65 protein-coding genes, 1 tRNA gene, 2 other RNA genes, 2 pseudogenes and 1 riboswitch are annotated in these 83,098 nt (G+C 65.4%); of the genes and pseudogenes, 46 read left to right on the top strand and 24 right to left on the bottom strand.

Annotation, left to right across the window (positions count from 1 at the left end):
* Positions 1 to 270: 270 nt before the first annotated feature.
* Entirely contained in the window at positions 271 to 1,089 is an 819-nt protein-coding gene (locus tag J7360_RS06235) for a DUF3014 domain-containing protein (RefSeq protein ID WP_007962807.1), read from the top strand.
* 225 nt (positions 1,090 to 1,314) lie between these two features.
* Here J7360_RS06235 and J7360_RS06230 read toward each other — a convergent pair whose 3' ends face one another.
* A complete protein-coding gene (locus J7360_RS06230) occupies positions 1,315 to 2,022 on the bottom strand; it encodes a glutathione S-transferase (protein ID WP_209033457.1) in 708 nt (235 codons plus the stop codon).
* Positions 2,023 to 2,067: 45 nt separating this feature from the next.
* Positions 2,068 to 2,376, bottom strand: a complete 309-nt coding sequence (locus tag J7360_RS06225) for a GIY-YIG nuclease family protein (protein ID WP_007962811.1) — start codon at positions 2,374 to 2,376, stop codon at positions 2,068 to 2,070.
* A 369-nt stretch (positions 2,377 to 2,745) separates the two neighbouring features.
* Between J7360_RS06225 and J7360_RS06220 the strand changes: the two genes are divergently transcribed.
* The 20 genes from J7360_RS06220 (at position 2,746) to J7360_RS06125 (ending at position 25,510) form a co-directional block, all read left to right on the top strand.
* The gene (locus tag J7360_RS06220) at positions 2,746 to 4,905 is read left to right on the top strand and encodes a TonB-dependent receptor (RefSeq protein ID WP_057663342.1); all 2,160 of its coding nucleotides are present in this window, start codon (positions 2,746 to 2,748) and stop codon (positions 4,903 to 4,905) included.
* A 67-nt stretch (positions 4,906 to 4,972) separates the two neighbouring features.
* On the top strand, positions 4,973 to 6,301 hold the full coding sequence (locus J7360_RS06215) for an LLM class flavin-dependent oxidoreductase (RefSeq protein ID WP_057663345.1): 1,329 nt from the start codon (positions 4,973 to 4,975) through the stop codon (positions 6,299 to 6,301).
* Positions 6,302 to 6,317: 16 nt separating this feature from the next.
* On the top strand, positions 6,318 to 7,358 hold the full coding sequence (mgrA, locus tag J7360_RS06210; RefSeq protein WP_057663348.1) for an L-glyceraldehyde 3-phosphate reductase: 1,041 nt from the start codon (positions 6,318 to 6,320) through the stop codon (positions 7,356 to 7,358).
* Positions 7,359 to 7,369: 11 nt separating this feature from the next.
* Positions 7,370 to 8,482, top strand: a complete 1,113-nt coding sequence (locus J7360_RS06205) for an aliphatic sulfonate ABC transporter substrate-binding protein (RefSeq protein ID WP_209033464.1) — start codon at positions 7,370 to 7,372, stop codon at positions 8,480 to 8,482.
* Between the two features lie 118 nt (positions 8,483 to 8,600).
* Entirely contained in the window at positions 8,601 to 9,395 is a 795-nt protein-coding gene (gene ssuC / locus J7360_RS06200; protein ID WP_057663354.1) for an aliphatic sulfonate ABC transporter permease SsuC, read from the top strand.
* Positions 9,392 to 10,219, top strand: coding sequence for an ATP-binding cassette domain-containing protein (locus J7360_RS06195; protein ID WP_057663356.1), 828 nt, complete (start codon positions 9,392 to 9,394; stop codon positions 10,217 to 10,219). Before ssuC ends, J7360_RS06195 begins: the two co-directional genes overlap by 4 nt.
* Positions 10,220 to 10,483: 264 nt before the next feature.
* Positions 10,484 to 13,069, top strand: coding sequence for an ATP-dependent chaperone ClpB (gene clpB, locus J7360_RS06190; RefSeq protein WP_007963705.1), 2,586 nt, complete (start codon positions 10,484 to 10,486; stop codon positions 13,067 to 13,069).
* Positions 13,070 to 13,228: 159 nt separating this feature from the next.
* Positions 13,229 to 13,452, top strand: a riboswitch (cobalamin riboswitch).
* Between the two features lie 113 nt (positions 13,453 to 13,565).
* Positions 13,566 to 15,443, top strand: a complete 1,878-nt coding sequence (gene btuB / locus J7360_RS06185) for a TonB-dependent vitamin B12 receptor (RefSeq protein WP_244667771.1) — start codon at positions 13,566 to 13,568, stop codon at positions 15,441 to 15,443.
* 60 nt (positions 15,444 to 15,503) lie between these two features.
* Positions 15,504 to 15,578, top strand: a non-coding RNA gene (locus tag J7360_RS06180) — sX9 sRNA.
* Positions 15,579 to 15,704: 126 nt separating this feature from the next.
* Complete coding sequence (locus tag J7360_RS06175; protein WP_022558692.1) at positions 15,705 to 16,289, top strand: hypothetical protein; 585 nt, start codon at positions 15,705 to 15,707, stop codon at positions 16,287 to 16,289.
* Complete coding sequence (locus tag J7360_RS06170; protein ID WP_209033453.1) at positions 16,289 to 16,894, top strand: hypothetical protein; 606 nt, start codon at positions 16,289 to 16,291, stop codon at positions 16,892 to 16,894. The genes J7360_RS06175 and J7360_RS06170 overlap by 1 nt, the downstream gene beginning before the upstream one ends.
* Positions 16,891 to 17,502 (top strand): cob(I)yrinic acid a,c-diamide adenosyltransferase, encoded by a 612-nt coding sequence (gene cobO, locus J7360_RS06165; protein ID WP_057663358.1) that lies wholly within the window; start codon positions 16,891 to 16,893, stop codon positions 17,500 to 17,502. The genes J7360_RS06170 and cobO overlap by 4 nt, the downstream gene beginning before the upstream one ends.
* Before the next feature lie 70 nt (positions 17,503 to 17,572).
* The gene (cbiB, locus tag J7360_RS06160) at positions 17,573 to 18,487 is read left to right on the top strand and encodes an adenosylcobinamide-phosphate synthase CbiB (RefSeq protein ID WP_022558695.1); all 915 of its coding nucleotides are present in this window, start codon (positions 17,573 to 17,575) and stop codon (positions 18,485 to 18,487) included.
* Between the two features lie 93 nt (positions 18,488 to 18,580).
* Positions 18,581 to 19,564 (top strand): threonine-phosphate decarboxylase CobD, encoded by a 984-nt coding sequence (cobD, locus tag J7360_RS06155; RefSeq protein ID WP_057663360.1) that lies wholly within the window; start codon positions 18,581 to 18,583, stop codon positions 19,562 to 19,564.
* Complete coding sequence (locus J7360_RS06150; RefSeq protein ID WP_057663363.1) at positions 19,561 to 21,036, top strand: cobyric acid synthase; 1,476 nt, start codon at positions 19,561 to 19,563, stop codon at positions 21,034 to 21,036. Before cobD ends, J7360_RS06150 begins: the two co-directional genes overlap by 4 nt.
* On the top strand, positions 21,024 to 21,545 hold the full coding sequence (cobU, locus tag J7360_RS06145; RefSeq protein ID WP_007963720.1) for a bifunctional adenosylcobinamide kinase/adenosylcobinamide-phosphate guanylyltransferase: 522 nt from the start codon (positions 21,024 to 21,026) through the stop codon (positions 21,543 to 21,545). The genes J7360_RS06150 and cobU overlap by 13 nt, the downstream gene beginning before the upstream one ends.
* Complete coding sequence (cobT, locus tag J7360_RS06140; RefSeq protein WP_007963726.1) at positions 21,542 to 22,588, top strand: nicotinate-nucleotide--dimethylbenzimidazole phosphoribosyltransferase; 1,047 nt, start codon at positions 21,542 to 21,544, stop codon at positions 22,586 to 22,588. The genes cobU and cobT overlap by 4 nt, the downstream gene beginning before the upstream one ends.
* Positions 22,585 to 23,199, top strand: a complete 615-nt coding sequence (locus J7360_RS06135) for a histidine phosphatase family protein (protein ID WP_007969601.1) — start codon at positions 22,585 to 22,587, stop codon at positions 23,197 to 23,199. Before cobT ends, J7360_RS06135 begins: the two co-directional genes overlap by 4 nt.
* Positions 23,196 to 23,930 (top strand): adenosylcobinamide-GDP ribazoletransferase, encoded by a 735-nt coding sequence (locus J7360_RS06130; RefSeq protein WP_007963730.1) that lies wholly within the window; start codon positions 23,196 to 23,198, stop codon positions 23,928 to 23,930. Before J7360_RS06135 ends, J7360_RS06130 begins: the two co-directional genes overlap by 4 nt.
* A gap of 443 nt (positions 23,931 to 24,373) precedes the next feature.
* Complete coding sequence (locus J7360_RS06125; protein WP_209033461.1) at positions 24,374 to 25,510, top strand: hypothetical protein; 1,137 nt, start codon at positions 24,374 to 24,376, stop codon at positions 25,508 to 25,510.
* Positions 25,511 to 25,519: 9 nt separating this feature from the next.
* Here the strand turns inward: J7360_RS06125 and J7360_RS06120 are convergent, their stop codons facing one another.
* Positions 25,520 to 26,086, bottom strand: coding sequence for a hypothetical protein (locus tag J7360_RS06120; protein ID WP_033481123.1), 567 nt, complete (start codon positions 26,084 to 26,086; stop codon positions 25,520 to 25,522).
* 470 nt (positions 26,087 to 26,556) lie between these two features.
* Between J7360_RS06120 and J7360_RS06115 the strand changes: the two are divergent.
* Positions 26,557 to 26,678: pseudogene (locus tag J7360_RS06115) on the top strand (IS5/IS1182 family transposase); the annotation flags it as partial.
* Positions 26,679 to 26,810: 132 nt separating this feature from the next.
* Here J7360_RS06115 and J7360_RS06110 read toward each other — a convergent pair.
* The 8 genes from J7360_RS06110 to ybaL all read right to left on the bottom strand — a co-directional run bounded on the left by J7360_RS06110 (position 26,811) and on the right by ybaL (position 39,139).
* The gene (locus J7360_RS06110; RefSeq protein ID WP_209033451.1) at positions 26,811 to 28,007 is read right to left on the bottom strand and encodes an alanine racemase; all 1,197 of its coding nucleotides are present in this window, start codon (positions 28,005 to 28,007) and stop codon (positions 26,811 to 26,813) included.
* Positions 28,004 to 29,773 carry an IucA/IucC family protein gene (locus J7360_RS06105; protein WP_057659630.1) on the bottom strand — a complete coding sequence of 590 codons (1,770 nt, stop codon included), beginning with the start codon at positions 29,771 to 29,773 and terminating at the stop codon, positions 28,004 to 28,006. Before J7360_RS06105 ends, J7360_RS06110 begins: the two co-directional genes overlap by 4 nt.
* A complete protein-coding gene (locus J7360_RS06100) occupies positions 29,751 to 30,947 on the bottom strand; it encodes an MFS transporter (RefSeq protein ID WP_007964910.1) in 1,197 nt (398 codons plus the stop codon). Before J7360_RS06100 ends, J7360_RS06105 begins: the two co-directional genes overlap by 23 nt.
* Positions 30,944 to 32,746, bottom strand: a complete 1,803-nt coding sequence (locus J7360_RS06095; RefSeq protein ID WP_057659629.1) for an IucA/IucC family protein — start codon at positions 32,744 to 32,746, stop codon at positions 30,944 to 30,946. Before J7360_RS06095 ends, J7360_RS06100 begins: the two co-directional genes overlap by 4 nt.
* Entirely contained in the window at positions 32,743 to 33,969 is a 1,227-nt protein-coding gene (locus J7360_RS06090) for an ATP-grasp domain-containing protein (protein ID WP_057659627.1), read from the bottom strand. The genes J7360_RS06095 and J7360_RS06090 overlap by 4 nt, the downstream gene beginning before the upstream one ends.
* 235 nt (positions 33,970 to 34,204) lie before the next feature.
* The gene (locus tag J7360_RS06085; protein WP_057659625.1) at positions 34,205 to 36,346 is read right to left on the bottom strand and encodes a TonB-dependent siderophore receptor; all 2,142 of its coding nucleotides are present in this window, start codon (positions 36,344 to 36,346) and stop codon (positions 34,205 to 34,207) included.
* Positions 36,347 to 37,108, bottom strand: a complete 762-nt coding sequence (locus J7360_RS06080) for an aldolase/citrate lyase family protein (RefSeq protein ID WP_057659623.1) — start codon at positions 37,106 to 37,108, stop codon at positions 36,347 to 36,349. It lies immediately after the preceding gene.
* A 333-nt stretch (positions 37,109 to 37,441) separates the two neighbouring features.
* A complete protein-coding gene (gene ybaL / locus J7360_RS06075) occupies positions 37,442 to 39,139 on the bottom strand; it encodes a YbaL family putative K(+) efflux transporter (protein WP_057659621.1) in 1,698 nt (565 codons plus the stop codon).
* 441 nt (positions 39,140 to 39,580) lie between these two features.
* On the opposite strand from ybaL, the gene J7360_RS06070 reads away from it, so the two are divergent.
* Positions 39,581 to 40,774 carry a cytochrome P450 gene (locus J7360_RS06070; RefSeq protein ID WP_209033459.1) on the top strand — a complete coding sequence of 398 codons (1,194 nt, stop codon included), beginning with the start codon at positions 39,581 to 39,583 and terminating at the stop codon, positions 40,772 to 40,774.
* Between the two features lie 199 nt (positions 40,775 to 40,973).
* On the opposite strand, the gene J7360_RS06065 is transcribed toward J7360_RS06070, so the two are convergent.
* From J7360_RS06065 to J7360_RS06050, 4 genes are all read right to left on the bottom strand, one after another.
* On the bottom strand, positions 40,974 to 43,373 hold the full coding sequence (locus J7360_RS06065) for a TonB-dependent receptor (RefSeq protein WP_007964924.1): 2,400 nt from the start codon (positions 43,371 to 43,373) through the stop codon (positions 40,974 to 40,976).
* Between the two features lie 341 nt (positions 43,374 to 43,714).
* Positions 43,715 to 46,102 (bottom strand): TonB-dependent receptor, encoded by a 2,388-nt coding sequence (locus J7360_RS06060; RefSeq protein WP_022558709.1) that lies wholly within the window; start codon positions 46,100 to 46,102, stop codon positions 43,715 to 43,717.
* Positions 46,103 to 46,375: 273 nt separating this feature from the next.
* Positions 46,376 to 46,801, bottom strand: a complete 426-nt coding sequence (locus J7360_RS06055) for a VOC family protein (RefSeq protein WP_007964927.1) — start codon at positions 46,799 to 46,801, stop codon at positions 46,376 to 46,378.
* 489 nt (positions 46,802 to 47,290) lie between these two features.
* Complete coding sequence (locus tag J7360_RS06050; protein ID WP_057659619.1) at positions 47,291 to 49,678, bottom strand: TonB-dependent receptor; 2,388 nt, start codon at positions 49,676 to 49,678, stop codon at positions 47,291 to 47,293.
* Between the two features lie 185 nt (positions 49,679 to 49,863).
* On the opposite strand from J7360_RS06050, the gene J7360_RS06045 reads away from it, so the two are divergent.
* Together J7360_RS06045 and J7360_RS06040 are read left to right on the top strand one after the other, a co-directional pair.
* Positions 49,864 to 51,780 carry an ABC-F family ATP-binding cassette domain-containing protein gene (locus tag J7360_RS06045; protein ID WP_209033449.1) on the top strand — a complete coding sequence of 639 codons (1,917 nt, stop codon included), beginning with the start codon at positions 49,864 to 49,866 and terminating at the stop codon, positions 51,778 to 51,780.
* Positions 51,781 to 51,967: 187 nt separating this feature from the next.
* On the top strand, positions 51,968 to 52,468 hold the full coding sequence (locus J7360_RS06040; protein WP_007964933.1) for a YcxB family protein: 501 nt from the start codon (positions 51,968 to 51,970) through the stop codon (positions 52,466 to 52,468).
* Between the two features lie 15 nt (positions 52,469 to 52,483).
* Here J7360_RS06040 and ampR read toward each other — a convergent pair whose 3' ends face one another.
* Positions 52,484 to 53,359 (bottom strand): LysR family transcriptional regulator AmpR, encoded by an 876-nt coding sequence (ampR, locus tag J7360_RS06035; protein WP_057659617.1) that lies wholly within the window; start codon positions 53,357 to 53,359, stop codon positions 52,484 to 52,486.
* Between the two features lie 100 nt (positions 53,360 to 53,459).
* Between ampR and bla the strand changes: the two genes are divergently transcribed.
* Both bla and J7360_RS06025 read left to right on the top strand, forming a co-directional pair.
* A complete protein-coding gene (gene bla, locus J7360_RS06030; RefSeq protein ID WP_209033447.1) occupies positions 53,460 to 54,353 on the top strand; it encodes a class A beta-lactamase in 894 nt (297 codons plus the stop codon).
* Positions 54,354 to 54,504: 151 nt separating this feature from the next.
* Positions 54,505 to 54,768: pseudogene (locus J7360_RS06025) on the top strand (alpha/beta hydrolase); the annotation flags it as partial.
* Between the two features lie 183 nt (positions 54,769 to 54,951).
* Here J7360_RS06025 and J7360_RS06020 read toward each other — a convergent pair.
* The 4 genes from J7360_RS06020 to J7360_RS06005 form a co-directional block, all read right to left on the bottom strand.
* Positions 54,952 to 55,028: non-coding RNA, sX9 sRNA (locus tag J7360_RS06020), on the bottom strand.
* 61 nt (positions 55,029 to 55,089) lie between these two features.
* Positions 55,090 to 57,237 (bottom strand): phospholipase C, phosphocholine-specific, encoded by a 2,148-nt coding sequence (locus J7360_RS06015; RefSeq protein ID WP_209033445.1) that lies wholly within the window; start codon positions 57,235 to 57,237, stop codon positions 55,090 to 55,092.
* A 74-nt stretch (positions 57,238 to 57,311) separates the two neighbouring features.
* A complete protein-coding gene (locus J7360_RS06010; protein WP_176214990.1) occupies positions 57,312 to 59,783 on the bottom strand; it encodes a TonB-dependent receptor in 2,472 nt (823 codons plus the stop codon).
* A 612-nt stretch (positions 59,784 to 60,395) separates the two neighbouring features.
* Positions 60,396 to 61,640 carry an MFS transporter gene (locus tag J7360_RS06005; protein ID WP_022558716.1) on the bottom strand — a complete coding sequence of 415 codons (1,245 nt, stop codon included), beginning with the start codon at positions 61,638 to 61,640 and terminating at the stop codon, positions 60,396 to 60,398.
* A gap of 471 nt (positions 61,641 to 62,111) precedes the next feature.
* On the opposite strand from J7360_RS06005, the gene J7360_RS06000 reads away from it, so the two are divergent.
* Positions 62,112 to 62,405 carry a zinc ribbon domain-containing protein gene (locus J7360_RS06000; protein WP_057659608.1) on the top strand — a complete coding sequence of 98 codons (294 nt, stop codon included), beginning with the start codon at positions 62,112 to 62,114 and terminating at the stop codon, positions 62,403 to 62,405.
* An 84-nt stretch (positions 62,406 to 62,489) separates the two neighbouring features.
* On the opposite strand, the gene J7360_RS05995 is transcribed toward J7360_RS06000, so the two are convergent.
* Positions 62,490 to 63,254 carry a DUF3011 domain-containing protein gene (locus J7360_RS05995; protein WP_007967215.1) on the bottom strand — a complete coding sequence of 255 codons (765 nt, stop codon included), beginning with the start codon at positions 63,252 to 63,254 and terminating at the stop codon, positions 62,490 to 62,492.
* 157 nt (positions 63,255 to 63,411) lie between these two features.
* On the opposite strand from J7360_RS05995, the gene aspS reads away from it, so the two are divergent.
* From aspS to queE, 16 genes are all read left to right on the top strand, one after another.
* Complete coding sequence (gene aspS / locus J7360_RS05990; RefSeq protein WP_194271689.1) at positions 63,412 to 65,178, top strand: aspartate--tRNA ligase; 1,767 nt, start codon at positions 63,412 to 63,414, stop codon at positions 65,176 to 65,178.
* A 423-nt stretch (positions 65,179 to 65,601) separates the two neighbouring features.
* On the top strand, positions 65,602 to 66,129 hold the full coding sequence (locus tag J7360_RS05985; RefSeq protein WP_005913643.1) for an N-acetyltransferase: 528 nt from the start codon (positions 65,602 to 65,604) through the stop codon (positions 66,127 to 66,129).
* A gap of 97 nt (positions 66,130 to 66,226) precedes the next feature.
* Entirely contained in the window at positions 66,227 to 66,904 is a 678-nt protein-coding gene (locus tag J7360_RS05980) for an alpha/beta hydrolase (RefSeq protein ID WP_057659605.1), read from the top strand.
* Between the two features lie 89 nt (positions 66,905 to 66,993).
* Positions 66,994 to 67,722: a YebC/PmpR family DNA-binding transcriptional regulator gene (locus J7360_RS05975; RefSeq protein WP_017156656.1), complete on the top strand. Its 729-nt coding sequence runs from the start codon at positions 66,994 to 66,996 to the stop codon at positions 67,720 to 67,722.
* A gap of 130 nt (positions 67,723 to 67,852) precedes the next feature.
* Positions 67,853 to 68,377 carry a crossover junction endodeoxyribonuclease RuvC gene (gene ruvC, locus J7360_RS05970; RefSeq protein WP_007967208.1) on the top strand — a complete coding sequence of 175 codons (525 nt, stop codon included), beginning with the start codon at positions 67,853 to 67,855 and terminating at the stop codon, positions 68,375 to 68,377.
* A gap of 157 nt (positions 68,378 to 68,534) precedes the next feature.
* Positions 68,535 to 69,119: a Holliday junction branch migration protein RuvA gene (gene ruvA / locus J7360_RS05965; RefSeq protein ID WP_003482577.1), complete on the top strand. Its 585-nt coding sequence runs from the start codon at positions 68,535 to 68,537 to the stop codon at positions 69,117 to 69,119.
* A 196-nt stretch (positions 69,120 to 69,315) separates the two neighbouring features.
* A complete protein-coding gene (locus tag J7360_RS05960; RefSeq protein WP_057659602.1) occupies positions 69,316 to 71,220 on the top strand; it encodes a potassium transporter Kup in 1,905 nt (634 codons plus the stop codon).
* Between the two features lie 332 nt (positions 71,221 to 71,552).
* Positions 71,553 to 72,593, top strand: coding sequence for a Holliday junction branch migration DNA helicase RuvB (ruvB, locus tag J7360_RS05955; RefSeq protein WP_041019372.1), 1,041 nt, complete (start codon positions 71,553 to 71,555; stop codon positions 72,591 to 72,593).
* A 52-nt stretch (positions 72,594 to 72,645) separates the two neighbouring features.
* Positions 72,646 to 73,104: a tol-pal system-associated acyl-CoA thioesterase gene (gene ybgC, locus J7360_RS05950; protein ID WP_017169053.1), complete on the top strand. Its 459-nt coding sequence runs from the start codon at positions 72,646 to 72,648 to the stop codon at positions 73,102 to 73,104.
* 11 nt (positions 73,105 to 73,115) lie between these two features.
* Positions 73,116 to 73,895, top strand: coding sequence for a protein TolQ (gene tolQ, locus J7360_RS05945; RefSeq protein WP_008578063.1), 780 nt, complete (start codon positions 73,116 to 73,118; stop codon positions 73,893 to 73,895).
* A gap of 157 nt (positions 73,896 to 74,052) precedes the next feature.
* Entirely contained in the window at positions 74,053 to 74,502 is a 450-nt protein-coding gene (gene tolR, locus J7360_RS05940; protein ID WP_017156650.1) for a protein TolR, read from the top strand.
* The gene (gene tolA, locus J7360_RS05935; RefSeq protein ID WP_209033443.1) at positions 74,492 to 75,532 is read left to right on the top strand and encodes a cell envelope integrity protein TolA; all 1,041 of its coding nucleotides are present in this window, start codon (positions 74,492 to 74,494) and stop codon (positions 75,530 to 75,532) included. Before tolR ends, tolA begins: the two co-directional genes overlap by 11 nt.
* Before the next feature lie 188 nt (positions 75,533 to 75,720).
* Positions 75,721 to 77,040 carry a Tol-Pal system beta propeller repeat protein TolB gene (tolB, locus tag J7360_RS05930; protein ID WP_003482565.1) on the top strand — a complete coding sequence of 440 codons (1,320 nt, stop codon included), beginning with the start codon at positions 75,721 to 75,723 and terminating at the stop codon, positions 77,038 to 77,040.
* Between the two features lie 57 nt (positions 77,041 to 77,097).
* Positions 77,098 to 77,616 carry a peptidoglycan-associated lipoprotein Pal gene (gene pal / locus J7360_RS05925; RefSeq protein ID WP_003482562.1) on the top strand — a complete coding sequence of 173 codons (519 nt, stop codon included), beginning with the start codon at positions 77,098 to 77,100 and terminating at the stop codon, positions 77,614 to 77,616.
* A gap of 6 nt (positions 77,617 to 77,622) precedes the next feature.
* Positions 77,623 to 78,441, top strand: coding sequence for a tol-pal system protein YbgF (gene ybgF / locus J7360_RS05920; protein WP_017156647.1), 819 nt, complete (start codon positions 77,623 to 77,625; stop codon positions 78,439 to 78,441).
* 42 nt (positions 78,442 to 78,483) lie between these two features.
* The gene (gene queE, locus J7360_RS05915; RefSeq protein ID WP_057659600.1) at positions 78,484 to 79,164 is read left to right on the top strand and encodes a 7-carboxy-7-deazaguanine synthase QueE; all 681 of its coding nucleotides are present in this window, start codon (positions 78,484 to 78,486) and stop codon (positions 79,162 to 79,164) included.
* A 241-nt stretch (positions 79,165 to 79,405) separates the two neighbouring features.
* On the opposite strand, the gene J7360_RS05910 is transcribed toward queE, so the two are convergent.
* Positions 79,406 to 79,481, bottom strand: a tRNA-Lys gene (locus J7360_RS05910).
* Positions 79,482 to 79,529: 48 nt separating this feature from the next.
* Entirely contained in the window at positions 79,530 to 80,204 is a 675-nt protein-coding gene (gene queC / locus J7360_RS05905; protein ID WP_057659598.1) for a 7-cyano-7-deazaguanine synthase QueC, read from the bottom strand.
* Positions 80,205 to 80,476: 272 nt separating this feature from the next.
* On the opposite strand from queC, the gene J7360_RS05900 reads away from it, so the two are divergent.
* Both J7360_RS05900 and J7360_RS05895 read left to right on the top strand, forming a co-directional pair.
* Positions 80,477 to 81,484, top strand: a complete 1,008-nt coding sequence (locus tag J7360_RS05900; protein WP_057659595.1) for an HWE histidine kinase domain-containing protein — start codon at positions 80,477 to 80,479, stop codon at positions 81,482 to 81,484.
* The gene (locus tag J7360_RS05895) at positions 81,481 to 81,840 is read left to right on the top strand and encodes a response regulator (protein ID WP_017156643.1); all 360 of its coding nucleotides are present in this window, start codon (positions 81,481 to 81,483) and stop codon (positions 81,838 to 81,840) included. The genes J7360_RS05900 and J7360_RS05895 overlap by 4 nt, the downstream gene beginning before the upstream one ends.
* 152 nt (positions 81,841 to 81,992) lie before the next feature.
* Here the strand turns inward: J7360_RS05895 and J7360_RS05890 are convergent, their stop codons facing one another.
* A complete protein-coding gene (locus J7360_RS05890; RefSeq protein WP_057659591.1) occupies positions 81,993 to 82,895 on the bottom strand; it encodes a LysR family transcriptional regulator ArgP in 903 nt (300 codons plus the stop codon).
* Between the last annotated feature and the right edge of the window lie 203 nt (positions 82,896 to 83,098).

Here is an 83,098-nt window from a genome sequence, read left to right as displayed (position 1 = left end):
TTGTTCAGACCTTCCCTAAGTGAAGTGGATCGCGGCATCCATGCTGCATAAGGTGCCGCGATAGCGGGCAGGCAAGGACCAGTTGAACTGGTCGAACTGTAGGACGTCCAACATACAGCGGCGAGCCGGCCGCTGCCTTTCCCGGAAATTGCGAGCGTATCGCGCTACGCCTCAACTCAAGCGACTAAACGAGCGACACCGTAAATGGATGGAACCACTGCAGCATCCCACGGTCACACCCTGGATGTTGTCGATGTCAGGAGATCCATGATGCAAAGCAAGTCCTCGCGCTGGCCGTGGTTGTTGGCGGTCCCCTTGATCTCTGGCGCCGCGTGGTGGCTGTTCAGCGGCCCGCCCGATCCGCAGGGCCGCTTGCCTGCACCCATCAGCCGTACCGCCAGCGCGGTAGCCGCTGCAGTCAACCCGCAGCCAACGCCGGCGGGCAACGAGCCACGTCATCCGCTGCAGGTACCCTCGGCCGATGCTGCCGATGTGGCAATTCCGCCATTGGCGCAAAGCGATGATGCCGCGTGGGAAGCGTTGCTGACGTTGGTGCAGGACGAGACTGCGTTGTCGATCGTGCTGCGCAAGCACCTGATCGAACGTGTTGTGGTGATGATCGACAATCTGACCCAACCCAGCATCAGCCGCCGCGCCTCGGTGCTGCAGCCGGTGTCGGGGGACTTGCAGATCTCCAGCACAGACAATCAGCTGATGATCGATCAGGCCAACGCGGCGCGCTATGCGCCTTACGTGACTGCATTCACCAGCGTGGACGCGCAGGCCTTGGCGCGCAGTTATGTGCGCTTCTATCCGCTGTTTCAGCAAGCGTATGCGAATCTGGGTGCCCCGGACCGCTACTTCAACGACCGCGTGATCGATGTGATCGATCACCTGCTGCGCACGCCGCAGCCGGCGGAACCGATCGGCGTACGACGCGACGAGCGTGGCCGTTATCTCTTTGTCGATCCGTCGCTGGAATCGCTGTCGGTTGGCCAGAAGGCACTACTGCGACTCGGGCCGACACAAGCCGCTGCGGTGAAGGCGCAACTGCAGCGGATTCGCGCGGCGCTGCTACAAGGGCGCTGAGGCCGTTTGCATCCAAATCATGCAAGGGTGAAGGCCGCATGTCATGCGGCCATCCGAACTTTCGTGCGATGGTGAGCCCGCACGCGCATGCAGCGATGGAACGCACCCTGATGAACGCCCGGACGTCTGACATGCCGCGTGATCGATGACGGCAGTCAGCGCCATATCGTGATGCCGCGCTGGTCTGCTGCAGTTCGTCGCGCGCGATGACCCTTGCCCCAACGCCTATTCTGCATCCAGTTCCGGGTAATGCCGGAAGATTCCGTTGGTATTGAAGGCCACCCGTCGTTCGGACGCCAGATACGCCGCAATACGCGGTCGCGTGGCCACACGCTGCTGCAGCGCCTTCAGGCCGGGTAGGTCTGTGGCCAGCGTCGCCATGCGCTTGGGGAACATGTACTCCAGGCCGCTGACCAGCTGGAACAGCGACAGATCGACGTACGAATGCGTGCCAAGCACGTGCGTGCCGCCGGCCCGTTGCAGCACCTGCTCGAAATACCCGAGGAATTTAGGTAGGCGGTTGTCGCGCAGGTCCTGCGCGCGCTTGGCCGCTTCGGCCTGTTGGTCTTCGTAGTACAGGCCAGTCGCAATCGGGTGGTGCGTGTCGTGTACTTCGGCCACCAGGTCGGCAATGGTCATCTGCAACTGCAGCGCCTGTAGGCGCTGCGGCTCCGAATCGGGCACCAATTGCAGCTGCGGCCCGATGAAGTGCAGGATCGCCGCGACCTGCGCCACCACGATGTCACCCGCGTTCAGAAATGGCGGTGCGAATGGCTGCGCACCTGGGTGCTCCCCTTCCAGAAAGGCATTCATGACCTCGTCGCCTCGCGTCCGCGCCACATCGGTGTAGGCGGCGCCAGCATCTTCCAGGGCCAATCGCACGAACTCGCCGCGGCCCTGCAGGCCGGTCCAGTAATACAGTTGATAGTGCATGCGCGGCTCCGCGATCGAGGGCAGGGCAGCGTAGAAAACCCGCGGCTAGGCGCGCGTGAGCGACGCGTCAGCAGGTTGTGACTCGTGGACGGTGTGCGGCTGCGCCTGCAGCCAGGCGAGTTTGCGCGCACGCGGCAGGCGTTTGAGTGCGCACTCTGCGCGTGATGCGCTGGCGCGGTCCGGGTATGTGTGACTGGCAAGCACCTGCACGGGCGGGTTGGCGCGCGTGTAGCGTGCGCCGGTGCCACGCAGATGCGCCTGGAAGCGCCGTTCCAGATCGTTGGTAATGCCGGCGTAGTAGCTGCCGTTGCGACACAGCAGCAGGTAGAGGTGCCAGGGCTTGGGTGCATCCATCCGTGCATTATCGCCACCTGCATGGGCTTGCGCAGCGTGCGTGCGCGACAGGCTATCCGGCCGCCTGCCAGGCGCGATCCGCCGCAGGAGTGAATAACCACCTAAACATTGGTTATTTGACGCTCGCGACGCCGGCAAACAGCATGCCGTATTGCATTGCGCGGTCGAGACCGGCTTGGCTGGCGGCACCTAACCCACGCGGCGCGGCGCCCCCACGGCGCATGCCGGCTGCAGCAACACCGCGCACCCACCACCCCATACAGAAGGACGTCAATGATTGCGCGACACCGGAGCCCGGCGGGCATCGTTTCTGCCTCCAGATGGTGGGGGACACCGCAGTTGCTGGCATGGAGTCTCGCTTGCGCCTGCATGCCGGCCGTTGCCGACGAAGTGGGCGATGCCGACGCAGCGCCGGAGCGCACGGCGCAGACCCTGGGGGCGGTGACCGTCACCGCCACGCGTCGCGAAACCACCTTGCAACAAGTGCCGGTGGCGGTGTCCGTGGTGCAGGGCGAAACGCTGGAGCGCGAGAACCGCAACAGCGTGGCCGACTTTCCGGCGCTGGTGCCCAGTCTCACCTTCCGCACCGGTGCATCCAACAAGGACACCTCGTTGTTCCTGCGCGGCGTGGGCACCATTTCGACCTCGCCGGGCGTGGAGCCCAGTGTGGCCACCGTGATCGATGGCGTGGTGCTGGGCCGACCCGGCCAGGCCACGCTGGATCTGCTCGATGTCGAGCGCATCGAAGTGCTGCGCGGGCCGCAGGGCACCTTGTTCGGCAAGAACGCCTCGGCCGGCGTACTCAATATCGTCAGCAAGCCGGCGCCGGAGGCGTTCGGTGGCTATGTGGATTATTCGCACTTCGGTGGCGGCGACGAAGACCGTGTGCGAGCCAGCGTTGGCGGCGCGCTGGTGCCGGAGGTGCTGAAGGCGAGCGTCTCGGCGTTGTGGGCCGAGTACGGCGGCAACGTGCATAATGTGGCCGATGGCCAAACGGTCAACGGTTACCAGCGCTCCGGTGCACGGTTGCGGATGGATCTGACCCCGAACCCGAGCTTGAATGCAACGCTGCTGGCCGATTACCTGCGCTCGCGCAGTGATGCGCCCAGCGGCGTGGTCGTTGCCAGCACCCGCGCGGATTTTGCCGCTGCGCTTGCGCCGGTGGTGGCGCGTGCCGACAACCGGCTGATCAACAGCGATTACCGCACGCATCTGGAAGACACCAACAAGGGAGCCTCGCTGCAGCTGGACCAGCAACTCGGCGATGCGCTGCTGACCTCGATCAGCGCTTGGCGACAGTGGGACAACACCCAGTTCCAGGATGGCGACCGCACCGCGCAACGCAGCGCGACGTTTCCGTCTTCGCACGACCGTGGCGATCTGGGGTATACACAATACTCGCAGGAACTGCGTATCGAGACGCCGCGCGACCGTGCGGTGGAAGCAGTGGCCGGCCTGTACTACCTGCATGCGCGCAGCGACGAAACCTACCAGCGCACGGTGATCTCGCCGACCGCCAGCAACCTGGGCGTGGCCGATTACGGCACCCGCGCGCAGACCTATGCGGTGTTCGGCGAGGCCACCTGGCATTGGCGCCCGGATCTGCGCGCCTTGCTGGGCGCACGCTTCACTCGCGACACGCTCGACTATCAACACCAGCGCGTGTCCACCTCTGCAACCGCAATCACCGGCATCCAGCCAGCCACCGCCAGCAATGGCAGCACCGCAGAAAACGGCGTCTCCGGCCGCACCGGTCTTCAGTACGATGTTGATGCGCAGACCACCGGCTACCTCACGTATTCGCGCGGCTACAAGGGCCCGGCCTACAACGTGTTCTTCAACATGCAGCCGCGCGATACGCCGGCGCTGAAGCCGGAAACTTCCAACGCGTGGGAGCTGGGGTTGAAGGCACGTGCACTGGAGGACCGCCTGAGTGCGAACCTTGCGTTATTCCATACGCAATACGCCAACTACCAGGCCAATTTCTTCGACACCGTGGCCGGGCAGGTGGTGACGCGCTTGATCAACGCCGGGCAGGTGCGCACGCAGGGCGTGGAACTGGATCTGGAGTATCGGCCCACCGAGCGGCTTAGCCTGGCCGCTTCGCTGGCCTATACGCAGGCGCGCATCCAGCGCTTCGCCTGCCCGGCAGCTGCCGCGGCCAACTGCAATGTGGATGGCAAGCCGTTGCCGTTTTCGCCCGACTGGAAGGGCAACCTGCGCGCGGGCTATCGCGTGCCGTTGCGCGGCGGTCTGGCGCTGGAATTCAACGGCGATGTGAGCTGGCAGGACAGCGTGCAGTACGACCTCAGCCAGACCGCGCAAACCATCCAGGGCCCTTACGCAATCTGGAATGCCAGCATTGCGTTGGCCGACGATCTGCATGGCTGGCGGGTGGCGGTGCTGGGTCGCAATCTCGGCGACCGTGCGTATGCACCGTTGCTGGCCAATGCGACCGGCAACGTCTATCGATTGGTGCCACGCGACGATCAGCATTATGTCGGGCTGCAAGTGCATAAGGATTTTTGAGCATGAGGTTCGCGCTTTTTGATGTGGCGATGCGCAACACCATGGCTGCCGTGGACGGTGGGCTGCGATGAGCGCGCCACGTCAGCTGTCGCTGGGCGCCTTCCTGATGGCCACCGGGCATCATGTGGCAGCGTGGCGGCATCCACAGGCCAGTGCCGATACACTGGTGTTCGACCACTACCGCGAGATGGTGCGCATCGCCGAAGCCGCGAAATTCGATACGGTGTTCGTCGCCGACAGCCTGGCTGCGGCCGGTGGGCCGGTGGCCTCGCGCATGGCGCGTTCCAGCCTGTTCGAGCCGCTCACGCTGCTCAGCGCACTGGCGGTGGTGAGCGAGCGCATCGGTCTGATCGCCACCATGACCACCAGCTACAACGAGCCGTACCACGTGGCGCGCAAGTTCGCCTCGCTGGATCATCTCTCCGGCGGGCGTGCCGGCTGGAATCTGGTCACCTCCGATGCGGCCGATGAGGCGCTGAATTTCAATCGCGATGCGCATTACGTGCACGCCGAGCGCTATGCGCGTGCGCGCGAATTCCAGCAGGTGGTCGCCGGACTCTGGGACAGTTGGGACGACGATGCCTTCATTGCCGACACCGCCACCGGCCTGCATCACGACCCTGCGCGGGCGCATGTGCTGGATCACCGCGGCAGCCATTTCCAGGTGCGTGGCCCACTCAATATTGCGCGCGCCCCGCAGGGGCATCCGGTGCTGGTGCAGGCCGGCTCGTCCGAGCCCGGACGTGCGCTGGCCGCCGAGACTGCCGAGGTGGTCTTCACCGCGCAATCGTCATTGACCAAGGCACAGGCGTTCTATGCCGACCTCAAGGGCCGGCTGGACCAGTTCGGTCGCGCACGCGATGCGTTGAAGGTGTTGCCCGGCGTGTTCATCGTGGTGGGCCAGAGCCAGGCCGAAGCGCAGGATAAATTCGAGCAGTTTCAGGACCTGGTGGAGCCGGAGGTGGGTATCGCATTGCTGTCGCGCATGCTGGGCAATTTCGATCTGTCGGCCTATCCGCCGGATGGTCCGCTGCCGGATTTACCGCTCACCGAAACCGGCCAGCGCAGCCGCCAGCAGTTGTTCACCGAACTGGCGGGACAGGAGCAGTTGAGCATCGCCCAGCTCGGCCGGCGCATCGCGGGCGGGCGCGGCCATTACAGCCTGATCGGCACCCCCACGCAGATCGCCGACGAGCTGCAGGCCTGGTTCGAACAGGGCGCTGCAGACGGCTTCAATGTGCTGGTGCCGCATCTGCCCGGTGGCCTGGCCGATGTGGCTGCGCATGTCGTGCCGGAATTGCAGCGACGTGGACTGTTCCGGCGTGAATATGCCGGGCGCACGCTGCGCGACCATCTGGGGTTGCAACGCCCCGTCAATCGCTTCAGCCCACGCTGACCAACCGGACATTCCCATGCGCTATCTCGCACATCCCGATCGTTACGACCGTATCGCCTATCGCCGCGTTGGCCGCAGCGGCCTTGTGTTGCCTGCGTTATCGCTGGGCCTGTGGCACAACTTCGGCGACAGCACGCCGATCGAAACGCAACGCGCACTGCTGCGTACCGCGTTCGATCTGGGCATCACCCATTTCGACCTGGCCAACAACTACGGGCCCCCCTACGGCAGCGCGGAAATCAATTTCGGCCGGCTGCTGCATGAAGATTTCAAGCCGTATCGCGATGAGTTGATCATCTCCACCAAGGCCGGCTGGGACATGTGGCCGGGCCCGTACGGGCAGGGCGGCAGTTCGCGCAAATACCTGTTGTCCAGCCTGGATCAGAGCCTGCAGCGGCTAGGCGTGGACTATGTGGATATTTTCTATTCGCACCGTTTCGATGCGGACACGCCGCTGGAGGAAACCGCCGGCGCATTGGCCAGTGCGGTCCAACAGGGCAAGGCGCTGTATGTCGGCATATCGTCGTATTCGGCCGGGCGTACACGCGAGATCGCCGCACTGCTGCGCGAGTGGAAGGTGCCGCTGCTGATCCATCAGCCGGCCTACAACCTCTTCAACCGTTGGGCCGAGCACGAGCTGTTCGATGCCACTGCGGAGGTGGGCGCTGGAGTGATCGCCTTCACACCGCTGGCGCAAGGTCTGTTGACCGGCAAATATCTCAATGGCGTGCCCAGTGATGCGCGCGTCAACCGCCCCGGCGGTCAGTCGCTTCGGCCGGAACATCTGTCCGATGACAACCTGCAACGCGCGCGTGGGCTGGATGCGATTGCGCGCGGGCGTGGGCAGAGCCTGGCGCAGCTGGCATTGGCCTGGGTGCTGCGCGATGCGCGCGTGAGCTCGGCGTTGCTGGGCGCCAGCCGTCCGGAGCAACTGATCGAAAACGTGGCGGCATTGCAGGCGCCGCCGTTCAGTGCAGAAGAGTTGGCCGAGATCGATCGCCATGCGGTCGAGGGTGGCATCAACCTCTGGGAAAAACCCTCAACCGATTGGCAATGAGGACTCTGCCGATGCGCTACCGCGTTCCCGCAATCACCAGCGAGGCTGCGATGCAGCCATCGTGCCGGCGTGGCCGGGGTGTGCAACCAGCAGCTGCGATGCGGGCAACGGGTTGGCAGCAGACGGTGTACCGCTCGCTGATGGCCGCGCGTGCGGCCGCGTACGCCGCGTTGGCAAGTGCCTTGCTGTTGGCGAGCATTGTGTGGGCGCAGCCTACGCTGGCGGCCGAGCCGGCGCAGTTGCGGATCGGTTATCAAAAGGCGGTCTCCAGTTTGGTGTTGGCCAAGCAGCATCGTTTGCTGGAGCAGCGCTTTGCGCAGACCAAGATCACCTGGGTGGAATTTCCGGCCGGCCCGCAACTGCTGGAAGCATTGAATGTGGGCAGCATCGACCTGGGCGGCGCCGGCGATATTCCACCGCTGTTTGCGCAGGCTGCCGGTGCCGATCTGCTGTACGTGGGCTGGGTGCCGCCCACGCCCGAGGCCGAGACCATTCTGGTACCGAGCAAAAGCGCGCTGCGTACGGTGGCCGACCTCAAGGGCAAGCGTGTCGCCTTTCAGAAAGGCTCGAGTGCGCACAATCTGCTGTTGCGGTTGTTGGCCAAATCAGGTCTGGGCATGCGCGATATCACGCCGCTGTATCTGTCGCCGGCCAATGCGCGTGCGGCGTTCGCGGCCGGGCAGGTGGACGCCTGGGCGATCTGGGACCCGTGGTATTCGGCGTTGACGCTGGATGGCAGCGCCCGCCTGCTCGCCAATGGCGAAGGCCTGGGGCTCACCGGCGGGTTTTTTCTGTCGTCGCGTCGCTATGCCACGGCGTGGGGGCCGTTCGTGCAGCAGGTGATGGGCACGCTCAACCAGGCCGATGGCCTGCTGGAGCGCGACCGTGCCGGCAGCATCAAGATATTGGCGCAGGTGAGTGGGCTGCCGCCCGCAGTGGTGGAACGCACGCTGGCGCATCGCCCGCCGGCCAGCGTGCAACCGCTCAGCGCGCAGGTCATCAAGGCGCAGCAGGCCACTGCCGACCTGTTCTATGCGCAGCGCCTGTTGCCCAAACGCGTGCTGGTGGCACCGGCGGTCTGGCGCGCGCCGGCTGCTGGCGCAGCGCAGGCGGCGAGCAAATGATGCGTTCGAATGCATACAGTCGCAGGGTGCAGGGCCACGAAGTCACAAGCGTGCAAGTGTGCGCTGGCATTTCAGTGCGACAGGGCGCGAGACAAGGCACTATCACCGAGATGCTGCGATGAGCGCCATTTCGCGCCGTGTGGGCAACGCGCTGGTGCCGTGGCTGCTGCCCTTGGCCTTGCTGTTGGCCTGGCAAATTGCAGCCTCCAGCGGTTGGTTGCCGCAGCGCATTCTGCCCGCGCCGGATGCGGTAATGCGTGCGGCAGTCACGCTGGTGCGCAGCGGCGAGCTGTGGCAACACCTGGCCATCAGCAGCTGGCGCGCGGCGGTCGGCCTGGCGATTGGCGGCAGCATCGGATTTGCGCTCGGCCTGTTGACCGGCGTCTGCCGCGTGGCCGAGCGCCTGCTCGACAGCGCCCTGCAGATGCTGCGCAACGTGCCGCATCTGGCGCTGATTCCGCTGGTGATCCTGTGGTTCGGTATCGATGAGGGCGCCAAGCTGTTCCTGGTCGCGCTTGGAACGTTTTTCCCGATCTACCTCAATACTTATCACGGCATCCGCAGCGTGGATCCGGCCTTGATCGAAATGGCGCGCAATTACGGCCTGCGATGTCCGCAACTGTTCTGGGATGTGTTGTTGCCGGGTGCACTGCCGTCGATTTTGGTGGGCTTGCGATTTGCGCTGGGGTTGATGTGGCTGACGCTGATCGTGGCCGAGACCATTTCCGCCAGCTCCGGTATCGGCTATCTGGCCACCAATGCGCGCGAGTTTCTGCAGACCGACATCGTGGTGGTGGCGATCGTGCTGTACGCCTTGCTCGGCAAGCTGGCCGACATGGCCGCGCGCGGCCTGGAAGCGGTGTGGCTTGGCTGGCATCCCGCGCAACAGCAGCGTGCGGAGCTACGCCGATGAGCGCTGCCACCATCGGGCTGCCGCTGCGCGTAGGCGGAATTGCCAAGCGTTATGGCGACAGCGACGTGTTGCGCGGCATCGAGCTGGACATCGCGCCTGGTGCGTGCGTGGCGATCGTGGGGCGCAGCGGTTGCGGCAAGAGCACGCTGCTGCGCGTGATTGCGGGGTTGGAAGCCGCCGATGTCGGCACGGTCGACAGCGGGCGCGCGCCATTGGCAGCCCAGCGCGATGCGGTGCGGCTGATGTTTCAGGATGCCCGCCTGCTGCCGTGGAAGCGGGTGATCGACAATGTGGCGCTTGGGTTGGGCCGGGCCGGTCGTGCGCAGGCGCAGCAGGCGCTGGACGCGGTGGGCCTGGGCACGCGCGGCAACGCGTGGCCGTCCGCGTTGTCGGGCGGTCAACGTCAGCGCGTGGCACTGGCGCGTGCCTTGGTGCATCGACCGCGGCTGTTGCTGCTGGACGAACCGCTGGGGGCGCTGGATGCATTGACCCGTATCGAAATGCAGCAGCTGATCGTGCAGTTGTGGCGGCAGCATGGGTTTACGCTGGTGTTGGTCACCCATGACGTGGCCGAGGCGAGCGCGCTGGCCGATCGCATCGTGGTGCTCGAACACGGCAAGGTTGGCCTGGATGTGCCGGTGCCGGTGCCGCATCCGCGTGCGCCCGGGCTGCCCGCGCTGGCGACGATCCAGGCACAGGTGCTGTCGCGTCTGCTGGGCACGACACAGGTGCTGGAGCCAGCTGCCCCGAAGGCGCAGACGCGCCACGGTGCACCCCGCGAGGCGACGGCGCAGGAAACCTCGCCGTTGCAACGCATCCTCTAGCCCCGCGCGTGTCGGGCTCAGCGCCCGAGACCATACCAGCGCCTGCGCGCCGTTTCACTAACGCCCACGGCGACATGCCGGGTCACTGGCTGGTGCGTCACCCGGCGGTAGCCCACCTGCACGTCCCGCTTCGCCACGCCCGCTTAGGTAGCGTCGGCCTGGCCGCTTCCATCTCCAGCACCGGCACACCTTGAAACCCCGCTCGGCAACCGCATCTGCACGGTATCGCCGGCGGTGCCGGCCACCTGTTCAGAGGATCTCCCCATGCGGATGGACAAGCTCACCTCGCGGTTCCAGCAGGCGCTGGCCGACGCGCAGTCGCTGGCCGTGGGCCGCGACCACAACATCATCGAGCCGGTGCACGTGCTGGCCGCGCTGCTCGACCAGAGCGGCGGCAGCACGCGCCCGTTGCTGTCGCAGGCCGGCGTCAACGTGCCGCTGCTGCGCGAGCGCCTCGGCGAGGCGCTGGACACGCTGCCCAAGGTGTCCGGGCAGGAAGGCAATCTGTCGATCGGCAACGATCTCAATCGCCTGCTCAACCAGACCGATAAGCTCGCCCAGCAACATGGCGACGCGTTCATCGCCAGCGAATGGTTCGTGCTGGCCGCCGCCGACGATGCCAGCCCGCTGGGCGTGGCGTTGCGCGCTGCCGGTGGCGACAAGAAGAAGATCGAAGCGGCCATCGACAAGCTGCGTGGCGGCGAAACCGTGCAGTCGGAAAATGCCGAAGAACAGCGCCAGGCGCTGGAGAAATACACCATCGATCTGACCGCACGCGCCGAGAGCGGCAAGCTCGATCCGGTGATCGGCCGCGACGAGGAAATCCGCCGCACCATCCAGGTGCTGCAGCGCCGCACCAAGAACAATCCGGTGCTGATCGGCGAACCCGGCGTGGGCAAGACCGCCATTGTCGAGGGCCTGGCCCAGCGCATCATCAACGGCGAAGTGCCCGAAGGCCTGCGCGGCAAGCGCGTGCTGTCGCTGGACATGGGCGCGCTGATCGCCGGTGCCAAGTTTCGCGGCGAGTTCGAAGAGCGCCTGAAGGCGGTGCTCAGCGATCTTTCGAAGAACGAAGGCCAGATCATCCTGTTCATCGACGAGCTGCACACCATGGTCGGCGCCGGCAAGGCCGATGGCGCGATGGATGCCGGCAACATGCTCAAGCCGGCGCTGGCGCGCGGCGAGCTGCATTGCATCGGCGCCACCACGCTGGACGAATACCGCAAATACATCGAAAAAGACGCCGCACTGGAGCGCCGCTTCCAGAAAGTTTTCGTGGGCGAGCCGACGGTGGAAGACACCATCGCCATCCTGCGTGGGCTGAAGGAACGCTACGCGGTGCATCACGGCGTGGAGATCACCGACCCGGCCATCGTGGCTGCGGCAACGTTATCCAACCGCTACATCACCGATCGCCAATTGCCGGACAAGGCCATCGATTTGATGGACGAAGCCGCGTCGCGTATCCGCATGGAGATCGACTCCAAGCCGGAGGAGCTCGATCGCCTGGAACGCCGCCTGATCCAGCTCAAGATCCAGCGCGAGATGCTCAAGAAGGAAAAGGACGAGGCCTCGCGGCAGCGCCTGGCCGATCTGGAGAGCGATATCGACAAGCTCGAACGCGAGTTCTCCGACCTCAATGAAGTGTGGAAGTCGGAAAAGGCGGCGCTGCAGGGCACGACCAAGATCAAGGAGCAGATCGAGCACGCCAAGCTGGAACTGGAGGCCGCGCAGCGCCGCCAGGACTACGCCAAGATGAGCGAGATCCAGTACGGCGTGCTGCCGCAACTGGAAAAGCAGATGCTGCTCGCCAACGAGGTGGAGCACCACGATTTCAAGCTGGTGCAGGACCGCGTGACCGCCGAGGAAATCGCCGAAGTGGTGTCGCGCTGGACCGGCATTCCGGTCAACAAGATGCTCGAAGGCGAGCGCGACAAGCTGTTGCGCATGGAAGACGAACTGCATCATCGCGTGGTCGGTCAGAACGAGGCGATCAAGGTGGTCTCCGATGCGGTGCGCCGCTCGCGTGCCGGCCTGTCCGACCCGAACCGCCCCAGTGGCTCGTTCCTGTTCTTGGGTCCCACCGGCGTGGGCAAGACCGAGCTGTGCAAGGCGCTGGCGGATTTCCTGTTCGACAGCACCGAAGCGATGATTCGCATCGACATGAGCGAGTTCATGGAGAAGCATTCGGTCGCGCGCCTGATCGGTGCACCTCCTGGCTATGTGGGCTATGAAGAAGGCGGTTATCTCACCGAGGCCGTGCGGCGTCGTCCGTATTCGCTGATCCTGCTGGACGAAGTGGAAAAGGCGCATCCGGATGTCTTCAACATCCTGCTGCAGGTGCTCGACGATGGCCGCCTGACCGATGGCCAGGGCCGCACCGTGGACTTCCGCAATACCGTCATCGTGATGACCTCCAACCTGGGCTCGCACCAGATCCAGGAGCTGTCCGGCGACGATAGCGCCGAGGCGTACACGCAGATGAAGGCCGCGGTGATGGGGGTGGTACAGGCCCACTTCCGCCCGGAGTTCATCAACCGGCTCGATGACATCGTGGTGTTCCATCCGCTGGACAAGGCGCAGATCAAGTCGATTGCGCGCATCCAGTTGCAAGGCCTGGAAAAACGCCTGGCCGAGCGCGGCCTCAAGCTGGACCTGGACGATGCGGCGCTGGAGGTGCTGGGCAGTGTCGGCTTCGACCCGGTGTACGGGGCGCGCCCGCTCAAGCGCGCGATCCAATCGCAGGTGGAGAACCCGCTGGCGCAGCAGATCCTGTCCGGCCAGTATCTCAGCGGCGAGAGCGTGCGCGTGCGTGCCGACGGCGGACGGCTGGTGTTTACCAAGGACTGAACGCGCGCGGCTGTGCGACACCTGCACGGCGTAGGAGCGACCTGGGCGCGATGGACGTTCCCGGTAGAGCCATCGCGTCCAGGTGCGCTCCTACAGCGAGCTGGAACGGGCGGCTGGCAGGTCGCCGCAGATATCGGCGGCGCGGTCCGCCAATCCTGCTACCATGCGCGCCCCTGAGGTGACTGCCGGTTGGCCGGTGGTTTAAACGGGAATCCGGTGCGCGTGTCGCCTTGGCGAACTGCAATTCCGGAGCTGCCCCCGCAACGGTGGGCGAGGTCAGATGCCGCAATACGCCACTGTGCAGTCGCATGGGAAGGCGCGGCATCGGAGGCGCCAGCTTCCACTCGCAAGCCCGGAGACCGGCCTGAGGGATTGACCCGGCACGCGGTGGGCGTGGCCTTGCTCGTCTGACGCTGCGCGCCGGACGCTTGGCCCGTTGCTGCCTGCCGCCCGATTGCCCACGCGCGGGTTGGCGCGGTTCCAGGAGCAGCAGTTGATGTCCCTTTCTTCCGTTTCGCCGCCTCGTGCCGTGCTCGCCGTGGGGCTGTCGCTGTGCGTTGCCACTGTGGCCCACGCCGAGGCCGTCATCGATCTGGACCACGTCGTGGTCACCGCCTCGCGTACCGCACAGACCCAGGACCAGACGCTGGCGCCGGTCACGGTCATCGACCGCGCGCAGATCGAGCGTCGTCAGGTCAATTCGCTGCAGGACCTGTTGCGCGGCGAGGCGGGCGTGTCGCTGGCCAACAACGGCGGACCCGGCAAGGCGACCTCGCTGTTCCTGCGCGGCACCGAGGCAGACCATGTGGTGGTGCTGATCGATGGCGTGCGCATCGGCTCGGCCACCGCTGGCGGCGCGGCGTTGCAGGATCTGCCGATCGAGCAGATCGAACGCATCGAAATCGTGCGTGGCCCGTTTTCCAGCCTGTATGGCTCCGAAGCGCTGGGCGGGGTGATCCATATCTTTACCCGGCGTCCGCAAGGCGGTTTCGTGCCGACCTTGAGCGTGGCGGCCGGCAGCGACAACGCGCGCCGCTACGGCGCGGGCATTGCGGGGCGCAGCCCGGGCGATCTGAGCGACGCCGGTGGTTGGTATTCGGTGAACGCCGTGCACGACGAAACCGATGGTATCAACGCGTATCTGGATACCAGCTCCAGCGCCTACGACCCGGACCGCGACGGCTATCGCAACGATTCGTTGAGCGCGCAGGGCGGCTGGCGTTTCAATCGCCAGTGGGATGCCGATGTGCATGTATTGCGCGCGCAGAGCCGTAACGAATACGACGGTTCGGCATTCGGCGGCAATCTGAGCAAGGGCGTGCAGCAGGCCATCGGCGGCCGCGTGCGTTACGCGCCGAGCGATGCGCTCAAGCTCACGGCCAGCGTGGGCAGCAGTGCCGATCTGAGCGATGCGTACTACCAAGGCGCCTACCTGTCGACCTACGACACCCGCCGCAAGCAGGGTGCGTTGCAGGCCGATCTCGACACCGGCCCCGGTCTGCTCACGGTCGGCTTCGATTGGCAGCGCGACGCCATCGCCAGCAGCGACAATTACGATTCCGACAGCCGCATCGACCGCGCCGCATTTGCGCAATGGCAGCAGACGTTTGGAAGCCAATCGCTGCAGGCCAGCCTGCGTCGCAACGACAACAGCCAGTTCGGCGGCAAGACCACCGGCAGCCTGCTGTGGGGTTGGGATGTCGCCGAGCATCTACGCCTGACCGCCAGCTACGGCACTGCGTTCAAGGCGCCCACCTTCAATGAGTTGTATTACCCCGATTACGGAAACCCGCTGCTCGGGCCGGAAACCTCCAAGAGTGCCGAGCTCGGTCTGCGCGGTCGCTACGACTGGGGCACCTGGACGCTCAGCGCGTTCCAGACCCGTATCGACGACCTCATCGCCTACGATGGGTCGTTGGTGGATGCGACGCATCCGTTCGGGCAGCCGAACAATATCGATCGGGCGCGCATTCGCGGCGTGGAAGCCGGCTACGACACCGAGCTGGCCGGCTGGACCCTGCGTAGCGCGTTGACCTGGCTTGCGCCGCAGGCCGATGGCGAGGTCAATCATGGCAACTGGTTGCCGCGGCGTGCGCGTCAGAGCGGGCGCATCGATGCCGACCGCAGCATCGGTGTATTCGGCATCGGCGCAAGCCTGTTCGGATCGGGCGCACGCTACGACGATCTGGCCAATACCGATCGCCTGGCCGGCTACGGCTTGCTGGATCTGCGCGTGAGTTATGCAGTGAATGCGGACTGGAAGGTGCAATTTGCCGCCAACAATGTGTTCGACCGCCACTACGAAACCGCACGTTGGTACGCCCAGCCAGGCTGCAATTATCTGCTGACCTTCCGCTACCAACCGGCGCACTGAGAGCCGTCGGCAACACGACTGCGCAGCCACCGGATGGGCGCGGGCGGTGCCCGGATCCGCCTGGACCAGGCGGACACCGCGGTTGCTCGCGCTGTCCGCGTTCACCTGGCGATTGCTCACGACATTTTGTTAGCCGGTCTAAACGCGCAGTCGGCGCTTGCTGCTGGATGCAAGGATCGTTACGGTTTGCAGGGGGCAATCATTTGCCTGATGTCTGTTGCGCCATCCGGGTGGCGATCTAAAATCTGAAGGAGACCATCGATGCCGCCGTTATCCCGCTCTTCCGAACGCCTGTTGTTCATCGCTTCGATGCTGCTGATGACCGCGACCCGCTTCCATCATGTCAGTGACTGGCTGCACCTGCCGGATGCATCCATGGCCGTGTTCTTTCTCGGCGGTCTGGCATTGCGGCGGCACGGCTACTTCGTCGCCTTGCTGGGGGTGTCGGTGGCGATCGATTGGGCTGCGGTGCGCCTGGCCGGCGTCAGCGACTTCTGCATCACGGCGGCCTACGCGGCATTGCCGGTGGCCTACGGCGTGCTCTGGTACGCCGGGCGCGCGACTCACGCACGTGTGCGGCCAAGCGCTGCGTCGCTGAGCATCACCTGGGGTCTGGGCACCTTGGCCGCCGTGCTGTCGTTCTTGATCTCCAATGGCGCGTTCTACTGGTGGGGCGGGCGCTACACCGACCCGCACTGGGCGCAGTATCTGCAGCGCGCCTGGCAGTGGGGGCCGCTGTTCGTGCGTACGACAGCGCTGTATCTGGCGGTGGTGCTGGCAGCCGCATGGTGCGTGCTGCGCTGGCGCGCCGCAACGCCGTTCTCCGCGCCATCGGAAGTGTCATGATGATGGCGCGGCGCGCAGCTGAGACGCCGTTGCCTTTGCACGGCGCAGCGGCCAGAGCGTGCGGCATCGCACTTGCGGTCTTGATGGTCTGTGCGCGCGGCGAGCATGTTGCGAATGTGGATGCCTTGCCCACGGCTTCATGGGCGGTGTTTTTTCTGGCCGGAGCGTTGTTACGCCCGCTGTGGATGTTGCCGCTGCTGTTCGGGATCGTATCGCTGCTGGATTTGATCGGCCTGGCCTCGGGCAGCAGCAGCGACTGGTGCCTGTCGCCGGCGTACTGGGCGTTGGCGTTGGCGTACGCCGCGTTGTGGTGGGGCGGCCTGCTGTCTGCGTTGCAACTGCAGCGCCAGGCCTGGCGTCGTGTCGTCGGGCCGCTGTTGGCCTTGCTGATCAGCGGCAGCGCCGCCTATCTGCTCTCCAAAGCCGGCCTCTATTTTCTGTCTGGTCGCTACCCGCATGCCACGCTGAGCGGGTTCATTGCGCGCGTGCCGGCGGACTATCCACACGCCCTTGCAACCCTGGCCGGCTATGTCGGCCTGGCCTTCACCCTGTTGGCTGCACGACGCGCCGCTGGCGCACGTCCACCCCTTGGAGCACGTGCATGACCATCCCCGAGCACGATCAGGCGCATTATCGCGAACGTGCGCAGCGCAAGAAGCAATTGGTCGACCGGCGCATCGCACGTGCGGTGATCGACCGCGGTGTGCTGCTGGTCAATACCGGCAATGGCAAGGGCAAGAGCTCGTCCGGCTTCGGCATGCTGGCGCGCTCGCTTGGGCATGGGCTGTATTGCGGCGTCGTGCAATTCATCAAGGGCACGTTTTCGACCGGCGAAGAAGCGTTTTTCCGTCGCTTTCCGGATCTGCTCGATTATTACGTCATGGGCGAAGGCTTCACCTGGGAAACCCAGGACCGCGCACGCGACATCGCCGCCGCGCAGGCCGCCTGGCAGCTCGCGCGCGGCATGCTGGCCGATGCGCGCTACGACTTCGTGCTGCTGGACGAACTCAACATCGCCCTGGTGAAAGACTACATCGCGCTGGATGAGGTGCTTGCCGCCGTGGCCGCGCGGCCGCCCGGCCAGCACGTGGTGATCACCGGGCGCGGCGCGCCGGCCGGGTTGATCGAGGCGGCCGATACCGTGACCGAGATGCGCCTGGTCAAGCACGCCTTCAACGCCGGCATCAAGGCACAGCTCGGCGTCGAGCTGTAGCCGTGAGCGTGCGCATGCAACGCCTTGGATGGCTCGGCATGCTGGCTGGCATGCGCCGGGACTGCACGCCATGCTGCTGGTGATTGCCACCGCTGCCGTGCTCCTGGATCTGCTGCTTGGCGAGCCGCGGCGCGGACATCCGTTGGTGCTGTTCGGCAACTGGGCGCAACGTGTCGAAGCACGCCTGCACCGCGACCGTCGCAGCGCCGGCATCCTGGCGTGGTGCGTGAGCGTGTTGCCGTTGACCTGTGTCGCTGCAGTGGTGCAATGGGGGCTGTGGTGCGTGTCGCCCTGGGCGGCGGCAGGGTTTGTCGCGATCACGCTGTATCTGGCGCTGGGCCTGCGTAGCCTGGGCGAACATGCGCAAGCGGTGATCGATGCGCTGCAGGTCACCGATCTGCCTGCCGCCCGCGCTGCAGTGGGCCGTATCGTCAGCCGCGATACGGCCGCACTGGACGCGACCCAGGTCGCTGCCGCAGCGACCGAGTCGGTACTGGAGAACGGCAGCGATGCCGTCTTCGCCGCGCTGTTCTGGGGCGTCGTGCTGGGCGCGCCGGGAGCGGTGTTGTATCGGCTATCCAATACGCTGGATGCAATGTGGGGCTATCGCACGCCGCGCTATGTCAACTTCGGCTGGGCTGCGGCGCGCATCGACGATGCGTTGAACTGGCTGCCGGCGCGCCTGACTGCAGCGACCTATGCGGTGCTGGGTCGCACCCGCGCGGGCCTGCGTTGCGCCTGGCGGCAGGGACGTGGCTGGAAAAGCCCCAATGCCGGCCCCGTGATGGCAGCGGGTGCAGGCGCGCTGCACGTCCAACTGGGCGGGCCTGCGCCGTACCACGGCCATTGGCAGGCACGCCCCGCGCTGGGCGAGGGCGCGGCGGCAAGCGCAAACAGCGTGCAACGTGGGTTGCGGCTGGTGCGTGCCGGTGTCGCGTTCTGGCTGCTGCTGGGCGTGCTGGCAACCGCGCTGGCGATGCGATGATCGGCACGCGGATGGTCTGGTGCTTCACCAACCTGCACCGGCGCACCGTTCACGACGGCGCAGGTCGCGCCGTTCCGCCACCAGGAGTACGCAATGCTTGAACACGGCGGGCGCCTGCGCCGCGCTGCGCAGGCCTACAACATTCCGCTCGCGCAGTGGCTGGACCTGTCCACCGGCGTGAGCCCGTTCGCATGGCCAGTGCCCGCCATCCCGGAGCACGTGTGGCAGCGCTTGCCCGAAGACGACGATGGCCTGGCCGAACGCGCGGCTGCATATTACGGCGCGCCGCAGGTACTGCCGGTGGCCGGCTCGCAGGCGGCGATCCAGGCCTTGCCGCTGCTGCGCGCACCCAGCCGCGTCGGCGTGCTCACGCCTGGCTACGCCGAGCATGCGCAGGCATGGCAGCGTGCCGGACATCCGGTCGTGCCGATGAGCGCTGCGCAGTTGCTGCAAGCCGGTGAGACGCTGGATGTGATCGTGCTGATCCACCCCAATAACCCATGCGCCGAACGCTTCGATCCCGACACGCTGCTGCAGCTGCATGCGCGGCTTGCAGCACGCGGTGGGTGGCTGGTGATCGACGAGGCCTTCATGGATGCGACCCCGCAACATAGCGTATGCGCCTTCACCCAACGGCCCGGTCTGGTCGTGCTGCGCTCGGTGGGCAAGTTCTTCGGCATGGCAGGCGCACGTGCGGGATTTGTCTGCGCAGATCGCGCAGTGCTGGCTGCCGTGCGCGAACGCTTGGGGCCATGGGCGCTCGGCGGCCCGGCACGGTGGGCCGTGCAACAGGCATTGGCCGATACGCCGTGGCAGTTGCAGGCACGTGCGCGCCTGCACGCGGCATCGCAGCGGCTTGCGCAGCTGTTGCATGCGCATGCGATCGTACCTACCGCAAGCACGGCGTTCTTTCAGTGGTGCCGGCGCGATGACGCCGCCACCTTGCACGTCGCGTTGGCGCAACGCGGCATTTTGACGCGGCTGTTCGACACACCGTCCAGTCTGCGCTTCGGTCTTCCCCCCGATGCCGCGGGCGAGGCGCGTCTGGATGCGGCTCTGCGCCAGGTGCTGGCATGAGCGCGCGCGTACTGATGGTGCAGGGCTGCACCTCCGACGCGGGCAAGAGCACGCTGGTGGCCGCGCTGTGCCGGTGGCTGCATCGGCAGGGCATTGCGGTGGCGCCATTCAAGCCGCAGAACATGGCGCTGAATTCGGCAGTGACGGTGGACGGTGGCGAAATCGGCCGCGCGCAGGCATTGCAGGCACAGGCATGCGGGCTGGAGCCGCAGACCGATTTCAATCCGGTATTGCTCAAGCCCAACAGCGATACCGGTGCGCAGGTGATCGTGCATGGGCAGCCGGTCGCCACGCTGGATGCGGTGGGCTATCACGCCTTCAAGGCAACCGCGTTCAAGGCGGTATTGGCCTCGCATGAGCGCCTGGTCGAGCGCTTCGATGTGGTGCTGGTGGAAGGTGCCGGCAGCCCGGCCGAGATCAATTTGCGCGCCAACGACATCGCCAACATGGGGTATGCCGAAGCGGTGGATTGCGCCGTCATTCTGGTGGCCGACATCGACCGCGGCGGCGTGTTCGCCCATCTGGTCGGCACGCTGGCGTTGCTATCGGCCAGCGAGCGCGCACGCGTTGCCGGTGTTGTGATCAATCGGTTTCGCGGCGATCTGGCGCTGCTGCAGCCCGGACTGGAATGGCTCGAGCGCGAAACGGGCAAGCCGGTGCTCGGCGTCTTGCCGTATCTGCACGGCCTGCAGCTGGATGCCGAAGACGCGGTGCCGCGCAACGCGCCGCAGAAACCGCAGGCGCAATTGCGCGTGGTGGTGCCGGTGCTGCCGCGCATCAGCAATCACACCGACATCGACGCGTTGCTGGCGCATCCGCAAGTGGATGTGCGCTTGATCGGTCCTGGGCAGACGCCACCGCCGTGCGATCTGATCCTGCTGCCGGGCAGCAAATCCACCCGGTGCGATCTGCAGTGGCTGCGCACGCATGGGTGGGACGCCGCCATCGCCCGTCACCTGCGCTATGGCGGAAAACTGCTCGGTATCTGCGGCGGGCTGCAGATGCTGGGCACCCATCTCCACGACCCAGATGGGATCGAAGGCGCAGCGGGCAGCAGCCCAGGTCTTGGGTGGCTACCGCTGCAAACCACGCTGCAGCCGCACAAGCAATTGCATCGCGTGCACGGGCGCCTGCTGCTGGGCGATGCCGGTGTCAGCGGCTATGAAATTCACTGCGGCATCAGCAGCGGCGCTGCGCTGGCACGGCCATTGCTGCAGCTGGACGATGGGCGTACCGATGGCGCCATCTCCGACGATGGCCAGGTGCTCGGCACCTATGTGCATGGTGTGTTCGATCACCCGCAGGCACTGGCTGCATTGCTGGCATGGGCCGGTCTGGCGCAGGCCGCGCCACTGGATCTTGCAGCGCTGCGCGAAGCCAGCCTGGAACGTCTGGCCGATACGGTGCACACGCATCTGGATACCGCCGCACTGACACGCCTCATCAGCAGAGAGGCGGCATGCAGCACCTGATTCTTGGCGGCGCCCGTTCGGGCAAGAGCGCACTGGCCGAGCGCATCGCGGCAGCGTCCGGGCGCGCAGTGACCTACCTGGCTACAGCGCAAGCCTTCGATGAGGAAATGCATCGGCGCATTGCCCATCACCGTAGCCAACGCCCGGCGCATTGGCAGTGCGTGGAAGAGCCCATCGCGCTGGCGGCAAGCCTGCAGGCGCATGCCGCGCCGGACCGCTGCGTGCTGGTGGATTGCCTGACCCTGTGGCTGAGCAACCTGCTTGGTCACCCGGATGCGGACGTGTTCGCGCGCGAGCGCGACGCGCTGCTGGCAACGCTGCCGCAGTTGCCGGGGCAGATCCTGCTGGTCAGCAACGAAGTGGGGCAGGGCATCGTGCCAATGGGTGAACTCACGCGTCGGTTTGTGGACGAGGCTGGCTGGCTGCATCAGGCATTGGCGCTACAGTGCGAGCGTGTGGTGTTGGTGGTGGCAGGGTTGCCGATGGTGTTGAAAGGAGAGCGCGTGTGACTAGCGATTGGATCTTTGGTGCCTGCGCAGTGCCGGACCCGCGCATGCGCTCTGCCGCGCTTGCCCGGCAGGAACAGCTGACCAAGCCGCACGGCGCGTTGGGCCGGCTGGAACACCTGGCGGTGCAGCTGGCAGCCTGGCAACGCACCGAACGGCCAGGAGCGCAGCGGGTCTGGATCGCGGTGTATGCCGCCGACCATGGCGTAGCGGCCGAAGGGGTCTCGGCATTTCCGCAGGCGGTTACCGGCGAGATGGTGCGCAATTTCGCACGCGGTGGCGCCGCCATTGCGGTACTGGCGCGCGAGCTGGGCGCGCGGCTGGAAGTGGTGAATCTGGGCGTGGTCAACGACCCCGGCGACCTGCCGCGGGTGCGGCGTGCCTGGATCGCGCCTAGCAGCGCCAATATTTGCGAACAGCCGGCGATGACGGCCACCCAACTGCGCGATGCGCTCGCCGCCGGTGCCGACAGCATCGCGCAGGCCAGGAGCTGCGATACCCAGCTATTTGTCGGCGGCGAGATGGGCATCGGCAACACCACCTCTGCCGCGGCGCTGGGTTGCGCCTTGCTGTCGCAGTTCCCGCAGGCGATGGCCGGTGCAGGCACCGGCCTGGATGCCGAAGGCATCGCGCACAAGGCCACCGTGATCACGCGTGCGCTGGCCTTGCATGCCGATGCATCGAGCCCGCTGGAGCGTCTGCGTCGCCTGGGCGGATTCGAAATTGCTGCCCTCGTCGGCGCCTATATCGCCGCCGCGCAGGCCGGCATCCCGGTGCTGGTGGATGGCTTCATCACCACGGCGGCGGCACTGGTGGCCACGCGCCTGAATCCCGGCGTGCGCGAATGGTTGTTGTTCGGGCATCGTTCGCAAGAACGTGGGCATGCGGCACTGCTACGTGCGCTGGATGCCGAGCCCTTGTTGCAACTGGATCTGCGTCTGGGCGAAGCCAGCGGCGCGGCGGTGGCGATTCCGCTACTGCGCAGCGCCTGCGCCTTGCACAACGGCATGGCGACCTTCGCCGAAGCCGGGGTGTCGGACGCATGAGCGCACAGATCACCTTGCTGCGGCATGGCGATACCGGGCAGCGCAGTTATCGCGGCCAGCTCGACGACCCGCTCACCGAACTGGGCTGGCAGCAATTGCGTGCGGCCACTGCCGATGGCGTGTGGGACGCAGTCGTGGCATCCACATTGCAGCGCTGCGCTTTGTTCGCCACCGAGCTTGCCCAAGCGCGTGCCATCCCGCTGCAGCTGGAGCCGCGCCTGCGCGAATATCACTTTGGCCGCTGGCAGGGCGTGCCCGTGGCCGACATCGATCGCGACGAAGGACAAGCGCTCGGCCGCTTCTGGGCCGACCCGGTGCGCGATCCGCCACCGCAGGCCGAGCCGTTTACCGACTTCTGCGCGCGCCTGTCAGCCGCGCTCGATGCCATCGTCGTCCGCTACCCGGCACAGCGCGTGCTGGTGGTCACCCACGGCGGCGCCATCCGCGCGTTGCAGTGCCTGGTCGCCGGAAGTGGGTTCTGCCGGATGACCGAACTGGCAGTGCCGCATGCGTCGCTGCATGCGCTGGCCTGGCCGCCGACCGACGCGGCTGGCGGCTTGAGATCGCCGGTCTCATCCACGGCATTGCCACCGGCGCACGACACCGAATGATCGACGGGTTGCTGGCGGCGATCGGGTTTCTGACCCGCATCCCGGTGCCCGCCCGGGTGTTCACGCGCGCAGGCGCGCAGGCGCGCTCGCTGTGCTGGTACCCGCTGGTGGGCGTGTTGCTCGGTGGGGTGGTGTGCGGGTTGGCCTGGTGCCTGCGCGAGGTGGCGCCGTTGCTGGGCGCAGCGCTGCTGTTGAGCGCCTGGGTATGGCTGACCGGCGCGTTGCATCTGGATGGCCTGGCCGACACGACCGATGCGTGGGTCGGCGGCATGGGCGAGCGCAGACGCACACTGGCGATCATGAAGGACCCCGCCAGCGGCCCGATGGCAGTCACCGCAGTGGTGCTGGTGTTGCTGCTCAAATGCGCCGCACTGGCCAGCCTGCTGGCGCAGGCGCCGACCACGCTATGGCTGGCGCCGTTACTGGCGCGCAGCGCGCTGGTTGCCGCGTTCCTAAGTACGCCGTATGTGCGCGCCGGCGGGCTGGGCAGCGCGCTGTCGGGCGCCCCTCGTGCAGGCATGTGGCTGGCGCTGAGCGCCGGCACCGCGGTGTGCATCGTTGCCGGGCTGGCCACCGCGGCGTTGTGCGCTGGTATCACCGCACTGGTGTTCACACTCTGGCGCCGCGCCTGCCTGAAACGCCTTGGCGGCATGACCGGCGATACCTGCGGCGCATTGGTGGAACTGACCGAAACGGCCGTGCTGGTGACGCTGGCGCTGTGGTCGGCTTGACCAGGCAGGCGCTGCAGCTGACGCAATCGTCCTCCCGACTGATGATCCCGGCCCGCGCATCGTCTGCGTTTGCGTAGCGGCCGTGGGCGCTGCGACCAACGGCATCCGTCAGCGTGCGTCATCTGCTGACGTCATCTACTGAGTTCTCCGGCGCAGGTGCAACGCCAGCGTCGCTCTTGGCTTCCCGGCACTGAGAGAAGCCCCTCGCTTGGTCTACAAGCCTAACGAGGGCGTTCCGCAACAAGGCTTAGCATTTCTGACGTCGCTGCAGCACAATCGACCTGGAAGCGCCAGGTTACGGCAGAAGCTTCAAAATTGCATACTCAAATTTTGAGAACGTTTTGATATCAGTAACATACGTGCGCGGTAGAACGCGAGTTTGTAAAACGGGTAAGGAAGCGCTCATGACACGACAAATCACAAAGCTCGTAATCGGTGCGGGCATGATGGTCATCGCAACGCAAGTCGGGGCCAGCAAGTATCTGATCGATATGCAGGGTGCAGCCGGAAAGCGTGTCAACGTCTACGCCAGTGACGCAATTATGGACCACACACCGATCAATGCTGATCTCGCAAATCCTGACTCAAACCGTGTCATTCAGATTGATTTGACGATGGTCTATGAAGCGGTCGACCAACCCCTATGGTTGGAATATCAACTTCAGTTCAAATGCCCCAATTCGATTCGGCGCGGCCGTGGCGCACCCAAGCACAAGGCTGATTCGACCGGCATGTTGGACACGCCGGATTCCGTGGAATTCCGGGTGGCCAGCGGCGCAAAGACCATGAAACAGGATCCGGCGATCATTGATCTCCAGCCCACCGATTGGCAAAGCACGACCAGCTACACGATGCGACAGGCATGGAATGTAGCCTGCAACACTGCCAGCATTGGCGATGCCAAACGAGCTGCGGCGGTCGATCATGTGATTAGGTCCGATACATTGCGAGCGAAACTGGCAGCCATTGGCTTGAATGGACTGGAACCGGTCCCCGATGGACTGTCGATGAGTTCGCTTGCCGACTTTACCTGGGAAAAACTATGGTCCGATGTGCCGAAGCCCGCGATCAATAGCGGCCGCAAGCTGACGCCAGCAGAATCGGCAGCGCTCACGGCAAAATTGGCCCAAATGCAGCAACAAGTAACCGAAGCGCAGGGGAGGGTGCAGGGCAATCTGGCAGCAATGAAGGCCAATATGGACTTTACTCAGATCGCCGCTGAATACCGTGGAAAAAGGCGTTTATCGCGCAGTGAATCGCTACTGATCCAGGTGTGGTTGGGTAAGACTGAGCAAGAGGTCGTCGCCGCGAACGGCAACCCCGCTGTCCGTCAGGCCGGGATCGCGCGGACGCTCTCTTATGGGCAGGCCTTTGACAATCGCGTCATGTGGCAGAATCTTGTGACCGGCGCGACTTACAATGGCGGCGGTTATAAAAATTGCAACGTCTGCTATGCGCTGATCCCGGACAGCGCCGGGATGCTGAGGGTTGCCGATGTGAATATCTTCGTTGAGTCAAGTGGCGACACAAGTGGGATGGGTCGCGCCTGCACCGACATCTTGAACGTGCTAAACGGCTGAGATCATGGTCTATTTTCGAGCCGCGCTCATGCAAGCCGAAAGCTGGCGATACGCCAGCTGCAACTGGACAACTTTTGACCGGAACACCTCTTTCCCCTGAAGCTGGATGGCGAGCTCATTACTGTCCGGCTTTTCCTCCACCGATTTCTGCACGTCGATGGTCAGCAACAACGCCCCACTGCTCTGGCCAGGCATGCTCACATGGGCGGCCTGAACATTCTGCGTAGGGTGGTTGGTGGATGACAACGTGATCGGAGCGATCTCGGGCTTTGTCACCGGGGGGATTGCCTCGCTGATGAACCAAAGACTGCCATGACCCTTTTTCGCCATCCCAGCGTCGGCGGGACCGCGAAACGACAAGGTGGAATCTGGCGTGATGAAATTAACCGAGCAGTGGTAACCGGTGTTGACGGGTTCGCGTACCAGCACCCAATTGCCCTCAATCCCTTTGTAGAAGGATTCGCTGAACATCGGCTTGTTCGGATCCGCGCCCCCGAGCAACTCAGGGGCGATTTGAGCAGCGCAGGGGCTAGTCCATGCCATGGTGACTACTAAGCCGATCAGCCAATTCTTCATCTGAAATCGTTCTCCATTCATTGGTCATTGACACACGGCTTCGTGCATTCTTGTAGTGACCCCATGCAAGCGGCTACGGGCCATAGCTTAGCCTTCCAGGATTGCAGTGGGAGTTCTACCCCGTTTTTACGGACACTGACAAGAAGGTCGACTCAGGCCATGATGAGTTATCCGTGTCAAAGCCTAGTAAGGTCAGTGCCGAGTCCAAGCGCGGTGCGGTTGAGCAAAGGTTCCGAGCGTGCAGCTTCCAGCATCCGGTGCCATTCCTGCGCTTGGCAGGCGGTGAGCGACAGCCAGGCCAAATCTTCCGGGAGCAGATCGCGACCCTCGGGGATTGATCAGGCGATCACCGAGGAAATAGAACCGGTCCGAGGGCTGGTCAGATCTATACGATGATGCGGGTCGAACTCAATCATGCCGATCTCATCCTTGGCCGGGGTCTGAGGGCGCAGGCAAGAGCCGAGCCAGAGGCCAACTGATGGATGGTGCGCCGGCAATTGCTGCCGGTCAGGGGTAATGCTGCCTGGCAGCAGCTAAAACCGCCAGAAAGTTGCAGAAATCGCACCAAACGCAGCATTTTGCACGTCATTGACATGCAAGAAGCTGGAATTTGAGAGGTCTAGTGGGCCATTCAGACCATCCCCTCAGGAAATTGCGGCAACAGCATATCTGCCTGTGAGCCTGCTGACGCACGCCTGAGGGTTGTTCGTCCGCAAGCGGTAAGTCAATGCCCCTCCGTTAGAAACACCTTCTGCGGCGGCGGGTGCATCAGGAACTGCTGATGCGAAATATTCCACGCATACGCGCCCGCTAGCGGGAAGGCCAGGCAATCGCCAGGCGCCAGCGCGGCGACATGCTGATCGCGTGCCAGCACATCCTTGGGCGTGCATAACTGGCCGACCAGGGTCACCGGGGTCTCGCGCAACACTGGCGCACGCTCACCGCGCAATACACGGAACGGATGATCGTGGCCTTGCGCGGCCGGCGTACGAAAGTGATGCGTGCCACCGCGGGCGATCGCAAACCAGGCGCCGTGGCTGCGTTTGAGATCGAGCACCTCCATCAGGTACCAGCCGCAGCTGGCGCTGACATAGCGGCCCGGTTCCAGGCGCAGGCGCAGGTCGGTGCCATGGTCGCGCAGCAGGGCAGGCAGCCCGGCGCAGAAGCCGGCCCAGTCGAACGACGCGTCCGGTGCCAGATAATCCACACCGAAGCCGCCACCGGCGTTCACGCGCAGTGGGCCAAGCGCATAGGTGTGCCGCCACTGCTGCACGATGCGCAGGTAAGCGGCGATCAGATGCAGTTGTGCGGTGGCGTCGCGTTGATGCGACATCAGATGGAAATGAAAGCCTGTCAGGCGCAGCGATGGGCTCGCCTGTAGTCGCTGCATCGCTGCGTGCAGATCGCACGGATCCAGACCGAAAGGCGAGGGCTGCCCGCCCATCATCAAGCGCGTGCTTTGGGCGCCGGGCACGGCGATATTCATGCGCAGAAACACCGGCACGCAGCGGCCGGCGTGCGCAGCGACCTCCGCCAGCCGTTCGAGTTCGCTCAGGCTTTCCACATGCACGGTGCAGTCGGGCAGGGCGGCTGCCTGGGCGAGCTCGGTGTCGAGTTTTCCCGGGCCGCCAAACAGCAAGGGCGCCTGTGGTTGCTGCGCATGCAGCCAGGCCAGTTCGCCACCGGAGGCGGCCTCGAAGCCGTCCACATGGGGTGCCAGCGTGCGCAGGATCGGTGGCTCTGCATTGGCCTTGGCCGCATAGAACAGTTCGCACTGCGCCGGCAACTGCGCACGCATCCAGGCCGCATGCCTGTCCAATGCGGCCAGATCGTAGACATACGCGCAGATCTGGCCATCGCAGCGTTCGCGCACCTGCGGCAAGGCAGCAAGCATTGCGGCGGTATCGATCTGCAGACTCACGCCGCCACCTGCCGCTGCGCCGCGATGCGGGGGATGGGATTTGGCAGCGCGGTGTAGTCGGATTGGCGATCGGCACGCTGCCATAGACGGGTGCCCAGATTGTTCTTGCCCGGCAGTGGTGCGCCGTCGAGCAGGCCTTGCAGCGCCGCTTGCGCGCCATGGCGTTGTTGCCAGCGCAATGCGATCTCGCCCACGCATTGCCATAGCCGCGCTTCGAGTGCGGCATCGCCTTCGCCGAGATGAAAGATCGCCTCGGCCAGATTGTTGACCAGCGCGCAATACGCCACCCGGTTCCAGCCCTGTTCTGGCGTGTAGTACAGCGATTGGCGTGCGCGTTCGCCGACGCCGCGCAGGCGCGCGGCCGGCCAGTGATGGGCGAGCAGCTTGGTGCCTTCCAGGTCGCGGACCCACACCCGCGTCGGCCAGCCGCCGGCAAAACCGATCACGGTGTTTTGCAGGTGCGGCTCCAGCGCGATGCCATGCTGGAACAGCGCGCTCCACACCCCATCCAGCAGCAGCCCGGCATAGGCGCGGAACCACAGCAGCGTTGCGGTTGGGCGGTCCATCTGCGCGCTGCCGAGCGCCCGCAGGCGCGCAGCGCACACGCTATTGCCCTGCGCATCGCAGGTGAACAAGGCCGCAGCCACCTGCGGTTGCCAGCGTGCCCGTTGCGCGGCGGGAATGCTTTGCCGGTACAGAATGCCGAAGCTTTCCGACAGGCCGCGTGCGGCCAGCGGGTCGGCGGCATGCAATGCGGGATCGACCGAGGCCACGTCCAATGACGTCGCCGCCGGCTCCAGCATCACATCGAAACCCGGCACCTGTGTGGCCAGGGCACGCCAGCTCGGTGCCAGCAGTTCGGTGAGCGCAACCGCACTCTCCAGTTCGTACCAAGCGTTCTTGCGCACGCAGTTGGTGAGCCGTACATGCACCGAACACTTGAGGAAATACGCGAGTTCCGGGTGATACAGCGTGCGGACCGACGAGGTCGGCCGCAGTGCATCGCCCAACGGGCCGACCGGCGCGATCAGGCCGCGCGCCTGCAAGCTGCGCAGCAAGGGGGCGTCGAGCAGCCGCTGCGCTTCCCAGGGGTGGCAGGGGTAAAGATCGTCGCTGCCGCAGAGCTGCCTTAGTGTCGCGCGCACGTCGCGTCCCTGTGTGCGTAGCAGGCGCGGGTCGATGCGGAACCAGAACAGCTGGAACGCCGCCCGCGCTTCCGGTGCGCAGGCCAGCACCTGATCCAGATCCACGCCCTCGCGGCTCTTGGGCGTGGGGTGCAACGCATGCCCCCAGAGCATCGATTGTTCGGCGTCGATCATCGCCTCGCCGGTGGCGGGGGTGACCTGCGCCTGGCGCAATAATGCAGCGGTGACGGCCAGGCTGTTGGCGCTTTGCGCCAGCAGCTCCGGGTTGATGGCCTGCGCGCTGCCCAAGGCCTGCAGCAGGCAGCGTGCCAGCGCTTGCGCATCCAGGCTATGCCACGGTTTGCCGGCGCTCTTGAGAAACGGCGCGGAGGCGAAACGGCAGCGGCCCAGGCGATCGGCATGGGCGATACGCACGCACAGCGCACCGCTCTCGCCCAGATCGATGCGCAGCCAGCGTTGTTCTGCCACGCGTGGGCCGGGCCGATCCAGTCCGCGATAGTCGAACTGCACCGCATGCTGCGGAATCGCGAATTCGCGCAGATAGCAGTTCAACCAGCAGCTGCAGGCCTGCGCGTCGGCCATGCTGTCGTACCAGGGGTCATGCATCGTGTGCGGCGACATCGGCAGTTCTCCTCGAAGGGAAGCGCACCAGAACGGTGAGTGCAGCAGTGGCCGCGGCCAGCGCGGCAGCCAGGAAAGGGGTGGCGGGGCCGGACGCCTGCGCCAGCGCACCGGCGGCGGCACCGGCGAAGACGCCGGCCCATTTGCCGCAGGCATCGAAGCGGCCGAACAGTCGCCCGGCGCTATGCCCGCTGGCGATGTGCGCCAGGCTGCGGTTGAGTCCACGCAGCCCGAACAGCATGCCGAAGCCGAACAACAGCCGCGCTGCTGCCAGTGCGAGCGCATCGTGCAACAGCGCCTGCCACACGCAGGCCACCGCGAACAACGCCAGGCCCGGCAGCAGCCATGCTTGGCCATCGCCGCGTCGCCACCACGGCAGCACCACCAGATACACCAGATGCGGCAGGCTGTAGAGCAGGCCGGCAAGCGCATCGTGGCCTGCGCCGCGCGCGAGCGCATACGGAATGAAATACGGGAACGTCACCACCATCGCGAAGCAGAACAAGAACTGGGCGAGCAGCAGGGTTGGCCACGAGGGCGCGGCGATGGTGCGCGGCGATGCAGGCGATGAAGCGGCCTGCTTCAAAGACGTAGCAGGTGTGCCGGCAGTGTGTTCTCGCGCAGCAGGCTGATCGGCCGGCAGTCGCCACGTCAACGCAAACGCAATCAATGGCAGCAACGCCAGTGCGCGATACAGCGATTGCGCAGGGCCCAGCGCCAGTGCCAGGCCCAGCAGTGCCGGCGCACTCACCATGGCAAGCCGGGCCGAATATTGAGTCCAGTCCAGCGCACGCGCCAACGGGCCGGCCTGCGGCTGGCTGGCCAGATACGCATTTGCCGCCGCCAGCGAACCGCCGCAGGTGCCCTGTACGATCAGGCCGATCACCAGCCAGGTCAGCGACGGCGCGAAGCCGGCAATCGCAAAGCCCAGCGCCAGGCCCAGTTGTGCGCGCAGCAGCGAACGCTTGCGTCCATTGCGGTCCGCCCAACGTCCCCAGGTGCTTGCCGTCAGCGCGGTGCAAAGCGTGGGCAATACATACAGCACGCCGCTCCAGCCCACGGCGGCCGACGGTGCGAGTTCGGCCAAGACCTGCGGCAGAAACAGCGGCATGCCCAGCGCCGTGAATGCCGCCAGATAATGCGCAGCCAGCACCGGACCCAGGATGCGCCTCATCGCGCCGCGCCCGCTTGCGTGCGCGGCGGATGTCGCGCATCGGCGAACGCATCGCCGAACGGATTGGGCGCGCTGTCGCCGTAGAACTTGTTGATGTCGGTGGCGCCGGTGAGCTGCTTGCTGAGCAGGCTGCCGGCGCTGAGCAGGTACTTCACCGGCAGCCGTGGCGCGGCCAACAGGCGGCGTGCGGGGCCGATATCGATGCCGTCGCCTTCCACCTGCGCCAGCGTTGCAGCGACCTGGGCCTGCAACTGCGCGTACAGCGGCGCGCGGAGCGCGGGCTGCCATTCGGCCAGGCCTTCCAGCACCGCCTGCAGATCCAGCTGCAGCACGATCGTGCAGAACATCTGCGCCAACGCCTGTGGATCGTCTACCGCAATACGCGCATCCTGCAACGGGCCCAATGCATCCACCTCCGGCAGCGCTTCCCGCAATTGCGGCAGCGCAATCCGCGCAGCGTCGTTGTCCTTCATCAACAGGCGCGTGGCTTGGCCATCGGCATACACCAGCACGCTGTTCTGCTGATTGGCTTCCAGTGCAACGCCATAACGCAGCCACAGGCGCAGATGCACGGCAAGCAGCAGCTCGGTGTAGTCGCGCCACCAGCGCAGCACTTCGCCATGCGCAAAACGTTCGGCAAGATGGATCGCCATCGGGCGGCCATCGGGCATGGGCGCGCACAGTGCAGCGACCGGGACCAGCGTGGCATCGTCCAGCGCTGGGTAACGCCGCACCAGATAGGCCAGATGCCGCGTCTGCCCGACATGCCCCCCGTGCGACTCGTCGACGAACACGCAACGGCCTTGCAGTGCAGGGTCGACCGCATCGATGTGCCGCAATGCGCGCTCCATCCAGTGCCCGTCATACAGCGTGGACGGCTTGATCAGACGCAGGTTGAGGGCGCCCAGCGTGCGCATCGGAATGGGCAATTTGAGATGCAGGTGCGGATGCTGCAACGGCACCAGCGTGCGCACCGACAGCGTCGGGCGCACGTCCAGCCAGGCGTTCGGCGCTCGCTGCACGCCCTCGGGCAGCGCGAAGCCTTCCTGCTCCAAGCGCTCCCAGACCAGCGGATGCACGGGCCATGCGAGATGCGTGGCAGCCAGTTCCGGCGGCAGACCCAGGTTTTCGAACTGCGGCCATAGCGCGGCCGGCGGGGCGCTGGTGCATTGCGCCAACGCCTGTGGAATCGCCAGCCAACGCAGCGCAAAGGTCGGCGCGAATTCCGGCGCGTAGTGGCGCAGCTCGGCCGCCTCCAGCCCGGCCTTGGCGCGCGCGGTGGGATAGAACGGATGGTCGCGGTAGCTGGCCAGTTGGTCGCAGCGGTAGGCGCGCTCGGCGGCATCGCGGTGATGCAGCGCAGTGCGCAACGCCGGTGCCTGCGCGTGGTAGGCCTGCCGCGCCAGCCCGCGGTGCGCAGCGGCGCAGTCGGCTTCGTCGGCGTAGGCGCGATGCAGCTGTTGCGTTTCGCTATCGAGCTGTGCACCCAGGCGTTGCAACCAGGCGTGTGCGCCACGTTCGACATGCACGCCGTCGTTGTTGCGCACAATCCAGCTGTCGCCGCAGGCCCCGATGTCCTGCAGCGCGCCTTGACGATGGATCGGCAGCCACACCGTGCCGCCGGGCAGGTGGGCGATGCGCCACCAGCCTTGCACCGGGATGGGGTCGGTCCACTGCGCCAGCACCTCGGCGTCCGGTACCGCGGCACTGCCGCGGGTCGCGATCCCGCGCAGGTCTTCGCGCAGGCAGGCATCGATGATGCGGGTGGCGATGTAGCGTTGGTCGGCCATGCTGCTCATGCGCGCAGTTCCGCGCCATCGATGCGCCACTGCAGCCCCGCTTCGGCCTGCACCACTGCGTGTTGCAGGGTCTGCGCATCGCGTGCCAACGCGCTCAGCACGCCCAGGTAATCCTTGTTGGAATGGCTCAGGCGGATGCGCTCGCCCGGTGCGCGCATCCGCCGGTACTGCACGTCGCTGTGCGCATCGCGCTGGCGGTGGTCTTCGCTGGCGGCGACCAGTTCGCCATCGTGTTCTGCCACGTAGTAGCGCAGCAAGGCATGTGCATGGGCACTGCGTAGCTGTGGCAACGGCAGGCCCAGATGCGGTGCCAGCGCCGCGTTGAACCATTGCTTGGCAAACATCTCGTCGAGCAGGAATTCGCGACGGTCGCCGATGCTGCGGTAATTGATCTCCACCAGAACCGGCCCGTCGCCGGTGAGAATGAATTCGCTATGGCACAGCCCGAAGCCGACACCGAACGCGCGCAACTGTTGCAGCGCCTGGGCGATCACCGTGGTGTCCACGTCGGCATCCCACTGCGCTTCGCATTCGACGAAATGCGGTGGCGGCGACAACCGCACCTTGAAGCCGCCGACGGCTTGCAGGCGCTTGCCATCGCCCAGCGTTTCCAGCGTAAACAGCGCACCTTCCAGCATGCTTTCCAACAGCACGGCGCGCTGCGGATGGCGCTGCCATACATCGTCCAGGTAGGCCTGCAATTGCGCTGCATCGGCGCAGTGGCGCACATCCAGGCTCGCCACGCCCTCGCGAGGTTTGGCCACCACAGGCCATGGAATCTGTGCCGGCAACGCCGCGCCCGGCGCCAGCGTGCAAAACCATGGGCAGGGCAGCCCATTCGCACGCAAGCGTTGGCGCATCGCGGCCTTGTTCTTGGCGGCGTAGCACACCTGCCAGTCCTTGCCCGGCAGGCCAAGCGCTGCGGCCACCAGCGCGGTGCTGGTCTGCAGGTGGTCGCTATTGCTGAAGACCGCGCGCGGGGCGATGCCTGCATCGTGCAATACGTCGAGGACGCCGAGCGGATTGAACACGTCGCATTCGATCACCTGCTGCGGTGCATGGCTCGGATGCTCGCGGAAATAAGCCAGGTGGTCGAGCCGGTGGTCGGTCAGCAACCACACCGGCAGGCCCAGCGCGTGCGCGGCCGGCAGGAAACCTTCGGTGATGGCCGGATGGCAGACATGGGTGAGGATCACCAACGGTGCAGCGGATGTCGCAGTCATGGCAGCTCTCGTTCGACAGGACGGTGGGGGAAACCGGTACTGAAACGGGCTGCCTGGCGCCATGGCGGCGGTGGGTGGCCTGCGATACGTCGATCGCATGCCGCGTGCTGCGGCAATGACGCGTGCCTCATGCACGCCGTGTTGTCTTGGCGGCTGTCAGTACGACCGCCGTTGCTTCACGCGCAACCTACGCCTTTGCGTTGGTCGTGTGCAGCGCTTGCCACGTGATGCAGGTTTAAAACGTGTACTCCAGTCCGGCAGTGACGGTGCGCGCAGGCGCGGCCTGGCGCCCCCAGGGGCTGGTGTCCACGCCACGAAACCAGTAGTGCCGGTCGAACAGATTGTTGATCGCCAACGATGCACTGAACTTCTGTCCATCGCGTTCGAACAAGGTATGGCTCACTTGCGTGTTCCAGACCATGTAGGCCGGCAACTGACCCACCGACGCGATGGCATTCTCTTGCACGGTGTTGGCCGCGTCGCTGAAGGCCTTGCTGAAGTAATAGCCGGAAAGCGCGACAGTGGTGTGACCGAGCGCGTAAGTGCCGCCCAGCGTGATCTGGTTGCGGGAGGTGTAAGGCACACGCAAGCCGCGGAAGGCGCCCGATTCCTGGCTGGCATCCAGATAGGCATAACTGGCGTTGAGGGTGAGCGCACGCAGTTGCTCAGGGCTCCACTGCAATTCCAGCTCGCCACCTTGATGGCGGGTCTTGCCCAGGTTGCGGAACACGCGCGTGGTGTTGTCGAGTTGAATCTGTTGATCGAAATCGATGAGATAGCCACCCAACTGGATACGTGTGCGCTCGTTGGGTTGATAGCGCGCGCCCGCCTCGTAATTCCAGGCCAGTTCGGCATCCAGGTTGTTGCCGAAGATGATCTGGGTCACCTGCGGCGCGCGCATCGAGCGCTGCCCGTCGGCGTAGAAGAACCACTGCTCAGTTGCCTGGAAGCCCACCGTCAGGCCGGGCAGGACATCGCGCGTCTGGTTGAGCGTGCTGACGCCGGTGGCGCGATTGAAATAGCGCGAATCCAGGCGTTCGTAGCGCAGGCCCGGCGTGATCGTCACGCGCTCGCCCGGCAAGGTGATGGCGTTGCTGACGTATGCGGCCAACGCGCGGTCTTCGAACCGCCAATCGCGCACGGTGGTGAACAGCCCGTCGCTCAGACGCAGATTGCCGACCAGGAAATCGATGTCCTCGCGCACTGCACGCACCCCGGCAGTCCACTGCTGACGCACGCCACCGGCATCGCCCATGCTCCAGCTCAGCCGTGGTTCGCTGCCGACCACGCGGAAATCGCGCGGTGCGGTCTGGCGCAGTTGCGGTGGCAGGTCCGAGCGCCAGGTTTCGGTGGAGGCCTGGCGCATGCCGACGATGAAATTGCGACTGCTGAGTGCACTGAAGTTGCTCCAGTCCAGGCGCACGTCCTGCAGCGGTCCCCAATCGCCCAGCAGCTGTTCGTAGCTCAGCGACGTACGTGTGGTGCGGCCGTTGAAGCTGTCCAGCGGGCGCGTGGACTGGCGCGGGTCGCGCCGATAATCATCCGGGCTCAGCGCGCCGGCCAGATCCATGTCGACCAGGTACCGCTGCACGCTGGCCTTGAGCAGCTTGGTGTCGTCCAGCCACCATTCGGCACGGACGCGCAGATTGCTGATGTCGGTGTCGCTATGCGCGCGCCAGTACTGGCCATAGGTGCGATTGGCATCGATCTGCATCCCGAAGTTATCGGTGAGATATCCACCGCTGCTGAGCGCACTGTCCTGCAGGAACCGGCCCTGGCCGCCGGCGGTGACCTTGTGCGCCAGCGTGGTGCTCCACGCGCTCGGGATCTCCTTGCTGACCAGGTTGATCACTCCGCCCACGTTATTCGGCCCGTACTGTACCGCTGCGCCGCCGCGCACGATGTCGATGCGGTCGATCTGGTTCAGTCCTACCGGAAACAGCGACAGGCTGGTCTGCCCATACGGGGCCAACGCCAATGGAATGCCGTCTTCGAGCACCTGCACGCGACCGCTACGGCTTTCGTACAGGCCGCGCAGCATCAGCTGCGGCAGCGCGCCGGTGCCGGTTTCATCGAAAATCTTGATGCCCGGCACGCGTTGGAGGGCATCGTCCAGCGAACGATTGCCGCCATTGCGCAACTGGTCACGGTCGATCACCTGGCGGCTGCCGGCATAACGCTGCACATCGTCGGGCTTGGAGCGCCCGAGCAGGCTGCCTTGCACCTGGATCGCGTCCAGCGCACGGATCGGCGTGCCGCTAACGGTCGCATCAAGCGCATCGGTCGTCGGCGTATCGCTTGCGCGCGTCAGCTGCGGCAGCGTCAGCGTGCTCGCCGCGATAGCGATGGCCAGGGCGTGGAAACGGAACGTCGACATCTACGGCGTGCTCCTGCAGGCGGGAGGTGATTGGGGGACGGCAAGGCTGGCCAAATGGCCGCGCAAGGCGCGTTGGATCAGCGCGCGGTCTTCGCCGGCCAGCATCCAGCGCAACTGTGGCTGTTGCAGCCAGTGCGCACGTTGCGCGTCGGTGCGCGGATTGGGGCAGAACGGGACGTTTGCAGCAATGCACTTTGCATGCAGTTGCAGCAGCAATTGCCACACCTGCGGGTGGGTGGGCTGCGCGCCCAGACCCAGATCCAGCGCCAGATCCAGCGCGCCTTCCATCACCAGGGCCACGCCCGGGATGGCAAGAATCTCCGGCAGGCCAGCCACGCCGGCGGCGCTTTCGATCATCGGCACGAGACGGATGTTCGCATTGGCCTGCGCGATGTAGGTGGGCAGATCGACGTTGCCGAAGCCGGTGACACGGCCGCCGGTGATGCCGCGCCGGCCCAGCGGCGGGAAGCGCGCCGCAGCGACGGCGTCAGCGATCTGCGCCGCAGACTCGGCCCGCGGAATCACGATCCCGCGCGCACCGGCATCCAGCACCCGGCCGATCAGTTTTTCGTCCACCTCCGGCACCCGCACCCAGGCTTCGCAGCCGGACAGTTCACAGGCACGGATGGCATGCTCCAGTTCGTCGGGCGCGCGCAGCACATGCTCCAGATCCAGCACCACGAAGCCATAGCCGAGACGGCCCAGCAGCTCGCAGAGCTGCACGCTTGGCAATGCATTGAGGATGCCGACTGCAACCGCCATGGAAGAGGCCGTCAAGTAAACGGGCGCTCATCCTGCGCTTGATGGGAATGATTATCAAGTGTGTCTGAAGGGAGGTTTTTGCTGCCCTGGTCGCAGTTTGGAACAGCGATCAAGCCGATGTTTTCGAACTGAAGTGTCTGCCAGAAATGGAAAAGCCCGCGGGCGTTGGACGCCGACGGGCTTCGGCGTGTTGGTCATCCGGGGCGGACGCCGCTGCTGTCGGATGCAGCGCTTACCGCCGTACAGACGCGCCAGCTCCAGAAGCAGCTTGTGCGTAGATGACGTGCTGACGGCGGACGGGTTTTGCGGAAAGCGCCATCCGCGCGCGCCCAACTACGACGCCGGCACGTTCAACGCGCGATACGGCGGGGTGGACATCACCATTTCGGCCAGCGAATAGGCCAGTTCGCGCTCGGCCAGTACCGCGCCGTCGGCGCCATGTTCGAGCAGGTGCTTGACCTCGGCATCGCTGTGGGCGCGCGCCAGCAGTGTCAGCGAGGGGTTGATGACGCGCAGCTTGGCCAGTGCTTCGCCGGCTTCCAGCGGCTGCGGAATGGCCAGGATCGCGATCTTGGCGTGCTCCGGGCGCGCCTCGGCCAGCACGCGGTCCGCTGCCGCGCTGCCCCGGATGCCGGGAATACCGGCCGCATGCGCCTTGGCGACGTGGTCGCCGTTGTCGTCGATCACCAGCACCGGCACGCCGCGGCTGCGCAGCAACTGCGCCAGCGAACTGCCCACGCGGCCGTAGCCGATCACGATGGCATGCCCGTCGGCCGGCAGCGGCGGGCCGGGCGGCAGTTCCGGCTCGACGGCGGCGGGCGCGTCCTGCGCCTGCTTGGCCTGCCAGCGGTCCAGCCACGAGAACAGGAACGGGTTGGCCACGATCGACAGCAGCGCGCCGGCCAGGATCAGGTCGCGGCCGGTTTCCGGCAGGATCGCCAGTTGCACGCCCAGGCCGGCCAGGATGAAGGAAAACTCGCCAATCTGCGCCAGGCTGGTGGAAATGGTGAGCGCCGTGCCGGTGGGGTGGCCAAACGCGCGCACGATCAGAAATGCCGCCAGCGACTTGCCCACGGTGATGGTCAGGAAGGTCGCCAGGACCTGCCACGGGTGCGCGATCAGGATCATCGGGTCGAACAACATGCCCACCGAGACGAAGAACAACACCGCAAATGCATCGCGCAGTGGCAGCGAATCGTTGGCGGCCTTATGGCTGAGTTCCGATTCCTTGAGCAGCATGCCGGCGAAGAACGCGCCGAGCGCGAACGACACGCCAAAGAACGTGGCCGACACGAATGCCACGCCCAGCGCGATGCCGAGCACGGCCAGGGTGAACAGTTCGCGCGAGCCGGTTGCCGCCACTTTTTCCAACGACCAGGGAATCACGCGCCGGCCGATGACCAGCATCGCCGCGACGAACGCCACCATCTTGAGCAAAGTCACGCCCAGCGCGGCCAGCAGCGAGGGCGATTGGGCATCGTGCGCCGCCGCTGGCGTGCCGGTACCGAGCACATCCGCCAGCGCCGGGAGCAACACCAATGCCAGCACCATCACCAGGTCTTCGACGATCAGCCAGCCCACCGCGATGCGGCCGCGCTGGGTGTCCAGCAAACGGCGTTCTTCCAGGGCGCGCAACAGCACCACCGTACTTGCCACCGACAGCGCCAGGCCGAACACCAAGCCGTGAATCAGCGACCAGCCCATGCTCCACGCCAGCGCCCAGCCGAGCAAAGTGGCCACCACGATCTGTGCCAGTGCGCCGGGCACCGCGATCCACTTCACTTCCATCAAATCGTCGAGCGAAAAATGTAGCCCCACGCCGAACATCAGCAACATCACGCCCAGTTCGGACAGCTGGTTGGCGATGGTCTGGTCGGCCACGAAGCCCGGCGTAAACGGCCCCACGCACACGCCGGCCAGCAGATAGCCGACCAGCGGCGAGAGCTTCACCTTCTGCGCGAGCGTGCCAAGGATGAAGGCGACCGCGAGGCCGACGGCGATGATGTCGATGAGGCTGGTGTCGTGATGCATTCCAATCCGTTGTGAGAGTGTCCGGGAGATCGTCGAAGTCGACCAGCCAACGGCACTGCGCCGGGCGTCGCCTGCGGGCATTGCGTGGTCATGGCTGGAGTCCGGCAGGGGGAACTGGACCGCAAGACAGGTCCGGTTGGCCGGACGCCCATAGTACACAGCGCATGATTAACGCGATGCGACACGCGGCGCATGCGCGCGAACAGATACATGCATCAGGCGCCGCGCGTAAACCGCTGTGCCCATGCCTACCTCTGCGAGCTGAGACGCACGGCGCAAGTCCGGCACGCCGGCTCAACATTGACGACACCGCTTCGCGCTTGCGCAAGGCCGGGGCATGGCGCATGCCGATAATTCGGGCTTCCAGTGAAGCACCGGCGTTCTCCGGCAGGCGCACGCATGCATCGCTCCCGTTGCGGGTGATGCCACATGAGCAAGTCCATGCATCTCAGCGATTTGGCAACACCCCAGTTCCGGCACGATCCCTATCCGACCTACGCACGCCTGCGCGAGGAAGGCCCACTGGTGCAGGTGGCAGACGGCCGGCTGATGTCCGGCCGCTACGCCATGGTCGATCGCCTGCTAGGCGATCGCCGGGTCGGCCGCGACTATCTGCAAAGCATTCGTCTGCGCTACGGCGAGACGGCGGTGCACCTGCCGCTGTTTCAGGGCATGAGCCGCATGTTCCTGCTGCTCAATCCGCCGCTGCACACCCAGTTGCGCGGACTGATGACGCAGGCCTTCGGTGCTCGGCAGATGGAGTTCATGCGTGAGGTAGCCAGCGATACCGCCACCGGCTTGATCGACGCTTTCCAGGCCAACGGCCACTGCGATCTGCTGACCGAGTTCGCGTTCCCGCTGCCGATCGCCATCATCTGCCGGATGCTGGACATCGATGCAGCCGATGTCACCGCGCTGAGCCGCGCGACCAGCGCGCTGGCAAAAGTCTTCGATCCGATGATGACGGCGGAAGAACTGCAGGCGACCAGCGTGGCGTACGACCAGCTGGCGAGGTATTTCCACGGCGTGATCGCGCAACGTCGCAGCGATGGCGGCGACGATCTGATCGCGCGCTTCATCCAGGCCGAGGACAACGGCCGCCGCCTGAGCGAGGAGGAGATCGTCTCCAACGTGATCCTGCTGTTCTTTGCCGGCCACGAAACCACCTCCAACATGATCTGCAATGCGCTGGTCGCCCTGCATCGGCATCCGCAGCAATTGCGCCTGCTGCAGGAAACCCCGAGCCTGCTTCCCAACGCGGTGCTCGAATGCATGCGCTACGACAGCTCGGTGCAGATCGCCACGCGCACCGCCTTGCAGGATTTCGAGATCGAGGGCGTGGCGGTTCCCCAGGGCGCCATGCTGTATCTGATGCTGGGCGCGGCCAATCACGACACGCTGCAGTTCACCGACCCGCAGGTGCTGGATATCCGCCGCCAGCAGGGCCGCGCGCTGTCGTTCGGTGGCGGCATCCACCACTGCCTGGGCAACCGGCTGGCCCTGATCGACATGGAAGCCGCGCTGGCCTGCCTGCTTGCGCGTCTGCCGGCGCTTCGGCTGGAGCAGCTGGATACGCTGAGCTGGAACGATCGCGCCAACCTGCGCGGTGTCGACGCGCTGCTCGCCTCCTGGTGAGCTGTGGCCAGGCGGTGCAGCGACGTGACGTGCCGGGATGGAATCGCAGCGGCAATCACCGCGCTGGCAATCGTCGTGGCAGACGAGGCATGGCCGCTGCACCCGAATCGAGATGCCCACACCCACAAACACCGCCGATCACTCGGCGGTGTTTGCGTGTACGCATGCCCGGATCGGCAGGTTCGCTCGAGCCGGCCGATCAGAAGCGGTAGGTCACCCGGCCGTACCAGTAGCGACCGTTGAAGCCGAACGGCGACAACGAGGAGTACTGCAGACCGCTGGCGCGATCATCGTAGCCGGTGGTCAGCTGTGCCTTGGTCGGATACTGGTTGGTGACGTTGTCGGCACCCACGGTGAAGGTCAGCGCCTGCCAGGTGTAGTTGGCCGCCAGATTGAGGATCCAGCGCGCCGAGTAGGTCTGGTCCTGGCTGCCGTCGGCCGGATCGCCGATGCGCTTGATCGCGCCATAGCGGGTGGCATTGCCATTGAGCGAGAAGCCGTCCAAGGTCCAGTCCGCTGCTAGCATGTACTTGGTGCGTGGCGTGGATTCGGTCAACAAGCCCTGGCTGGCGCGTCCGAAGTTCGGATTGGACAACTCCAGGATCTTGGTCTTGTTGTAGTTGGCGCTGGCGCTCAGGTTGAGGCTGCCGCCGGCACCGAGATCGGCCCGATAGCTGTTGACCCAGTCGACGCCGCGCGTGCGGCTGGTGGCGCCGTTGACGAAGAATTGCACGGCACCGACCTGGCCGATCGGCTGGGCGAGCTGGATCTGGTCCGAATACAGGATCTGGTCCCAGATGCGGATCTGGTACACGTCCAGCGTCGAGGTGAAGTTGGCGGTCGGCTGCCAGACGCTGCCGATCCCGTAATTGGTGGACTTTTCCGGGCTCAGCGGACGCGCGCCCAGCTGCACGGCGATCGGGTCGGAGGTGCGATACGTGCCGACCTGGATCAGCTGACCGTCCTGCGGCAAGGTCACCACCGAGGCGTAGTTCTGTTGCGCCAACGAGGGCGCCCGAAAGCCGTTGGAGACCGTTGCGCGCATGGAGAACGTATCGGTGAACGCATAGCGGGCCGACAGCTTGCCCGAGCGGGTGGAACCGGCATCGCTGTAGTTCTCGTAACGCCCGGCGATACCGCCGGACAGCTTGTCGGTCAGGTCCGCTTCCAGCGCTGCGTATGCCGCATTGCTGTGGCGGCCGAACTTGCCGGCCACCGAGGGTTCCAGGCCGGAGAACACCTGCGCACCGCCGGGGTAGGGGCTTCCGGTCTCCGGGTTGATGGTGTCGGGGTCGAAGAAATACGACGCCGGCGAGCCGGCGACGATCTCGTAGCGGTCCTGGCGGTGTTCGACACCGAAGGCCAGATTGACCGGATAGGCCAGCCCCCAGTCGAAGGACTTGTTGAAGTCGGCGTTGAGCGTGCCCTGTTCGGTTTCGAAACCGCCGGAATTGAAGTTCGTCGGCGAGCTGCCCGTGCTCCAGTACAGATTGGTGTTGATGCTGTTGAGGATGTTGAAGGTCATGTCGTTCTTGCCGTAGGTGGCCGACACGTCCCAATGCCAATCGCTTTCGGTGGTGCCCTTGACGCCGAGCACCGCCGAGCGGTCGTTGATCGGGTTGTAGATCTGCGGCAGGAAGCCATTGGGATACACCGCCTGCACATTGCGGTCGCTGTTGTCGTAGGCACGGTAGTAGCCGTTGGAAGTCACTTCGCGGCGGCTGACGCTCAGATGGCCATACAGTTCGACGTTGGGTGTGAAGTCATAGCCGAACGCGGCCAGGCCCTGGTAGAACCTGGCATCCGGATCGCCATGGCGCTGGTAGGGCACGCCGCTGGGATTGGCTGCGCCGGCAAGCGTGGTGGCGCGATTGGTGTTCTCGCTGCGGTTGGTGTCCATCGAATTCTGGTAATTCCACGACAGTCGCACCCAGCCAGGCGCGGTATCGCCGCTGGTGGCGCCGAACGGCAGGCCGACCGAGCCGTCGATACCGTTCTGTGCGCCGTCACCCTTGTCCATGATGCCGCCATTGACCGAAATGCTGTTGCTGCCGGCAGCGGCGCCGTGCTTGAGCACGATGTTGACCACGCCTGCAATCGCATCGGAGCCGTATTGCGCCGACGCGCCATCGCGCAGCACCTCGATGCGGGCGATGGCCGACATCGGCAGCGAGTTGAGATCGGCCGGTGCCGAGCCGCGGCCGACATAGGGGTTGTAGTTCACCAGCGAGGAGGTGTGATAGCGCTTGCCGTCGACCAGAACCAGCACGTTGTCCGGCGACAGCCCACGCAGCGTGGCGGGACGGGCGGCGTCGTTGCCGTCGGCGATGGCCGGGCGCGGAAAGTTCAGCGACGGCAACAGCTTGCCGAGCGCGGTGGCGACATCGGTGGCGCCGGTGGCCTGCAACGACTCCTCGGAGATGATGTCGATCGGCGATTCGGATTCGGCCACGGTCCTGTCGCTGACGCGCGTACCGGTGACGATCAGGGTGTCGAGGGTTTTCTGCGGCTGGGTCGATTGCGACTGCGCACCGGCAGCGAAGGAACAGACGGTGAGTGCGACTGAAATCGCCAGCGAGAGTGCGTTGGAGTTGTGCATGGGAGTCAAGGCTCGAAAGGAGTGATGGACGTAGCGACGAAGCACCGTAAATACCGGGGGAATGAGACTGCGTACGGGTAATCGGCCATGCCTGCGCGCCGCTTGCTGCCGCAGTACGGAGCAGTGCGCGCGAAGAGGGCAGCAATCGGCAACGCGCGGTGTGGCGCCTTGCGCACTTTGCTGCGCGCGTCCTTGCTGAAGCGGTGCAGCGTGCAGCGGAGAGCGTCTAACCTGACCACCTCACGTATGCGAGGGTGGCCAGGGACGGTGACGTGGCGACACGTCAAACGTGCAGTGCCGCGCGACTCAAGTGCCGGTCGTGGCCGACCGGCACTTGGGAGTTACCACTTGTAATTCACGTTTGCATAGACCAGCGCGCCGTTGAAACCGAACGGTGAGGCGCTGCTGTAGGGCAGGTAGGTGCGCGTGCCCAAACCGGCTTGCTGGCGGTCTGGATACTCGTTGAGCACGTTGTCGCCACCAACGGTGAAGTTCCACGCGCCCAACTTGTAGGACGCGGCCAGATCCAGCGTCCACTTGGCCGCGTAGGTCTGGTCGCTGCCGGCGTTGGTGCCGAACGTGCTGAACTCGCCCCAGCGCGTGGCGGTGCCGGTGAACGACCAGTTGCCCGGCGACCAGGTACCGCCGAGGAAGAACTTGTCGCGCGGCGTGCCTTCGGTGATACGGCCGATTTCGGCGCGGCCGATGCGCACCGCACTCGGGTCGATCGCCATCAGCGCTGCCGGGTTGTCGGCGATGCGTTTGATTTCGGTCTTGTTGTAGTTGTAGCCGGAGGTCAGCTCTACGCTGCCGCCATCCAGGTTCCAGCGATAGGTGCCGACCGCATCCACGCCTTGGGTCTTGGTGTCTACCGCATTGGTGAAGTAGCGCCCGCCACCGATGCCCGGGAAGCCATTGGCCTGCAGGTAGTTGCGGACCGCATTGGAGGTGAGGTTTTCAGACAGCACGATGCGATCGTCGATATCGATGCGATATGCATCCACCGTGATGTACAGATTCTCCACCGGCTGCAACACCACGCCCAGGCCGTAATTCTTGGATTCTTCGGCCTTGAGCGGTTCGGCACCGAGCGCAATCGCGGCAGGGTTATCGGTACGGAAGGTGCCGATCTCGAACGGAATCGCGGTCACCGTGCCGTTGGGCTGTGCCACGTTGAGGAACTGGGTGGCGATCGACTGGAAGTTCTGCTGCTGCAGCGACGGCGCGCGGAAGCCGGTGGACGCAGTCGCACGCACCGCCACCTTGTCGGTAAAGGCATAGCGCAGCGACAGCTTGCCGGTGGCGGTGTCGCCGAAGTCGCTGTACTTCTCGTAGCGCCCTGCCAGCCCGGCCGACAATTTTTCGGTCAGATCCGCTTCCAGATCGGCGTAGACCGAATGACTGTTGCGGTTGTAGTAACCGGCGTCGGAGAGCTTGAAGCCCGGGAACACCTGTGCGCCGGGAATCAACGATCCGTTGGCCGAGGGAATACCGCCGTTGGCCGAGGACGCCGCATCGCCGGGCGACTGGTTGAACTTCTCGCCGCGCCATTCGGCACCGAAGGCCAGCGTCACCGGATAGGCCAGGCCCCAATCCAGCGTCTTGGTGAAATCGGCATTAAGCACGTTTTGTGTCACTTCCAGCGTACCGGCGTGGAAGTCGGTCGGGCTGGTCACGCCGAGGCTGTTGTTCAAGCTGTTGCGCACATCGAAGGTGAGATTGTTCTGGCCGTAGTTGTAGCTCAGATCGATGTTCAAGCCACCTTCGGTTGAGGTCTTCAGACCGCCTACCCACGAGACGTCTTTGCTGACGTTGTAGATCTGCGGAAGGAAGCCGTCCGGATAGATTTCCGGGCGGTTGCGATTATCGCCGGCAAAACGGAAATAGCCGTTGGACAATACTTCGCGCCGGCTGACCATGCCGAACGAATAGAAGGTGAGGTAATCGGTGGGGCTGTATTCGCCGTTGAACGAAAGCGCGCCCTGGTCGATGTCGGGGTCGCCGTAACGTTGCTCCACACGGCCCTGGAAGGGCAACGCGCGGTTGGTCTGATCCGAGTGCCCGGCCTGTGCGGCCAGGTGCACCTTGCCGGTGCCGGCGAAGCTGAAACCGGCATCGCCGGACAACTGATACTGCTCGCCGTCGCCAGCGCTGTACTTGCCATAGCGGCCATTGATGCTGCCGCCTTCGCCGCTGCCCTTGAGCACGACATTGATCACGCCGGCGATGGCATCCGAGCCGTATTGCGCCGATGCACCATCGCGCAGCACTTCGATGCGCTCCACCGCGGCGATCGGAATGGTGTTGAGGTCTGCCGGCGAAGAGCCACGCCCCTGGGTATCGTTGAGATTGATCAACGCCGTGCTGTGGTAGCGCTTGCCGTTGACCAGCACCAGCACCTGATCGGGCGACAGGCCGCGCAGCTGTGCCGGACGCACCGCGTCAGAGCCGTCGGAGATGGCCGGGCGCGGAAAATTGAGCGAGGGAATCGCGCGTGAAAGCGCGGTCGCCAATTCGGTGGTACCGGTCGATTCCAGTGCCTGCGGCGAGATGATGTCGATCGGCGATGCCGATTCGGCGACCGTGCGATCGGCCACACGCGTGCCGGTCACGATCAGGGTGTCGAGTGTTTTCTGGGTCGGCGCCTGCGACTGTGCAGATGCGGTTGAAGCGGAAAACGACAGTGCAAGAACAACGGCGACTGCGAGTGGACTGGTCTTGCAATTCATGCGGTGACAACTCCGAGTGGGGAACGGATGCATCGCAGGGGCCCCCTCCCGGGCCGCGTCCATCGCGGCAGCTGCGGTGCGTTCTCAACCATTAACCACGTGTAACCGCATGTCAAATTTTGGTTACGTTGCGCAAGCAACTGTCATCCCTGTCGTGCTACTGGCAACGTTGTCATCGTGCACCAAATTGATGCGACGCGTGCACCAGACTTGCTGCGGCGGGCGCTCGCTTGCACCATAGTGGACGGCAATACCAGTTATGAAACTTGCGCATCAGAATGTGATCTGCACCGCATCTGCACTGCGTTGCGCAACACCATGGAAGACCGCTTCGATGTTGTTGCCGTCCGGATCGAGCACGAACGCAGCGTAGTAGTGCGGGTGATAGGGGCGCTGGCCGGGCGCACCATTGTCGCGACCCCCATGGGCGAGTGCCGCCTGATGGAAGGCCTGCACCATCGCCACATCGCGTGCCTGAAACGCTAGGTGATGGCGGCCGGTCAGCACACCTTGTGCCACCGTGTTGCGGTCGGAGACGAACAGTTCGTCGGCCCAGAAGAAGCCGTCGCCTTCGCCACCGACCGGAATGCCGAGCACGTCCAGCACAGCCTGGTAGAAGCGCCGGCTGGCCGGTAGGTCCTGCACCACCAGGTGCAGATGGTCGATCAAGCGTCCGCGCGACAGCTGCGATGTTTGCATGGAGCGTGCTCCGGCAATGACGGGAGCACAGTTGATACCACCGCAGCTGCCGGCTGTTCTTCACCTCGCAGCGATGCGGTGCGCAGGGCGGCTTCCAGAGCGTGGCGCGTAGTTGCCAGGTGCGCGCAGACGGCGCACACCAACCGCGGTGCACGCATGGTCGATGCTGCACCGAGCACCGAGCACCGAGCACCGAGCACCGAGCACCGAGCACCGAGCACCGAGCACCGGCTGCGTCCGCCTGGCGCTGGCAGTGAGTGTGTTTGCCGCTCCAAAGAGGCCGTAGGCAACGCCTGGCCGATACGCACACGCCCCGGGCTGGCCGGGGCGTGTGGTCGACTCTCGATGTCGAAGATTGCCATGCGTGCATCGACGCCGCGTTCTCGATCACGGCGCAGGCTGCGGATGCCTCGTGCTGATCGCGAGATGGCCGATCGCATCGCCCGCCTCACGATCACGAGGACGAGATCGGCTGCTCAAGCGCAGCGCTTACCAGCGGTAGTTGATGCGCCCATACACATACGCACCGTTGAAGCCGAACGGCGACAGGTTGCTGTAGGGGAATTGCCCGCTGGTGGAATTGGCGAAGCTGTTTTCGTCCGGATATTCATCCAGCACATTGTCTGCGCCCAGCGTCAGCGTCCAACGGTCGACCTTGTAGCTGGCCGATGCATCCACCACCCACTTGGCACCGAAGGTCTGGTCGTTGCTCGCGTCTGCCGGGCGGGTGCTGTACTTGCCGTAGCGCGTGGCCCCGAGTGCCAGCGTCCAGTGCTCCAGGTTCCAGCTGCCGTTGATCAGGAACTTGTCGCGCGGGAAGCCTTCTTCGATGCGGCCACGCTCGGTGCGGTCGATGCGCTCCAGGCTCAGCCCGTTGGCCGACAACGCTGCCGGGTTGGCGGCCACGCTGCGCACCTCGGTTTCCGAGTAGTTGTAGCCGGCGGTCAGGTCCACGCTGCTGGCGGCCAGCTGCCAGCGGTAGCTCCCCACCACGTCCACGCCGCGCGTGCGCGTGTCCACTGCATTAGTGAAGTAGCGCCCGCCGTTGATGCCGAAGATGCCCTGCGATTCCAGCAGGCTGCGCACGCCGGTGCCGGTGAGGTTGGACGACAGCACGATGCGGTCGTCCACATCGATCTGGTATGCATCCACGGTGAGGTAGAGCGCATCGGTCGGCTGCAGCACCAGGCCCAGGCTGTAGGACAGCGAGGTTTCCGCATCCAGCGGTTCGGCGCCGAGCGCGCGCGCTACGTTGCTGTCGGCGGGGAAGGTGCGGATCTCGAACGGGTTCGGGTTGCCGGCCAGGAAGGTGGTGCTGGTGGACTGGAAATATTGCTGCGCCAGCGATGGCGCGCGGAAGCCCGACGACACCGTGCCGCGCAACGCGATCCTGTCGGTGAAGGCGTAGCGCGCCGACAACTTGCCCGAGGCCTGGCTGCCGAAATCGCTGAAGTCCTCGTACCGCCCGGCCAGGCCGGCAGAGAACTTGTCGGTGAAGTCGGCTTCCAGATCCGCATACAGCGCGTAGCTGTCGCGCGAGTACTGGCCCGAGACGCTGGGCGCGAATCCACCGAAGCCCTGCGCGCCGCCGGCCAGTGTGCCGGTCTGGAAATACGAGCCCACTTCGCCCGGTGACTGGTTCCACTTTTCGTTGCGGTACTCGGCGCCGAAGGCCACCGTCACCGGATAGGCCAGGCCCCAGTCGAAACCGCGCTTGACGTCCAGGTTGACGATGTTCTGCGTGGTTTCCAGCGCGCCGTCGTAGAACGAGGTGGGCGAGGTCGGGCCCAGGCTCACATTGAGCGTATTGCGGGTATGGAAATCGATGCGGTTGTAGCCGTAGTTGTAGCTGGCGTCCCAGTCCCAACCGCTGGCGGTGGAACCGCGCACGCCGGCCACCAGCGAGCGGTCCTTGGCGTAGGTCTGGATTTCCGGCAGGAAGCCCTGCGGATAGATCGACAAGATATTCTGGGTGGTGCTGCCCGGCGCGCGGAAGAACGCGAACGAGGTGATGTCGCGGTTGCTGGCGGTGGCGAACGCATAGCCGGTGATGCTGTCGCTGAAGGCGAATTCGGTATTGGCCGAGACCGCCTGCGCATTGACCTCCGGGTCGCCGATCTTGAACGCCTTCTGGCCGACTGCCGGCTGCGAGACGCTGGGCGCGCCGGCATAGGCGCGCGCACGGTCGGTGGGATCCTGCTGGTTGAGCTGGGCGGCGACGTGCAGCCAGCCGCGGTCGCCGCCGTAGGCCACGCCGGTGTCGCCGGAGAGCTCGTAGTTGTTGCCGTCGCCCGCCGAATACTGGCCGAAGCCGGCTTGCAGGCTGCCGCCCTTTTCTGCGCCCTTGAGCACGATGTTGACCACACCGGCAATGGCGTCGGAGCCGTATTGGGCCGAGGCGCCGTCGCGCAGCACTTCCACCCGTGCGATGGCCGCGACCGGGATGGTGTTCAGATCCACCGCCGCCGCGCCGCGACCAATGGTGCCGTTGAGGTTGAGCAGCGAGGAGGTATGGCGGCGCTTGCCATTGACCAGCACCAGCACCTGATCGGGCGACAGGCCGCGCAGCTGCGCGGGGCGGATCGCGCTGGTGCCATCGCTCAGCGCCGGGCGCGGGAAGTTCAACGAGGGCAGGGCGCGCGCCAGCGCGGTGGCCAGTTCCGGGGTGCCGGTGGCCTGCAGCGATTCGGCGCTGATGATGTCGATCGGCGACTGCGACTCGGCCACGGTGCGGTCCGACACGCGGGTGCCGGTGACGATGACCGTATCCAGGGTGTTGGCCGGGGCAGTCGCCGGCGCGGCGGTCTGGGCCAGGGCGGGGGAGGCAAGCAGTGCAGCGACCACGGCGGTCGCAAGCGCGGAAACGGGGGTGTTCATGACAACTCCAAAAACGTGGGTCCAGGCAGGACCAGGCAAGGCTAGGCTAGGCAGGCGGCGGTCGCGGGAGGGCGAAGAAGACGGCGGCCACGCTGAAGGCGCTAATTATTCGTTAACGCTAGAATGGCGTCGCAGGAATGCTGCTCATCTGCTCATTCCTTTTCGTTCTATTGGACTGTCCATCAATGATTTCCCTGCGTAACTTCTCCATGCGACGCGGCGAGCGTCTGCTGCTCTCCAATGTCGACCTGACCATGCACGCCGGCTACCGCGTCGGTGTGGTGGGCCGTAACGGCACCGGCAAGTCAAGCCTGTTCGCTGCGGTGAAGGGCGAGCTGGAGGCCGACAAGGGCGATGTCGATCTGCCCGGCAAAGTGCGCACGGCCAGCGTTTCGCAGGAAACCCCGTCCTTGCCCGACCCGGCGCTGTCGTTCGTACTGGGCGGGGACATCGAAGTCTCCGCGGTGCTGCAGGAAGAAGCCGCAGCCACCGCGCGCGAAGACTGGGAGGCGGTGGCCAACGCACACCAGAAAATGGCCGAGATCGGTGCCTACGACGCCGAAGCGCGCGCCGGCAAGTTGCTGCACGGTCTGGGATTTCCAGCAGACACGCACCATCGCGCGGTGTCGTCGTTCTCCGGCGGCTGGCGCGTGCGGCTGAATCTGGCGCGCGCGCTGATGATGCCCAGCGACCTGCTGCTGCTCGACGAACCGACCAACCACTTGGACATGGATGCGGTGCTGTGGCTGGAGCAGTGGCTGCTCAAGTACCCGGGTACGCTGCTGCTGATTTCGCATGACCGCGAATTTCTCGACAACGTGGCCACCCACACCCTGCACCTGCATGGCGGCACCGCCAAGCTGTATGTCGGTGGCTACACCGATTTCGAACGCCAGCGCATCGAACATTTGCGTCAGCAACAGATCGCGCACGGCAAGGAACAGGCCGAGCGCGCGCATCTGCAGAGCTTCATCGACCGCTTCAAGGCGCAGGCCAGCAAGGCGACCCAGGCGCAGAGCCGCATGAAGCGCCTGGCCAAGATGGCCGGCACCGAGGCGGTGCGCGCCGAGCGCGAGTTTCGCATCCAGTTCGCGCAGCCCAATCGTCTGCCGTTTTCGTTGATTCGGTTGAATCATGCCGCTTGCGGCTATGCCGCTGCGCCGCGGGATTCTGGAATCGGGAATGGGGAATCGCAAAAGCGTGGTTCCAGCGATGCCATTACCGTGCTGCATGATGTTGGATTCGGGCTAGAGGCGGGTGACCGGATTGGTTTGCTTGGGCCCAATGGCGCGGGTAAGTCGACGCTGGTCAAAACGCTGGTGGGCGAGCTGGCGCCACTATCTGGCGAGCGCAGCGCGCATCCGGATTTGCGCATCGGTTACTTCGCCCAGCACACGGTGGAATCGCTGCACGAAGGCCAATCGCCGATGGACCACTTCCGCGAGCTGTCGCCGGATGGCGCCAATCAGGCGTTTCGCGATTTTTTGGGTAAATGGAATTTCGCCGGCGACCGCGCCTTCGAAGTGGTGGATGGCTTCTCCGGCGGCGAGCGCGCGCGTCTGGCGCTGGCGTTGATCGCCTGGCAGCAGCCGAACGTGCTGCTGCTCGACGAACCGACCAACCACTTGGACCTGGAAATGCGTGAAGCGCTGGCCGAGGCGCTGAGCGATTTTGAGGGGGCCATCGTGATGGTCTCGCACGACCGCCATCTGATCGGCCTGGTCTGCGACAGTTTCTGGCGCGTGGCCGATGGCGTGGTCGAGCCGTTCGCCGGCGACCTGGACGAATACGCGGCCTGGTTGCGTAGTCGCCCGGCTGCGCAGGGCACCAAGCAGAAGATGGCCGAAGTGGCGCCGACTCCGCCACCGCCCACCAAGCCGCTGCCGCCGAAAAAAGCCGTCAACCCGCACAAGCTGGCCAGCGCCGAAAAGCGCGTCGGCGAGCTGGAAGCGGCGCTTGCTGCGCTGGATCGCGAGCTGGCCAATCCCGGCAACTACGCCGACAGCGAGAAGATGGCCGTGCTCGGACGCGACCGCGAAGCAACCGCGCTGCAGCTGGCTGAGGCAGAGGCGGCGTGGATGGAGTTGATCGACGGTGCGTAAGAGCGGCTGACAATACGACTGCGCAGCCATCGGGTGGCTGCGGCCGGTGCGCGGTGCGGCAGGTAACCCTCTTACGTTGTGGTTCTGCGCACGGTTCGTACCCGCCTGCCGATTGCGCTACCTGTCGTTAGTCACGACAAATACCGCTGGGTTACGCTGCGCCTGGAGCCCAACAAGGAGGTTGCCCATGATCACCGCCACCATCAGCCTGGAAGACCATCTGGCCGCACAGCGCCTGCATGCGCGTCAGTCGTCCAAACGTGTGATGGTGTTTCTGGCTGTTCTGCTGCTGGTCGGCGTAGTGGTGCTGCAACTGAGTGACGCGAACGAGATCATTGGCCAGGTGCTGATCGGCAGCGGTGGCGGCGGGTTGATCGGCCTGGCGCTGTTGCACGTGTGGGGCCTGCCACGGCGGATCAAACGCCTGCACGCGCAGCAGGCCGCGCTGCGGCATCCCTACACCTATGCATGGGACGAGAACGCACTGGAAATCACCTGGGCGGACGGCCATCTGCGTCGCCCCTGGTCCGATTACATCCGCATCCGCGAAAACGAGCGGGTGCTGCTGCTGTACCACAACGACCGGCTGTTCGAGCTGTTCTGCCCGCACTGGTTCGCCGACAGGGCGCAGTACGAGGCGTTTCGTCAGCTGGCGGTGCAGGTGGGAAAGACGTCCAAGGCGTCCTAAGCGCGGCAGTGCTGCTCAGCTGCTGCCGTGCTGTTCGGCCAGTAGCCAATCGCGCAACCGGCGCCCGGCGTCGCTTTGCGGCCGCGAGCGTAGCCGCGTCAGCCAGTAGCGCCCGGCATCGATGGCGATCGGGAACGGGCAGACCAGGCGCCCGGCATCCAGGTCCTGGCGAAACATCGGCAGCGGCAACAACGCCACGCCGGCACCGGCTGCCGCTGCGCTGGCCAGGGTGAGCGACGAATCGAACATGGTGCCGCGCGCGGGCACCTCCGTCACACGCGCCGCGCGAAACCACTGCGGCCACTCATCCAGACGATACGAGCGCAGTAACGGCACGCGCGCCAGATCCTCCGGCACGCCCAAGCCGCGCGCCATTGCCGGCGCACACACCGGCGCAAAGGGCGCTTCCATCACCGCTTCGGCAACCTGGCCCTGCCAGTCGCCATCGCCGAAGCGGATGGCCAGATCCAGGCCTTCTCCGGCCAGGTCGACGCGGTTGTTGTGGGTGGACAGGCGCAGCTCGATATCCGCATGCGCTGCATGAAATGCCGCCAGCCGCGGCAACAGCCAGCCGGTGGCGAAGGTGCCGACCACGCCCACGCTGAGCACCTCACGGTAACGGCCATTGGCGAAGCGTTCCAAGGTGGCGGCGATGCGGTCGAAGGCCTCGCCGAGCACCGGTGCCAGCGCGGCGCCTTCGTCGGTCAGTGCCACCCCGCGCGGCAGGCGGTGGAACAGGCTGGTGCCCAGCTGCTGCTCCAGCGCCTTGATCTGGTGACTCAGCGCGGCCTGGCTGACGCACAACTCGTTGGCCGCGCGGGTCAGATTCTGATGGCGCGCGGCGGCTTCGAACGCGCGCAGGGCATTGAGCGGCAGGCGGGGTCGGGGCATGGGCAGAGATTAGTCCAATTCATGCCTGAGATCGAAACATCGCGATGGTCGGCTGCGTCGTGCGCATCGATACTGCGGGCTCTCTCAAGGAGGCAACCGCATGTTGAATCGGCGACAGTTCCTGTACGCAACCGGCGCGGGCGTGCTGCTTGCAGCGTCCAGACCCGCGTGTGCGCTCACCCCCGCGGTGAACGTGGACGACATGCTGCGGGCACGGTGGGCGCAGATCGAACGTGGCACTGGCGGCCGCCTGGGCATCTGCCTGCTCGACAGCGCCACCGGCAAGCGCCTCGGGCAGCGCGAGGACGAGCGCTTTCCGATGTGCAGCACCTTCAAATTTGTATTGGCTGCCGCGGTGCTGCAGCAGGTGGACCAGGGCAAGCTGACGCTGGCACGGCAGGTCAAGATCCGCGCTTCCGACATGCTCGAGCATGCCCCGGTGACCGAACGCCATGTCGGCGGTTCGCTGAGTATCGGCGAACTGTGCCGGGCCACGATGATTTACAGCGACAACCCTGCCGCCAATCTGTTGTTCCCGCTGGTTGGCGACCCGGCCGGCGTGACTGCATTCCTGCGCGGCATCGGCGATGCCCAGACCCGCACCGACCGCTACGAACCGGAGATGAATGGGTTCGCCGCCGGCGACCCCCGCGATACCACCACGCCTGCGGCAATGGCGGCCACGCTGCGCACGCTGCTGCTTGGCGACGCGCTGCAGCCAGCCTCGCGCAAACAGCTGACCGACTGGATGATCGACAACCGCACCGGAGACGATTGCCTGCGTGCGGGGCTCACGGCCGGCTGGAAGATCGGCGACAAGACCGGCAGCAACGGCACCGACACGCGCAACGACATCGCCATCCTCTGGCCGCCGAAGGGCAGGGGGCCACTGCTGCTGACCACGTACTTGAACGGCGCCAAGGTCGACGACGCGGCACGCGATGCGGCGTTGAAGGCGGTGGCAGTTGCGGTACGCGAGAGCATCGCAGGTTGAGTGCAACCGCCAACTGTTTTCCACGTTTCATTCGCGTGTGAACCCACGACGTGCTCGCTGTTACCTGTCGGCTTTTCAGCAGTTCACAGCGCAAATCAAGCTGCGTCATTGGTGTGCGGCGGTTGCGCTGTTGTTTGTGCATGGGCTCGTAATGGCCGCTGCCTGGCAGCCAGCGCCTGGCTAGGTCGAGATACCGCTCTGGCCGCAAGCGGTGCCTGATGCGGTTTGCCATCCGAAGCCAGCGGCGGTGGGCATCGGCGAGGGGCGCTTCCCATGGACCAAGGTGAGCGCTGTCATCCGCCCGACAATGACGGTCTACGCGCCCAAGGGTCGCAACACCCGTGCGGCGGTGCTGGTGTTCCCCGGCGGTAGCGATCAAGTCCTGGCCATGGTTCTGGAAGGGACGGACATCTGCTGCGTTCGGCCTGCGCGCGGCCACACTGCCGATCGCACATGGGCCGCCGCTGGTGGAAACCTGGTCAGCGATGGTTGCCCTGCCGGACGCACCTGGCGCGCGCTGAGTGCAACCGTGCGCAAGCCCGCCGACCGCGCAGCCATCTGCACGCTCAGCGCATTCAGAGCCGCAAAGGCTTGGAGCGGCTACCAAAACGTAGCGAGTAGTCGTCCGGCGGATGTGGACCTTGCGCTCGGAACCGCCGTGTACGCGTGGGACATGCCGCACCTGGCGTCGACCGCGCACGCGTGGCGGAGCGCGCAGTCGTTGGGTAAGCCGCTCTTAATCGAGTGCGCCGGTCAAGACAGGCAGCTCTTGCTGCAGCCGCGCCGGCCCACCCATGGCCGGGTCGCTGACGCTGTCTGCGCCGGTTTCGATGCGCCCGGCCAGACGCTGGGCCACGCCGTCGTGGTTCACCCACAGGTCGTACCAGCCGCCGGTTGCCGCCGCCTTCCAGTGCCGCTGTTCAGTGGTGCCGGGTGCAATGCTGAGGCGTTCGTGCGGCTGTGCGGCTGCGTACGCGCCCGGTTGCAGCTCCACCTGCAGGGCCGTGCTGCCAGCATTGCGCAGCGATAGCGACACGGATGCGGAATCGTTCGGATCCCGCGCCATCTCGGCCACCAGCAGCGGTGCACCCACATCGCCCCGATAGTGACGATGGAAGCCGTTGGGACCGAGCAGCCACAGATCGTAGCGGCCGTCGTAGGTGGTCCACGTGCCGTCCACGGTGGCGCCATTCCCCACCGTATAGCGGCGCGGAATTGCGGCCAGATCGAAGCGGTCGTGGACATGCAGCACCGCCGCCGCGCCCGCGTTGGCCATGCGGAGGTTCACTTCGCCGCGCTCGGGCAGGTAGATCAGCTCCACGCTGGGACGATACGGCAGCGCGCGAGAGCGGCGCACGCCGAACGGTTGCTCGGGCGGCTGCAACGTGGCCGGCAACGGCGGCAGTGCGTGCTCGCGCAAGGCTGCTGCGCGCGCTGCGGTTGCGCCGACATCGGGCAGCGCGGCGGCGAAGGGGCGCGCATCGGTCTGGCGGAAATCGAAGGCGTTGGTCAAGTCGCCGCACACCGCACGCCGCCAGGGCGTGATCTCCGGCGCAGGCACGCCGAAGCGGCGTTCCAGCAGACGCAGCACCGAGGTGTGGTCGTACACCTGCGAATCCACCCAGCCGCCGCGGCTCCATGGCGAGACCAGATACATCGGCACGCGCGGGCCAAGCCCATACGGCCGCCCGCGTAGCGCGGGAAGATCCACTTTCTGTTCGCCCGGTGCCGGGTGGCGGTGATAGTCGTCGTCGGTGGCAATCGTCGATGCGCCGGCAAACCCGCCAGTTGCGCGTGCATCCGGCGACGGTGGCGCGGGCGGCGGCACATGCTCGAAGAAGCCGTCGTTCTCGTCGAACATCACCAGCAAGGCGGTGCGACTCCACACCGCCGGATCGGCAGTGAGCGCATCCAGCACGCGTGCGGTGTAGGCCGCACCCTGGGCGGGGCTGGACGGATCCGGATGCTCGCTGCCGGCCGCATCGGCAATGATGTAGCTCACCGCAGGCAGGCGCCCGCCCAGTACGTCCTCGCGCAGCTGCGCCAGACCGCGCGTGCTCACGCCACGCGCGCGCAGTTGCGGGTCGTGTCCGGGCGCGGCGCTGTACGCCTGTCGAAATGCCGCAAAGCCGGCCAATGGGTTGTCGGTGAAGTTGTCTGCCATGTCCTGATAGATCTGCCAGGACACACCGGCGTGCTGCAGCGCCTGGACGTAGGTGCCCCAGTGATATGGCTCGGCAAAACCGCCCAGTTCCGCAAAGTTGTCGTGCGAATTGCCGATCACCGGGCCGCCTGCGCGCGCCTGCGGATCGTTGCCGCCGGTCCACAGGAACACGCGATTGGAATTGGTGCCGGTCTGGATCGCAGCGTGGTACGCATCGCAGACGGTAAAGGCATCGGCCAGCGCGTACTGGAAGGGAATGTCCGCGCGCGTGTAATAGCCCAGCGCATGATTGTGCTTGGCGGCGGCCCAGTGCCCGAGCCGGCCATGGTCCCAGGCCTGTTGTGCATCCGGCCAGCTATGCGGGGTGCCCTTGACGCGCATGAAGCCGAACTGCGCGGCGGTGTCCAACGCGAACGGCGTCAGCCACTGCCGGCCGTCCTCGCTGGGTTGCAGCCACACCGTGCGCGCCGGTGCGCCCGGCAAGGGCGGCGCAGGAATCGGGAAACGGTCGCCGAACCCGCGCACCCCGGGCAGCGCGCCGAAGTAATGATCGAACGCGCGGTTTTCCTGCATCAGGATCACCACATGCTGAAGATCCTCCAGCGTGCCGTTGCGGCGGTCCGGCGCGATGGCGGCGGCGCGCGCGATGCTGGGCAGCAATGCGGCCGCGCCGCTGGTGAAGCCGGCTTGCAGCAGGCGGCGTCGGGGCAGATCGATCATGTGGGCTCATCGCATCGGAAGGACCGCTCGCACCGATGTCTGGTGCGGGCATCGCATAGCATGGCAGTTCACCGTTACAGGTCCAGCGTCAGGGTCAGGCCCACGGTGCGCGGTGCGGCAATAAAGGCGCTGTCGCTGCCGTCCACGCCTTCCAGATAGCGCTTGTCGGTGAGGTTGCTGACGTTGAGCGCCAGCTGCAGGCCTTTGAGCTGCGAGGTCAGTTGCGAAAGCTCCACCCCCAGATTGGCATCGAAGGTGGTCACGCCATCGAGTGCGGCGCGGTTGGATGCGTCCAGGTAGCGCTTGCCCAGGTAGCGTCCGGAGACACCGAAGCGCCATGCCTGACCGCGCCAGTCGGCCGACACCACCAGCGTATTGCGCGGTTGGCCGACCACCTGTGCACCGGGCGTGATCTCCAATGCGGTATCGCGCGCGGCATCGCCGCTGCCGAGATAATCGGCCTTGTTGTAGGTGTAGGCGCCATTGATGCGCCAGCCGTTGTCCCAGCCGTAGCCCAGCGCTGCTTCCACGCCGCGCGCATGCACGCCGCCGAAGTTTTCGTACACGCCGTCGGTTTCGCCCAGGTAATCGATACCGGTGACGAAGTTGGCCGGCACATACACGATGCGGTTGTCGAAGCGAATGTCGTACAGCGTGACGCTGCCGGTCAACGGCCAGCGGCTGACACGCAGGCCGAGTTCGATGTTGTCGGCGGTTTCCGGTTTCACCCGGCTCAGTGCGACCGGGTCGGTTTCGCCCAGCACGCCGGACGGAATCGCGGCGAAGTTCTGCGAGTAACCGGCAAAGGCTTCCAGGCCCTGCACCGGTGTCGTCCAGGTCAGGCCGGCCGACAGCAGCGGGTCGGAATGCGAATCCGATTGCAGGTGCTGCGCATCGCCGATGCGGCGGTCGCGGGTCTGGTCGACGAAGAATTGCTTTACGCTTACGCGCCAGGCGAATGCGCCATAGCGCATCACGTCTTCCAGGTAATACATCTGCTCGTCGGTCTGGTAGTTATCCTTGAACTGCACCCAATACGGCTGATGATCGAAGCTGATGTTGGTGCCGACGTTGAGCAGGCGGTGCCAGTCGCGGGTGACGCTGCGCTCAACGCGCTCCAGCCAGGCACCGGCACGCACGGTGTTGTCGATGGCGCCGAGATCGGTCCGCCATTCCACATCGGCCATCGCGCCGGCGCGGTGATTGTCGTAGTGGCTATGTCGATACGATTGCACTGGCACCGAACCGGCCGGATAGCAGGCCGGATTGGATTGGGCCGGCATCGCATCGCTGCCGGCACAGCCGGCCAGCATGGTGGCAGCTGCGCCGCCGGGGGTGAGGTAATACAGCTTGCCCAGATCGCTGCCGCCATACACGGTGTTGCCGCCACGCGCCTCGGATTCCGGCATGCCGGCGCCATCGTTGCTGACATCCACCAGATACGGCGGAATCCAGTCGCCGCGCCCCTGCATGCGGTGGGCATAGCCGGTCAGCGTGGTCTTGAAGCCGCTGCCGCCATCAAACGCGCCACGCACGTAGCCAAACGTATTCTTGCGTAATGCACGCGAGCCGGAGCGATAGTTCTGGTCCAGATACGGAATGCCGGTGAGCGTGCCGGTCAGCAGGTCGTGCTCGGGGTCGCGTGCGAATTGCTGCGGGGTCACGCTGGCGTATTCGGATTCGTCGGCATCGTCGTAAGAGGCGTAGCCGCTGAGCGTCCACTGATTCAACACGCTGACGAACTTGCCGGCCAGGTGATCGCGGCTGGTGTGGCCGCTGCCGTCGATCCAGTCGTCGTTGCGTGCCGACGAGCCACTGACCCATGCACGCGTATTGCCGCCGATCAGGCCGGTGTCGTAGCGCGCGTAGTACTTGCGCGCCTGGTTATCGCCAATGCCGCCGATCACGCGCACACGCTGCGTTTCCAGCGGTTCGCTGGTGAGGTAATTCAAGGTGCCGCCCAGCGCCTCGTTGGAGCGCGAGGCGATGTCGGCGGTGCCCTGGCTCACTTCCACCGTTTCCAGATCCGGCATGTCGATAAAGCGGTTGGCCTTGGAGCCACCGCCGTACGCCGAGCCACCATTGGGCACGCCGTCGATCGTGGTGCCGATCTGCTGCGTATCGCGATTGCTGACGAAGCCGCGCATGCTGATTTGCGTGCCCCAATCCGACGAGCCGAAGGCATCGGCTTCGGTCACCACCACGCCGGGCAGTTCGTTGAGCGCATCGTTGACGCTGCCGAGCACGAACTGGCGGTCCAGCATCTCCTTGCTGACGGAGGTCTTGGAATAGGTCATTGCCTGGCCGACCACTTGCACCTGATCCAGCGTCGATACTTGCTCGTCAGCGCTGGCCGGTACGGCTGCGGCCGGGTCGGGGGTTGCGCCGTCGGGAACCTGCTGTGCGTACGCGGGCAGGGTGAGCGGAACCAGCAGTAACGCGAGCGTGGCAGGATGGCGCACGCGCAAGGAGGACATCGAATCCATTGAAATCCACAGCGGGGAAGGGGATCTGGGAAGACTGCCGCGATTGCGTTGCGTGATGATGACCGCGCTGGAAGCGTGGTCTCGATCACTCGTTGGATGTTCGCAGCCTGGGTTGTGAAGCGACGACTGTTTAGTGCTGTTTGGATGTTTCCAGGCGCGCTAACGAAACCGTTGGGCGAAGCGGGTTTGGGTTTGGTCAGCGGGTTGAGTCAGAAGCTGAGTCGGTCGCGGGCGCGGTGCCCTCACCGCTTGCGGGACACGCCGTCAACCCGTCCATGGGGGCTCGATGCGGCATCCATGCCACCAACGGTCCCGCAAGCGGTGAGGACACCGCGCCAGACGGTTTCCTGGCTGTTTATTGAGAGCTATGCGCACCGACCAACTCGACTGGTCCTTGCCCGCTTACCGTCGCGGGACCCTTGGCGGCATGGATGCCGTCACGGAGCTGACAAGGACGTACTTGCAGCGTGTCCCGCGATAGTTGGCGTGCAAGGGCCCTGCAGCCAAGCAACAGATCATCCGCCTGCCGCCGACGCAGCAACAGCATTCAATCGCTTTTCAGAGCGCGCAAAGTGTCGGGATTTATCGAAGCAGTGCTGGTCGCAGCCGCACCTCTGCAGTCCGCTGATCGAACCGTTCAAGCATCCTGGAAAACAGCGCGAAACAGTGTTGTCAGCGGTGCCTGGCGTGCGGCGGCGCTTCGGTCTGCTGTGTTTCCGGCATCAACTCCAGTGCTGACGGCGTGGTGCGCAGCATCGGGCGGAAGGCGATCGGATGGGTGCGGCGGCGGGCGAAGCGCAGCAGCCGCGATAGCGTGAATCCAGCCAGTGCCAACAGCATCACTGCGAAGTACACCGGCAGCGCGGCCGGGCCGAATTTCTGCATGGCACCGCCCGCCAACGCCGGGCCGATCGCCGCACCTACGCCATGCACCAGCAACAAGCTGCTGCTGCCGGACAGCAGGTCTTCGCGCGGCAGGTAATCGAGCATGTGCGCCACCGCGAACGGGTACAGCGAAAACGCCAACCCGCCATAGACGAAGAACAGCACGAACAGCACGGTGGTCTGCGTCTGCACCATCGGCAATGCGGCAGCGATCGCGATGGCAGCGGCCAGCGCGCTCACGGTCACCAGGCCGATGCGGCGGTCATGCCCATCGCTGATGCGCCCGATCGGCCACTGCAGCACCGCACCGCCCACGATGGCGGTGAGCATGAACATCGCCACGCCGTCGGCATCCAGTCCGATGCGGTTGGCGTAGACCGGCAACAAGCCCCAGAACGCACCCATCGCCAGGCCCGACAGTCCCGCGCCGATGGTTGCCACCGGCGCCAACGCGTACAGCGTTTTCAGTCGCAGGCGCGAGACATGCGGCACTTCGGGCGGAATCAGGCGCGTGGTCATCACCGGCATCATTGCCGCACAGATCAGGATCGCCGTCAGCGTGAACATCGCCGGTGCGCCCGCATCGCCGATGGTGAGCAGGACCTGGCCCAGTGCCAGCGCCGACAGATTGATCGCCATGTAGACCGAAAACACCCGGCTGCGCCGACGCGCGTCCGGCTCGGCGTTGAGCCAGCTTTCGATCACCGTATACAGGCCGACCAGCGCCGCGCCGGTCACCAGGCGCAGCACGCCCCAGCCCCAGGCGTTCAACCAGATCGGATGCAGCAACACCGCAATGGCTGCCAGCGCCGCATAAAACGCAAATGCGCGGATATGGCCGATGCGGCGAATCAGCGGTGGTGCAAAGAAGGTGCCGAGAAAGAAGCCGGCGAAGTAGCCGGACATGATCAACCCCAACGCCCGCGCATCGAAACCGGCCTGATCGCCGCGCACGGCGAGCAGGGTGCCCAGCAACCCGCTACCGGTGAGCAGCAGGGCAACGCCAAGCAATAAGGCAGTCAACCGCAACATGGATGCGGCCCTCGTGGGGGGAAAGGCGCGTCGATCACGTGTTCGAGTGTAGCAGCCTGGTCGGTGCGGCTCGATCGGCGCCGTTGGCGCGTGCGCGTTTTTAGCGATTGCGTGGGGATGTGATTGCCGCAGCCCGCGGTTTTGTGGTTGCGCATTCGTTGCGTTGCTTGGGTGCGCAACCCATGCATGCGTGGCGCGCATGGCGCGCACGCAGAGGGGGCGTGCGCCGCACTCGCCGCCATGCTGCCGCCAGCCATGCCTGCGCGTAGCGTGGTACGGCATTGCGTCGGTAAGCCAGCGCATCGACATGTGCGGCTGTCGAAGCGGCCATCGCGCATTGCCGCCGTCGCCTGGCGCCGGCCATGTACACGCATCAGCGGCGGCCCGCTGCCCGTCGCCAGGCACTGCACTTGCCAGCCCGCATGCGTCTAGAATTTGCGCCCCTTGCAACGTCTTCGGCTGATCCTTGCCATGCCCATCTACGGTTTCCAGTGCACTACCTGCGGCCACGCATTCGACCGCCTACAGAAAATGGCCGACCCCGATCCGCAAACCTACCCGGCCTGCGCCGCGGCCACGATCAAGCGCCAGGTCACCGCGCCGTCTTTCCGCCTGTCCGGCAGCGGCTGGTACGAGACCGACTTCAAGTCCGCCGGCGAGAAAAAGAAGAACCTCACCGAAAGCAGCGGCACCGGTGGCGATGCCAAACCGGCGGCGACCGCGGAGAGCAAGCCAGCCGCCAAGCCAGCGTCCGACCCCGCCTGAGCCGGACCAGCGCGCCGCAGCCGCTGGCAGGGCGGAAGTCCCAACCCCTGGACCCAGCCGCACGCGGCGCGCCCATTCGCTGCCTCAGCGCGCCTCGAAACGCCCCCGGCAGCCATCGTTGACCCACACCGTGGCGCGACGATCGTCGTATCCCCAGCTGCGGCCTTCCTCACAGCGTGTGTCCGATAACTGGCGGGTCAGTACCGGGCGGCCATAGCGGCCATCCCAGGCGCAGGCGCGCAGGCGCCGGTCGTCGCTGGCGCAGGTGATGGTGTAGCCGTTGCCGGGGCGGTCGTCGCGGCCGCCATAACCGCCGTCCCAGCCGCCGCCGCGGGCCTGTGCGAATTCGCCCCGGCAGCCGTCGTCCACCCAGATCCGGCCGCCCTCCTGGCGCCAGTTGCGGCCTTCCACACAGGGTGTGTTGGAGAGTTGGCGCACCAACATGGCGCGGCGCCAGCCGGTATCGCAGATCTTCTGACGCTGATCGTTGCTCTCGCAGCGCACCGTTCCAGCGACCCCGCCAAAGTCGCCGGGGCCATTGCCGCCGCCCCAGCCGCCGCCGTTGCGGGTTTCGACGAAACGGCCGCGACAGCCGTTGTCCACCCAGATCCGGCCGCGCTCGCTGCCCCAGTTGCGGCCTTCGATGCAGCGCGTGCCAGAGATGTTTTCCACCAGTACCGCGCGGCCGCGGAACGGCGTATCGCACTCGCGACGGCGATTGTCGTTGCTGGAACAGGTGATGCTGGGGCCGTTCCAGCCGCGCTCCTGGGCGCTGGCAGTGACGCTGGCAAAGGCGCCGGTCAAGGTGATCAGGCCGAAGCCGGAGAGCAGCAGGGCAGTGCGCAGCATCGTGTCGTCCTTGGTGCAGGAGGGGCGTGGCGCCTATTCAGCCGGGCGCTGACTTAAGCGCCCATGAGCGCCCGCGCATTTGCTCCTGTCGCCCGCCGGCCCCAGAATATCCGGCTTTCCGGCGCTGTCCTGCGTCGGGTTTTCAGCGGAGCTTTCGATGCGTACCCACTTCTGCGGCCTGGTCGACGAGACCTTGATCGGCCAAACCGTCACTCTCGCCGGCTGGACCGACGTGGCCCGCAACCTGGGCGGGGTGTGCTTCATCGACCTGCGCGACCACGAGGGCATCGTGCAGGTGACGGTGGAACCGGTGGCCGGCGACGACGCCAGCGCAGAGCTGTTCAAGGTGGCCGCCAGCCTGGGCTACGAGGACGTGTTGCAGGTGGAAGGTGTGGTGCGCGCGCGGCATGCGGTCAACGACAAGCTGCGCAGCGGCAAGGTGGAAGTGATCGCCACGCGCATCAGCATCCTCAACAAGGCCGCGCCGCTGCCGTTCCACGCGCATGAGAATCCGGGCGAAGAAACCCGCCTGAAGTACCGCTATCTTGACCTGCGTCGTCCGGAGATGCAGCGCATGCAGCGCACCCGCATCAAGCTGGTGCAGGCGCTGCGCCGGCATCTGGATGCGCGCGACTTCCAGGACATCGAAACCCCGATCCTGACCAAGGCCACCCCGGAAGGCGCGCGCGACTTCCTGGTGCCGGCGCGCATGCATCCGGGCGAATTCTATGCGCTGCCGCAGAGCCCGCAGCTGTTCAAGCAGATCCTGATGGTGGCCGGCTTCGACCGCTACTACCAGATCGCGCGCTGCTTCCGCGACGAAGCGCTGCGCGCCGACCGCCAGCTGGAATTCACCCAGCTCGACATGGAGTTCGCCTTCGTGCGCGAGCGCGACGTGCAGGATTTCGTCGAAGACATGATCCGCGCCATCTTCAAGGAAGTGGTGGACGTGGACCTGGCTGCGCAGTTCCCGCGCATGACCTGGGCCGAGGCGATGCGCCGCTTTGGGTCGGACAAGCCGGATCTGCGCATCGCGCTGGAACTGGTCGACGTGGCCGAGCTGGTCAAGGCCAGCCAATTCCCGGTGTTCACCGCTGCCGCCAACGATGCCGATGGGCGTGTCGCCGCGCTGCGCATTCCCGGTGGCGCCAGCCTGTCGCGCAAGCAGATCGACGAATACGCAGCGCACGCCGCCAAATACGGCGCCAAGGGCCTGGCCTACATCAAGCTGTCGGAGACCGGCGAGGTCAGTTCGCCGATCGCCAAGTTCTTCAGTGAAGAATCCTTCGCCGCGCTGCTCAAGCATGTGGGCGCCGGCAATGGCGACATCGTGTTCTTCGGTGCCGGCGGCTACACCAAGGTGTCCGACTTCATGGGCGCGCTGCGCCTGAAGGCCGGCAAGGAGTTCAACCTGATCGCCGACGGCTGGGCGCCGCTGTGGGTCACCGACTTTCCGATGTTCGAATGGGACGAAGAGGCGCAGCGTTACGTCGCCTTGCATCACCCCTTCACCGCACCGGCGGTGGACGATATTGCCGACCTGCGCGCCAATGCCCGCACTGCGGTCTCGCGCGGCTACGACATGGTGCTCAACGGCAATGAAATCGGCGGCGGCTCGATCCGTATCCATCGCCCGGACATGCAGAGCGCAGTGTTCGAACTGCTCGGCATCGGTGCCGAAGAGGCGCGCGCCAAGTTCGGCTTCCTGCTGGATGCCTTGAACTATGGCGCACCGCCGCACGGCGGCATCGCCTTCGGTATCGACCGCATCGCCGCGCTGATGGCCGGTACCGAGTCGATTCGCGACGTCATCCCGTTCCCCAAGACCACCGGCGCGCAGGATCTGATGACCGACGCCCCGTCGCCGATCGCTGCCGACCAGCTCGCCGAAGTGCACGTGCAGGTGCGCCCGAAGCAGGTCTGATCCGCCATCGCACACGGCCACGCCCGTTGCGTGGCCGTGTGCGCTCATGCGCAGCGAGCAGTTTGCGCGCAAGGCTTTGCCGGCCGGTCCGCGCTGCACTCAGCGCGCGGATCGAACAGCTTCACGCGCAGCTCGCGTGCGTAGGTCGCTCCCCCCAAATCTCGCACGGCGACTTTCCTAAAACCTCAGTACCTGCAGAGGAACTGCGCGCAGGCTCAAGCAGGCGATGCAGCGCTTTTTGTGCCACTCCATCGCACATGTCAATAAGACCTCAGGGTGCTCACACCACCAGCCGAGCAGACGCATCCAGTGTCCGGCGCGCAGGGCGCTCGACAATTCCCGATTCCCGATTCTCCATTCCCCACTTGCAGCAACGCCGCGGCATGCGAGAAGCTGCCGCGTCGACTTGCCAGAGGGGCCCGCATGACCCGCATTCGCCGCGCCACGCCGGACGATGCCGAAGCGCTGTCGCTTCTGGCCGCGCAGACCTTTACCGAAACCTTCGGGCATCTGTATCCGGAAGAGGACCTGCGCGGTTTTCTGGAAGAGACCTATGCCGTGGAGCGCGCGCGGACCGTGCTGGCGCACCCGGATTACGCGATCTGGCTGCTGGAGATGGACAACCTGCTGGTCGGCCATGCGGCCGCCGGCCCCTGCGGACTGCCGCATGACCAGGTGCGTCCCGGCGATGGGGAGCTGAAGCGGTTGTATCTGCTGAAGGACTATCAGAACAGCGGCTGGGGCAGCCGATTGTTCGAAACCGCACTGCAATGGTTGGAGCGCGACGGTCCACGCACCTTGTGGATCGGCGTGTGGTCGGAGAATTTCGGCGCGCAACGCTTCTACGCCCGCTACGGATTCGAAAAGGTGGGCGAATACGATTTTCCGGTTGGCAAGATCGTCGACCGCGAATACATCCTGCGGCGCAGGCCGGTGCTGGCAGCGGACTGAACGCACCAGTGCTGCCGCCGGTTGCCATTGCGCGTTGGCCCTGGCATCCAGCGCGCACCGCACACGCAGCTGACGCCCTCTGCCGGTAACCATCTCAGTGTCCAGCGCATCACCCATTAGCCCGGCGCCGCCGCGGCGCAGTCCCCGCGAGGAGGCGAGCGCCGCGACCGCCGACGTGCTGCTGGTGCATGGCATCTGGAACACCGCGCACTGGCTGCTGCCATTGGCGCGGCGGATGCGTGCCCACGGGCTGGCGCCTGCGCTGTTCGGTTACGCCAGCGTGCTCGGCGGCCCCGCGCATGCGGTGCCGCATCTGATCGAACGCCTGCGCGCCAGCCGCGTGCAGTTGGTGATCTGTCACAGCCTGGGTGGGCTGATGACCCTGCAGGCATTGCAGGATGCGCCCGACCTGCCGGTGCGTCGCGTGGTCTGCCTGGGCTCGCCGTTGTGCGGCAGCGCCGCCGCGCGCGGGCTGGCGCAGCGTGGCGGGCGATGGGCGATGGGCCGCAGCGCTGCGATCTTGCAACAGGGTTTTGTGCGCTGGGACGGCCAGGCCGAGATCGGCCAGGTGGCCGGCAACGTGGCGCGCGGGATCGGTCGCTGGCTCGCCCCCCTTGAAGGTGACTCGGACGGCACCGTGACGCTGGCCGAAACCCGCCTGCCCGGGCTGCGCGACCATTGCGTAGTGCGGGCAAGCCACAGCGGGCTGTTGCGCTCGCCCGAAGCCGCCGCACAGGCGCTGGCCTTTCTGCGCACCGGCCGCTTCCAGCCGTGAACATGCGCCGGCGGATGGCGCTGCCCCGGTGAAGGCAGGCAATCAGGTAAAATCCGCGCCCTGTCATTGAAGCCAGTCTGGAACCACTCATGGGTAGAGGTCCCTCGATCGAAGGCCGCAAGAACGCCTCCGACGCCAAACGCGGCAAGATGTTTACCAAGATCATCCGCGAGATCAGCGTGGCCGCCCGCGCCGGTGGCGGCGACCCGTCCAACAATCCGCGTCTGCGCACCGCCATGGACAAGGGCCTGTCGTCGAACATGTCCAAGGACGTGATGGAGCGCGCCATCAAGAAGTCCACCGGCGAGCTGGAAGGGGTGGAATACGAAGAAGTGCGCTACGAGGGCTACGCGCCCGGCGGCGTGGCGGTGATCGTGGACTGCCTGACCGACAACCGCGTGCGCACCGTGGCCGATGTGCGCCATGCCTTCAGCAAATGCGGCGGCAACATGGGCACCGAGGGCTCGGTGGCCTTCATGTTCAAGCGCCTGGGCGTGCTGAGCTTCGCTGCCGGCATCGATGAAGACACCCTCACCGATGCCGCCATCGAAGCCGGCGCCGACGATGTGGTGGTGTACCCGGAAGACGGAGCCATCGACGTGCTGACCGCCCCGGACGCCTTCGCCCAGGTCAGGGACGCCCTGGTCGCTGCAGGGCTGGAACCGGCACACGCCGAAATCACCTTCCGCGCCGACAACGACATCGCCGTGGACGGCGATACCGCCGTGCAGGTCCGCAAGCTACTGGACATGCTCGAAGACCTGGACGACGTGCAGGACGTGTATTCGAACGTCGATCAAGCGGCGCTTGGCGCCTGAGGCGCCGGGAATCGGGAATGGAGAATCGGGAATCGAAACAGCAGCATCCTGCATCGCTCGGCAATGTCGAGCACGCCAGTAGGCCGCTTTACCCATTCCCGATTCCCGACTCCCAATTCCCGGCCGCTCAATGACCCGCATCCTGGGCATCGATCCGGGTTCGCAGCGCACCGGCATCGGCATCATCGATATCGACGAGGGCGGTCGCACCCGGCATGTGCACCACGCGCCGCTGATGCTGCTGGGCGAGGGTGATTTCTCCCAGCGGCTCAAGCGCCTGCTGCAGGGCTTGGGCGAGTTGATCGAGATCTATCGGCCGGATGAAGTCGCGATCGAAAAGGTGTTCATGGGCAAGAGTGCCGCTTCGGCGCTCAAGCTCGGCCACGCGCGCGGCGCGGCGATCTGCGCGGTGGTCATGCGCGACCTGCCCGTGCACGAATACGCGGCCAAGGAAATCAAACTGGCGCTGGTCGGGAAGGGCGGCGCCGACAAGGTGCAGGTGCAGCACATGGTCGGCATCATGCTCAACTTGAATGGCAAGCTGCAGCCCGACGCTGCCGACGCATTGGCGGTCGCCATCACTCACGCCCACGTGCGCGCCACCGCGCAACGCCTGGGCGTCAATACCCAACAGGCCTGGAGCCGCAAGAAATGACAATCGGGATTCGGGATTTGGGATTGGGGATTCGCAAAGTCGAGTCCGCGCGCGCTGCACCGCTTCGTCGGGGTGAGACTGTTGTTGACGGCAGCGAGGGTTCTTGCCAATCCCCAATCCCCAATCCCCAATCCCCGCACCACAACGGCGGTGCCCAATGATCGGCCGTCTGCGCGGGATCCTGGCCTACAAGCAGCCGCCGTGGCTGGTGATCGACGTGGGTGGGGTGGGGTATGAGCTGGAGGCGCCGATGAGCACCTTCTACGACCTGCCCGATGTCGGTCGCGACGTGATCCTGTTTACCCATTACGCGCAAAAGGAAGACAGCGTGTCGCTGTACGGCTTCCTGCGCGAGGGCGAGCGGCGGCTGTTCCGCGATGTGCAGAAGGTCACCGGCATCGGCGCCAAGATCGCGCTGGCGGTGTTGTCCGGGGTCAGCGTGGACGAGTTCGCCCGCCTGATCACCAGCGGCGACATCACGGCACTGACGCGCATTCCCGGCATCGGCAAGAAGACCGCCGAGCGCATGGTGGTGGAACTGCGCGACCGCGCCGCCGATTTCAGCAGCGGTGCACCGATTACCGGACAGTTGGGGCCCGATGCCGTTTCCGAAGCCACCGTGGCCTTGCAACAGCTGGGCTACAAGCCGGCCGAGGCCGCCCGCATGGCGCGCGACGCCGGTGCAGAAGGCGACGAGGTCGCGACCGTCATTCGCAAGGCGCTGCAAGCCGCGCTGCGCTAGGCGCGGCCACGGACCATCGCCTGGCTGCAAAGCGGGCGCGGCCGGCACTCGGCATCGACAGGGGCGGCCCGTACACTGCGCATCCTTGCCCGCGGCCAGCCCGTACCTTGGGTGCCTGTGACGTCAGTGCAGGCACCTTCGATAGGTGCTGTCTCCCTCATCTTCTTCACGCTGTCTGGCGAAAACTGCCCACCTCATGTCTCACACCCCCAAATCAGCCGGCTCCAGCCACGCGCCCGCCAATAGCCAGACCGCCTTGGTCATCGGCGCGATCGGCGTCGTCTTCGGCGATATCGGTACCAGCCCGCTGTATACGCTCAAAGAGGCGTTTTCGCCGCACTACGGGCTGACCCCGGACCACGACACCGTGCTGGGCATCCTGTCGCTGGTGTTCTGGGCGCTGATGCTGGTGGTCACGCTCAAATACGTCACCGTGATCATGCGCGCCGACAACGATGGCGAGGGCGGCATCATGGCGTTGACCGCGCTGGCGCAGCGCACCCTGCCGGGCGGCTCGCGCTCGATGTATGTGGTCGGCATCCTCGGCATCTTCGGCGCCTCGCTGTTCTTTGGCGACGGCGTCATCACCCCGGCGATTTCGGTGCTGTCTGCGGTGGAGGGCCTGGAGGTGGCCGCGCCCAAGCTGGAGCCGTTCGTGGTGCCGATCACGTTGGTGGTGCTGAGCATGCTGTTCCTGGCGCAGCGCTTCGGCACCGAACGCGTCGGCAAGGCATTCGGGCCGATCACCCTGCTCTGGTTCTTCGCGTTGGGCGCGATCGGCGTCTACAACATGGCCCGCGCACCGGAAGTGCTGCATGCGCTGAATCCGTGGTGGGGCGTGCGCTTCTTCGCGCAACACAACTGGCATGCGGTGTTCGTGCTCGGCGCAGTGGTGCTGGCGGTGACCGGCGGCGAAGCGCTGTACGCGGACATGGGCCATTTCGGTGCCAAGGCGATCCGCCGCTCGTGGCAGTTCGTGGTCTTGCCGATGCTGACCTTGACCTACCTGGGGCAGGGCGCGCTGGTGCTGCGCAATCCGGCCGCGGTCAGCAACCCGTTCTACGAGGCGGTGCCGGAGTGGGCGCTGTACCCGATGATCGTGCTGGCCACCGCGGCCACGGTGATCGCCTCGCAGGCACTGATCACCGGCGCCTATTCGGTGGCCAGCCAGGCCATGCAGCTCGGCTACATCCCGCGCATGCACATTCGCCACACCTCGCACTCCACCATCGGCCAGATCTACGTGCCGGCGGTGAACTGGTGCCTGCTGGCGCTGGTGGCGGTGGCGGTTATCGGTTTCGGCGACTCGGCCTCGTTGGCCACCGCGTACGGCGTCTCGGTGACCGGCACCATGCTGATCACCACCGTGTTGATGATCATCTACGCACGTGCCAACCCGCGCGTGCCGGCGCCGCTGCTGTGGTTGTTCGCGCTGGTGTTCCTGGCGGTGGACTGTGCGTTCTTCTACGCCAACATCATCAAGTTCCTGGACGGCGCCTGGTTCCCGTTGTTGCTGGGCCTGATCCTGTTCACCCTGATGCGTACCTGGCGCCGCGGCCGCAAGCTGCTGCACGACGAGATCCGCAAGGACGGCATCAAGCTGGACACCTTCCTGCCCGGGTTGATGCTGGCACCGCCGGTGCGCGTGCCCGGGACGGCCGTGTTCCTGACCGCCGACCCGATGGTGGTGCCGCACGCGCTGATGCATAACCTCAAGCACAACAAGGTGCTGCACGAGCGCAATGTGTTCCTGACCGTGGAAACCCTGCAGGTGCCGTACGCGGCCGCCGGGAAGCGGCTGAAGATCGACGCGATCGGCGACGAGTTCTACCGCGTGCATGTGCGCTTCGGTTTCATGGAGACCCCGGACGTGCCGCTGGCGCTGATGCGCTCCTGCGATCAGGGCGGGATCTATTTCGATCCGATGGACACCACCTATTTCGCCAGCCGCGAAACCATCGTGGCCAGCGCCAACCGCGGCATGCCGATCTGGCGCGACAAGCTGTTCGCCCTGATGCACCGCAATGCCGCCCCGGCCACCGGATTCTTCCGCATCCCCGGCAACCGCCTGGTGGAGTTGGGCGCACAAGTCGAGATCTAGCGCGTGTCATGTAGTGTGAGGTGATTGCCAAGCGTCTGTGCCGCGTCGAGACAAGGCGTGCGCTGCGGCCCGCCAGGCTGGCTGCCTGGGCAAGGCGCGCAACGCGGTATCGGCGCGCCGCAGGGCGCTTCCTGAGGGTTGGCCGTGAGCGGCACGGAGCGCGCCCCGCGCGGCTTGGCGCCGGCCAAGCCGGCATTACGCAGCACCGGCTCCGCACCGCTGGCAGCCAACCCATCTCATCTCAAAGTGCATAACACGGTCCAGGCATGCGCCAGGCCGAGCTTGATGTCTAGATGCTGTGCCATCCGCGCGCGGCATGAGAAGATGGTCGGATGACCGAGCAGCGCATCATCGCCAGCAGCTCCACCCGCGAAGACGACGCCGCCGATGCGAGCATTCGTCCCAAGCGCCTTGCCGATTATCTCGGCCAGCAGCCGGTGCGCGAGCAGATGGAGATCTACATCCAGGCGGCCAAGGCGCGTGGCGAGGCGATGGATCATGTGCTGATCTTCGGCCCGCCCGGGCTCGGCAAGACCACGCTGAGTCACGTCATCGCCAACGAGCTGGGCGTGAGCCTGCGCGTGACCTCCGGCCCGGTGATCGAAAAGGCCGGCGATCTGGCCGCGCTGCTGACCAACCTGCAGCCACACGATGTGTTGTTCATCGACGAAATCCATCGCCTCTCGCCGGTGGTGGAAGAAGTGCTATATCCGGCGATGGAAGATTTCCAGATCGACATCATGATCGGCGACGGCCCGGCTGCGCGTTCGATCAAGATCGATCTGCCGCCGTTCACCCTGATCGGCGCCACCACGCGTGCCGGGTTGCTGACCGCACCGCTGCGCGACCGCTTCGGCATCGTGCAACGGCTGGAGTTCTATTCCCCGCAGGAACTGACCCGCATCGTGATCCGCTCGGCGGCGATCCTCGGCATCGACTGCACGCCCGAAGGCGCGGCGGAAATCGCACGCCGCGCGCGCGGTACCCCGCGTATCGCCAATCGCTTGCTGCGTCGCGTACGCGACTACGCACAGGTCAAGGCGGCCGGGCATATCGATCTGCCGGTGGCGCAGGCGGCCATGCAGATGCTCAAGGTCGACCCGGAAGGCTTTGACGAGCTCGACCGCCGCATGTTGCGCACCATCGTCGAGCACTTCGACGGCGGCCCGGTCGGCGTGGAATCGTTGGCCGCCTCGCTGTCGGAAGAGCGCGGCACGCTGGAAGATGTCATCGAGCCGTACCTGATCCAGCAGGGCTTTCTGGTCCGCACCGCGCGCGGCCGCATGGTCACGCCCAAGGCCTATCTGCATCTGGGCCTGAAACCGCCGCGCGACCGCGCCCCGGGCATCGGCGAACCGGGAGACCTGTTTTGAGAACGCTCTGTTGGTCGCCAACCTGGGCCGTCCCGAACGAAGCTCCGTGCCCATGACCATCGAATCCCGATTCCCGAATCCCCAATCCCCGCCGGTATTCAGTTGGCCGACACGCGTCTACTGGGAAGATACCGACGCCGGCGGGGTGGTCTACCACGCGCGCTACGTTGCCTTCATGGAACGTGCGCGCACGGAGTGGATGCGCGCGCTCGGTTACGGGCAGGAGCGTATGCGCCAGGAGCACGACCTGGTGTTTGCGGTTCGCTCGATGCAACTGGATTTCCTCAAGCCGGCCCGGCTCGACGACGCGCTGTCAGTGTCGGCGGTGTTGCTGCGATGCAGACGGGCCAGCCTGCTGTTCGCGCAATCGGTCCGTCGCGAAGGCGAAGTGCTGCTGACCGCCGAGGTGCGCATTGCCGCGCTCGGTGCCAGCGACTTCCGTCCGCGTGGCATGGACGATGCGCTGTATGACGTGTTGAAAGCTCTAGAAACCCCAGAATCCGATTACTGAGGAACGAACGGATGTCGATTGCATTGCTCCTGGCCCTGCAGGACACGGTAGTGGAAGCACTACCGCAGGACGTCGCCGCTGCCGCGGCGCAGACCGCCAGCGTGGCGCACAACAGCAGCATCAACTATGTGGACCTGATCCTGCGCGCCAGTATCCCGGTCAAGATCATCGTGCTGCTGCTGCTGATCGGCTCGTTCATCAGCTGGGTGATCATTTTCCGCAAGGCGCGTGCGTTCAAGCTGGCCAATCGCGAGGCCGACGAGTTCGAGAACCGCTTCTGGTCCGGTGCGGACCTGGCCAAGCTGTATGCCTCGGCAACCGACCGCAACCGGACCGTTGGCGGTCTGGAGTCGATGTTCGAAAGCGGCTTCCGCGAGTTCTCGCGCCTGCGCGATCGCCGCCGTCTGGACGCGCGCGTGCAACTGGAAGGCGCGCAGCGCGCCATGCGCACTGCCTTTACCCGTGAGGTCGACCAGCTCGAGCGCAATCTCGAATTGCTGGCCAACATCGGCTCCACCGCGCCGTACGTCGGCCTGGTCGGTACCGTGTTCGGCATCATGGTGACCATGCACGACATGGTCAGCAGCGGCGAGCAGGCCGGCATCGCGGCCGTGGCGCCGGGTATCTCCGAAGCGCTGTTCGCCACCGCCATCGGCCTGTTCGTGGCGATTCCGGCGGTGTGGGCCTACAACCGCTTCACCACCCGCGTGGAACGGCTGTCGGTGCGCTACGAGACCTTCGCCGACGAGTTCAGCTCCATCCTGCAGCGCCAGGCTGGCGCGGACGAGTGATGCGCGCTCCCGGCATGCATCCGCACGGTTTGATGCGGGACGTGGCCGGGCGAGCCAGTCGCGTCGATGCACAGCGTGATGCGCGGCTGTCCCTCACCCGGGCGCCGCGCGACTCCACTGTCGCCCGGCGCCGAGGATTAATTAGGAACGTTTCGCGATGATCTCCGGTATTTCCCGTCGTAAGAAGCGCAAGCTCAAATCCGACATCAACGTCGTGCCGTATATCGACGTGATGCTGGTGCTGCTGATCATCTTCATGGTCACCGCACCGCTGCTGACCCTGAGCACCGACGTCAGTCTGCCCAGCTCGCGCGCCAAGGCGCTGGAGAGCAAGCAGGACCCGGTGGTGGTGGTGGTCGCTGCCGATGGCAAATTGGCGCTGCAACTGCCCAAGGGCAAGCCGCAGGCGATGGACGTGGCCGCGCTGCAGGCACAGTTGGCTGCCATCGTGGCGCAGGACAAGGACGCACGTGTGGTGGTGGCCGGCGATCGCGCCGCGCCGTACCAGAAGATCATGGACGCCATCGACGTGCTCAAGCAGGCCAAGGTCGAGAAGGTGGGCCTGATTTCCGACTCCGGCGGCAGCGCAGGCAGCGATGCACGCTGACGCGCTCCCCACGCAGACGGCGCGCGACGACGGCTGGTTTCGACCGGTCGTACTGGCATTGGTCGTGCACGTCCTGGTCGCGCTGGTGTTCATCGCCGGCTGGCTGTGGTCGCCGGAACGCTCGGTGGAACCGGCAGCCGGCGACCCCAGCATGGAGGCCTCGCTGGACGTGTCGGCTGCCGAGGCGCGGGTTGCGCGCCAGGCATTGAAGGCCACGCCGGTCGAAACGCCGCCCCCGCCTGCGCCGTTGCCCGAACCCGCGCCGGAAGACAGCGTGCCACCGCCGCAGCCGATCCCCGAGCCGCGCCCGCAGGATGCACCCACGCCGCAGCAGGCGCAGGCACAGGAGCGCGTCGCCCAGCCCGACAAGGTCGACCAGGAGCGCGTGGATGCATTGGCCATTTCCGCCGAAAAGGCCAAGCAGGAACAGGAAGCCAAGCGTCGCCAGGAGCAGATCGACCTGACCGAGCGCAAACGCCAGGAAGAGGCCGAGCAGAAATTGCGCCTGGCCAAGCAGCAGGAAGAAGCCGACGCCAAGAAGAAACAGGCGGCCGCACAGCAGGCGGCGGAAGAAGCCGAACGCCAGAAGAAGATCGCCGAGATCCGTCGTCAGCGCGCGCAAGCCGATAAGGAAATGGCGCTGGCCGAGCAGAAGTTGCGCCAGGTCGCGGCCGCGCGTGCGCAACAGGCCTCCGCGGCCGCGGCGACCAGCGCGCAGCCGACCGCAGGGCAGGGCGGTACCAGTACCGACCTGTCGGCCAAGTACGCTGCCGCGATCCAGCAGAAAGTGCTGGCGCAATGGGTGCGTCCGCCGTCGGTGCCGCCAGGCCAAAAATGCACCATCAACATCCGCCAGTTGCCGGGCGGCAGCGTGATGGAGGCCAAGGTAGCACCCGACTGCCCCTACGACGAGGCTGGCCAGCGTTCGATCGAAGCCGCCGTGTTGAGCGCCCAGCCGTTGCCCTACCGCGGTTTCGAATCGGTGTTCCAGCGCAACCTGACCTTTGTGTTCACGGCGCAGGATCAGTGACCCTGGTCTGGCTGCGGCGACCACTGTCGCCGCAGCCTGATGCCACCCCGCGTTATCGTCCATGGGGCTGTCCATGTCGCTACACCATCGCTCGCTCCGTTTTCACGTCACCTCATTCACGATTGCGAGTATGTTCACTCGTTGATTGCTATCCCTTGCACACTTTTCCTGCCCGATCCGAGCCGTCCATGAAAAAACCGCTGCGTTGGCTAGCCGCCTTGACCGCCCTGTTGTTGCCGCTGAGCGCACTCGCGCAGCAGCAAGGCCTCACCATCGATATCGTCGGCGGTAGCGCGTCTGCCACGCCGATCGCCGTCATTCCGATGCCCTATCAGGGCTCGGGCACCGCGCCGCAGACCGACGTATCCGCCGTGGTCGGCGCCGACCTGGATCGTTCCGGCCAGTTCCGCACGTTGCCGGCTGCGCAGATCGTCGAAAAGCCGACCCGTGGCACCGAGGTGCAGTTCCAGACCTGGCGCACCCTCAAGCAGAACTACATCGTGGTCGGCCGCGTCATGGACGCCGGCGAAGGCGCATACCGGGTCGAATACGAGTTGTTCGACGTGGCCAAGGGCGAGCGCATGCTGGGCCTGGCGATGACCGCGCGTGCCAACGCAATGCGCGATGTTTCGCACCAGATGGCCGATGCCATCTACGAAAAAATCACTGGCGTGCGCGGTGCATTCTGGACCCGCATTGCCTACGTGACCGCCAGCGGCAAGGGCGGCGCCATGCGTTATGCGCTGATGGTGGCTGACTCGGATGGCTACAACCCGCAAACCATCGTGCGTTCGGCCGAGCCGCTGCTGTCGCCGAACTGGAGCCCGGACGGCAAGAAGTTGGCGTATGTGAGCTTCGAGCGCGGCAACTCGTCGATCTACCTGCAGGACATCGCCACCGGCGCACGCGAGCTGGTCTCCAGCTTCCGCGGCATCAACGGCGCACCGTCGTTCTCGCCGGACGGGCGTCGCCTGGCGCTGGCGCTGTCGCGCAGCGGTAACCCGGAAATCTACGTAATGGACCTGGGAAGCAAGCAGCTGACCCAGCTCACCAACCACTTCGGCATCGACACCGAGCCGACCTGGGCGCCGGATGGCGGCAGCATCTACTTCACCTCCGATCGTGGCGGTCGTCCGCAGATCTACCAGGTGGCAGCCAGCGGCGGCAGCGCCAACCGCGTGACCTTCCAAGGCAACTACAACGCCACCGCCAGCGTGTCGTTCGACGGCAAGAAGATTGCCGTGGCACAGGGCAGCGGCAACACCTACCGCATCGCGATGATGGACCGCAGCCTGGGTTCGCCCAGCTGGAGCACGCTGTCGCCGGGTTCGCTGGACGAATCGCCGAGCTTTGCGCCTAACGCCAGCATGGTGTTGTACGCCGCACGCGAAGGCGGCCGTGGCGTGCTGTACGCGGTCTCTTCCGACGCTCGGGTCCGCCAGCGCCTGGTGCTGGCCGACGGCGATGTGAGAGAACCCGCATGGGGGCCTTACCGAACCGCGCATTAATGTTAATATTTCGCTGCGTTAAACCACTCATTGGCCCAGAGCCTCCATAGGTACCCCATGAACAAGTCCACCCGCGTCTTGCTTGTCTCCCTGCTGTCCGTTGCTGTGCTGGCTGGTTGCTCGAAGAAGGTGAAGGAAACTCCGCCTCCTGCGACCGATACCACCGCTGGTTCCTCGGTTCCCACCGGCCCGTCCACCTCTGGCCTGTACGGCCCGGGCGACCTGGATACCGATGCCTGCCTGCGTCAGCGCGTTGTTTACTTCGATCTGGATCAGGACTCCCTGAAGCCGGAATTCCAGGCCATCATGGCTTGCCACGCCAAGTACCTGCGTGACCGCCCTTCCTCGCGCATCACCCTGCAGGGCAATGCGGACGAGCGCGGTTCGCGTGAGTACAACATGGGTCTGGGCGAGCGTCGCGGCAATGCCGTGTCGTCCTCGCTGCAGGCTGCCGGCGGTTCGGCCAGCCAGCTGACCGTCGTCAGCTACGGCGAAGAGCGTCCGGTCTGCACCGAGTCGAACGAGTCCTGCTGGTCGCAGAACCGCCGCGTCGAAATCGTGTACACGGCTCAGTAAGAAGCGATGCGCTTTCGAGTGACATCCCTGTTCGTCGCGGCGGCCCTTGTGGTCGCCGCGCCGGCATACGCCCAGCGAGCCAGTCTCGCTGATCGTGTGGCCGTGCTCGAGCAGCAGCAGGCCAATAGCCAGGCCAACAACGATCTCCTCAATCAGCTGCAGCAGGCGCGTTCGGACCTGCAGGCGTTGCGGTCGACCGTCGAACAGCTGCAGCACGACAATGAGCAACTCAAGCAGCAGTCCAAGGACCAATACCTGGACCTGGATGGACGCTTGAACCGGTTGGAAGGCGCAGGTGGCGCAACACCGCCATTGCCCCCAGCGACCGGCAGCGTGACCCCGGCCCCGGCACCTGCCGCGCGGCCCGCAGTGGCGGCAACTTCCGAGAAGCCGCCCACCGTCCATGGCGACCCGGGCACCCTGGCCGTCAGCAACGACGAACGTACTGCCTACAACGTGGCCTTCGATGCGTTGAAGAACGGCAAGTACGACGATGCATCGCAGCTGTTCCTGAGCTTTCTGGAGCTCTATCCCAACGGCGTCTATACCCCCAATGCCTTGTATTGGCTGGGCGAAAGCTATTACGCCACCCGCAATTTCCAGCTTGCCGAGACGCAGTTCCGCGATCTCGTCAGCCGTTATCCCACCCATGACAAGGCCGCCGGCGGCTTGTTGAAGCTTGGCCTGTCGCAGTACGGCGAAGGCAAGAACAACGAGGCCCAGCAGACCTTGCAGCAGGTCGCTACGCAGTACCCTGGCTCCGACGCGGCACGCGTTGCGCAGGAGCGCCTGCAGTCCATCCGTCTCGGCCAGCAACTGCGCTGAGCCTGCGCGTCTGTGCCGGTCGGCACGGCGCATACTTCGCCCATGAACGCCGCCGTCCCCAGCGAGATCGTCCAGTCGCCATTGCCGCGATTGAAGATCACCGAAATCTTTTTGTCCCTGCAAGGCGAGGCCGATGCCGCCGGCTGGCCGACGGTGTTCGTGCGCCTGACCGGCTGCCCGTTGCGCTGCCTGTATTGCGACACTGCCTACGCGTTCCATGGCGGGCAGTGGCATGACATCGACGCCATCGTTGCCGAGGTCGCCAGTCATGGCGTGCGCCATGTCTGCGTGACCGGTGGCGAGCCGTTGGCACAGAAGCGTTGTCTGTTATTGCTGGAGAAGCTTTGCGACGCCGGTTACGACGTTTCGCTGGAAACTTCCGGTGCGCTGGACGTGTCTGCCGTGGATCCGCGCGTTTCGCGCGTGGTCGACATCAAGACGCCCGCATCCGGCGAGCAGGCGCGCAATCGCTGGGAAAACCTGCCGCTGCTGACCGCACGCGACCAGATCAAGTTGGTGATTTGCAGCCGCGCCGACTACGAATGGTCGCGCGAGGTCGTCGCCGCGCATGGCCTGGATCGCCGCTGCACGGTGTGGTTTTCGCCGAGCAAAAGCGAGGTAAGCGCGCGCCAGCTGGCCGACTGGATCGTGGCAGATCGCTTGCCGGTGCGCTTCCAGATGCAGCTGCATAAGCTGCTGTGGAACGACGAGGCTGGGCGCTGAGGATCAGGCAGGTAACGCGGCGCCTCAGGAACCCGCCTTACGCTGGCAAAAAGATCTGGGCGGTAAGTCGGTCTGATCTGGCAGCGGGCGATCCCACAAGGTGGCAAAGACCTTAGGCGCACGGCGATGACGTCGCGGTGCATCGGTACCTGCAGGCTTGCAGGGCGACCGAAGATTGCGGAATGGCGGAGTGGGTGCCTTCTTGCGCAGCGATGAAGTTCGCTGAAAGCCTTGCTGGAGATGGTGGGCCGTGATGGATTCGAACCATCGACCAAAAGATTAAAAGTCTTCTGCTCTACCGACTGAGCTAACGGCCCACTGACCCCGACATTGCGTCGGGGTGCGCATTCTACCCTACGCGGGCGTCAAGACAAAATGGCGTAGTGTGTGGGGTCGGGAACGCCGGCATCGGCGAAGCCGGCTGCGCGCAGGCGGCAGGCGTCGCAGTGGCCGCAGGCGCGCCCATCCGCATCGGCGCGGTAGCAGGAGACCGTGAGGCCGAAGTCCACACCCAGGCGCACGCCTTCACGGACGATGTCGGCCTTGCTGAGGAACTGCAGCGGTGCGTGCACGCGTAGCCCTGCACCTTCCACGCCTGCCTTGGTAGCCAGGTTGGCCAGCACCTCGAAAGCGCGCACGAACTCGGGACGGCAATCGGGGTAGCCAGAGTAGTCCACCGCATTGACGCCACAAAACAAGTCGTTGGCGCCGATGACCTCGGCCCAGCCGAGCGCCAGCGACAGCATGATGGTGTTGCGCGCAGGGACGTACGTGACCGGGATGCCTTCGCCGCCAGCGTCGGGGACGTCGATGTCGTCGGTCAACGCCGAGCCGCCGATGCTGCGCAGGTCCACGTCGACCACCTTATGCGCAATGACGCCCTGCGCGGCAGCAACGCGCGCTGCGGCGTCCAGTTCCGACGTGTGGCGTTGGCCATAGCGCACGCTTAGCGCGTAGACGGCAAAGCCCTGCTCCTGCGCGAGTGCGATAACGGCGGCGGAATCCATGCCACCGGACAACAGAACAACGGCTTTTTTCATGACGAATCGGCAATCACTGCGGAATAACCCCGAAGGCTATCAGGGACGGTGGTGCAGGGCGACCAGGAACCGGTCATCACTACGGCTTTGGTTGGTGCGGGATTGGCCGCGCAAGAGGAAAGAGTGGAGTGCAGTTGCGTTATCGATCGATTGCAACCGGTCTCTTCGGTGACGGCGGGCGTTTTCTGCGCTGGATTCGACGTCAAATACGCATGATCAGGCGTTCACGTAAGTGCATTTATCGTTCGCATCAATTTTGGAAGCATGACGCAATGGCCGAGCATCAGGAAGACGCAGCGAAATCGCGCATTTACGAGGCCCTGCTACAGGCAACACCGGATCTTTTGTATGTGTTCGATATCCAGCATCGCTTCGTCTACGCCAATCAGGCGTTGTTGACGATGTGGGGCATGCGCTGGGAAGACGCCTGCGGCAAGACCTGCCTGGAACTGGGCTACGAGCCCTGGCATGCGGCCATGCACGATGAAGAGATCGAACAGGTGATCGCAACAGGCCAGCCGGTGCGCGGCGAGGTGCCATTCCCGCATACCACCAAGGGCCTGCGCATCTACGACTACATTTTTACTCCGGTATTCGGACCCGATGGCAGGGTCGAGGCGATCGCTGGCGCCACGCGCGACATCACCGAGCACAAGCAGCATGAGCAGCACCTGCAACTGTTGATCAACGAGCTCAACCACCGGGTCAAGAATTCGTTGGTAATGGTGCAATCGTTGGCGCGGCAGTCGTTCACCAACGCCGGCGGCTTGGCCGACGCTCAGGAAAAGCTCGACGCGCGCTTGCTGGCGCTGTCGCGGGCACACGACACGCTGACGCGCGAAAACTGGGTCAGTGCCGACGTCCTGGAACTGACCCGCGACGCTGCCGCGCTGTATGAGTCGCACGACAGCCAGCGCTTCACGCTGCAGGGCGATTCTTGTCGGCTGGATCCGCGGCGGGCATTGGCGCTGTCGATGGCGCTGCATGAGCTGTGCACGAACGCGCTCAAGCACGGCGCATTATCCTTGCCAGCTGGGAATGTCATGGTTTCGTGGGAGCGCAGCACACGCGGCGAGCAGGAGCGCCTCGAATTGATCTGGCGCGAAAGCGGGGGGCCGCCCGTGCAACCACCCACGCACAAAGGATTCGGCACGCGTCTTTTGGAGCGTGGCTTGAAGCACGACCTCAAGGGCGAGGTTGAGCTGTCGTTCGACCCGGCTGGCGTGTGTTTCCGCGTTTCCATCCCGTTGCCGCCCGAGCATGCCGAGGCACGGCCATGACCATGCGCGTGCTCCTGGTCGAAGACGAGTCGTTGGTGGCGATGCTCCTGGAGGATTGCCTGGCGGAACTGGGCTACGAGGTGGCGGCAACCGTGGCCGACGTGGACGCAGCGCTGCAAGCGGTGCAGGAAGGCAACCTCGACCTGGCACTGCTGGACATCAATCTTGGCGGCACCTTGTCGTTTCCAATTGCAGAAGAACTGGACGCGCGCGGTGTTCCGTATATCTTCGTGACCGGCTATGCGCAGGGCGGGATTCCCGAGAAGTACCGGCACCGGCACGGTCTGCAGAAGCCTTTCCATTTTCGCGATCTAAAACATGCGCTCTCGCTGTTGCAGCAGCGCAGCGCCGAGTGATCGAGCGCGTGTGTTGCCGAAGTTGAACGACACGGGTAGCCGGCGAGAAGTGCGATAGCCCTGTCTGCCACAGTGCGCTGGCGCGCATGCCCCGCAAGCCGATGCATGGCAGCCCGGCGATGGGCAGGCAGTGAGAACGGTGGCTGTGGTGTCTATCTGCTGCCACGCAAGCTGGTGGCAGCGGCCTCGCGCAGTGCCTGGCTGAGTTGCTGCAAGGCGCTCGAGCGCACAGCGGCGTATTGCCAGTACAGCGGGACATCGAGCCAGCGGGTGGGGTCGATGATGACGACCTGCTGGTTGCGCACCGCAGGCAGCACCATCGCTTCGGGTGCCAGGCACCAGCCGAGTCCGCGTGCAGCGGCTTCGACGAAACCGGTGGAGGTGGGCAGGTAATGCGTGGGCGGGGCCAACCGGGTGCGCGTGATGCGCCTGACGAAGCGCGCCTGCAACGTGTCCTTGCGATTGAATACCATCATCGGCGCCTGGTCCAGCGCGCTGGCCGTAAAGCCACCCTTGAAGTGCGCAGCGACGAACGCTGCCGATGCGACTGCGTGGTACCGCATCACGCCCAATGCGTGGACATTGCAGCCCTGCAGTGGCGCGCGCTCGGAGGTGACCGCGCCCAGTACGCTGCCAGTGCGCAACAATTCCAGGGTGTGATCCTGGTCGTCCACCTGCACATCGAACAGGAAGTTGTGCGTCTGGTGCAGCGACGACAACGCCTGCAGGAACCAGGTTTGTAGCGAGTCGTCATTGACCGCGATGGCGAGTGTGCGCAGATGGCCGGCGACGCCATCGCCAGGCAGGAAGTCGGCAATCGCTTCGGCTTCGAGTACCTGCATGGGCTTAAGTCGGCGCAACAGCCGTTCGCCTGCCGGTGTTGGCCGGCAAGGCGCCTTACGCATGACCAGTACCTGCCCCAGTCGATCTTCGAGCGCCTTGATGCGTTGCGAGATTGCCGAGGGCGTTACCGCCAGCCGCTGTGCAGCAGCGTCGAAGCTGCCTTCGTCCAATACGGCTGCGAATGCGGCCAGTTGAGGATGTAGGAGATCCATAGTTTGAGCGCATTAGAAGATCTAAGCAGCATACAGATTATTTAGTTTTTCTAATGATCTGCAATGGCAGACGATGCACTCCTTACCCGGAGACAACACTGTGATCGCTCAAGCAATAATCGCCGGCTTTCTCGCCGGTGTCGGCCTCATCGTTGCGATTGGCGCGCAGAATGCGTTCGTGCCGACGTCCCCCCGCCCTGAGT

This window comes from Xanthomonas sp. D-99 (assembly GCF_017746145.1).
Taxonomy (GTDB): Bacteria; Pseudomonadota; Gammaproteobacteria; order Xanthomonadales; family Xanthomonadaceae; genus Xanthomonas; species Xanthomonas cissicola.
Note: the sequence above shows the minus strand (reverse complement) of the source record. Positions and strands in the feature narration are given on the sequence as shown.

Coding starts and splice junctions, on each gene's coding strand:
- pal (WP_003482562.1), top strand. CDS start 77,098: ATGAACAAGTCCACCCGCGTCTTGCTTGTCTCCCTGCTGTCCGTTGCT.
- J7360_RS06235 (WP_007962807.1), top strand. CDS start 271: ATGCAAAGCAAGTCCTCGCGCTGGCCGTGGTTGTTGGCGGTCCCCTTG.
- J7360_RS06220 (WP_057663342.1), top strand. CDS start 2,746: ATGCCGGCCGTTGCCGACGAAGTGGGCGATGCCGACGCAGCGCCGGAG.
- J7360_RS06080 (WP_057659623.1), bottom strand. CDS start 37,108: ATGGCGGTTGCAGTCGGCATCCTCAATGCATTGCCAAGCGTGCAGCTC.
- tolB (WP_003482565.1), top strand. CDS start 75,721: ATGAAAAAACCGCTGCGTTGGCTAGCCGCCTTGACCGCCCTGTTGTTG.
- ruvA (WP_003482577.1), top strand. CDS start 68,535: ATGATCGGCCGTCTGCGCGGGATCCTGGCCTACAAGCAGCCGCCGTGG.
- J7360_RS06130 (WP_007963730.1), top strand. CDS start 23,196: ATGATCGACGGGTTGCTGGCGGCGATCGGGTTTCTGACCCGCATCCCG.
- J7360_RS06095 (WP_057659629.1), bottom strand. CDS start 32,746: ATGAGCAGCATGGCCGACCAACGCTACATCGCCACCCGCATCATCGAT.
- btuB (WP_244667771.1), top strand. CDS start 13,566: ATGTCCCTTTCTTCCGTTTCGCCGCCTCGTGCCGTGCTCGCCGTGGGG.
- J7360_RS05890 (WP_057659591.1), bottom strand. CDS start 82,895: ATGGATCTCCTACATCCTCAACTGGCCGCATTCGCAGCCGTATTGGAC.
- J7360_RS06195 (WP_057663356.1), top strand. CDS start 9,392: ATGAGCGCTGCCACCATCGGGCTGCCGCTGCGCGTAGGCGGAATTGCC.
- J7360_RS05985 (WP_005913643.1), top strand. CDS start 65,602: ATGACCCGCATTCGCCGCGCCACGCCGGACGATGCCGAAGCGCTGTCG.
- J7360_RS06005 (WP_022558716.1), bottom strand. CDS start 61,640: ATGTTGCGGTTGACTGCCTTATTGCTTGGCGTTGCCCTGCTGCTCACC.
- cobU (WP_007963720.1), top strand. CDS start 21,024: ATGCAGCACCTGATTCTTGGCGGCGCCCGTTCGGGCAAGAGCGCACTG.
- cobO (WP_057663358.1), top strand. CDS start 16,891: ATGACCATCCCCGAGCACGATCAGGCGCATTATCGCGAACGTGCGCAG.
- ybgF (WP_017156647.1), top strand. CDS start 77,623: ATGCGCTTTCGAGTGACATCCCTGTTCGTCGCGGCGGCCCTTGTGGTC.
- J7360_RS06050 (WP_057659619.1), bottom strand. CDS start 49,678: ATGAACACCCCCGTTTCCGCGCTTGCGACCGCCGTGGTCGCTGCACTG.
- J7360_RS06000 (WP_057659608.1), top strand. CDS start 62,112: ATGCCCATCTACGGTTTCCAGTGCACTACCTGCGGCCACGCATTCGAC.
- J7360_RS06175 (WP_022558692.1), top strand. CDS start 15,705: ATGCCGCCGTTATCCCGCTCTTCCGAACGCCTGTTGTTCATCGCTTCG.
- ruvC (WP_007967208.1), top strand. CDS start 67,853: ATGACCCGCATCCTGGGCATCGATCCGGGTTCGCAGCGCACCGGCATC.
- J7360_RS06215 (WP_057663345.1), top strand. CDS start 4,973: ATGAGCGCGCCACGTCAGCTGTCGCTGGGCGCCTTCCTGATGGCCACC.
- J7360_RS06015 (WP_209033445.1), bottom strand. CDS start 57,237: ATGATCGATCTGCCCCGACGCCGCCTGCTGCAAGCCGGCTTCACCAGC.
- ruvB (WP_041019372.1), top strand. CDS start 71,553: ATGACCGAGCAGCGCATCATCGCCAGCAGCTCCACCCGCGAAGACGAC.
- queE (WP_057659600.1), top strand. CDS start 78,484: ATGAACGCCGCCGTCCCCAGCGAGATCGTCCAGTCGCCATTGCCGCGA.
- J7360_RS05900 (WP_057659595.1), top strand. CDS start 80,477: ATGGCCGAGCATCAGGAAGACGCAGCGAAATCGCGCATTTACGAGGCC.
- cobD (WP_057663360.1), top strand. CDS start 18,581: ATGCTTGAACACGGCGGGCGCCTGCGCCGCGCTGCGCAGGCCTACAAC.
- J7360_RS06135 (WP_007969601.1), top strand. CDS start 22,585: ATGAGCGCACAGATCACCTTGCTGCGGCATGGCGATACCGGGCAGCGC.
- ssuC (WP_057663354.1), top strand. CDS start 8,601: ATGAGCGCCATTTCGCGCCGTGTGGGCAACGCGCTGGTGCCGTGGCTG.
- J7360_RS06120 (WP_033481123.1), bottom strand. CDS start 26,086: ATGAAGAATTGGCTGATCGGCTTAGTAGTCACCATGGCATGGACTAGC.
- mgrA (WP_057663348.1), top strand. CDS start 6,318: ATGCGCTATCTCGCACATCCCGATCGTTACGACCGTATCGCCTATCGC.
- clpB (WP_007963705.1), top strand. CDS start 10,484: ATGCGGATGGACAAGCTCACCTCGCGGTTCCAGCAGGCGCTGGCCGAC.
- tolA (WP_209033443.1), top strand. CDS start 74,492: ATGCACGCTGACGCGCTCCCCACGCAGACGGCGCGCGACGACGGCTGG.
- J7360_RS06225 (WP_007962811.1), bottom strand. CDS start 2,376: ATGGATGCACCCAAGCCCTGGCACCTCTACCTGCTGCTGTGTCGCAAC.
- cbiB (WP_022558695.1), top strand. CDS start 17,573: ATGCTGCTGGTGATTGCCACCGCTGCCGTGCTCCTGGATCTGCTGCTT.
- ampR (WP_057659617.1), bottom strand. CDS start 53,359: ATGCCCCGACCCCGCCTGCCGCTCAATGCCCTGCGCGCGTTCGAAGCC.
- J7360_RS06065 (WP_007964924.1), bottom strand. CDS start 43,373: ATGCACAACTCCAACGCACTCTCGCTGGCGATTTCAGTCGCACTCACC.
- queC (WP_057659598.1), bottom strand. CDS start 80,204: ATGAAAAAAGCCGTTGTTCTGTTGTCCGGTGGCATGGATTCCGCCGCC.
- ybgC (WP_017169053.1), top strand. CDS start 72,646: ATGACCATCGAATCCCGATTCCCGAATCCCCAATCCCCGCCGGTATTC.
- tolR (WP_017156650.1), top strand. CDS start 74,053: ATGATCTCCGGTATTTCCCGTCGTAAGAAGCGCAAGCTCAAATCCGAC.
- J7360_RS06045 (WP_209033449.1), top strand. CDS start 49,864: ATGATTTCCCTGCGTAACTTCTCCATGCGACGCGGCGAGCGTCTGCTG.
- J7360_RS06150 (WP_057663363.1), top strand. CDS start 19,561: ATGAGCGCGCGCGTACTGATGGTGCAGGGCTGCACCTCCGACGCGGGC.
- bla (WP_209033447.1), top strand. CDS start 53,460: ATGTTGAATCGGCGACAGTTCCTGTACGCAACCGGCGCGGGCGTGCTG.
- J7360_RS06205 (WP_209033464.1), top strand. CDS start 7,370: ATGCGCTACCGCGTTCCCGCAATCACCAGCGAGGCTGCGATGCAGCCA.
- J7360_RS06060 (WP_022558709.1), bottom strand. CDS start 46,102: ATGAATTGCAAGACCAGTCCACTCGCAGTCGCCGTTGTTCTTGCACTG.
- J7360_RS06085 (WP_057659625.1), bottom strand. CDS start 36,346: ATGTCGACGTTCCGTTTCCACGCCCTGGCCATCGCTATCGCGGCGAGC.
- J7360_RS06230 (WP_209033457.1), bottom strand. CDS start 2,022: ATGCACTATCAACTGTATTACTGGACCGGCCTGCAGGGCCGCGGCGAG.
- J7360_RS06105 (WP_057659630.1), bottom strand. CDS start 29,773: ATGTCGCCGCACACGATGCATGACCCCTGGTACGACAGCATGGCCGAC.
- J7360_RS06090 (WP_057659627.1), bottom strand. CDS start 33,969: ATGACTGCGACATCCGCTGCACCGTTGGTGATCCTCACCCATGTCTGC.
- J7360_RS05895 (WP_017156643.1), top strand. CDS start 81,481: ATGACCATGCGCGTGCTCCTGGTCGAAGACGAGTCGTTGGTGGCGATG.
- J7360_RS05975 (WP_017156656.1), top strand. CDS start 66,994: ATGGGTAGAGGTCCCTCGATCGAAGGCCGCAAGAACGCCTCCGACGCC.
- J7360_RS06170 (WP_209033453.1), top strand. CDS start 16,289: ATGATGGCGCGGCGCGCAGCTGAGACGCCGTTGCCTTTGCACGGCGCA.
- J7360_RS05960 (WP_057659602.1), top strand. CDS start 69,316: ATGTCTCACACCCCCAAATCAGCCGGCTCCAGCCACGCGCCCGCCAAT.
- tolQ (WP_008578063.1), top strand. CDS start 73,116: ATGTCGATTGCATTGCTCCTGGCCCTGCAGGACACGGTAGTGGAAGCA.
- J7360_RS06125 (WP_209033461.1), top strand. CDS start 24,374: ATGATGGTCATCGCAACGCAAGTCGGGGCCAGCAAGTATCTGATCGAT.
- aspS (WP_194271689.1), top strand. CDS start 63,412: ATGCGTACCCACTTCTGCGGCCTGGTCGACGAGACCTTGATCGGCCAA.
- ybaL (WP_057659621.1), bottom strand. CDS start 39,139: ATGCATCACGACACCAGCCTCATCGACATCATCGCCGTCGGCCTCGCG.
- J7360_RS06055 (WP_007964927.1), bottom strand. CDS start 46,801: ATGCAAACATCGCAGCTGTCGCGCGGACGCTTGATCGACCATCTGCAC.
- J7360_RS05995 (WP_007967215.1), bottom strand. CDS start 63,254: ATGCTGCGCACTGCCCTGCTGCTCTCCGGCTTCGGCCTGATCACCTTG.
- J7360_RS06100 (WP_007964910.1), bottom strand. CDS start 30,947: ATGAGGCGCATCCTGGGTCCGGTGCTGGCTGCGCATTATCTGGCGGCA.
- J7360_RS06070 (WP_209033459.1), top strand. CDS start 39,581: ATGCATCTCAGCGATTTGGCAACACCCCAGTTCCGGCACGATCCCTAT.
- J7360_RS06040 (WP_007964933.1), top strand. CDS start 51,968: ATGATCACCGCCACCATCAGCCTGGAAGACCATCTGGCCGCACAGCGC.